Here is a 115343-nt window from a genome sequence, read left to right as displayed (position 1 = left end):
GATCTCCGCAAGCCGCGTCGAGTCGTCGGAGCCGTCACCCGGGGCGGTGTCCTGCTGCTCGGCGTCGCCGGCCGCGGCCTCCTGCGGGCTCTCCGTCAGCACCGGGGTCTTGGCCGGAGTGGGCTGCGCCGGGTTCTCCGGGGACGAGGCGTCCTCGGACGCCGGTGGCTCCGGGGCGCCCTCGGGCGGACTGTCCGAGGTCAGTAGCCTCTTCAACTGGTCTGCCTGCGCGGCGAGTTGGCGGTTCTTGCGATGCAGGTCGAGGAAGACGTTGACCTTGGTGCGCAGCAGCCACGGATCGAACGGCTTGATCAGGAAGTCGGCGGCGCCCACGGTGTAGCCGCGGTAGGCGTAGTTCGGATCGACCGACGCCCCGGTCAGCAGGATGATCGGCACGTCCTTGGTCTGGTCGAGCCCCTTGATGTTGGCGGCGGTCTCGAAGCCGTTCATGCCCGGCATCATCACGTCGATGAGGACGACGGAGAACTCCTCGCGCAGCATGGCCTTGAGCGCTTCCTCCCCCGAGCGGGCGCGGACCACCTTCTGCGTCAGGGAACTCAGCACGGCTTCGAGCGCGACGAGATTCTCCTCCATGTCGTCGACGATGAGGATGCTGGAGGTGTCCGGTGCGGTGGTCATGACTGCGGCTCCGCCTTTCCCTCGTCGTCCTCCCCGTCGGTGGCCAAGGAGGTCTCCTCCTGCGTGTCCTGGGCCTCGCCCTGTGGATCGAGGAGCCGGCAGATGACCGTCAGCAGGCCGTCCACGTCGACCGGCTTGGGGATGTAGTCGTCCGCCCCGCCCTCGATGGCCTTCTCGCGGTCGCCCGGCATGGCCTTCGCCGTGAGCGCGATGACCGGCAGCTCGGCGAACCGCGGCGTGCGCCGCATCGCTTGGATCATCTCGTAGCCGTCCATCTCGGGCATCATGATGTCCATCAGCACCAGGGCCACGTCGGGGGCACGGTCGAGCACTTCGAGGCCCTCGCGCCCGTTCTCGGCGTACTTCACGCTGATCCCGACCCGGCCGAGCACATGCGTGAGCGCGAAGACGTTGCGGATGTCGTCATCGACGATCAGCACCAGCCGGTTGGCCAGCACCTGCCCGGCGCGCCCGGTGAGCCACTGCTTGAGCCGGGTCGTCTCCGGCCAGGTGACGTCGCCGCCGTCGGCGACGCGCGGGGCGTCGGGCACCGGAGCGGCCGGAGTCGCCGGAGCCGCCGCCGGAGCGGCAGGCAGGGAGGCCGACGGGGTCTCGGTGCGGGCCGTGATCCGTCCGCCCGGCACGGAGAGCACCGCCCCGGTGGGCTCGGAGCCGCGTGTGGACGACCGGATCGTGGTGGAGCCCGGCGCGGGGGACGGCCCGGCGTAGCGCGCGGGCACATAGAGGGTGAAGGTGGAGCCGACCCCCGGTTCGCTCTCGGCGACGATCCTGCCGCCGAGCAGCGTGGCCATGTCCCTGCTGATGGAGAGGCCGAGGCCGGTGCCGCCGTACTTGCGGTTGGTGGTGCCGTCGGACTGCTGGAACGCCTCGAAGATCGCGTCGAGCTTCTCGGCGGGGATGCCGATGCCGGTGTCCTTGATCGCGAAGGCGATCACCGCGTCAGCCTTGCGCAGCGGGTCCTCGTCGAAGTCCGCGCCCGACGCCCGCTCGACGCGCAGTTCGACGCCGCCGGACGAGGTGAACTTCACCGCGTTGGACAGCAGATTGCGCAGGATCTGCTGGAGTCGCTGCTCGTCCGAGAACAGCTCTTCCGGCACCTGTGCGCCGACCTGCACGTCGAACGAGAGGCCGCGGTCGACGCAGAGCGGCCGGAACGTCGCCCGGACGTATTCCAGCAGCTTGTCCAGCGGCAGCGCCTTGGGATGCACGTCCATCCGCCCGGCCTCGATCTTCGACAGGTCCAGGATGTCGTTGATCAGCTGGAGCAGATCGGAGCCCGCCCGGTGGATGGTGACGGCGAACTCGACCTCCTGCGCGGAGAGCCGCCCGTCGGGGTTGTCGGCGAGGAGCCGGGAGAGCACCAGCAGGGAGTTGAGCGGGGTGCGCAGCTCGTGCGACATGTTGGCCAAGAACTCCGACTTGTACTGCGAGGACGTGGCCAGCAGCGCCGCCTTCTCCTCCAACTCGGCGTTGGTCAGCTGCAGTTCGTCGGAGCGCTGGCGCAGCTCGGCGGTCAGCCGCTGCGACTCCGAAAGCAGCGCCTCGGTACGGGAGTTGGCGAGGATCGTGTTGATGGAGACGCCGATGGTGTTGACGAACTGGTCGATGAAGGCGAGGTGCACCTCGCTGAACCGGCTGAACGACGCCAGTTCGATGACGCCGAGCACCTGGTCCTCGAAGAGGATCGGCAGGATGACGACGGATGCCGGTGCGGCGGCGCCGAGACCGGAGCGGATGGTGATGTAGTCCGGCGGGACCGCCTCGACGATGATGCGCTTCTTCTCCGTCGCGGACTGGGTGATCAGCCCCCACCCGGGGGCGCCGGGCCGGGGGAGCGAGCTGCGGCCTTCGGCCTGCCCGGTGCCGTATCCGGCGATCAGCTCCAGCCCTTCGCCGGGCTCGGCGCCGGCCGCCGCCAGGAAGAAGGCCCCGAACTGCGCGTTCACCAGCGGGGTCAGCTCGCGCAGGATCAGGTCGGCGACCTCGACCAGGTTGCGGTGGCCCTGCATGAGGCCCGCGATACGGGTGAGGTTCGACTCCAGCCAGTCCTTGGCGCGGGTGGTCTCGCGGAGGTTGGAGACCATCAGGTTGATGTTGTTCTTGAGGGCGGCGACCTCCCCCTGGGCCTCCACGGAGATGGAGCCGGACATGTCGCCCTGGGTGACGGCGCTGGCGACCTCGGCGATCGCACGCACCTGGGTGGTGAGGTTCAGTGCCAGTTCGTTGACGCTGGTGGTCAGCCGCTTCCACGTCCCGTAGACGCCCTCAACCCGGGCCTGGCCGCCCAACTGCCCCTCGCTGCCCACCTCGCGGGCCACGCGGGTCACCTCGGAGGAGAACGACGACAGGGTGTCGACCATCGTGTTGATGGTGGTCTTCAGCTCCAGGATCTCGCCGCGGGCGTCCACGTCGATCTTCTTCGACAGGTCGCCGCGGGCGACGGCGGTGGCCACCTGGGCGATGTTGCGGACCTGGGAGGTGAGGTTGTCGGCCATGAAGTTGACGTTGTCGGTGAGGTTCTTCCAGACCCCGGAGACACCGTGGACGGTGGCCCGGCCGCCGAGCCGCCCCTCGGTGCCGACCTCGCGGGCCACGCGGGTGACCTCGTCGGCGAACGCCCGCAGCTGCTGGACCATCGTGTTCACGGTGTCCTTCAGCTCCAGGATCTCGCCGCGGGCGTCCACGTCGATCTTCTTCGACAGGTCGCCGTTGGCGACGGCCGTGGTCACCTGGGCGATGTTGCGGACCTGGGAGGTGAGGTTCAGGGCCATGAAGTTGACGTTGTCGGTGAGGTCCTTCCAGACCCCGGACGCCCCCCTGACCTGCGCCTGACCGCCCAGGTTGCCCTCGGTGCCGACCTCGCGTGCCACGCGGGTGACCTCGTCGGCGAAGGCGGAGAGCTGGTCGACCATGGTGTTGATCGTCGACTTCAGCTCCAGGATCTCGCCCTTCGCCTCGACGGTGATCGTCTTGCCGAGATCGCCCTCGGCGACGGCGGTGGCCACCTGGGCGATGTTGCGGACCTGGGAGGTGAGGTTGTCGGCCATGAAGTTGACGCTCTCGGTGAGGTCCTTCCAGACGCCGGAGACGCCGCGCACCTGGGCCCGGCCGCCGAGCTGTCCTTCGGTGCCGACCTCGCGTGCGACGCGGGTGACCTCGTCGGCGAAGGCGGAGAGCTGGTCGACCATGGTGTTGATCGTCGACTTCAGCTGGAGGATCTCGCCCTGCGCGTCCACCGTGATCTTCTGGCTCAGGTCCCCGTTGGCGACGGCCGTGGTCACCTGCGCGATGTTGCGGACCTGCCAGGTCAGGTTGGACGCCATGAAGTTGACGTTGTCGGTGAGGTCCTTCCAGACGCCGGAGACGCCGCGCACCTGGGCCCGGCCGCCGAGCTGTCCTTCGGTGCCGACCTCGCGGGCCACGCGGGTGACCTCGTCGGCGAACGCCCGCAGCTGGTCGACCATGGTGTTCACGGTGAGCTTCAGCTCCAGCAGCTCGCCGGTGGCCTCGACGGTGACCTGCTGCGTCAGGTCGCCACGCGCCACCGCCGTGGTGACGACGGCGATGTCCCGCACCTGCGCCGTCAGACGCGACGCCATGGTGTTGACCGCTTCGGTCACATGCAGCCAGTCGCCCGACAGACCCTGCGCCTTGGCCCGGCCGCCGAGCCGGCCCTCGGTGCCGACCTCGCGGGCGACGCGGGTGACCTCGCCGGTGAAGAGGGAGAGCTGGTCGACCATGCGGTTGACACCGCTGCCCAGGCGGCGCAGATCGCCGCGCATCTGCCGCTTGCCGTCGTGCAGATCGACGTGCTGGGTCAGATCGCCGTCCGCCACCGCGTCCAGCACCCGGGTGGCCTTCGCCACCGGGACCACGAGCGCCTCCAGCACGCTGTTCGCCGCGTCGACGTTCGCCGCCCAGGTGCCCTGGCCGGGGCTCGCGGTGATCCGCTCGTCCAGGCGGCCCTGCCGGATGATCTCCCCCCGTACCCGGTCCATCTCCTGGGCCAGATGGGCGTTGCGCGCGACGATCCGGTTGAAGACGCCGGTCATATCGGCCACCACGCCGTCGTCCGGGCTCGCGACCCGGGCCGAGAAGTCGCCGTCGCACAGCGCGTTCATCGCCGCGAGCAGAGGCCGCAGCGCACTCGTACGCACCCACTGCCCGTCGGGCGAGGTGACCGGGTCCGCCGGGGCGGCCGGTGCCGGGGCGGCCGGCGGGTCGGGGGTATCAGGGGACTCTGCGGGCGGAGAGGCGGCATCAGGCCGGGCCGGGTCGAGTGCCATGTCGCACCATCCCCCCAATGATCCTTTTGGGCATGTATGTCATAGTATAAAGCGCCCGACACTCCTTCTTCCCCGGTGCACCCAGGGGGCGCAGTGGGACAGCTGTCCGCTCACGCGACGCAGTCGGTGTCCCGCAAGGGGCTGCCGGCGAATCCACTCGCGCCCTCCGCCGCCCGGAAGTTCGTCCGGGCCGTGCTGACCGGGCGAACGCGGTCGGTGCCCGAACCCGCCGACGCGGCCGGGGGTGCCATCCCGGAAGCGGTCGCCGAGGACCTCGCGGACGATGTCTCCCTGTTGGTCAGCGAGCTGGTGACCAACGCCGTGATGTACGCGGGCACCGATATCGACGTGCTCTGCCGTATGGAGCAGCGACTGCCGACGCCGCCCGGTGAGGCGGCCGGGAGCAGGCCCAGCGGCGTGGTGGTCGAGGTCACCGACCGTCACCCCTCCCGGATGGTGCGGGGCGGGGTGGACGCCCGCCACGACGAGCCCGGCTACGGCCTCCAGCTCGTCGGCGCCCTGGCGGAGGAGTGGGGAGTCACCTATCGCCACGCGGAGAAGACCGTGTGGTTCCGTCTGGAGATCGCCGACCCGGTGTACGTGACGGCGCCGCCGCTCCCCTCCCGCGCGGCGGAGCCCGCCGCCGAGACCTCTCCGGCCGAGCCGCCTCCCGCGGTTGCACCGGCTGCGGAGCCCCCTCTCGCAGCAGTGCCCCCCGCCGCGCCGCCTCCCGAGGCGGCACCCCCCACCGAGCCGTCCATCGAGCCGCCCGCCGAACCGTCCATCGAGCCGCCCGACGAGCCGCCGGTGGGCCTCGCCCCTGCCCACCCCCACGTGCGCAACGCCGCCGAATGGGCCGACCGCGGCGGCCCTTCGTTCCTCGCCGAGACCAGCGAACTCCTCGCCGGACAGCTCGATCAGGACATGGTCACCGCGCTCGCCGCGCAGCTGCTCGTCCCCCGCCTCGCCGACTGGTGCGGTATCTGGCTGACCGGCGACGGCCCGGACATGCAGCTGTCCCGCGTCTGGCACGTCGACGAGCAGCGCATCAACCCGCTGCGCGCCGAGCTGGAGCGGGACTCGCCGGCGGTCGGGGCACGCATGGCCGGGACGCCGTGGCCCTGGCCGGAAAGCGCCGGCGGGGACCCCGGCGGCGGGTCCGCGCTGGCCTTCCCGCTGGTCGCCCGCGACACCGACCAGGGCGTTCTGCTGCTCGGCCGGGCAGGGCAGCTGATGATGACGGACGCGGTGGCGCGGATGGTGGAGGACGTCGCGCGCAGGGTGGCCCAGGCGGTCTTCACCGCCCGCCAGTACACCCGCCAGACCACCATCAGCCGGGCGCTCCAGCGCAGACAGCTGCCCGCGTCGCTGGCGAGGATCGCCGGTGTCGACACCGCGATCGTCTACGAGCCGCACGGCGAGGGTCAGACCGTCGGCGGCGACTTCTACGACGTCTTCCCGATGGGCGACCGCCGCTGGTGCTTCCTCCTCGGGGACGTCCAGGGCAAGGACCCGGAGGCGATGTCGGTCACCGGGCTGGCCCGCCACCTGGTGCGCCTGCTGGCCCGCGAGGGTCACGGCGTCGAGTCGGTGCTCGGCCGGTTGAACGTGGCCATGGCCGAGGAGAGCGCGGAGGCCGTGGCGATCGGCGGCGAACTCGCCAGCTCCCGCTTCCTGAGCCTGCTCTTCGGGGAGCTGGAGGTCGACCCGGGCGGGGCAGGCGCGCGCGGCATGGTCGCCAGCGCCGGCCACCCGCTGCCACTGCACCTCTCCGCCGAGGGGGCCGTCACGACGGCAGGCGATCCCCAGATGCTGCTCGGCATCGACGAGGGTGCCGAATTCCGGGCCAGCCCCTTCACCCTGGCGCCCGGCGAAACCTTGGTGTGCGTCACCGACGGTGTCACCGAACGCCGCTGCGGCAACTGGCAGCTGGACGACAACGACGGCCTTGCCGAGGTGCTGCGCGAGGGCACCGGGCTGGGCGCCAAGGCGCTGGCGGAGCACGTACGGCGGGCGGCACACGATTTCGGTGTGGGGCCGGTCGAGGACGACCTCTCGGTGCTGGTCCTGCAGGCCGCGCCGGAGGGACAACGCTCCCCAGAATAGGGCGGCTCCTTTTCGCGCGGAAATTATCAGATATCCGCCAACGGGTTCGTGGTCACCCTTTCGGGGAATTGTTGCCCTCCGCCCCGGCCGCTAGTTTTGGCAAGGGCGAAAGGTAGTGCCGACGCAAGCGGAGGAAGCAGTGACTCCGATGAATTCCGCATTCAAAGGCGCGACTCCGGACGGCAATTTCGTTGACGATCTCACAGGCGCGCACCGGACCGCCGGGTCCCCGAAGATTTTCCGCGTCCGCTCGGCTAGGAGCGGTATGAAGTGCACGTCATGGCCGGGGTCGCAAAGGGCGCGAAGCCCTACGGTAAACAATGAGGCCATCGCCTCGCCCCTGGTCAAATCTCCTTCTCATCCGGTGTGGTCGAAGTGTGGCACGGCTTCGATGCGCCGTCCGGGAGAGTTTTTCGACGAGGTCGGTGGCGTATTTATCCCGAGGGTTTATCGGCGCCCCTGGGATTCGACTCTTCTGTGCGAGGCAATGGCCTCCTGAGGGCGCCTTTCCGGACCATTTCCTCCGTGGTCCGGCCGGCCCTCCGGGATTTCCGGCTCCCGTCGCAGGAGAGGACGCCCCGGCGGGAGTGGCCCCCGCCGGGGCGTTCCGCTGCCCCGGGCCGCGGGCGTCGGCCCTTCGCCGGCGGCAACGGGGCGCCGGACCGGGCCGGGTGGGCTCACCTCCCGGCCCGGTCCCGGCGGGGGAGGATAAAGAACACATCTCAAGGGCGTGACATACCGCCCGGTACGCGTCGAGAATCACAGCACCACTACCCGCCCGTAACAAGCGGAGGCACCCGGTGCTCAGCACGATGCAGGACGTACCGCTCACGGTCTCGCGAATCCTGGCCCACGGGTCGACCGTCCACGGCGAGTCCCAGGTCCTGACCTGGACCGGCGCAGAGCCGCAGCGGCGCTCGTTCGCCGAGGTCGGCAGCCGTGCCGGGCAGCTCGCCCACGCACTGCGCGACGAACTCGGGGTCGCCGCCGACGAGCGCGTGGGCACGCTCATGTGGAACAACGCCGAGCACCTGGAGGCGTATCTCGCGATCCCCTCCATGGGCGCGGTGCTGCACACCCTCAATCTCAGGCTGCCCGCAGAGCAGCTGACGTGGATCGTCAACCACGCCGCGGACCGGGTCGTGCTCGTCAACGGCACCCTGATCCCGCTCCTCGCCCCGCTGCTGCCGCAGCTGCCCACGCTGGAGCACATCGTCGTCGCCGGCCCCGGCGACCGCTCCCCCCTCTCGGGCACGCAGGTCCGGGTGCACGACTACGAAGAGCTGATCGCCGGGCGGGACGAGAGCTACCCCTGGCCGGAGATCGACGAGAGGCAGGCGGCGGCCCTCTGCTACACCTCCGGGACGACCGGCGACCCCAAGGGCGTGCTCTACAGCCACCGCTCCCTGTACCTGCACTCGCTGCAGGTCAACAACGCCGAGGCGTTCGCGCTGAGCTCCCGCGACACCGCCCTGCCGGTCGTGCCGATGTTCCACGTCAACGCCTGGGGTCTGCCGCACGCCGCGTTCATGGCCGGCGCGTCGCTGCTGATGCCCGACCGGTTCCTGCAGCCCACCCCGCTCGCCGAGATGATCGAGGCGGTACGCCCCACCATCGGCGCCGCGGTGCCCACCATCTGGCAGGGCCTGCTCGCCGAACTGGACGCCAAGCAGCGCGATGTCTCCTGCCTGCGCACGGTCATCATCGGCGGCTCCGCCTGCCCGCCGGTGCTGATGCGCGGCTTCGAGGAGCGGCACGGCATCCGCGTCGTCCACGCCTGGGGCATGACCGAGACGTCCCCGCTGGGCTGCGTCTCCCACCCGCCGGCCGGGGTGAGCGGCGAGGAGGAGTGGACCTACCGCGCCACCCAGGGCCGCTTCCCCGCCTCCGTCGAGGCGCGGCTGATCGGCCCCGGCGGTGAGGAACTGCCCTGGGACGGCGAGTCCGCGGGCGAACTGGAGGTCCGCGGGCCGTGGATCGCGGGCTCCTACTACGGCGGCGCCCAGGGCGAACCGCTGCGCCCCGAGGACAAGTTCAGCCCCGACGGCTGGCTGCGCACCGGTGACGTCGGCACCATCACCCCGAACGGCTATCTGACGCTGACCGACCGCGCCAAGGACGTCATCAAGTCCGGCGGCGAGTGGATCTCCTCGGTTGAGCTGGAGAACCATCTGATGGCCCACCCGGACGTCGCCGAGGCCGCGGTGGTCGCCGTACCGGACGACAAGTGGGGCGAGCGCCCGCTGGCGACCGTGGTCCTGGTGGAGGGCGCCGCCACCGGCTACGAAGAGCTGAAGGCGTTCCTCGGCGAGCGCATCGCGCGCTGGCAGCTGCCGGAGCGGTGGGCGGTGATCCCCGCGGTGCCGAAGACGAGCGTGGGCAAGTTCGACAAGAAGGTGCTGCGCCGGCAGTACGCGGACGGCGAGCTGGACGTCACGACCCTCGGCTGAGCCGACGGGCGAGGGGGCCCGGGGCCCCTCCGGGGCGGCCGTAGGGGAAGGCGCGAGCTGTCTCCCCTACGGCGCACCGCTCTTCAGGCGCCCCGGGCCGCTCCGTCAGTTCGTACCGATCTTGGCGAGCAGATCGACGATCCGGGCCTGCACCTCGGCGCTCGTGGAGCGCTCCGCCAGGAAGAGGACGGTCTCACCCGCCGCGAGCCGCGGCAGCTGGGCCGGGTCCATGTCCGCGGAGGTGTAGACGACCAGCGGGGTGCGGTCGAGCAGCCCGTTGGCCCGCAGCCAGTCCACGATGCCGGCCCGCCGGCGCCGCACCTGCATCAGGTCCATCACGACCAGGTTCGGCCGCATCTGCGTCGCGAGGGTGACCGCGTCGGTGTCCGCGTCGGCCCGTGCGACCTGCATCCCGCGCCGCTCAAGCGAGGCGGTCAGGGCGCCCGCGATGGCGTCGTTCTGCTCGATCAGCAGCACCCGCGGGGGGTGTTGCTCGCTGTCGCGCGGGGCGAGGGCCTTGAGGAGCACGGCCGGGTCGGCGCCGTACGCCGCCTCCCGGGTGGCCTGCCCAAGGCCCGCGGTGACCAGCACCGGGACCTCGGCCGCACCGGCCGCCTGGCGCAGCGACTGGAGCGCGGTGCGGGTGATCGGCCCGGTCAGCGGGTCGACGAACAGCGCGGCCGGATAGGCCGCGATCTGCGCGTCCACCTCCTCGCGGGAGTTGACGATCACCGGACGGTAGCCACGGTCGCTCAGCGCCTGCTGGGTGGAGACGTCCGGCGCGGGCCAGACCAGCAGCCGTCGCGGATTGTCCAGCGGCTCCGGCGGCAACTCGTCGTCCATGGGCGGCGGCTGACGGTCCATCACCTCTATGGCGCCGTTCGGGCCGTCCAACGGCTCCGGGCCCTCGCTGCCCTCGTCGGGCGCCGAGATGGCGAAGGCGCGCCCCTCGCCGGCATGCATCAGATGCGACTGCGACGCCGCGGCCTGCGGCTTCGGCTGCGCCGGGTGCTGCTGGTGCTGCGGAAGCTGCTGGGCCTGCTGCGGGGCAGGGGCGGGCTGCGCCACCTGCGGCCCCGGCTGCGGGCGCCCTCCTTGGGTGGCCGAGGAGTCCGCGGCCGCGGCGCGCTCACCCTCCTGCGGGGGCGCGGCGAGCTTGCGGCGGCGCCCCGACCCGGCGGACGTGCCACCGGGCGGTGTGCTGCCCGGCGGAGCCGCACGCTGCTGGTCGGAAATCTGCTGCGCGAACGGCACGCCCTGGCCGAGCGTGCGCACGCTGAACGCCCGCTCCTGGGCATGGCCGGGCACGGCGGCGTCGTCGGCGGGCGGCAGCGGCTGCCGGGGCGCGGGCGGTGGTCCCTGCGCGGGGGCCTGGGCCTGCTCCGGGGTCTGGCCGGGCGCCTCCTCGACCGGGCTGGGGCGCCCACGACGGCGGCCCGTCGGAGCGGGCGCGGCTGCCTCCGGAGTCGGGGCGATCCCGGGCGCGGCGCCGGTCACCGTACCGGTCGCCTCGGCCGGCTCGGAGGGCTGCGCCACGAGCCCTTCCGGGCCCGCCACGAACGTGCCGGACGCTTCGGAATCGGCCATCGCGGCGGCTGCCCGCTCCTCGGCAGCCGCCCGCCTCGCGCGCCTGCGGCCGGTCGGCTCGGCATCCCAATCGCCTTGTGCGTCAACGTGGTTGTCCGACGCTTCGAGGGCAAGCCCGGACTGCTCACCCGGTGCCCCCTCAGGCCCGCCCGCCACCGCACGGCGCGCCCGGCGCCGGCCGGTGCCACCGCTGTCCTGCGGACCCGCCTGCGCGGGCAGGGACGGCGTCGACTGCGGGGACCGGTCCGCCGCGGCGGGCGGCAGAGCGAAGGCCGTACGCGCCCCGGCGGGCGACAGCGAATCCGCGGACCGGGGGGACGACGGATGCGGCGCGCCGTCCGGCTGTGATGCGGCGTCCGACGGGTGCGCGGGGCCCCGCTCGCCCGCCGCGGGCCGCTCGGGCGCCTCGGCCAGCGCGCGGCGCGCCCGACGGCCCGCCGGCTGCACCGGCGACAGCCCCTGCGGCCCGCCCTGACTCTGTTCGTGCGCCCGCGCCTGCGCCTGGGCGTGCGCCTGCGTCGCGGCCGGTGCCGGCGGCGCGGTGTGGCTCTGTGGCGCGCCCTGCGTCCCCGCGGGGAGCGCGGGCAGCGCGCTGCCCTCCGGTGCCGCCTGCCGTGCCCGTCGCCGACCGCTCGGCGGAACGGCCTCGGCGCCCGGAGGCACCGCAGGCCCTGCCGTGCCCGGTCGGCCGCCGTGACTGTCGCCCTCGGAGCGGGCCGCTTCGTTTCCGTGCTGCGGCTGGGGCTGCGCACCCGCCGCGCCGCCCGCCGTACCGGAGCCGGCCGCGCCACGCGGATCGCCGCTCGCGGCTGCCGGAGCCGGAGCGCGGTCATCCGCGGCGGCCGGCCCCTGTCCGTTCTGCGTTCCCTGTCCCGGCCCCAGTGCCCGCGGGCCGCCGGATGTCTCGCCCTGCTCCGCGCCGGAGTGCCGCGCCCGCCGACGTCCCGTCGGCTGCGCGCCGTTCGCCTGGGCGGGCAGCGCCACAGCGCCGCCGTCCGAGGAGTTCTGCGCCGTGGCGCCGCCGAGGCCACCGCCGTCGGTCCCGTCGGAACCACCCGTACCCGGGCCGCCACCGGGGCCTCCCGAACCACCGGCGCCCCCGTCACCGCCCTCGGTGCCCTCGTCGCCCTGCTGCTGAACGCCCGCACCGTCCGTCGCGTCCGCCGCCTGCGTGCCGCGCGCGCGGGCCGCCGGAACCGGCATCACCGTCGTCTCGTTGCCGGTCGTCTCCGGCGCGCTCTCCGCCTGCGCCGCCGCGCCGTCCGCCGCCATCGGCAGCTCCAGCACATACGCGCTGCCGCCCGTGCCCGGCGCACCCGGCACGTCGTGCGTCTGCACCAGGCCGCCGTGCTGTCGTACGATCCCGCGGACGATCGGCCCATGGACCGGGTCCCCGCCGCCGTACGGGCCGCGCACCTCGATCCGTACGACGTCACCACGCTGCGCGGCCGCCACCACGATCGTCGAGTCGCCGGGGACCGGCCCCGTCCGCGCGCCCGCGTCCCCGCCGACGGCCGACATCCGGCCCGTGGAGTCCACCCCAGCGACGTCCGCGATGAGGTGGGAGAGGGCCTGGGCGATCCGGTCGGCGTCGACGGTGGCCTCTATGGGCGGCGCGTGCACCGCGAACTGCGCCCGGCCCGGCCCGATCAGCTCGATCGCGCCCTCCACGCCCGCGGCGACGACGCCGTCGAGCGAGACCTTCGCGCGGTTGAGCCGGTCCGTGCCGGAGTCCAGCCGCTGATAGCTCAGGACGTTGTCCACCAGCGTCGTCATCCGGGCGTGCCCGGCGGCGAGGTGATGCAGGATCTGGTTCGCCTCGGGCCACAGCTGCCCGGCGGGGTCGGAGGCGAGGGTGCTCAGCTCGCCGTTCAGCTCCTCCAGCGGTCCGCGCAGCGCCTGGTCGAGCACGGCGAGCAACTGGGCGTGCCGTGCCGCCAGCGCCTCGTAAGGGCGGCGGTCGGTGAACGTCATCACCGCGCCGACGAGCTGATCGCCGTCCCGCACCGGCGCCGTCGTCAGATCCACGGACACCGCACGGCCGTCCTTCGCCCACAGCGCCTGCCCGCGCACCCGGTGCTTGCGACCGGACTTGAGGGTGTCGGCGAGTGGGGTGTCCTCCCACGGCAGCGGCGAGCCGTCCGCCCGGGAGTGGTGGATCAGCGGATGCAGCTCCTTGCCGCCCAGCTCGCTGGCCCGGAAGCCCAGGATCTGCGCGGCGGACGGATTGACCAGGACGACCTTGCCCTCGGCGTCGACGCCGACGACGCCCTCGGCCGCGGCCCGCAGGATCATCTCGGTCTGCCGCTGCTGGCGCGCCAGCTCGGTCTCGGTGTCCAGCGTCCCGGTCAGATCGCGGACCACGAGCATCAGCAGCTCATCGCCGGTGTAGCCGGTCCGGTGCTCGGCGTACGCGGCCTCGAAGGCGGATTCGTACGGCGTGCGGCCGTCCTCGAGATTGGCGCTGGTCACCTCGACCAGCAGCTCCGTGCCGTCGGTACGCCGCGCCACCATCCGGGTGGGCTTGGTGCGCGGGCCCTCGATCTCCTCGTCCCGGCGCCGCATGGAGCCGGGGATGCGCTTGGAGTCGAAGGTCGGCAGCAGATCGAGCAGGCCGCGGCCCACCAGGGCGGTGCCCGGCGCCTCGAAGGTCTCCAGGGCAATGGTGTTGGCGTTGACGACCGTGCCGTTGCAGTTGACGAGCAACAGCGCGTCCGGGAGGGCGTCGAGTATGGCTGCGAGGCGAGCAGCGCCTCGGGATGGCCTGCTGCTCACGACGACGCTTCCTCCCTGTTACCGCACCTTGCCGACCCACCGTGGCAGGTCGCTGGAAAGGAGTCTACGGGCACTTGCCCGGGACGCGGAGGCGGATGACGAGGAGGTAATGCCACGGCTGTGTGCGACTCACCGCACGCCGGACATGTGCCCCGCGTCCTGATCTGCTGCGCCACTCCGCCACGAAACGGTCCGCCGACAGCCGTTCGCTCCGGGGCCGGACCCCGCGCCACGCCGGACCACGCCCGCATGTCGGCCGGACCCGGGCCGGCTCAGGAAGAGGTCGCCGGCAGCACCGGCACGAAGCGGCCCCAGCGGTGGATCTCGCACCCGTTGGTGCGGCTGAAGTCGGCGTCGATGGGGCGTCCCGCCCAGGTGCCGGTGACATGCGCGGTGGCCGGGCCGCCGTACATCATCGTGCACTGCGCGTTCCTCGGAACGGCGGCGAACGGGTCCTCGCCCCACCGCGACATCCCGTCCAGCTTGTCGCAGGCGTCCTTGGCGGACCGGTGCGTGCCCCCGTCGGGGTGGCAGTACAGCTCGAAGGTGCCGTCGGTCAGTGGTGAACCGGAGTGGCGGACGGTGACCGTCAGGTGGTCGGCGGACCGGGGGCCGAAGGGCAGGGGCGGCAGACCTTCCGGGGCGCGGTGCTGGGCCAGCGGGATCGGGGCGGCCGCGGCGGCCGGCGCCGGGGCGAGGGCGGCGACGGCGGAGACGACGGACACGGCGGCGGTGGCGGCCGCGGCGAAGAGGGAGGTCCGGCGGTGCGGCATCACAAGCTCCAGGGGCGAGTGCGGGGCGGGCACGCGGTGCGTACGCGCGGGGGGCGTACGGCTGCGTGGCCGCACGGCCCCGCTTCTCCTAACGCGCCGCCGACGCCGACGTTGCGCCGCGGGAACGTCTTTGCCGGTCGGGTCGCCCGCCTAGTACGGTAGGGGGCGATTGGTGACGGCCCGCAGGGCTGTGCCATCATCTGGACACGCCACAGCGCACTTGCGCGTGTGGGGTGTGTGGAGGCGTCGCCTAGTCCGGTCTATGGCGCCGCACTGCTAATGCGGTTTGGGGCTTACCCCCCATCGAGGGTTCAAATCCCTCCGCCTCCGCTTCTCTTCGTTCAGGCCCCGGTCGTCCGCGACCGGGGCCTGAACGCTTCTCGCGCCCGTTCGCGCGTCCTGTTCGCGAGCTCCGGTCGACACCTGATGCCCTCCGGCTACTTCCTTCGGGTTCCTCGGGCGCCCGTACGTGGACGCCCCCGCCGGCCCGCGCGAACGAGGCGAGGCCGCCCGCACCGGTCCACCCCGGGGCGCGAGCGCGCTGCGGTGAGGAGGGCGGACATCTCCATGTGGGCCGGCACCCCTCCGAAGAGGACGACACCCACCCGAACTTCGTCCGGATCACCGCGGAGCCCGTCCGGCGCCAACCGCCCTCAGAACCCCCTGCGAACGCATTTGCGCAGGTCAGAGGGGGTTGGGGGAATGGATTTCACCTCACGGCGCCGGTCATGTAATGTTGTTCCCGCAACGCCGACCGGCAAGAAAAACCGCCGGGAAAGCCAAGCGCTCGTAGCTTAACGGATAGAGCATCTGACTACGGATCAGAAGGTTGCAGGTTCGAATCCTGCCGAGCGCACAGCAGAGAAAGGCCCTCCGGGATTCCCGGAGGGCCTTTTGCGTGGGTGCGTGACATCAGCGCGGACGCCGGGGCCGCTCCGTGTGGTGAGGCCCGTGAACGGGTGGAAGTGGTCTGGGTCACATGCGGGGTGAGGGTGGCCGTCGGGGTGGGGTCGTGAACTTCGGTGGGCGTTTATGCAGTTGACGGTCCAGGGGGTGCGGGGTTCGCTGTGGCTGTGTCGAAACTTCGTATCGAAGCGGTGGATGGCGAGGCCGCGCTCCAGGACTGGCAGTACGTCCACAACCTGATCATTCCCAGTGCCGTGCTGTCCCTCGACGAGGTGCGCGAGCGGGCCGGGCGGTATCAGCTGGACGTGGCGTACCTCGATGACGTGGTGGTGGGCTGCACGACGGTGCGTCCGCCCACGAGTGACGAGCCGGCGGCCACGGTGATCGCTCGGGTGCTGCCCGAGCACCGTGGGCGGGGGTTCGGGGGAGCGCTGTACTCGCGGGGGCTGGCGCAGGCGCGCGGACTCGGCGTCGGGGTGATCGAGACGGTGGTGTGGGCCGCCAACACGGAGGGGCTGCGGTTCGCGCGGAAGCAGGGGTTCGTCGAAGTCGACCGGTATGTGCTGCCGGGGGACGAGGTGCCCTGGTTCACGTTGCGGCTGGCGTGAGTTCTGCCGCCTCCGAAGTCTGTACACGCCCCGCCCGGGCGAACCGGGCGGGGCGTGTCGTGTGTCAGGTGGTCGTGGAGTGGTCGGTGGGCCACGGGGTGACGACCACCTGGTGGATGTCCTCGTAGACGATGCGGCCGGGGCGTGTGGAGTGGATGCGGCGGCAGGGGATGTCGTGGGCGGCGAGGATCGTGAGGTAGCCGTCGACGCGGCCGATCAGTTCGAGGGAGGTCGACTTGAACCAGGCCACGGCGCCCGGGTTGACGGCTTCGTCGTAGACGGTGGGGTCGACGGTCGAGGGGTCGGGGTAGTTCGCGTCGTACCAGTCGTTGTGGGTGCGTCGGAAGCGCTCCTGGTCGGGCGTGAGCCTGCCGTTCTTGGCGAGGGTGTTGACCAGGGCGAAGACGCCGGGGAAGTGACCGCGGGGGTGGCGCGTGGTGCCTTGGAAGCGGACGAAGTGGGGGGCCGGCAGCGGCTCGGGGCCGGGGGTGGAGTGCAGGCCGGGGGGTGAGTGGGGGTGCTCGCCGGGTCCGGTCCGGGCGGGGTCCGGGATGGGGTGGGGCATGCGGGCTCCTGGGCGGTGCGGACGGGGGCGTGAAGAAAGGATTAGGCGTTGGCCGGTGGGTCGCGTAGTGTCTGACCTACCGACGCGGGGTGGAGCAGCTCGGTAGCTCGCTGGGCTCATAACCCAGAGGTCGCAGGTTCAAATCCTGTCCCCGCTACTGACGCCGTAGGCCCGGTGGATTCTTCCACCGGGCCTACGGCTTTTTGCTGTTCGGGGAGGGCTGATCCGGACGGCTGTTCTCGTCGGTCAGCTCGGTTCGGCGTGTGCCGGGGTGGGTGGGGCCGTGTAGTGGGCGGCCGGGCCCTGGTGGGCGGTGGCCAGGTGCGGTTGGAGGAGCAGCTCGTCGTCGTAGTCGCCGGTGTTCTGGTGGCGAAAGGGGAGCGGCTCGGTGGTGGGGAGGGTGCGCAGGCGCTCCCGTAGGCGGGTGGCGGCCCTCTCGTAGTCCTCGCCCGTGGCGCGGTCCGCGCCCGGGATGAGCAGCGGGGGGACGACGGACATACCGGTGTACCAGAGCGTGCCGTGCTGGAGGGGGAACAGGAGGTCGTTGAGGTCGCCGTTGACGCCGCGGGGGCCGAGGGTGGTGGCGCGGGCCCCGGCGGTGACCACGACCATGGCGCGCTTTCCGGCCAGCTTGCCGTCGCCGTAGCGCCGAGGGCGGCCGGTTACGGGGTCGGTGAGGCCGAAGGCGAAGCCCTTGACGAAGACCCGGTCGAACCAGCCCTTGAGGAGGGCGGGCATGCCGTACCACCAGAGCGGGAACTGGACGACGAGCGTGTCGGCCCAGGCGAGTTTCTCCTGCTCGGCGCGGATGTCGGGGCTCAACCTGCCTTCTGTGTAGGCGCGTTCGGATGCATCGCCGATACGGAGGCGGTCGTCCGGGTCGTGGGCGTAGTCGTCGGCGTCGACGATCGGGTTCCACTTCATGGCGTAGAGGTCGGAGACCTCGTGCCGGTGGCCGTGAGCGTCGAGGGTGCGCAGCCCCTCGGTCTTGAGGGCGCCGCTCAGCGAGCGGTGATCGGGGTGGGCGAACAGCCAGAGGACCTTCATGCCGTCCACTGTCCGGCGGGGCGGCGGCACGAACGAGTGGCCCGATGGTCATAGTGTGCAAGGATCGGGCCATGGGAGTCATGGAGAGTGGTCGGAGCGGACGGGCGCCTTCCGGGGATGGATCGCGGGCGTTTTCCCGGGACGGCCGGCACCGGGTCGCGGTGCTGGTGCGGGACGGGATGCTGCCGATCGAGGTGGGGATCGTGCACCGCATCTTCGGGGAGGCCAGGTCGGCGGCCGGGGAGCGGCTCTACGAGCTGGTGACCTGCGCGCCGGAGCCGGGCGAGGTGCGTACGGACACCGACTTCACGGTGAATGTCGCGCACGGACCGCAGGTGCTCGCGGAGGCGGACACCGTCGTCGTACCGGCCTCGGGAGTGGACTACGCCCCGGGGACGGAGCGGAGTGCCGGCCGGCTGAGCCCGGCGATGGCCGATGCGCTGGGGCGCATCCGGCCGGGGACGCGGATCGCATCGATCTGCACGGGGGCGTTCGTGCTGGCGGCTGCCGGGCTGCTGGACGGGCGGCGGGCGACCACCCACTGGCGGTCGGTGGCCGACTTCCGCCGGCTGTTCCCGTCGGTCGAGCTGGACGCGGACGTGCTGTACACGGACGAGGGCGATGTGCTGACGGCGGCGGGTGTCGCCTCGGGGCTGGATCTGTGCCTGCACATGATCCGCCGTGATCACGGGGCGGCCGTGGCCAACGACGTGGCCCGCCGCACGGTGGTGCCGCCGCACCGGGAGGGCGGCCAGGCGCAGTTCATCCGGCGGCCGGTTCCCGAGCCCCAGCTGTCCTCCACGGGGGCGGCGCGGGCCTGGGCCCTGGAGCATCTGGACCGGCCGCTGAGCCTGCGGGAGCTGGCGGCGCGGGAGGCGATGAGCGTACGCACCTTCACCAGGCGGTTCCGGGAGGAGGTCGGGATCTCCCCGTTGCAGTGGCTGACGCAACAACGCATCGAGCGGGCACGGCAGTTGCTGGAGGAGACCGACCTGACCGTGGACCGGATCGCGGCGGAGGCCGGCTTCGGCACGGCGGCTTCGCTGCGCCAGCATCTGCAGTCGGCGCTCGGGGTCTCCCCTCGGGCGTACCGCAGCACGTTCCGGGGTCCGGAGCTGCGGTTGGTGCGGTAGGGGGCGTTTCTGACGGGAGCGCCGCGGGTCGGGCTCCGGGCCGGAGTGGGCGGGGCGCCGGGGCGACTCGGGCCGGGCGGGGGCGCCATTCAGGGGCTCGGCCGACCGGTTGCCGCCGTAGGCTGGCGGCGTGTGGCGATGTACGGGACCGCGCTGGTCCGGCGGTGGAGCGGGGGCGGCGGGGCGGTACGAGCAGCGCCTCGGCTGGTACAGCGCCGAGCGCGGCGAGGAGCGCGTCAGCATGCTCCCTGCCGGTAAGGCACTGGCGTTCGCGGCGCGTGGAGAGCGGCGGTGCCTGGGCGTGTGGCGGGCCGGCCGGTGGATCGTCTGCCCGTATGCGGCGGTGCTCGACGGGGCGAGCGCGAAGGACCAGTGCGCGCGATGCGCGCAGCTCGACCGGTCGCGTTCGGTGGCCGCGGACACCATGGCCGACGACAGGCGCCCGTACGGCGTCTATCTGGCGTACTTCGGTCCCGGGCTGCTCAAGGTGGGGATCACGGCCGCCGAGCGGGGGCCGGCGCGTCTGGTGGAGCAGGGCGCGGTGGCGTACGCATGGCTGGGGCGCGGGCCCCTGATGGCGGCGCGGCGCGCGGAGGCGCTGCTGGGCAGCGCGCTGGGCATCCCGGACCGGTTCGGGAAGGCGGCGAAGCGGGCGGCGCGCGGGGCGCTGCCGCCACCGGCCGAACGAGCGGCTGAGCTGGCACAACTCCACGCCGACGCGACGGCGTTGACGGGATGGCCGGAGACGCTGGAGCCGGTGGCGTTCGCCTGTGATGATCACGGCGAGCTGTTCGGGCTGGACCGGATTCCCCCGGAGGCGCCGGAGCTGGCGGGCCTGGCGCCGGGCGCGGAAATCGTGGGCGAGGTGCTGGCCGGCGTGGGAGCCGATGTGTATCTGCGGCTGGCGGGGGACGGTGAGGCGTCGGGGGCCGCGGAGGGTGGCGCCGGTGTGGTGGCTGTGCTGGATGCCCGGATGCTGTCCGGGTGGGTGCTGGGCCCGGCCGCGGGGCGGGTGACGACGGTGCCCGTACGCGCCGCCGCGTACGGCTCGGCGGCGCGGCGCGGTTCGGGGCGGCGCGAGGAAGAGTGGGACGGCGGCCAGGAGGGGCTGTTCTGAGGAGAGGGAGGGGGCTTGAGGGGGAGTACGGGGGATGGGCGGGTGCCGGGGTGCGGGCTTGTATGGGGGGCGTTTTACCTCGGGGCTTTCTCTGATAGGTGTGGGCGGCACGGATCGCCTCCGGCGAGAGCGGAGGAGGCGTCGGGTGGTGGACGCCGGACAAGCCGGGGCCACGGGTCGGTGCCGGGCAGTCGCACTGCCCGGTGGTTGCGAACTGCGGGAGGGGCCGGGCATGGCGGACGGCGATGAGCGGGTCGACGCGTTCTGGCGGGAGCTGGGGCTGCCGGGGCTGATCGATGTGCACACGCACTTCATGCCCGAGCGGGTGATGGCGAAGGTCTGGGCGTACTTCGACGCCGCCGGACCGCTGGTCGGCCGGGAGTGGCCGATCCGCTACCGGTTCGAGGAGGACGAACGGCTGGCGGTGCTGCGCGGGTTCGGCGTACGCGCCTTCACGTCGATGATCTATCCGCACAAGCCCGGCATGGCGCGCTGGCTGAACAGCTGGGCGGCGGACTTCGCGGCCCGGACGCCGGACTGTCTGCGGACGGCGACGTTCTACCCCGAGGACGGCGCCGCCGAGTACGTCCGGGCGGAACTCGCCGACGGAGCGCGGGTGTTCAAGGCCCATGTGCAGGTCGGTGGATATGACCCCGGCGATGCGCTGCTCGACCCGGTGTGGGGCGCCCTGGCGGAGGCCGGGACCCCGGTCGTCATCCACTGCGGGTCGGGCCCGGCGCCGGGCAAGTACACCGGCCCCGAGCCGATCGGCCGGCTGCTGGCCCGCCACCCCCGGCTGCGGCTGGTCATCGCGCACCTGGGCATGCCCGAGTACACCGACTTCCTGGACCTGGCGCAGCGCTATCCGGGTGTGCACCTCGACACGACGATGGCGTTCACCGACTTCGCCGAGCGGATCGCGCCGTTCCCACGCACCGAACGCCCCCGGCTCGCGGATCTCGGCGACCGGGTGCTGTTCGGCAGCGACTTCCCCAACATCCCCTACGGGTACGCCCATGCTCTGGAGGCGCTGCTCCGGCTGGAGTTGGGCGACGACTGGCTTCGGGGGGTTTGTTACGGGAACGGGGCGCGGTTGTTCGGGCTGTGAGGGGTTGTGAGGGGCGCTGGGGATACGACGCGCTGGGGATACGACGCGCTGGGGCTACGAGGGCGTTGGCGGCCGGGCTGGGCGGGTGAGGCTCGCGGTCAGCCGGTCAGCCGGTCAGCCGGTCAGCCGGTCAGCCGGTCAGCCGGTCAGCCGGTCTGCTGGGGCCCCGGGGCGTCCGGATCACGGGGGCCGGGGTGACCCGAGGGGCGGACGGTCAGGGTGTGGTGGCCGCGGTGGCGGCGGCTGTCAGGTGGGAGATTGCCGTGCGGAGGTCGGCGAGGGTCGCCTCGTCCTTGACGCGGTCCGTCGCGGTGTCGATCAGCGGCCCGACGGCCGGGATCTCGCGGCAGGCCGCGGTGACGACCGTGCCGGTCATCATCCGCAAGGTCTCACGGAGTTGGGCATTGGCATGGTCACCGCCGGTCGGGAACGGCGAAGCGGTGATCACGGCGATCGGCTTGTGGACGCATTCGCCGCTGCTGACCAGCCAGTCGAGGGCGTTCTTCAGGACTCCGGGGACGCCGTGCGCGTATTCCGGGCTGACGATGAGGACGGCGTCCGCGGCGCCTACGGCGGCCCTGAGCGCGACCACGGGAGCGGGCGGCACGGCATCCTCGCCGTCCAGATCAGGGTTGAAGTGCGGGAGCGCGCCGATGTCCGCCGTGGTGGTGGCGCCGTCGAAGAAGTCGAGGGCGGAGCGCAGGACCGCGCTGTTGGAGGAGCGGGCGCGAAGGCTGCCGGAGAGTGCGAGGAGCTTCATGCCGCGACGGTACGACGGTGACGGCAGCGGCGTGGCGAGAAGGCTGAGAGCGACGGCAAATGCTGCTCAGGGGCGCGTAGTTGCTGGTCAGAGCGATTGTCAGTGGTGGGTGTCATGCTGAGGTTGTGCTGATCGGGCTGGACCGCGCGGGGGGCGGCCCAGACCGGTTGCACGGGGGACCCGCCCGACTGCGCGCGGGCTCGGGCCGGTTGCGCAGCCGGCCCGAGCTGGTGGGGCGGGGCCGGCGGGGTGGGGCTGCTGGAGGGAGGGGCTGCTGGGGGGGACTGCCGGGACGGGGCGCCCGGGGGGGACGGGGATACGGGGACATGGGGATAGGGGGACAGCGGGATAGGGGGCTGAGGTCACCGGCGGGACGGGGGCGGGGCCGGGTGGCTGCAGGCGCGCGCAGGTAGTGGGCGGTGCGGGCGCTGAGTGCGGGGTATGGGTGCGGGGTTGGGGCGCGGAGTCGGGTGGCTTGGGGGAGCGGGGTGGGTCGGGGAGGGGGAGGGGGAGCCCCCCCTCAGGCCCGCCCCGGCGGCTTTCTCAGGTAATTCACAGAAAGCCGCAAGGGTGCTCTCACGGGGGCTCGGCACGCTCAAGGGCATGACCGCCACTCCGTCGTCCCCTGTGTCGTCCGCCGCCCCGTCTTCCGCCGGGTCCGCGGCGTCCGCGGTGTCCACCGGGGCCGTGGCTCCCTCGCCGGTGGCATCCTCGCCGGTGGCTCCCGCCCCGCCCAGGGCCACGAGGGCCGCGGGTGGCCGCCGCCCGACCGGCACCCGGGCCACCGCCGAGAACGGTGCGCCGGCACGGGCGCCAGGGAAACAGCCGGTGCTGCTGCGGGCCGATGGCAGCCCGGTGCGGGTGCTGGTCGTGGACGATGAGTCCTCGCTCGCCGACCTGTTGTCGCTCGCGCTGCGCTACGAAGGCTGGGACATCCGGTCCGAGGGCGACGGAGCGGGCGCCCTGCGCGTGGCCCGCAGCTGGCGGCCCGATGCCGTGCTGCTCGATGTGATGCTGCCGGACATGGACGGGCTGACGGTCCTGGGACGGCTGCGCCGTGAGCTGCCCGACGTCCCGGTGCTCTTCCTGACCGCGAAGGACGCCGTGGAGGACCGTATCGCCGGGCTCACGGCGGGCGGCGACGACTACGTCACCAAGCCGTTCAGCCTGGAAGAGGTGGTGGCCCGGCTGCGTGGGCTGCTCCGCCGGGCGGGCGCGGCCGCCGCGCGCAGCGAGTCGCTGCTCACGGTGGGCGATCTGGTGCTCGACGAGGACAGTCACGAGGTGTGGCGGGACGGCCGGGAAATCCATCTCACGGCCACCGAATTCGAGCTGCTGCGGTATCTGATGCGCAATCCGCGCCGGGTGCTGAGCAAGACGCAGATACTCGACCGGGTGTGGAGCTACGACTTCGGCGGACAGGCCAATGTCGTGGAGCTGTACATCTCGTATCTGCGGCGGAAGATCGACGCGGGACGGGCCCCGATGATCCACACCCGGCGTGGCGCGGGCTATCTGATCAAGCCCGGCGGGTAACGAGCCGATGGTCCCCCCGGACACCACCACCCCTTCAGGCCGTTCCGCCCCATCCGGCCCGCCCTACCTGCGCGATTCCTCGGACCTGCGCGACCCGTCCGACTCGCTCAACCCGTCCGACCCGCGCGACCCGACCACGCCGTCCGACTCGCCGACCACGTCCGATCGTCCCCCGCCCCCCTCCTCGTCCTCCGCCCCACCGCCCAGCTGCCCGACCCGCCCGACGAGCCCCACCCGTCCGACGCGCCCCACTCGCCGCCGTTGGTCCCTGCGCACGCGGCTGGCCGTTTCGGCGGTCGCGCTGATCGCCGTCGTCGGGGCCGTCATCGGGACGGTCACCACCATCGCGCTGCACTCCTACCTCCAGGGGCAGTTGGACGAAAAGGTGCGGGACTCCGTCGTCCGCGCCCAGGGGCCCCGGCCGCACGACCCGCTGCATTCGGCCGGCCTCGATTTCGTCGCCATGGGCGGCCAGCCCTTCGGGACGGTCGGCGCGCGCGTAGGGCCCGGCGGCACGATCGAGGACGGCGCCAAGAGCAACCGCTCCGCCAGCCGCCTGCCCACGGAGCGCATGGAAGCGCTGACCGCCGGCCAGAGCGCGGCGCTCGACGCCGTGCCGCGGGACGGCTCCCCGCACACCACCGAGCTGCCCGGGCTGGGTGACTACCGTGTGGAGTCCTCCAAAGACGCCACCCTTGTGGTCGGCATGCCGCTCGGCGACGTCCAGCAGACCGTCGGCAGGCTGGTCGCCGTCGAGGCGTTTGTGACGGTCGCGGGGCTGGTCGCGGCCGGGATCGCGGGCGCCGCCATGGTCGGCATCGCCCTGCGGCCGCTGCGCCGGGTCGCCGCCACCGCCACCCGTGTATCCGAACTCCCCCTGCATCATGGCGAGGTGGCGCTTCATGTCCGGGTGCCGGCGTCCGAGGCGGACGCACGGACGGAGGTCGGGCAGGTCGGCGCCGCGCTCAACCGGATGCTGGGGCACGTCGGTTCGGCTCTTTCCGCGCGTCAGGAGAGCGAGACGCGGGTGCGGCGCTTCGTCGCCGATGCCAGCCATGAGCTGCGGACGCCGCTCGCGTCGATCCGGGGTTACGCCGAGCTGACCCGGCGCGGGCGGGAGCAGCCCGGCCCCGAGACCCGGCACGCCCTGGGCCGTATCGAGTCGGAGGCGGAGCGGATGACGGGGCTGGTGGAGGACCTGCTGCTGCTGGCCCGGCTCGACTCCGGGCGCCCGCTCTCGTACGAGAGCACTGATCTCTCGGCGCTGGTCGTGGACGCCGTGAGCGACGCGCGGGCGGCCGGACCCGGTCACGGGTGGCGGCTGGAGCTGCCGGAGGAGCCGGTGCTGGTGCACGGCGACGGTGGCCGGCTCCAGCAGATCCTGGTGAACCTGCTGGCCAACGCCCGTACACACACGCCGGAGGGGACAACCGTCACCGCGCGGCTGTGTGCAGCGGGCGATGGACCCACCGCCCGCCTGGAGGTGGCGGACGACGGGCCCGGCATTCCGCCCGCCCTCCTGCCGCACGTCTTCGAGCGGTTCGCGCGCGGTGACGCCTCCCGCTCGCGGGCCGCGGGGAGCACCGGGCTGGGCCTTGCCATCGTGCAGGCGGTGGTCGCCGCGCACGGCGGCACGGTCACCGTCGACAGCGTGCCCGGCCGGACGGTCTTCGCGGTCACCCTTCCGGCGGCCCGTCCCGCCGTGCGCCCGGCCGTCGCGGCCGCTGCGCACAACTCACAGCGCGGCCACAGGCTCAGCACACCGACGTGACAGCGGGGTTGGCGAGTGTCGTCGCATGACGACGACACAGCCGGCCCGCACCCCACTGGGCTCCCTGCCGCCACGCGAGCATCTGCGCCTCGGTCAGATCGAGACGGTTCTCGATGTCGTGATCCCCGTCTACAACGAGGAGACCGACCTCGAACCCTGCGTGCGACGGCTTCACGAACACCTCACCCGCACCTTTCCGTACGGCTTCCGGATCACCATCGCCGACAACGCGAGCACCGACCGAACCCCCGAGGTCGCCGCCCTGCTCGACGACGCGATCGACGAGGTCACGGCCGTGCGGCTGGAGCAGAAGGGGCGCGGCCGCGCTCTGCGCACCGTGTGGACGCTCTCCGATGCGCCGGTGCTGGCCTATATGGACGTCGATCTGTCGACCGACCTCAATGCCCTGCTGCCGCTGGTCGCGCCGCTGATCTCCGGGCACTCCGATCTGGCGATCGGCTCGCGGCTGGCGCGCAGCTCGCGGGTGGTGCGCGGCCCCAAGCGGGAGTTCATCTCGCGGACGTACAACCTCATCCTGCGCGGTTCGCTCGCCGCCCGGTTCTCCGACGCGCAGTGCGGCTTCAAGGCGGTGCGCGGCGATGTCGCCGAGCGGCTGCTGCCGATGGTGGAGGACACCGGCTGGTTCTTCGACACCGAGATGCTGGTGCTGGCGGAGCGGGCCGGGCTGCGGATCCACGAGGTGCCCGTCGACTGGGTCGACGACCCCAACAGCACCGTGCACCTCGTACGGACCGCGACAGATGACCTCAAGGGTGTGTGGCGGGTGGGGCGGGCGCTGGCGACCGGCGGGCTGCCGCTGGACCGACTCGTCCGGCCCTTCGGTGACGATCCGCGCGACCGCGAGGTGCCCGGTGTGCCGGGCGGGCTGGCCCGTCAGCTCGTCGGGTTCTGTGTGGTCGGTGCGCTCAGCACCCTGGTCTACCTCGGCCTGTACTCCCTCTTCCGCCGCGGCGTGGGGCCGCAGAGCGCCAACGCGGCCGCGCTGCTGGTGTCGGCGATCGGCAACACGGCCGCCAACCGCCGGCTGACCTTCGGTGTGCGGGGCCGGGACCGTGTGGTCCGCCACCAGGCCCAGGGGCTGGTGGTCTTCGCCATCGGACTCGCCCTGACCAGCGGTTCTCTCGCCGCGCTCGACGCCGCCACCGGTCATCCCTCGCACGGCACCGAACTCGCCGTGCTGGTGGCCGCCAACCTCGCGGCGACGGTGCTGCGGTTCCTGCTCTTTCGCGCCTGGGTCTTTCCCGACCCCGAGCGCCGTGACGAGCTGACCGCGTCTGACGCCGAGCCCGGCCTGAACGCCCCCCACCCGCCGTACGCGCAGTCCGACCCGAACGACCTCACCAGGAGCACCCGATGACCCCGCCCCAGGCCGGCACGCCGGCTCAGCCGTCCTTCCCACCGCGACACCCGGTGAGAACGCTGGCGCCCGTCGCCGGTGACGGTGGCGCCGCGCCGGAAGCCGCCGCTCCGGGCGTCCCGCCGGAGCCCTCCGTCCCGCCCGTCCGCCGCTACGAGCCCCGCCCGGGGCTGCGAGGGCTGCCCGAGCGGATCGTGCGCGGCCGGCCGGAGGACCCGCGCTGGGCGCGTCCCGGCCTGCTGGCGCTGCTGGTGGTCACGGCCGCGCTCTACCTGTGGGACCTCGCGGCGTCCGGATACGCCAACCAGTTCTACTCCGCCGCCGTACAGGCCGGCAGCGAGAGCTGGAAGGCGTTCTTCTTCGGGTCCTCCGACGCGGCCGACGCCATCACCGTGGACAAGCCGCCTGCCGCGTTGTGGCCGATGGCTCTGTCCGTGCGGCTCTTCGGGCTGAGCTCGTGGGCGGTTCTCGTGCCCGAGGCCCTGATGGGGGTCGCGACGGTCGGGGTGCTCCACTCGGCCGTGCGGCGCAGGTTCGGCGCCGGGGCGGGGCTGCTGGCGGGCGCGGCGCTGGCGTTGACGCCGGTCGCGGCCCTGATGTTCCGGTTCAACAATCCCGACGCGCTGCTGTGCCTGCTGATGGTCGGCGCGATCGCCGCCGTGCTGCGTGCCCTGGAGGACGGGCGGACGAAGTGGCTGTTGATCGCCGGACTCTGCTTCGGCCTCGGCTTTCTGACCAAGACGCTCCAGGCGTGGCTGATCCTGCCGCCGCTGGCGCTGGTCTACCTGTGCTGTGCGCCGGTCGCGCTGCGCCGCAGGTTCGGGCAGGTGCTGCTGGCCGGTCTCGCGGTCGTGGTGTCCGGTGGCTGGTGGGTGGCGATCGTCGAGCTGTGGCCGGCGTCCTCGCGCCCGTACATCGGCGGTTCGCAGAACAACAGCTTCCTTGAACTGACCTTCGGCTACAACGGCTTCGGCCGGATCACCGGCAACGAGACCGGCAGTGTCGGCGGCGGAGGCGGCGGCCGGGGCGGCGGTGGCGGTGGCTGGGGCGAGACCGGTGTCACCCGGTTGTTCTCCTCCGACATGGGCGGCCAGATTTCGTGGCTGCTGCCTGCCGCGCTGATCCTGCTGGTCGCCGGTGTGTGGGTGCTGCGACGGGCCCGGCGGGCCGTGGACGCCGAACGGGCCGGTCAGCGGGCGGAGTTCCTCGTCTGGGGCGGCGCGCTGCTGATGACCTTCGTGACCTTCAGCTTCATGTCCGGGATCTTCCACCAGTACTACAACATCGCGCTGGCGCCCTATATCGCGGCGTTGGTCGGCATGGGGGCGACGCTGCTGTGGCGGAGCGGGGGACGGCTCGCCTCGTTCGTCCTCGCGCTGACGGTCGCGGCGACGGCCGGCTGGTCGTACGTCCTGTTGAACCGCTCGCCGGACTGGCTGCCCTGGCTGCGCTGGACGGTCCTGGCGCTCGGCGCGCTGGCGGTGCTGGGTCTTCTGCTGTTCGGGGCGCGGGCGGGTCGCCGGGTCGCGCTGCTGGCGGCCGGGCTCGGAGTGGCGACCGCGCTGGCCGGCCCGGTGGCGTACACGCTGACCACCGTCGACACCCCGAAGAGCGGTTCGATCATCACGGCCGGGCCTTCGGTGCAGGGCGGCCGCGGCGGCCCGGGCGGCGGTGGCTTCCCCGGGGGCGGCCGGCCCGGGGGCGGCGCGATGCCGGGCGGGCCGGGTGGCGGCCAGGCCCCGGGCGGCCAGGGCCAGGCCGTACCCGGGCAGGGCCAGAAGCAGGGCCGGGCTCCGGGCGGGGCGCAGGGGCAGTTCCCCGCGCCGGGCGCCGGTCAGGGGCAGGGCAGGGCCGGCCAGCAGGGCTTCCCCGGTCGGATGGCCGGTGCCGCGGAGCGCGGCGGCAGGATGGGGGGCGGCGGCATGGGCGGTCTGCTCAACGGCAGCAAGGTCGGCGACAAGGCGAAGGCGCTGCTGGAGCGGGACGCCGACGATTACACCTGGGCCGCCGCCGCCATCGGCTCCCAGAACGCCGCCGGCTACCAACTCGCCACGGAGAAGCCGGTGATGGCGGTCGGTGGCTTCAACGGCAGCGACCCGTCGCCGACCCTGGATCAGTTCAAGCAGTACGTGGCGGACGGGAAGATCCACTACTTCATCGCCGGTCAGCAGGGCGGTCCCGGCGGTGGCCAGGGCAGCTCTTCGAAGATCACGTCGTGGATCGAGAAGACCTTCGAGAAGGTCACCGTCGGCAGCGCGACCTTCTACGACCTGACGCGCAAGGTCTGATGGCGACGGAGCCGGTCCGCCCGCGCGACCCGGCTCCGCGAAGGCCGATCCACGAAGGTCGGTCCGGGGGGGGGGGGGGGGGGGGCGGGGGGGGGGGGGGCCGCCCGCCCCCCCCCCCCCCCCCCCCCCCCCCCCCGACCGCCAAGCAAATGTACGGCGTATAACAGTCCCTGTACGGTGTAAGCCTCGCCGCTCGCACCGTACAGGGAGCCCGTATGACCCCCGTGGCCGCCGACGCCACCGCGACCCTCGGCCCGCCCGGCCGGCCCGCCACCCGCTGGCTGATCCTGGCGGTCATCTGCGTCGCCCAGCTCACCGTCGTCCTCGACAACACCGTGCTGAACGTCGCCGTGCCCTCCCTCACGGAGGAGATGGGGGCGACGACCGCCGACGTCCAATGGATGATCAACGCCTACTCCCTGGTGCAGTCGGGCCTGCTGCTCACCGCGGGCAATGCCGCCGACCGCTACGGCCGCAGGAAGATGCTCGCCGTCGGCCTGGTGCTGTTCGGCATCGCCTCGCTCGGGGCCACGCTCGCCCAGTCGCCCGGCCAGCTGATCGCCGCCCGCGCAGGCATGGGCGTCGGCGGCGCGCTCCTGGTGACCACCACCCTCGCCGTCGTCATGCAGATATTCGACGACGCGGAGCGGCCCAAGGCCATCGGCATCTGGAGCTCCGTCAACTCCCTGGGCTTCGCCGCGGGCCCGCTGATCGGCGGCGCCCTGCTCGACCACTTCTGGTGGGGCTCGCTGTTCCTGATCAACCTGCCCGTCGCGGTGATCGCCCTGGTCGCGGTGGTCACGCTCGTCCCCGAGTCCAAGAACCCCCTCGGCGAGCGCCCGGACCCGCTCGGCGCGCTGCTGTCCATGATCGGCATGGTCGGGGTGGTCTTCGCGATCATCTCCGGTCCGGTCTCCGGCTGGCTCTCGGAGCGGGTGCTGATCTCCGCCGCCATCGGCCTCGTCGGCCTGGCCGTCTTCGCGCTTTGGGAGCTGCGCATCCCGCACCCGATGCTGGACATGCACTTCTTCCGCAATCGCCGCTTCATCGGCGCCGTCTCCGGCGGCATCCTCGTCGCCTTCGGGATGGGCGGCTCGATGTTCCTGCTGACCCAGCATCTGCAACTCGTCCTCGGCTACGGCCCGTTGGACGCGGGACTGCGGATGGCGCCGCTCGCCGTCACCGTCATCCTGGTCAACTTCACCGGCCTCGGCGCCCGCCTGACGCCCCGGCTCGGCACCCCCGGGATGATCGTCTCCGGCATGACGCTGCTCGCCGCCGGTCTCGCCGCCGTCTCCACCCTCGGCGGCGCGAGCTACACAGGCATGCTGACCGGGCTGATCGTGATGGGCGTCGGCGTCGCCTTCGCCATGCCGACGATGGCGAACGCCATCATGTCCGCGATCCCGCCCGCCAAGGCCGGCGTGGGCGCGGGAGTGAACGGCACGCTGATGGAATTCGGCCAAGGTCTGGGCGTGGCCGTCCTCGGCGCGGTCCTCAACTCCCGCTTCGTGGCACTGCTCCCGGCGGTCGCCGCGGGCGCCGGTTCGCTGCCCGCCGCACTCGCCGAAGTCCGCAGCGACGCCGACCGCGCCGCCGTTCACGACGCCTTCGCGGCGGGCATCGGCACCAGTCAGCTGGTCGGTGCCGCCGCGGTGTTCGCCGGTGGGCTGCTCGCCGCGGTGATGCTGCGCCGGGCGGAACGCACCGGCCAGGGGGACCGGACGGCAGCCGGATCCGAACCCGTCGTCGCGGCGGCGGAATAGCATCGGCGGTGAGTGATCCGTACGACCCGGTACGGCGCGAACCGCGAGGCAGCGAAATGGAAGGGGCGCCATGGCAGCGACGGACGGCGGCGCCGGGAAGCGGCCGCACAGCGTCTGGCTGACCGAGCGCCCCCCGCTCACCCGGAAGGCGGGCCAGCCGGCCGGCCTGGACCTCGACAAGATCGTCGCGGCCACGGTCCGGCTGCTGGACTCCGAGGGCCTGGCGAAGTTCTCGATGCGCCGGCTCGCCGCCGAACTCGGCGTCACGGCCATGTCGGTCTACTGGTACGTCGACACCAAGGACGACCTGCTGGAGCTGGCCATGGACGCGGTGGCCGGCGAGATGACCCTGCCGGACGAGTCGCAGGCCGACGCCGACTGGCGTGACCAGCTGCGCGTCCTCGCCACCGGCTACCGCGACATGCTGCTGCGCCACCCCTGGGCGGCGCGGCTGCTGGGGGAGTTCCTCAACGTCGGCCCGCGCTCGACGGCCTTCTCCAACGCCACCCTGAGGGTGATGGCCCGCAGCGGTCTGAGCGTGGAGCGGACGTCCGGCGCGCTGGCGTCCGTCTTCCACTTCGTCTACGGCTTCTCGACGATCCGGGCGCTGCACGAGGCGCGCTGCCGGGCCGCCGGGGTCGCGCTGGACGACTACTTCGAGCTGGTCGTCGCCGCGATCTCGGACCGCCCGGAGTTCGCCGAGACGATGGAGCTGTCCACCAGGGCCGCGTACGCCGGCGAGGGCCGCAGCGCCCTCGACATGCTGGACCGGGACTTCGCGTTCGCCCTCGATCTGCAGATCGCGGGGATCGAGGCGATGCGGGACCGGCCCGGGGACTGAGCCGACGGAAAAGGAGCGGTGGGGGGGGGCGCCCGGCGCCCCCCCCCCCCCCCCCCCCCCGGCCCCCCGGGGGGGGGGGGGCGGGCGGCCGCGCGGGGGGGGCCGGGGGGGGACGCCGGCGCGGGGCGGGGGCCCCGCCCCCCCCCGCCCCCGCCCGCCCGCCCCCCCCCCCCCCCCCCCCCCCCCCCCCCCCCCCGCCCGGCCGGCCGCTCATGGTGGCCGGGCCCGGGGACCGCTCCATGATCCCCGGGGGTCTCAGCCGGTCGGCAGGCTCTCGCCCTGCACCGCCTGGATGTCCAGCTCCACCTTCAAGGTGGTGCCGATCGCGGCGATACCGGCCGCCACGACCTGGTTGTAGTTCATCTTGAAGTCCTCGCGGCGCAGCTCCGCGGTGGCACGGAACGCCGCACGCACGCCGCCCCACGGGTCGGGTCCGGTGCCGAGGTAGCTCAGGCCGAGGTCGACGGGCCGTACGACGCCGTGCAGGGACAGCTCGCCGTGCACCGTCCAGCGGTCAGGACCGGCCGGCGCAAGACCGTTGCTGCGGTAGCTGATCTGCGGGTACTGCTCCACGTTCAGGAAGTCCTCGGAGCGCAGGTGCCCGTCGCGCATCCCGTTGCCGGTGTCGACGGTCGCGGCGTCGATGACCGCCTCGACGCCTGACTTCTCCAGGTCCTCGGCGATCTCGATCCGGCCGCTGAACGCGGTGAACCGGCCGTGCACGCTGGAGATGCCCAGGTGCTGGGCGACCGCGGCCACCGTCGAGTGCATCGGGTCGATCGTCCACGTCCCGGGCGGCGGCAGTTCCGCGCCGCCCTGCCGCGCCAGCACCACCGTGCCGACGTCCATCCGGCCGCTCGCCGTCACGATCGCGGTGGAGGCGGCCGGGGCGTAGCCGACGGCCGTCGCGATGACCGTGTACGGGCCCGCGGGCAGCGGCTGTTCACTGCGGACGGCGCCCTCCTCGTCCGCTGCCTCGCGCAGCACCTGTGTGCCCGTCATATCGGTGACGGTCAGTACGGCGTGCTGAACCGCCCAGCCGTCCCGTGTGCGGACCTGCGCCCGTAGTCCCGCAGCTCCCGCGCCCGTCGAAGTCATTACCTCTCCCGTTGTTGCCTGATGGGGCCCCGTGCTCGCGAGACGTGTCGGGAGCCTGGGGAATGTCGGGCTCCGGACGGCGGCGTGCAGGCCGTCCCCTGCCTGTGCGCACAGCCGCCGCCGGAGCCCTGGGGTCCGGGCACGGGGCGCGTCTCCGCTCAACGCGCGCCCCGGCCCGGGGTATCGCATCCCGGGTGGTGCACCCGGGGCCGGGTCAGTCCCCGGGGTGGGCGAGCTCGACGTCGTAGCCGTCGACCCCGCGTGCGTCGACCGCAAGGCCGCTGGCGACCGGCGGGTAGCCGCTCGCGATGACCGTGTAGTCGCCGGCGTCGAGGTCGGTGAAGGCGTACGCGCCGTCCTCGCCGGTGGTCGAGGTGGCCACGACGTTGCCCGCCGCGTCCACCAGCGTCACCCGGGCGTCGGGCAGCGGGCGGCGGGCGCCGCTCGGGCTGCCCGCCCGCACGATGCCCTGCACCCGCGCGCCGGACAGCAGCTCGACCTCGATACGGGTCGTGCCCTGGCCGCCGACCTCGACCGGCAATGCGGTCGGCCGGTAGTTCGCGGCGTTCACCGCGACGGTGAAGGTCCCGGTGGTCAGCTCGTCGAAGGTGAAGTGGCCCTGCTCGCCGGTCTTTCCGGTGGCGATGACCTCGCCGCGGACGTCGGTGACGACGACCATCGCGCCGTCCACCGGCTCACCGGTGACCGCGCTGCGGACCTGGCCGCCGAGGCCGCTGGTCCCGCTGAGCAGGATGTCGTAGCCGTACGGCTCGTCGCCGACGACGACCGTGGACGCCTGCGGCTGGTGGCCGTCGGCCGCCGCGATCAGCACGTACGAGCCGGCGCCGGGGGCGTTCAGCACGTACGAGCCGTTGGCCTGTGCCACCGAGCGGCCCAGCTGACGCCCGCCGAGCGAGATCAGGGTGACCGCCGAGCGCGGCACGGGGTTGCCCTCCGCGTTGCGCACGAAGCCGTGGATCGCGGAGCCGGCCGGGGTGGTGTCACCGCCGGTGGACGCGAACGCCGCCAGGGGCTGGGTGGCCGCCGCGGTGGCGGGCTGTGCCCAGGACGGCGTGCGGCCGTCGCTGTCGGAGGGCTCGGAGCCGACCGACGGGGCACCGACCAGGGCGGGCTCCCGCTCCTCGGCCTGAGCCGAGGCGGCCGAGGCCGGCGCCGCGGCCGGGGTGCCCGCGCTCTCCTCGTCGGACGTGCTCTGGGCCAGTCCGCCGCGGGTCTTCAACGCGACCTCCTTGATGAACAGGGTGAAGAGGAAGGCGAGCAGCGCGCAGGGCGCAGCGTAGAGGAAGACGTCGGCGACGCCGTGCCCGTAGGCGCTCTCCATGACCGTGCGGATCGGGGCCGGGAGGGAGTCCAGGTCCGGGATGCCGCCGCCGCTGCCACCGGCCTTGGCGGCCGCCTGCGCGCCCTTGGGGCCGAGTTCGGTCAGGCCGTCCTTGACGTAGTGGGTGACGCGGTTGGCGAGCACCGCACCGAGCGCCGAGACGCCCACCGCACCACCGAGGGAGCGGAAGAAGGTGACGACGGACGAGGCGGAGCCGAGGTCCTCGGGCGCGACCTGGTTCTGCGTGCACAGGACCAGGTTCTGCATCATCATGCCGATGCCCAGACCCATCAGGGCCATGAAGATCGCGATGTGCCAGTACTCGGTGTCGTAGCGGATGGTGCCCAGCAGGCCGAGGCCCGCGGTCACCAGCACACCGCCGGCGACCAGCCACGCCTTCCACTTACCGGTCTTGGTGATGATCTGGCCGGAGACCGTCGAGGAGATGAACAGGCCACCGATCATCGGGATCGTCATGACACCGGACATCGTCGGCGACTTGTCGCGCGCCAGCTGGAAGTACTGGCTGAAGAAGACGGTGCCGGAGAACATCGCGATACCGACGAACAGCGAGGCCAGCGACGCCAGGGTGATCGTCTTGTTGCGGAACAGCCGCAACGGGATGATCGGCTCCTTGGCCTTGGACTCGACGAAGACGAAGATCGCGCCGAGCACGACAGCGCCGCCGACCATCGCGGCGGTCTGCCACGACATCCAGTCGTACTTGTCACCGGCCAGCGTCACCCACACCAGCAGCAGCGAGACCGCCGCGCTGATGAAGAAGGCGCCCGCCCAGTCGACCTTGACGCCCTCGCGCTTGACGACGGGCAGCTTCAGGGTCTTCTGCAGCACGATCAGCGCGATGATCGCGAACGGCACACCGACGTAGAAGCACCAGCGCCAGCCGAGCCAGTCGGTGTCGGTGATGACGCCGCCGAGCAGCGGACCGCCGACGGTGGCGACGGCGAAGGTGGCACCGAGGTAGCCGCTGTAGCGCCCGCGCTCACGCGGCGAGATCATCGCGGCCATCACGATCTGGGCCAGGGCGGACAGACCGCCCACGCCTATGCCCTGCACCACACGGCACGCGATCAGCATGCCGGTGTTCTGCGAGAGGCCGGCCACGACCGAGCCCGCGACGTAGATGACCAGGGACACCTGGACCAGCAGCTTCTTGCTGAACAGGTCCGAGAGCTTGCCCCACAGCGGGGTGGTCGCGGTCATCGCGAGCAGCGACGCCGTCACGACCCAGGTGTAGGCGCTCTGGCCGCCGTCGAGGTCGTGAATGATCTCGGGCAGCGCGTTGGAGACGATCGTCGACGAGAGGATGGCGACGAACATGCCGAGCAGCAGCCCGGACAGCGCCTCCATGATCTGACGGTGCGTCATGGGCGCCCCGTTGGAAGCGGAGCCGCCCCCATGCTTGGCGTGGCCGCCCCGCACACCGGCTGGTGTGGTCGTAGCCATGTAGTTCCTTTTCATCCTGCGGGTGTACGGGTGGTGGAGTCGTGGTGCGCCCGGGTGCGGCAGTCGCCGAAGCTCGTGCGGAGCCTGGCGAGCAGCTCGACGAGCTGTCCGACGTCGGCGTCGGACCAGTCGTCCAGATACCGGGCGAGCGATTGGGTGTAACGCTCGGAGAGCTCCGTCAGGAGTTCCTTGCCGCTCGGCGTCAGGCGCAGCAGCCGCGACCGCTTGTCCGCCGGATCCGGCTCGCGCGCGATCCAGCCGCGGTCGGCGACATGGGCGACGTGCCGGCTGGTCACCGACATGTCGATGGCCAGCAGCTCGGCGAGCTGGCTCATCCGCATCTCGCCGTGCCGGTCGAGAAGGGTGAGCACACCTGCCGAGGCGGGCGGGCAGTCCTGGGGAAGGATTCGGCCCATTTCACGCTTGACGGCGCCGATGGCACTGAGTTGCCTGGCCAGCTCTTCGTATTGACTTCGAGCGGCCATGGGCTCCTCCACGCATGTTTTGTTGCTTAGGGCAACCATAGGCTCAGTTGGTTGCTGAAGGCAAACTGTTTCCGGGCTCTAGGGGTAAAGGGAGCGAAAAGTCTGCACCCGGCATCGGTCAAAAGCCGCGTGGTGTCATGTAAAGGTGCAGGTCAGGGGCGTAGGGAGTCGGGTGTGGCGCGATCCGTGAGCGCGGCGTGTCGGCCACGTGCCCGAGCGGTGCACGGTGCGCGCCCCAGGGGTGCTCCCGAGGGCCTGGTTCGCTAGGGTCCTTCCCCATGGCGACCAACCCGCAGAACCAGCCCGACGGCAACTACGATCCGGCGGGCAGCACCCAGATGTTCCGCGCCTTCGTGGACGAGGGCGGGGCCCCGCAAGCGGGCAGCCGCGCCGCGGCCCCGCAGCAGGCGCAGGGCGGTCCGCGCGTGGGCCTCATCGTCGGCGTGATCGTCGCGATCCTGGTCGTGGCCGGAGCCGCCTGGCTGGCGCTGTCGTAACGCCACGGCGGGCCCGCGAACGGCCCGCCGCCGCACATGCCACCCCGTACGGACAGGGCCCGGTGACACCCCTCACCGGGCCCTGATTGCTCCCCGCGGACGCCCCTGCGCGCACCGCGAGCCGCCGCGCGTCAGTCGTTCCGCACCTCAGCCGATCCGCACCTCAGCCGATCCGCATCCCGCGGCTCTCGGCCACCCGCAACGCGTCCCGCAGCGCCTCGCGCAATCGGTGGACGCAGAAGCGCAGTTCGTCGACGGTGGCACCCCGGCCCGCGGCGACCAGATCGGCGGCATGCCCGAGCAGCTCCGCCCCCGTGTCGAGCTGTACTTCCTCCAGGTGGTCCGCCAGCTGCGACACATAGCCGTCGCCCTCGCCGCCGACCACGTAGCACCGCTGTCCGTCCGGCCCCGCCCACGGCAGCAGGCGCATCCCCTCGCTCATGAGGCCACCGCCATCTCGCGCAGGAAGGCCCGCTCGCGCCTGGCCTCCGCGTATTCGAAGGCCAGGAGGTAGGGACGCACGAGGGGAGTGGCGTCGCCGTCGAGGGGGGATTCGGGGCGGATGCGTCCGGCCGGTCGCGCAAGCCGGGCCGGCCGAGAGGCCCGAGATGGGTGGGCGGCGGCCGAGCTTGTGGACCTTCCCCTTAATCGGGCGATGAGGCTACGCATAAGGTTCTGCATGTCGACGCTCCTTGGGCGGCGTTGGCCATGCCCCGGGACCGTTCCAGCGGTCGCCGGGGTCTTCGCGGATCCCACCCTAGTGCACTCTGGTACCCCTTGGTACCTCTCGCCTACCATGCGATGCCGTGCCTACCTTGGTCAGGTGATCGAATTTGCCCCTGACCGGCCGCGATGGCGCCAGGTCGCCGACGTGATCCGTGAGCGCATCGCAGACGGCACCTACCCGCCCGGTACTCGCGTCCCGTCCGTGGTCGAAATGCTGGAGGAATTCGGCATCGCCACCACCACGGGCCAGAAGGTGCACCGTGGGCTGCGGGCGGAAGGGCTGATCTACACCGAACCCGGTATGGGCTCGTTCGTCTCGAAGAACCTTCCGGAGGGCTGGCATGAGTCCGGCGAGAAGCCGGGCGACGCCTAGAGCAAGCAGCCCGGCGGAAGGAGCTTGCCCCCCACTGGGGTCCTTCGTGGCGAAGCGTCGACCGCAGGGGCCGAACGGCACCGCCTGACGTCGTCGGTCGGCCGCGGCAGGACCGGGGTGCCGCGTCCCCGAACTGCCGCCGGTGCACAGGGTGAAGCGGTGACCGTGGGGTCGGGGGGCGTTGACCGGTTGGCGGAGGTGCCCGGACGGATGGCGCCGGACCACTCCACGATGGCGCCGCCGTCAGGCCACTTCAGCTCGAAGTGCTGCTTCTCGTCGGGCAGCGAGCAGCACCGCACGCTCGATCCGAGCCTGGCTGCCCCCAGTTGCTCTCGGCCGGGCTGGGCTCATAGCCAGCGCACGGCTGCCTCGACGCTGTCGCCGATGCTGGTGTTGAAGGCGATTGCGGCCCGTGGCGCGTGCTGCCGGACCAGGTTCACGACCTGCTCGAAGAACGTCAGCAGAGGTTCCGGCTTGCGGATCCCGCCCCCGATGACGACGACGTCCCAGTCTCGTTCGGACAACGCCGCGACCACCGTGGCCTCGGCCGATTCGTCCGGCGCGATCAGCGCCATGGAGGCTTCGACGCCATGTTCGCGAAAGCGGGCCATTTCCGTGTCCAGGACCGCGCGCATGGCGTCCCCGTCCATGCCGGGCACGGCGTGCGGGTCGAAACCGACAATGAGAGCAGAAGGCATGCCCTGCATGACGATCCGCTGCCCGTGCCGGTTCCGTTGCATGAAGCTGCCGTCCGGGTGCGACATCACCTGGGACTCCAGGCCCTACGGGGCGACGACTCATGCGTCGGGAACTCCGCTCGCCGCCTCGTAACGCCCGGTCAGGCGCGAACTGGACGACGCCGGCCCTGCCGGCCGTCGCTGCTTGCCGCCCTGAATCTGTGCACAGCCCATCTGCCGATCCGGCTTCTTCCGGACGGGCTTGGGTGCCCGGGGCGCAGCCCGCGTAGGCGCCGTGCCCCGATGCCGGGACTCCGCCCACCCCTCGTACCATCCCCCGACGACTGCACCACACGCCGCCTACCTGCAACAAAGCAAACTCGCCGGGTTCTTGGCGCTTCCTACCGCTGCCGGATCTCGCAACGCGCCACGGGCGCCGTCCACTTCCGCCGGTCTCGCCCGGGCGCCTTGACGCACCCAACTTGTTCAGACATGTTCATTCGGTATGCCCCCTGTCACGGCCCTGCAACAGACACCCTCGCGGGGCAAGGAATCGAGTTTGGGGCTCCGGCCCTCGGCAAGAGGCGCTGGACAGGAGGAGCCGGGTGATGGCCTGCCATCCCCGGCTGCTGCCCCCCACACAACTGCCGGTTCATCCGGCGTACGAGAGAAGAGAGCCCTACGTGAGCAACAGTGCGATGCCCTCGGACGACTCGAAGACCCCCAAGGTCAAGCGGCGCCTGGCCTTCGGCCTGGTCGGTGGCGTGGCGGCGCTGGCGGTCGCTGCGAGCGCGGTGGCGGCCACCGGCGGAGCGGCCGCCGAGAAAGGGAGCTCGTCGCCGAAGTCCCTGAAGGTGATGAGCCTGAACACGTGGCACGGCGGCGCCAAGGTCCCGGACGGGGTCAACAAGATCACGAAGCAGATCAAGGCGTCCGGCGCCGACGTCGTCGCGCTCCAGGAGTCCTCCAGCGACGTCGCCAAGGAGATCGCGGGCAAGCTGGGGTGGAAGTACCACACGGCCAGCGGCTCGGACGTCGACCTCCTGAGCAGTGAGCCGATCGAGAAGACCGACTGGTTCTCGCAGGAGTCCTCCGGCGCGAAGGCGATCGCCGCGAAGATCCAGGGCGTCTGGGTGTACTCGATACACCTCGACTACACGAAGTACGGCCCGTACAACGCCTGTTTCGACCAGGACAGCTACGCGCAGATCTACGCGGACGAGGCCAGTCGCAAGGCGCAGGCCGAGGCGATCGCGCAGTGGACCGGGTCGTCGCCTGCGATCGTCGCCGGCGACTTCAACACGCCGTCCCACCTGGACTGGACCGATGCCACCAAGGACAAGCACTGCGACTCGGCGGTCGAATGGCCCGCCACCAAGGCATTCGAGGACAAGGGGTTCAAGGACTCCTACCGTGAGGTGCATCCGAACCCGGCCGAGGTGCCCGGCGACACCTGGTCCCCCGTGACCAAGGAGAACAGCGACTACGGCAACAAGCCGGAGCCGCAGGACCGCATCGACTTCGTGCTGCACAGGGGCGGCTCGCTCAAGCCCGCCGACTCCCGGACCTACGGGGGCGGCTCGGACTGGCCCTCCGACCACCTGGCAGTCGTCACCACCTTCACCTTCTGAGCGGCCCGTAGCCGCCTGTCGGCAAAAGCCCGCACGACCGATGGGTCCGGGGCCGCGATCCTCCTCGCGGCGCCGGACCCGCGACGCGACTGCGGACGCATTCCTCCAGGCCGACGGGCGTCCTCTAGGCCCGGTCGGCGGCGGCCAGGAGCGCGGCGATGTCGATCTTCTTCATGCCGAGCATCGCCTTCATGGCGCGCTGGCCGCGCACCTGGTCGGGGTCCGTCAGCAGCTCCATCATCACGACGGGAGCAACCTGCCAGGACAGGCCGTACTTGTCCTTCAGCCATCCGCAGGGGCCCTCTTCACCGCCGGCGGAGAGCTTCTCCCAGTAGTAGTCGATCTCGTCCTGGTCGGCGCAGTTGATCAACAGCGAGATCGACTCGTCAAAGGTGAATTCCGGGCCGCCGTTGATCGCGGTGTACTCCTGGCCGTCGAGCAGGAAGTCGACGGTCAGCACCATGCCGGCCTCGCGCGGGCCCGCTTCGCCGAAGTAGGTGATGTCCTTGATCCGGGAATTGGGGAACACCGAGACATAGAACTCGGCGGCTTCCTTGCCCTGGGTGTCGAACCACAGGTTGGGCGTGATCTTGGGCATGGCTCTCTCCTGGTGTCGTCGGCCTGTATGCCGTCACCAGTTCTGACGGTCGCACCGACCGAAAGTCATCGCCAGCCGGACGATGACTTCGCCGGGTGCCGGGCCCCTCCGCCACCCGGGTCACTCCCAGGTGAAGCTCGCGTCCTGGGTGTCGATGCGCATGCCGAGCGGCACCCGCCAGGCGTCCACGCACACCCGCCAGCTGCCGGTCTTCTTCTCTCCGGGGGCGAGGGGCAGCGGGAGGCGGTGGGTGGAGCGGAGGGTGGCCCAGTCGACGCCGAGGCCGCCGATGACATGGGTGCCGAAGGAGACGCTGCCCGACGTCACCGAGTGCTTGCCGGTGTTGAGGAAGTCCAGGGTGACCTTCTCGCACCAGCGGACGTCCGTACCGGCCAGATCCTTCGCGCCGATCAGCAGGCCCGCGGGGGCGCCGGGACCGGCCGGGAGGGCGGGCGAGGGCGGCGCGGGCGCGGGGGAGCCGTCTCCTGGGGAGTCCGGATGGTCGCCCGCGTCGTCGGAGGGGCCGTCTCCTTCCGGCGGGGACGAAGAGCCGGGGGGAGTCCGGGGCGCGTCGCCGTCCCTGCCGCCGGCGTCCTTCGAGGAAGGGGCGGGAGAGGAGGAAGAAGCGCCCGGGGTGTCTCCGGGGCGGTCGTGGGCGTCGCGGGAGTCCGCGCCGGTGCGCGATCCCGGCCCCGTGCGCGGTACGCCGTCACCGTCGCCGTCCAGGGGAGTCAGCTCGACCTTGGCGTCCGGCGGTCCGGCCTTCGTCGGCGCCCGTCCGTCCGCGGGGCCTGCCGCGCCCACCGCGGCATAGCCCTCCTCGGCCGCGCTCCCGCAGCCGGTGAGCAGAACTCCCAGGCACAGTAAGGCCGCCGAGGCGGAGGCAACAGTCGTCGTCCGTCGCATCGGGCCAGTGTTGCTGACGAGTCGTCAGGTGTACAGACGTCGTACGGCGTCCCGTGGGCATGCCGTACGGCCTTCTTCAGCTGTCCGCCGAGCGGCGCGAGGAGCCGTCCCCTCGGCGGACCTGACCTCAGTCGGCGATGAGCCCTTCGCGCAGCTGCGCCAGGGTGCGGGTGAGAAGCCGGGAGACGTGCATCTGGGAGATGCCGACCTCCTCGCCGATCTGCGACTGCGTCATGTTGGCGAAGAAGCGCAGCATGATGATCTGGCGCTCCCGGGGCGGGAGTTTGGCCAGCAACGGCTTGAGGGACTCGCGGTATTCCACGCCCTCCAGCGCGGTGTCCTCGTAGCCGAGGCGGTCCGCGAGGGAGCCCTCGCCGCCGTCGTCCTCGGGGGAGGGGGAGTCGAGGGAGGAGGCGGTGTAGGCGTTGCCGACCGCCAGGCCGTCGACGACGTCCTCCTCCGACACCCCGAGAGCCAGGGCGAGTTCGGGGACGGTCGGGGACCGGTCGAGCTTCTGCGCGAGTTCGTCGCTGGCCTTGGTGAGGGCGAGCCGGAGCTCCTGCAGACGGCGAGGCACCCGCACCGACCACGACGTGTCGCGGAAGAAGCGCTTGATCTCGCCGACGACGGTCGGCATCGCGAACGTCGGGAATTCCACGCCGCGTTCGCAGTCGAAGCGGTCGATCGCCTTGATCAGGCCGATCGTGCCGACCTGGACGATGTCCTCCATCGGCTCGTTGCGGCTGCGGAAGCGGGCCGCGGCATAGCGGACGAGCGGGAGGTTCAGTTCGATCAGGGTGTCGCGGACGTAGGTCCGCTCCGCGCAGTCCTTGTCGAGCGTGGCCAGCCGCAGGAAGAGGGAGCGGGAGAGCGTGCGGGTGTTGATGGCGTCGTCGTCGTGCACGTGCGGTGCTGGCGCGGGAATCGCGGGAAGCACCTTCGAGCTGCCCAGTTCTACGGACATGCCACCCCCTTGAGGTCGCGGGTCGGGTCGCTGCAGCGTCCCCGGACCGAGGCGGACCGAGGAGTGATGCCTCCACCTGAATACCGGAGGCAGCGCCACGGCAAACGCGGTTCCTGCAGAATGTCACATGTCGGCAACACGCTGTAGCGCCAAGTCGACATATCTGCGCGGTGAGGATCCCTCGTCCCGGTTAGGCTTCGATCCTGTTTGCGGATCTCAGCCGGGCGAAGCTCCGCGACAGTAGCCGCGAGACATGCATCTGCGACACCCCCAGCTCCGCGCTGATCTGTGACTGCGTCAGATTGTTGTAGTAGCGCAGGAGAAGGATTCGCTGTTCGCGTTCGGGCAACTGGACCAGGAGATGGCGTACGAGGTCCCGGTGCTCGACGCCGGCCAGCTCGGGGTCCTCGTATCCGAGGCGGTCCAGCAGGCCCGGCAGGCCGTCGCCTTCCTGGGCGGCCTCCAGTGAGGTCGCGTGGTAGGACCGGCCCGCCTCCAGGCAGGCCAGGACCTCGTCCTCGCCGATCTTGAGACGCTCGGCGATCTCGGCGGTGGTGGGGGACCGGCCGTGCAACACGGTCAGGTCCTCGGTGGCTCCGTTGACCTGCACCCACAGCTCGTGGAGGCGGCGCGGCACATGCACGGTGCGGACGTTGTCTCGAAAGTAGCGTTTGATCTCGCCGACGACGGTCGGCATCGCGAAGGTGGGGAACTGCACGCCGCGGTGCGGGTCGAACCGGTCGATGGCGTTGATCAGCCCGATGGTGCCGACCTGGACGACGTCCTCCATCGGCTCGTTGCGGCTGCGGAAGCGGGCAGCGGCATAGCGGACGAGTGGCAGGTTCGCCTCGATCAGTGCGGCACGGACCCGGGTGTGCTCAGGGGTACCCGGTTCGAGACCCGTCAGTTCCGCGAACAGCACCTGCGTGAGCGCCCGCGTGTCCGCGCTTCGGCTCTCGCGGGATGGAGCCTTTGGCGCAGTACGGGCCGTCACGTTCACGCCACCCTTCACAGTGCATGTATCCGGCAAAAGCGGTCATAGCATCACAAGACATGTGCACTGTGTGCAAGCACCCCATAACTCCGTGTTGACTGACGAGTTGGAGGGTGCGGAAGGTGCGTGTTGTTGCAGGTGTGGCATGCCGCGGAGGTCGGTGGGGGTCGGGTGACACGTGGGGTGCCGCAGGAGCGCTTCGCGCGGTCGTTCCGGAGGTGAGCGGGGTGAGTGCGCCGCCAGGACGCGTGCGGGCCGCAGGGGGGCGCGCCAAAGAGTGCGTGCGCCGCCTCGGAGGCGGCCCGGTGGACATGACAAAGCCCCGCGCCCGTAGGGGCGAGGGGCCCGGCGTGCGGAGCGTCCGCGCTCAGAACTCGTAGTCGGCGATCACCCAGGTGGCGAACTCGCGCCACTGTCCGGCGGCCGCCTGGTGGGCCGGGTGCTCCACGTAGCGCTTGAGGGCATCGGTGTCGGCCACCGCCGAGTTGATCGCGAAGTCGTAGGCGATCGGGCGGTCGGTGATGTTCCAGGCGCACTCCCAGAACTGCAGCTCCGGGATCCGGCCCTCCAGTTCCGCGAACGCGCGGGCGCCGGCCTGTACCCGCTCCTCGTCGCGGGAGACACCTTCGTTGAGCTTGAACAGGACCAGGTGGCGGATCACTGGGGCCTCCGTGCGGCGGACGATGCGCAGCCGGACCGGCCGGCCGGCTGGGGCGCCCAGCAGGTCAGGCGACCAGCTGGGTCATGAACTCGCCGACGCCCTGAGCAGCGGACGAGATGCCCTCGAAGCCTATCTGGACGAGATCGGCGGCCCGTCCCGGGGACGTGATGATCGTGTAGAGCACAAAGACGATGACCAAATACAGCGCGATCTTCTTCGCTTGCACCATCAGTCCCGTCTCCCCTGCGGCAGTACCTGCAGTTCCCGAATGCAGTCGGGCGAGTGTAACCACAGGTGTTCGATCGTGGCAGGCCCGGCCATCGCCTCCCGGTCCGGGGCCGTGGACCGCCCTTCGCCGGCTCCCGGCGGGCCGGGGACCAAAGTCCCGCCAAGCGGGGCCTTTCGGCTGCCCGTTGGGAGGAGACCGGCGGGCACGATGGAAGAGGTGGCCAAAGGACCTGGCAGGAGTCCGAAGGCCCCGGGACCGGCCTCACTGCGGGGTCCGCGCCGCGCCCCTGAGTACGGCGCGGGCTGGAGGCCCGTCCACTCGGGGGAGACGGCCCGCTCACGCGCGCCGTCTCCCCCGCCCGAAAGGGCGCCCCGTCTGCAACCGCCCCCGCGGCACCCCGCGTCTCCCACCCCACACGCCTTCATGGGCATCATGTACGCGACAGATTCAGGCGTGGCGGTACGGCGGCGAGCCGGGCGCGACGCGCGAGGGCAACGGGACGACGAAGGGGGCACGCGGCCCGACGATGAAGCTCGACAGGGATTCGCGCAGCCACGCCCGCCCACGGCACCGCATGTGCCGTGACGTCGTCCCCGCCGCCCGCCGGGACACCGGCCGGCCCGGAGTCCCGCATTCGCGCGTCCCATGTTCGCCGTGCCCATATCGCGCTCGACAAACGGCTGTTCGGGCTGCGCGGCAGCTGAACGGTTCACGACACGGACGGCACCGCGCCCCGCACCCGGAGGCGAAGCCCTCCACCGGAGCGCTTCGCACCGGCCCGTCGCGGCTGACCGGGCATCCGAGGGGGAAGGAACCTTCACCATGAACTCCACACACCGGCATATGGATTCACCACGCACCGAAGCGCAGCCATCCACCGGACGCCTGCCGCGCCGCCGCCCGGCCGTCGTCCTGGCGTTGCTGCTCGGCCTGTTCGCAGCGACCGCCGCTCCGGCCGTGGCCGCGGGCCGAGCCGAGGCCGTACCTCGCACCACGACCGCCGTCCGGCACACCACCGTGGACGCCCGCACGGCCACCTCCGCCGCGGGCGCGGTACGAGCGGCCTCCCTCACCTCCCTCCGCTCCTCGTCCGGGCATCACTCCACGCACGCCCGGACGGTCTTCAAGTCCAAGGGATCCAAGGGGTCGAAGGGCTTCAAGGGGAAGTCCAGGAGCCGCGGCTTCTTCAAGAAGGGCGGAATCATCGCCCTGGTGATCGGCATCATCTTCATCGGCCTCTTGGCCCTCGTGATCTGGCTGGCCATCCGCGCCGTCCGCCGCGGCGTACGCGGGCGCAACGACTGAGGGCCCTTGCCGGGTGGCCGCGGGTACGCCCCGCGGTCCCCGCAGGCCGCGCTCAGTAACCGCAGGCGGCCGTCGCGTTCGGGCCGGTGGCCGTGGCCGTCTTCGCCTGCGCGCCGTCCACGGACACCGAGCAGGTCGCGGTGCCGCCGGCAGCGCCGAGGGTGATGCTGAGCGCGCCGCCCTTCACCAGCCCCTCGGCCTGCATCTCCTTCACCCACGGCAGGGTTCGCGCAGTTGCCTGACTGGTGGACATGTCGTCGCCCCGCCAGGTCGAGTAGGTGACGGCGACATCCTTCGCGTCTCCCGTGACCTTGTAGCTGACCTGCACCGTCTTGGTGATCTCGTCCGTGACATCGGTCACGAGCACCGCGACGGCGGCGGCGCAGCCACCGACGAGCAGCAGACAGAGCCCCAGCACCACCCACGGCCAGGCCCGATTCCGCGGCTGCCCCGGCCCGCCGGGCGGTGCTCCGTACGGGGGAGGCTCACCGGCGGGCGGACCCCAACCCCTCTGGTGCGGCGGCGCGGGCCGACGGGGGCCCCATCCCCGGCTCCGCCCCGCCCGCTCCGGCTCGGGGCCCTGCCCCGGACTCCGTTCACTCATGCACTCAAGGGTCAGCCGGTTTGCCGGTCCCCGCGACTCCACACCGGGACGGCGGCCGCGCCCGGATACGACGAAGGCCCCGATCCGCTGGGGATCGGGGCCTTCGCCTTCAGAGCGGTAGCGGTGGGATTTGAACCCACGGAGGAGTTGCCCCCTCACACGCTTTCGAGGCGTGCTCCTTCGGCCGCTCGGACACGCTACCGAGAGAGAGCTTAGCCCACAGGGGGCCGTGCTCCGAAATCGGATTCCGGGCAGCGGTGACCGCGGGCCTCAGCGGTCGCGGAAGAAGGCGGTGAGCAGGGCGGCGCAGTCGGCCTCGAGGACGCCGGTGATGACCTCGGGGCGGTGGTTGAGGCGACGGTCGCGTACGACGTCCCACAGGGAGCCGACCGCGCCCGCCTTGGCGTCGCGGGCGCCGTAGACGACGCGGTCGACCCGGGACAGCACGATCGCGCCCGCGCACATCGTGCACGGTTCGAGGGTGACCAGCAGGGTGCAGCCGGTCAGTCGCCACTCCCCGACCGAGCGGGCGGCCGCGCGCAGCGCGAGGACCTCGGCGTGCGCGGTCGGGTCGCCGGTCGCCTCGCGTTCGTTGTGGCCGGTGCCGAGCACGGTGCCGTCCGCGGACAGCACGACGGCACCCACCGGGACGTCACCGGTCCCGGGGGCGCGCGCGGCCTCGTCCAGCGCCTGCCGCATCGGTGCGATCCACGGATCGCGCAGCGGGTCGGGGGCGGGGGACTGCGAAGGGGCGGATGGGGGCCGGGTCATGTCCCCAGTGTCGGGGACGGGACCCGGCGCAGTGACCCGGTGCCGGCCGGGCGGCCGGTCCGGATGAGGAGGGGTGCCGGGCCCGGTGTCGGTGACCGGGGCCCGGCGGAGGGCGGGGGCGTGGCCCGGCAGCTGTCAGCGCACGGCTTCCAGGACATCCGTGCAGCCCAGCGAGTCGGCGATGGTGGAGAGGGCGTCGCCGTCGAGGGCGAGCAGTTCCTTCTCGCTGACACCGAGGTCGGCCAGGAGCTCGGAGTCGCCGAGCGGGCCGGGCGGCGGTACGAGGCCGCCCGATTCGCTCACCGCGTCTTGGGGGTCGCTGTTGTCAGCGCTGTCGTCCGATTCGAGTTCGCCGTCCTCCGTGCCGTCCAGGTCGAGGGTGTCGAGGTCGGCCAGATCGTCCTCATCTCGGCCGAGGAGCTCGTCGGTCAGCATCGCTCCGTACGAGCTTCGGGCAGCGGCGGCGGCGTTGGAGAGGAAGATCCGAGGGTCTTCCTCGCCGTCCACCCGGATGACGCCGAACCAGGCGTCCTCCTGCTCGATGAACGCCACCACTGTGTCGTCGTCGACCGCTGCCTCTCGGGCCAGATCGGCCAGATCGGACAGGGTCTCCACATTGTCGAGCTCTGTATCGCTCGCTTCCCACCCGTCTTCGGTGCGCGCGAGCAGTGCGGCGAAGTACACCGTGACTCTCCCACTGGTCATAAGCGTGCCGGGCCGGGCGGGGCGACGCCGGGTGCGCCGCGGGTCCCGCCCCTTCGGAATCGTGGCAGAAAGTGCGCGCTCGCGCGGGGTCTTCGGCGCTGCGTCGTGCGGCGGTTCTGCGAGATGTCGCTCACGTGCAGGAGCGCGGGCGGGGGCGCGGAGGCTCGGGTCACCAGCGGAAGGTGCGCATCCGCATGGCCTGTCGCATCCGCGCGGCCCGTGCGCGACGCGGCTGGACGCGGTCGCGCAGCTCCTTGGCCTCGTGCAGTTCACGCAGGAACTGCGCCCGGCGCCTTCGGCGCGCCGCGTCGTTCTCGACGCCGTGGGCGGCGGACATGGCGTCCTTCGTGTCGTCGCTCCGCTTGCGGTCGGGCACGCGTAAACACCACCCCTGGAGGAGGTCCTCGCCCGAAGCCGAGCTGGCAAATCGAGCGTACGTGCCCACTTTCCCTCGTTTCGGTGGTTTGATGCCAGCGATACCGCGGAGCCGATCCGACCGCCGGGGAGGGCCGGGCGGGCGTCGGGGCCCCGGGGCTCGGCTACTGTCGAAGTCATGCGGATTCACGTCGTCGACCACCCGCTGGTCGCGCACAAACTCACCACACTGCGCGACAAGCGCACCGACTCCCCGACTTTCCGGCGGCTCGCCGACGAGCTGGTCACCCTGCTCGCCTACGAGGCCACCCGTGATGTGCGCACCGAGCAGGTCGACATCGAGACCCCGGTGACGGCGACCACCGGCGTGCGGCTCTCGCACCCCCGGCCGCTGGTCGTCCCGATCCTGCGCGCCGGTCTCGGCATGCTGGACGGCATGGTCCGGCTGCTGCCCACCGCCGAGGTCGGCTTCATGGGCATGGTGCGCAACGAGGAGACCTACGAGGCGCACACGTACGCGACGCGGATGCCCGACGACCTCTCGGGCCGCCAGGTGTACGTCGTGGACCCGATGCTCGCCACCGGCGGCACGCTGGTCGCCGCGATCCGCGAGCTGATCAAGCGTGGCGCGGACGATGTCACCGCCATCTGCCTGCTGGCCGCGCCGGAGGGCGTCGAGGTCATGGAGCGGGAGCTGGCCGGGGCGCCGGTGACGGTGGTCACCGCGGCGGTCGACGAGCGGCTGAACGGCGACCGCTACATCGTGCCGGGCCTCGGTGACGCCGGCGACCGGATGTACGGCACCGCGGGCTGAGCCTCCGCGCCGCTTCTCCCAAGCCACAGCTCGGGCCCCTCGCTTTTGACCGGCGAGGGGCCCGAGTGCGTGGTGCGGGCGGAGCCCGTCAGCGCGCCGCGTGGTGCGGAGGGCGGCGCGGGCGGGACGGCCGGAGGGGGGTCAGCACTTGTCGGCTGTCGAGGGCCGGGGGGACGGCTGGGTCAGCAGGGCCAGGGACTTCTCGGCCTCCTGCGGCTTGGCCAGTTCCTTGAAGCCGTCGCCGATGAGGAGATCGAGTTCGGTGCCCTTGCGGTCGTCGGTCTTCAGTTCGGCGCCCGCGAGCTGGGTGGCCAGTACCTTCAGGGGGCCGTCGACCGCGGACTTCGGGCCGAGCAGTATCGCGGTGCCCTTGATCTTCTTGTCGTAGGCCGCCGGGGCGTTGCCCACCTTGCCGATCTTGAAGCCGCGCTTCTTCAGCTCGTCGGCGGTGCTCTTGGCGAGACCGCTGCGCGGCGTGGCGTTGAAGACGTTGACCGTCAGCACGGCGGGCTTGGGCAGCGGTCCGACGGCGGCGGGCTTGGCGTGCGGGCCCTTCGCGGTGTCGCCGGTGCGGCACTTGTGCTTGCCCTGGGCGGCCTGGGCTGTGCTGCTCTTGCCGCCGAAGACATCGATGAGCTGTAGGGACCCCCAGCCGGTCAGGCCGAGGACGCAGACCGTGGCCACGAGGGTCAGGACGATCCTTCGGCGGTGTCGGGGACGGCGCATCCGCGGGTACCTGTCGCCCGTGATGCGGTACTTCTTACCGCCCATGCCTGGGGGCGTCAGCATGCTCATGGCCGCAGCGTAGTGCGGGCGAGGGGCCGTGCCTACTAAATGATCAATGCGTGGCGTAAGACCCCACCCAAAAGGATCAATTTTGGGCAGGGAAGGGCCTGGTGAGGGCGGTGGGGCGGCTGGGGCGTCAGTCCAGTTCGAGTACGCGGGCGTGCAGGACCTGGCGCTGCTGGAGGGCGGCGCGGACGGCGCGGTGCAGCCCGTCCTCCAGGTAGAGGTCGCCCTCCCACTTCACGACGTGCGCGAAGAGGTCGCCGTAGAAAGTGGAGTCCTCGGCGAGCAGCGTTTCGAGGTCGAGCTGCTGTTTGGTCGTCACCAATTGGTCGAGGCGTACCGGGCGCGGGGCGACGTCCGCCCACTGGCGGGTGCTCTCCCGGCCGTGGTCCGGGTACGGCCGCCCATTTCCGATGCGCTTGAAGATCACACGGAAAGCCTACCGGGCAAGCGGCACCGGGCGCAGCCATGCCGCAGGACTGCAAAGCGGGAGAAGTGGAGCAAAGCGGGAACGGTGGGTGAGGGCGGGCTCTGTTTCCGGCCGTGGTGACGGCCCGTCGGGCCGAGTTCGCCGCCGGTGCGGCGGCCCGAGGGAGCAGTGACACGAACGAGCTACCGCGTGTCGCACAGGCGCGTGTCGTACGCGCCGGGTGCGGACAGCCTGTCCGCGCCCGGGTGTCACCACCTGAGGGCGTCGGCGCGGCGCGACTGCCAGTACGTGACGCGGGCGGTGTGGTGATCGACGTACACCGGGGGGCCGCCGTCCAGCCCGACCTGTGCCGGGTCGGTGCGGGCCGCCAGGGCGACGCCGAACTGGGAGATCTTCTCGCCCTCACCGTCGGATTCGTCGGCGGTGGTGATCCCGGCGTACGCGGTCCGGTCGGGCGCCAGGGAGACGACGGCCCGCGGTTTGCTGGCCTCGATCACCGGGGTGGCGGTCCGCTGTCCGTCGTGGAAGCGCAGGATCGGGTACGGCTGGGCGGCGAAGGTGCACGTGCGGTCGGAGAGGTTGGTGACGGCCAGCACCATGTGGCCGGGCGGCCGGCCGACTCCGCCCGCGTGGAATCCGAGCATGTCGGGGGTACAGGCCCGTGGGGCGCCGGGCCTGGAGCCGGAGGGGGTGGGGCCGTTGCCGGAGACGCCGGGTCTGGAGTCTGCCGGCTCGCTCCGGCTCCCTTCCTCCGGTGAGGAGGCGGTGGCGGGGGCCGCGTCGACGGGTTTGCCGTGGCCGTGGCATGCGGTGAGCGGCAGTGCGGCTGTGGCGAGCAGGGCGGCGGCGGACAGGCGGCGGCCGCGGCGGAGGGTGGTGGCGAGGGCGGTGAGTCGCATGGGGTCCCCCGGGGACGTACGGCGGGCCCGGCCCGCGGCGGTGCGGGGCGGTGGCGTGGGGACGATGGTCGGTGGTGGCACTGGTGATCGGCTAACGCGTGGCTAACGCGAAATGGAGTGGCGGAGGAGGCTCCTGCGGCTTGCGCCGCCCGGGGTACGCCCGGCGCACCTGACGAAAGTCGGGGGTCGGTCCTGTCGAACGGCAGCGGTGCCGGGTGCCCCGGTGTCCCTAGCGTTCCGATGCGCATCGCCCGATGCGGAAGCCGGCACAGGAGGGGAGTGCACCGTGCTCGGACTGCGGGAACGGAAGAAGGACGAGAGGCGAGCCCGCGGGGTGGCGCCGGAGGGCGGCGGGGCGGCCGCCGGGGTGCCGCGGGGACGCCCGCCGGGCCGATGGCTGTGGGTCGCCGGCACCGTGCTGCTGGTCCTCGCCCTGCACAGCAACTGGCATGTGGCGCTCGCCGCCTGGCTCTTCCCGGTCTTCCTGCTGCGCTACGGGCGGCTGCGCCCGGCCCGCCACGGGCTGCTCCGCATCGGCTGGGCGTCCGCGTCGGCGACGCTGCTGTGGCTGGTCTCCACGGGCATGGTGTTCGTGCCGACCGTGGTGGGTCTGTTCGCGGTGCTCGCGGTGCTGCAGACGCTGCCATTCGTCGCCGACCGGCTGATCGGGGTGCGCAGCCGGTCGGTGCTGACGACGCTGGTCTTCCCGACGGTGCTGGTCGGCGGCGAGTATCTGTTCGCCGAGCTGGCCGACTTCGGGGACTTCGGCGTGCTGGGGTTCACCCAGCACGGCTTTCTGCCGTTGGTCCAACTCGCCTCCGTCACCGGTGTGCACGGCGTGAGCTTCGTTGTGGCGTGGACCGCATCGATGGCGCACTGGCTGTGGCAGGGCGGGGTGTCCCGGCCGAGGGTCCGGCGTGGCGTGCTGGTGTGGGCCGGGGTGCTGGCGGTTGTACTGGGTGCCGGTGGCGTACGCCTGCTGCTCTTCGCGCCCGTGACGGACACCGTAAGGGTCGCGGGGGTCAGCGCGGGGCGGGCGGCGGAGCGGGACACGCGCCGGGCGCTGGACCGGATCGACCCTGAGGGATGGCGGCCGCGGTCGGCCGTCGGGGCCGCTCCGGAGCGGGTGCGCAAGGCGCTGGCGCCGGTGGCCGACGATCTGGTGGCGGCCACCGACCGTGAGGCGCGGGCCGGCGCGCGGATCGTGGTGTGGCCGGAGACGCAGGCCGGGGTGCTGGAGAGCGATCAGCGGCGGCTGCTCGGGCGGGTGGCGGCGATCGCCCGCGAACACCGGGTGTATGTCAACGCGGCCTACGGCCTCTACCTGCGGCACGCCCCCTACGTGCGGAACGTCGCCGTCCTGGTCACACCGGAGGGGAAGGTGGCATGGACGTACGACAAGGCGCATCCGACGCCCATGGAGACGATGAAGCCGGGCAGCGGCGACGTTCCGGTGGCGGACTCGCCTCACGGGCGGCTGGCCACGGTGATCTGCTACGACGCCGACTACCCGGATCTGATGCGGCAGGCGGCGGACAAGGGCGCCGACATGATGCTGGTGCCGGCCAACGACTGGGTGGGGTTCGAGTCGCTGCACGCCCAGCGGGCGGTCTTCCGGTCCGTGGAGTACGGCTATGCGATGGTCCGCCAGTCGGTCAACGGGGTCGCCACCGCGGTGGATCCGCAGGGCCGCGTCCTGGGCACGGCGGACTACTTCACCGCCGGCCGTCAGACGCTGGTCGCCGAAGTGCCGGTGCAGCGGCGGACGCAGACCCTCTACGGCGAGATCGGTGCGGTGTTCGGGATGCTGTGTGCCGGCGGGTCGGTGGTCGTCGTGGGCTTCGGGCTGCTGTGGCGGCGGGAGCGGCGCTCCGCGGAGAGCGTGCCGGAGAGCGCAACGCCCTGAAGTCAGGGGGGCGTTGGCCCCGAGACTTGACCCCGCGGCTTGACCCGCGGCGGGCCTCCGTCCCCCGTATCCGTACGCAGGCCGTGCAGGTGGGGGCGCCGGGCGGCGCGGGTCGTTACAGTCCCGGAGGTCGCAGCCGTCACAGGACCGCAGCACCGTCACAAGGGGGAAGAGCGATATGCAGCGCGCGGAACGCATGGTTTCAGTGGGCGAGATCGCGTTGTGGACGGAGGAGTTCGGCGATCCGGCGGATCCGTCCGTACTGCTCGTCATGGGCTCGATGTCGCAAGGGCTGCTCTGGCCGGAGGAGTTCATCGGCCTGCTGGTGGCAGGCGGACGCCGGGTCATCCGGTACGACCACCGGGACGTCGGACGCTCGACCTCCTGGGACTTCGCCGCGCACCCCTACACCTGGCACGCGGTCAAGGACGACGTGGTGGGGCTGCTCGACGCCCTCGGCATCGAGCGGGCGCACGTCGTCGGCCACTCGGCGGGCGGTCTGCTTGCCCAGTGGATCGCGGTCGAGCACCCCGAGCGGGTGGCCACGCTCACCGCGATCGCGTCGTCACCGCTGGGCGGGGGCGAGGGGCAGGTGCTCCTGCGGGCGCTGACCGGCGAGCCGCAGCCGGCGGGCAGCCTGCCCGGACCCGCGCCCGCCTTCGTCGAGCTGTTCGCGAAGGCGGCGGTGGGCCCGCCGCCCGAGGGCCGCGCCGGACTGATCGACTTCCAGGTGGAGATGGCCCGGATGCTGCATGGGACGGTGCTGCCCTTCGACGAGGACGCCCAGCGCCGGTTCGAGGAACTGCTGTGGGACCGGGCGGCCGATCCGGCAGCGCTGGGCAACCACCGGCTCGCCTGGGCCGCCGACCCCGAGTTCGAGCCGGCAGGCGCCCTGGGCGGGGTGCGGGCCCCGACGCTGGTCGTCGAGGGGACCGAGGAGCCGGTCAAACCGGGGCACGGGCGGCTGATCGCCGAGGCGATTCCCGGGGCCGGCTTCCTCGCCGTCGAGGGCATGGGGCACACCCTTCCCCCCGAGGTGCACGAGGAACTCGCCGGCGCGATTCTCCGGCACACCTCCCAGGACACCGTGGGAGGCCCCAACTAGGCGATCAGGGCGGCCGTTTGCCGTTCGAGTGGCAGGCCGCTCCCATCGTGGTCGCAGACCTCTTCCACCTCGTGCACCGCCCACGCCGGGAACGGGTCGTCGGCGGCTGCGGGAACCGGCTCGCCGGCCGCGAGAAGGCACTCGGTCAGAGCGGCGTGCAGGGGCTCCGGCCGCAGGTGGGTGCCGATGAAGACCAGTTCCTGGCCGTACCGGGACTCCTCCGTGGTGTCCGCACCGGGCTCGCCGCCCGCGTCCGCCGTGCCCGAGGGCTCGAAGCGGGCGACCGCGCCGGCCTGGGACCACAGCCCGGTGACCCCGGGGCGGGTGGCGAGGCGGAAGAAGCCCTTGGAGCGCAGGATGGCGCCGTAGCGGCCGCTGTCCAGCTCCTCGGTGACGAAGTGCCACAGGCGGCCCGGGTGGAAGGCGCGGCCGGCCCGGAAGACGGTGCTGGAGATGCCGTATTCCTCGGTCTCGGGCACGTGGTCGCCGTTGAGTTCCCTGACCCAGCCGGGCGCCTCCTGGGCCTTCTCCAGGTCGAACCGGCCGGTGCCGAGCACCTCGGCGGGCGCCACCCGGCCCCTTCGGGCGGGGATGATGCGTGCGGCCGGGTTGAGGCGGGTGAGGGTGGCCCGCAGGCGCAGGAGGGCTTCGGTGTCGACCAGGTCGGTCTTGTTGAGCACGATGACGTCGGCGAACTCGATCTGGTCCATGAGGAGGTCGCTGACCGTGCGCGTGTCGTCCTCGTACTGGTCAAGGCCGCGCTCGGCCAGCCCGTCGCCGCCGGTCAGTTCGGGGAGGAAGCCGGCGGCGTCGACGACGGTGACCATGGTGTCGAGCCGGGCGAGGTCGCCGAGGGTGGCGCCGTCGTCGCGGGGAAAGGCGAAGGTGGCGGCGACCGGCAGCGGCTCGGAGATGCCGCTGGACTCGATCAGCAGGTAGTCGAAGCGCCCTTCGCCGGCCAGCCGTGCGACCTCCTCCAGCAGGTCGTCGCGCAGGGTGCAGCAGATGCACCCGTTGGTCATCTCGACCAGCCGCTCCTCGGTGCGGGAGAGCGCCGCGTCGCCGCCGCGGACGAGCGCGGCGTCGATGTTGACCTCGCTCATGTCATTGACGATGACGGCCACGCGCAGGCCGTCCCGGTTGCCCAGGATGTGGTTGAGCAGGGTGGTCTTGCCCGCGCCGAGGAACCCGGAGAGCACGGTGACGGGCAGCCGGGGGTGCGCCATGGCCGGTCAGTCCTTGGGGTCGATCAGGCCGAGCCGGACGGCCTTCACCAGGCGGCGGGGCACCTGGTACACCGAGCCGTCGACGGTGACGGGCACCAGCGAGGGGGCGGTGGCCTTCCACTGGGAGCGACGGTGCCGGGTGTTGCTGCGGGAGAGCTTGCGCTTGGGTACGGCCATGGTGGTCCGGCCTCCTTCGGGATGGGGCGGTCGCCAGGAGGCTATATGGAAATGGATCCCATTTCCAAGTGGGTCTTTGGGAGAGCGAACGCCCGGGGCGGCCGGCAGGGCCGCCCCGGGCGCAGTGGTGCCGAGGGTGCGGTGGAGCGGGGGCACGCCGGAGGATCAGGTGTCCGGGCGGCGCTACCCCGCGCGGTTCGTCAGATCGTCGAGGTGTCGATCACGAAGCGGTAGCGCACGTCGCTGGCGAGCACCCGCTCGTACGCCTCGTTGATCTGCGTCGCGTCGATCACCTCGATGTCCGCGGCCAGCCCGTGCTCGCCGCAGAAGTCGAGCATCTCCTGCGTCTCGCGGATGCCGCCGATCATCGAGCCGGCGAACGACCTGCGCCGGGGGATCAGTGCGAACGGCGCGATCTGCAGCGGCTTCTGCGGGGCGCCGAGCTGCACCAGCGTGCCGTCCGTCGCGAGCAGCCCGAGGTAGGCGTTCATGTCCAGGTCGGCGGAGACGGTGTTGACGATCAGGTCGAAGGAGCCGGCCAGCGCCTCGAAGGTGGCCGGGTCGGAGGTGGCGTGGTAGTGGTCGGCGCCCAGGCGCAGGCCGTCGTCCTTCTTGCGCAGCGACTGGCTCAGCACGGTGACCTCCGCGCCCATCGCGTGCGCGATCTTCACGCCCATGTGGCCGAGGCCGCCCAGGCCGACGACGGCGACCTTCTTGCCGGGGCCCGCCTTCCAGTGGGCGAGCGGGGAGTACAGGGTGATGCCGGCGCAGAGCAGCGGGGCGGCGGCGTCCAGCGGGATGCTCTCGGGGATCCGCAGGGCGTAGTTCTCGTCGACGACGAGGTGGGTGGAGTAGCCGCCGTGGGTGGGCTCGCCGTCGCGGCCGGTGGCGCCGTACGTGCCGACGTTGCCGAGTTCGCCGGTGCAGTACTGCTCCAGGCCGGCCAGGCAGTTCTCGCACTCGCGGCAGGAGTCGACGAAGCAGCCGACGCCGACCCGGTCACCGGTGCGGTAGCGGGTGACCTCGGGGCCGACCTCGGCGACCACGCCGGCGATCTCGTGCCCGGGGACGAGCGGGAAGGTGCCGCCGTCTCCCCACTCGGCCCGCGCGGTGTGGATGTCGGAATGGCAGATACCGGCGTACTTGATGTCGATCAGGATGTCGTGGGCACCCAGTTCGCGGCGCGGAATCGTGGTCCGCTCCAGCGGTGCCTTCGGGGCGGGTGCGGCGTACGCGGCGACAGAGGTGTGGGTCATGCCATCGAGAATGCGGCAGGTCAGAGGCCCGGCCAAGGCCCCGTTGTACCTATGCACGGCGTTCCTACCACTGCCAGGACCACCCTGGCGAGGCCCGTTCCGCGGTGCCGGACGCATACTGCCGTCATGGACCGGAGCACCGAATTGAGCGAGTTCCTGCGCTCCCGGCGGGCCCGGTTGCGGCCCGCGGACGTCGGGCTGCCGGAGCACGGCGGGCGGCGCCGGGTGCCGGGACTGCGGCGCGAGGAGCTGGCGCAGCTCGCCGGGGTGAGTGTCGCGTATTACATCCGCCTGGAACAGGGCCGCGGCCGAAACGTCTCGGCCGCCGTCCTGGACGCCGTCGCTACCGCGCTGCGGCTGACCGGCGCCGAGCGCGACCACCTCACCCACCTGGCCCGCCCGGTCTCGCGGCGGGTACGGCCGCCCGGCCGGTCCGGGGGCGGCTGCGGCGCGGCTCCGATGCGGGTGCGGGCCGCCGTGCAGCAGCTCATCGACGCGATGGAGGGCGTCCCGGCCTGCGTCGTCGGCCCGCGGCTGGACGTCCTGGGCTGGAACCGGCTCTCCCTCGCCCTCCTCGGCGACTTCTCCGCGCTGCCGCGGGACCGGCCCAACCTGGCCCGGCAGGTTTTCCTCGATCCCGCCGCGCGCGATCTGTACGACGACTGGGCGGCCAAGGCCGCTGACGTCGTCGGCTATCTGCGGCGGGACGCGGGGCGCTGTCCCGAGGACCCCGAGCTGGCCTCGCTGATCGCCGAACTGTCGCTCAGGAGCGGTGAGTTCCGTCGGCTGTGGGCCGCGCACGAGGTCCGGGACAAGGGTTTCGGCGTCAAGGTGCTCAACCATCCACTGGTCGGACGGCTGACGCTGGCGTACGAAGTCCTGGCGCTGCCCGCCGACCCCGGTCAGCAGCTGTTCACCTACCATGCGCAACCGGCGTCGCCGTCGGCCGTGGCGCTACGGCGGCTTGCGGAGGCGGCGCCGGCCGGGGCCGCGGCCCGGGGCTGACGGGAAGAAGCGGGGTCACGCCACCGTGCCGGCGGCGGCCAGGAGGGGGAGGGGCGGGCGGTGGCGGAAGCCGTCTTCAGCTTCGCTTAAGGATCATTGCGTCATGGTGACCTCAGGTGCTCGCCGAGCGCCTGACGGCCGCGGGAGTACCCCGCGCCGGGTGTGGCATCGCCTTGTCAGTGTCGACGTGGCGGCCGTGCCACCCCCTTGACCCGACCACACCACGCGCCCGTCAGGGCGAGTAGGAGGCAGGCCACCACCATGCAGCAACTCACCGCCCATGCCCGTACCTTCGAGCGCCGCTGCGCCGAGCGTCGCGAGGACTTCGAGAGGTTCGAGGCGGGACAGTCACCGCAGGCCCTGTTCATCACGTGCTCCGACAGCCGTGTCGTGCCCGCACTGATCACCGGGGCGGGCCCCGGCGACCTCTTCGAGCTGCGCACCGCGGGCAACATCGTCCCCGAGTACAGCGAACAGCGCCCCGCGGGTGAGACGGCGACCATCGAGTACGCGGTGCGTGTCCTGGGCGTGCGGCACATCATCGTCTGCGGCCATTCCCACTGCGGTGCGGTCGGCGCCGTGGTGCGCGGGGACGACCTCAGCGGCGTGCCGGCGGTCCGGGGCTGGCTCGACAGCGCCGCTCCGGAGCAGCTGCGTGAGGCGGGTGCCGCGTGGGCGGGTGCCGGGCCCGATCTCGCCGAGGCCGTCCAGCGGCACGCCGTTGAGCAGGGCGAACGGCTGCGGGCCTATCCGTGCGTGCGGGAGGCGATGGACGCCGGGCGGCTGACGCTGGACGTCTGGTTCTACGAGGTGCACACGGGAGCCGTGCGCAGCCATCGGCCGGAGACGGGGGCTTTTCAGCCGCTGTAGCGGCGGCCGCGCCCGCATGCGGCGCGCCGCCCCGCCCCGTCCCCTCACCGTTCCGGAGGAACCGGAGTTTCCATGATCGCCTCAGGTAAGACCCCCGTACCGAAGTTCTCCCTGCCGAAGTTCTCCGCCCCCAGCCCCGACACGCTGCGGCGTGATGTCCTCGCCTCGCTCGTCGTCTTCCTCGTCGCCGTCCCGCTGTGTGTGGGAGTCGCCGTCGCGTCCGGCGTACCCGCCGAACTCGGGCTGATCACCGGCATCGTCGGCGGTCTCGTCGTCGGCGCCCTGCCGGGCAGCTCGTTCCAGGTCAGCGGGCCCGCGGCCGGCCTGACCGTCCTTGTCCACGAAGCCGTGCAGCAGTACGGGCTCGCGGCGCTCGGCGCGATCGTGCTCGCCGCCGGTGTGCTGCAGATCGTCCTCGGCGCGCTGCGCTTCGGCCGGTGGTTCCGGGCGATATCCGTCGCCGTGGTGCAGGGGATGCTGGCCGGTATCGGCCTGATCCTCGTCTTCGGCCAGGTCTACGCCATGGCCGACGTCGCCCAGCCCGGCAGCGGACCGGCGAAGATCGCCGGGCTCCCCGGGCTCGCCGCCGAGCTGGTCAGCAGCCCGCAGGCGGCCACCGCGTTCGCCGTCGGGGCCGGCACCCTCGGCCTGCTCCTGCTGTGGAAGTGGATGCCCGAGAAGGTCCGCAAGGTGCCTGGCCCGCTGGCCGCCATCGCCGTCGCCACCGCCGTGACGGCCGTGTTCGGCCTGCCGATCAAGAAGGTGGAGGTGCACGGCCTGCTGGAGTCCGTCCAGCCGCCGGGGCTCGGCGAACTCGGCGGTCTCGCCGGGCTGTCCATCCTCGGCACGGTGCTCGCCTTCACCCTCATCGCCTCCGCCGAGAGCCTCTTCAGCGCCGCGGCGGTGGACCGGATGACCGACGGGGCGCGGACCGACTACGACAAGGAGCTGATGGCGCAGGGTGCGGGCAACGCCCTCTGCGGTGTGCTGGGCGCGCTGCCGATGACCGCGGTGATCGTGCGCAGTGCCACCAACGTCCAGGCCGGTGCCCGTACCAAGCTCTCGCGCATCCTGCACGGCGTCTGGCTGCTGCTCTTCGCGGCGCTGCTGCCTGCCGCGCTCGGCGTCGTCCCGCTCGCCGCGCTCGCGGCCGTGCTGGTGCACGCCGGGGTGAAGCTGGTGCCGGGCCGACAGCTGGTGTCGATGTGGCGGGAGCATCGCGGTGAGGCGGTGATCCTCGTGATCACCGCGGGCGCCATCGTCGTGGCCAACATGTTCGAGGGTGTGCTCCTCGGGCTGCTGCTCGCCGTCGTCAAGACCGCCTGGGAGACCTCCCATGTGCAGGTGGACGTAAGGGAGTTGACGGGCGGACGGATCATCGTCGCGCTCACCGGCAACGCGACGTTCCTGCGGCTGCCCAAGATCCTGGACGCGCTGGAGAAGCTGCCCCGGGACAAGCCCGTCGAACTGGACCTGACGGAGCTGCGGCACCTGGACCACGCCTGCCGTACCGCCCTGGACGGCTGGGCCGCACAGCACAACGGCGCGGAGCCGGTGACTGCGACCCCGGTGGCCACGGCGGGGGCGGGGCGCGCCGCCGGGTAGCGGAAGCCCGCCCTTGAGCGTTCCTGTGCTCCGGAGCGCGGTACCTCGGTACCGCGCTCCGGAGCACAGTCGCGCTCGGGAGCGCGCGGGCGTCCCCGGCCATGTGCGGCGGCCTTCCCCGGCCGCCGCACGGGCGCGACGGTTACTTCAGGGCCCGCTCCAGCCCGCCCAGTGCCGACTCCAGTTCCTCGCGGGTGATGGTCAGCGGCGGGGCCAGGCGGATCGTGGACCCGTGGGTGTCCTTGGCCAGGATCCCTTCGCGGAGCAGCCGTTCGCTGATCTCGCGGCCGGTGCCGAGGGCGGGGTCGATGTCGACGCCGGCCCACAGGCCGCGTGCGCGAAAGCCCGTGACGCCCTTGCCGGTCAGGGCGGTCAGCCCGGTGCGGAGCACCTCGCCGAGCTCGGCCGTCCGGCGCTGGAACTCACCGGTGGCCAGCAGCTCGATGACCGCGGAACCGACCGCCGCAGCCAGCGGGTTGCCGCCGAAGGTGGAACCGTGCTGGCCGGGGCCGAGGACGCCGAGCACCTCGCGGCGGGCGACGACCGCGGAGACGGGGACGATGCCGCCGCCGAGCGCCTTGCCGAGCAGCAGGACGTCCGGGACGACCGACTCGTGGTCGACGGCCAGTGTGCGGCCGGTCCGCCCGAGGCCGGACTGGATCTCGTCCGCGATGAACAGGCACCCGGCGCGCCGCGTCACCTCGCGTACGCCGCTGAGGTAGCCGTCGTCGGGGATGACCACCCCGGCCTCGCCCTGAATGGGCTCGATCAGCACCGCGGCCGTGGTCTCGTCCACGGCCGCCTCCAGCGCGGCGAGGTCGTTGTAGGGCACCACGCGAAAGCCCGGCGCGAAGGGGCCGAAGCCGGCGCGGGCGGTCTCGTCGTTCGAGAAGCCGACGATGGTGGTGGTGCGGCCGTGGAAGTTGTCGGCGGCCACCACGATCGTGGCCCGGTCGGCGGGCACGCCCTTGACGTCGTACGCCCACTTGCGGGCGACCTTGATGCCGCTCTCCACCGCTTCGGCGCCGGTGTTCATCGGCAGCACCATGTCCAGGCCGGTGAGTTCGGCGAGGTCCTCGGCGAAGCCGGCGAGGCGGTCGTGGTGGAAGGCGCGCGAGGTGAGGGTGAGCTGGTCGAGCTGGCGGTGCGCGGCCTCGATCAGCGCGGGGTGGCGGTGGCCGAAGTTGAGGGCGGAGTAGCCGGCCAGCATGTCGAGGTAGCGGCGGCCCTCGACGTCCTCGACCCAGACGCCTTCCGCACGGGCGACGACCACCGGCAGCGGGTGGTAGTTGTGCGCGAGGACCGGTGCCTCCGCGCTGATCACCTCCGCCGACGAGCGCGGCGTGCGCGGCGCCCGGGATGCACCGGCCCCGGCGGTGGCGGAGGTGACGGTCTCGGTGGGAGCGGTCATCAGCGGATCTCCTGGGTGCAGCACTTGATGCCGCCGCCGGCCTTGTGGAACTCCGACAGGTCGACGGGGACGGGGACGTAGCCGCGGTGGGTGAGCTGGTCGATGAGGCCGACCGCGGCCGGGGCGATGAAGACATGGCGGCCGTCGGAGACGGAGTTGAGGCCGAAGGCCATCGCGTCCTCGCGGGTGGCGATCACCGCGTCCGGGAACAGCCGGCGCAGCACCTCGCGGCTGCCGGAGGAGAACGCTTGCGGGTAGTAGGCGATGTTCGCCGCCGGACGCGGAGCGCCGTCCTCGCCGCCGGCTCCGCCCGCGCCCGGGTCGTCGAGGACGAACAGCGCGGTGTCCAGGTGGTAGAAGTACGGGTCCACCAGCTGGAGGCCGATCGTCGGTACGCCGAAGAACTCCTGCACCTCGGCATGGGCCGCCCGGGTGGTGCGAAAGCCCGTCCCCGCCAGGAGGAAGGGCCCGGCCGGCGCGAGGTCGCCCTCGCCCTCGCACAGCTCCTCGGGACGGTAGACGTCGTACCCCGCCGCCTTGAACCACGTCTCGTACTCCGTGGACTCCGGCCGCCGCTCGGGGGCGTGGAACCGGGAGCCGAAGACCCGGCCGGCCAGGACCAGGGCCGAGTTCGCGGCGAAGACCATGTCGGGCAGGCCGGCGACCGGTGGCACCGTCTCCACCGTGTGGCCGTGCTCGCGGTAGGCGCGGACCAGGGTCTCCCACTGGCGCCCCGCCAGCGCGGTGTCGACCTGTGCGTCCGCCCGCATCCACGGGTTGATGGCGTAGTGCACGGCGAAGTGCCGGGGCTCGCAGAGCAGATAGCGCCCGGGGCGCGCCACGCGGGGCGTCGTCGAAAGGCTCGTCGGCAAGGAAGGATCCCTTCGGTTCCGGCGGTGGGGCGGTGCGCGCGGAGGGTGCCGGGTTCGGCCGGATACCGGGGCGGGCGCACCGGCACCGGTCGAGCGCACCGGGGTCAGCGGTGGTGACCGGTGGTGACCGGAGGTATCCGGCACGTGTTCCACGGTAAAGATCGAGCAAGCCGCCGGACAAGCGACAAACGCTGCGCGCAGGCGCAGGAATCCTGCGCAGATATGCCCCTCAGAGCGAGTTCGCTGCGCCGATCGAAGCGGAGGGCTGGCCCGCACCCGCCTCCGGGCTCTCCGGCAGCAGGTGGGACAGGACCATGTAGCTGATGGTCTTGCGGATGAACGGCTCGGCCCTGATGCGCTCGAGCACCTCTTCGAAGTGCTCCACATCGGTCGCCCGGACGTGCAGCAGCGCGTCGGCGCCGCCGGTCACGGTCATGGCGGCCGCGATCTCCGGATGGTTGCGCACGACCTCGGCGAGGCGGCGGGGCGGGGCGGCGCTGTCGCAGTACACCTCGACGTACGCCTCGGTGAGCCAGCCGAGCGCGGCGGGCCGGACGGTTGCGGTGAACCCCGTGATGACGTTGTTCTCGCGCATCCGGTCGACCCGGCGTTTGACGGCGGTGGCCGACAGGCCGATGGCCGCGCCGATCTCCGCGAAACTCGTCCGCCCGTTCTCGATCAGTGCCGCAACGATCTTGCGGTCCAGCGCGTCGAACGGCGCGGCCTTGTTGGTCATCTGGCGACCCTCCTGTTCCCGCTCCGCGAGCGTGGGCTCTTCGCGCCGAGCGCCATCGGTCCGGAGTCGCCCCACGGTAGCGATATCCGGCCGGACGTCCGCGGGCCGCAACGCGGGCGGGGGAGGGGGGCCGTGGCTCCCCGGGCCGCCGCGCCGAGGGCGGCCGCTACCGCCGGGCGGGCGACGGGTGGGCGGCGCAACCACCCGTGCCCGACGCGAACCACCAGGTCAGCAATCGATGCAGGTCACATGGGGTGGCGTAACCTCGCGGCAACACGGCTCGCCTAGCGTCTGCGGTCGACGGTCCGTTGGGGCCGTCGGCTCCGCGAGCCGTAGGAGCGAGGAGGGGCCATGGAGGATCCGATGCCGGGCGGCACGCCCGGGGACGGGCTGACGCGGGCCGACCGGGCCCGGCGGGTGGCCCATGTCCTGCGCGGCCAGGTGCTGCGGGGTGCCTTCCCCTCGGGCGTACTGCCCGACGAGCGGGACCTGGTGGCCGAGTTCGACACCTCCCGCAACACCGTCCGGGAGGCGCTGGGGCTCCTGCGCGACGAGGGGCTGGTGGTGCGCCGCCGGGGCGTGGGAACGGTCGTGGTCGGGCGGACCTACCAGCATCCGCTGGGCGAGCTGTCCGGCTTGGCCGAGGTGCTCCAGCGGCACGGGACGGTCGTCAACGAGGTGCGCGAGGCCCGCACCGTCCGGCCGCCGCGCTCCGTCGCCCGCCGCCTGGGACTGCCCGAGGGGAGCCCGGCGGTGTATCTGGAACGGCTGCGGAAGGTGGACGGCGCGCCGCTCTCCCTGGACTGCACCTACCTCATCCCCGAGGTGGGGGAGACGCTGCTGGCCCTCGCCCCGGACACGCTGGAGAACCACGATGTCTTCGACCTGATCGAGACGGCCGCGGGAGCGCCGCTCGGCAGGGCCGAGGTGTCGGTGCGGGCGGTGGTCGCCGACCCGGCGACCTGCGAGGTGCTCGCGATGCCGGAGGGCGGCGCGTTGCTCGCCGTCGAACGCCTCACCCGGCTCGCCGACGGCCGCCCCGCCGACCTGGAGTTCATCCATCTGCGGGGCGACCGGCTGACCCTGCACGCCACGCTCGACCGGGCCGGGAGCACCGACAGCCCGCTCCTGTGATGCCGTTACCCGGCCGCACGGCCCGCCGCCTCCGCCCCGCGGAGCCGGCCGGTGCCGCGGCGACCCCTGCCCTGGAGGTCTCGTTGGGTTGCACCGAGCCCGGATCCACGACGCGCGCCGAGCAAGGACCGGCCACGGGGCCCGCGCCGCCCACCGGCGACGACGGGGCCACGGGTACGGCCGGGCGTCCCGGGACCCCGCCGCGCCCGGCACGCACCCTCGCCCTGTGTCTGTGCGTCACCTTGGTCGTCGGCATGGTCTCCGCCGTCAATCTGGCCATCCCGGACCTCTCGGGCGGCAGCCTGCACGCCTCCGCGGAGGCCGTGGTGTGGGTCGTGGACGGCTACGTCGTCGTCTTCGCCTGCCTGCTGGTGCCCGCCGGAGCGCTCGCCGACCGCAGAGGGCGCAAGGGCACGCTGATGTGCGGCATGGGCGTTTTCGCGCTCGGCAGCGTGGTCTGCGCCCTCGCCCCGCATGTCGCGGTGCTGATCGCGGGGCGCATGATCAGCGGGGCCGGCGCGGCCGCCGTGCTGCCCACCACGCTCGCGCTGATGGTGGACGGTCTCGCGGACCGGCCGCGACGCAGAGCCATCGCCATCTGGGCGTCCATGACGGGGCTCGCCGCCGTCCTGGGAAACGTGGGCGGCGGGGCGGCCATCGCGTACGGCACCTGGCGGACGCTGTTCCTCGCCCTGATCCCGCTCGCGTTCGTCGCCCTGCTGCTGGTCGCTGCCGCCGCCCCGGCCACCGAGCGGCACCCGCGCCCGGCGGCGCCGCTCGGCGGCGTCCTGCTGACCGGCGGTTTCCTGGCCCTGCTCTACGGCATCGTCTCCGGCCCGCAGGCGGGCTGGGCGAGCCCGGCCGTCCTGGGCGCCCTGACCGTCGCGGTGCTGCTGCTGACGGCATGGACGCGGCACGAACTGCGCGCCACGCACCCGCTCCTGGACCCCCGGCTGCTGGCCCGCCCCGCCGTCCGGGCGGGTGCGGTGGGCATGGCCGTCCTGTTCACCGGCATGTTCGGGCTCTTCTACCTCAACGGGCAGTACCTGCAGTACGCCAAGGGGTTCGGGCCGTTCGGCGCGGGCCTGCGGCTGCTGCCGATGGCCGCGGCGCTCCTGGCCGGACCGCGCTGCGGCCTGCTGCTGGAGCGGGTGTGCGGACGGCGCGGCACGGTCGTCGTGGGGATGCTCCTGCTGGCCTGCGGACTGTGCACGGTCTCCGCCGCCGACGCCCGCACCCCGTACGCGCTGTACGCCCTCGGCGCCGGCCTCACCGCGCTCGGCTGCGGCACGGCCACCCCGCTGCTGTCGCACGCCATGATGGCCGCCCTGCCTGCCGACCGGGCGGGCACCGGATCCGGACTGCAGAGCCTGGCAAGGGAGTTGGGCAGCGCCGTGGGCATCGCGATCACCGGGACGCTCACCACGGCCGTTTTCACGGCCCGTCTGCCCGCGGCGCTCCAAGGCCCAGGACACCCGACGACGGTCGCGGCGGCGCAGGCCCGCACGTCCGACCCGCGACTGCGGGCCGCGGTCGTCGACGCCTTCACCGCCGGCCTGCACACCGCGACCCTCACCCTCGCCGCCGCCGTCGTGCTCACGGCGCTCCTCCTCGCCCAGTGGCTGCCACGCGAGTAACGCACGCCACTGCCCCGGGGCGGCCTCCCGGCTGGGCAGGCCGCCCCGGGGCGGGCACACTCCGGTCGCTACACGGGCTCGACGCGTTGCAGCTTGGCCCGGCGCACGACCTCGGGGGCGACCTCCGCCACCCGCCGCACCAGCGCGGGCCCGTCCCAGTCCGTCGGCCAGCCCTGCCACAGGCGCAGCCGGCCGTTGACGACGACAGCGGTGATCTGGTCCCGGTTCGCCAGGCGGACGAGTTCCCAGCGCAGGTCCCAGGAGGGGGTGAGCTCGGGGACGGCGATGTCCACCACGAGGAAGTCGGCCGCCTTGCCCACGGCGATCTGCCCGGTCACCCTGCCCAGACCGAGGGCGTCCGCGCTGCCCGACGTCGCGTGCTCCAGCCACAGCTTTCCCGCCCCGCAGGAGGAGTCGCCCGCGCTCATGCCGTACGCCAGCCGCTGGGCCGTCTCGGCGGCGTCGATCATCCGGAAGCCGTCGCCCCGGGTGCCGTCGGTGCCGGTGCCGAAGCGCACGCCCATCGCGGCCAGCATGGTGGCGTGGGCGACGCCGTTGCCCTTCCAGGCGCTGGCCACGGGGTTGTAGCTGATCGCCGCGCCGGACTTGGCCAGCAGGCGCATCTCGCCGGGAGTGAGCAGGGTGGCGTGCGCGCCCAGGGTGTGCGGGCCCAGCGCGCCGATGTGGTGCAGATACTCGACGGGGCGACGGCCGACGCTCTTCAAGGAACGTTCCACGGAGGCGAGATGCTCGTTGACGTGGACCTGGAAGACCGCTCCGGCCTCGGCGCACAGCTTCGCCGTCTTCCTGATCACCTCGGCGGTCGCGTTCTCGGGCACGGCGATGGCCAGGGAGGGGTGGATCAGCGGATGTGCGTCCCAGCGCCCGAGGTGCGCGGGTCCGCCCGTCCCATCAGAGACGATCTTGGACAGGACGCACCGGATGCCGGCTTCCTCCGTGCCCTTGGCCACCGCGCCGACGTCCACCGGAGCGCGGGTCCCGGCGTCGGCGACGGTGGTGAAGCCGCCGCGCAGCGCTTCCAGCGCGGCCAGTTTCGCCGAGAGATAGGCACTCTCCTCGTCCAGCGCATGCTCCAGCGGCTCCCAGACCGTCTTGAAGATCTCCGAAGGCTGCCCGAACGACTGCGCCTTGCCGAAGCTCTGGGTCAGATGGTGGTGGGCGTCGACGAAGCCCGGCATGAGCAGATGGCCGTCGAGGCGCACCGGGCGGAGCGCGGAGTGCCGGGCGAGGAGTTTGCGGGCCGGGCCGATCTCCCGGAACTTCCCGTTCTCCACGAGTACCGCGTGGTCCCGGACCGGCCCGTCGGGCAGCATCAGCATCTCCGGCACGAGCAGCTGCTTCGTGCCGCCGAACTCCTCCGGCCGCGGGGCGTGCGCGGCCTTGCCGCCGCCCGGCCCGGCCGCCGCTGCCGGGGTGGCCGCGGTGGCCGAGGCCCCGCCGGTACCGCCGGTCACGGAGGCGCCGAGCAGTCCACCCGCGCCGGTCAGCCCCACCCCGACGAGAAATCCGCGCCGCCCGACGCCGCCGCGGCTCTCGCCCGACGGCTCGCCCCCGGCTCCCTCCTCCGCAGCCCCGTCCCCTCCCTGCGCCGATGCATGACCCGATTCCTGACCCGAAGGGCCCGAATCCTGGACCGGTTCATGCTCCGTCCCCGGCCCCGTCGCCTGCCCCGAGTCCGTCAACGGCTCCTGGTCCGCGCCCTCGCCCGGCGCCTGCGCCCGGTCCCGCCGCTCGTGGTGCGGCATCTCTTGGTCGTGCCGTTCGTTCGCCAACCCGCTCGCCTGCTTCCGTACTTGCGTCCATCCCACTGAGCACGTTCGTCTGCGGCGCCGTGGCGCGAGCAGCAGCGGGGTGCGCTGCGCACGCGGTGACGCCAGAAGCACCCGTGTACGAGGTCAGCCGCGCCGGGTGGCCCGACACTAGAACCACGGCCAGAAACGGAACAAGGCTTCCGACATGCGGGATTCGCCTGGTGGGCGAGGGGGTGGCGCAGCTCCTTCCGGTGGCCGGAAATGCCCAGGTCACGGCGTGTTCGGGCGCCGCCCGAGGTGGCGTAACCTCGCGGAAACATGGCGCCGCGTGCCTGGTGGGGACGACATCGCGCCATGGGAAGCTCGCAAGTCGGACGACGAAGGCTCACTCCGGCCGCACCCCCGCGGAAGCACCCACACCGCCCCCTCCTCCGCTTGTCGCCGAACAAGGTGCAGACGGCAGCTTTATCTGATCACGGCGGCCCCTGTCCGGGAGGCCGGCGGGCCCGCTGGTCGTCGAGAGCCGGCACGGCAGGCGCCACGACCTCGTGGTGCGGGTCGACAGCGCCGCAGAGCTGCGGAACCTGGCCGAGGTCTGGCCTCACGAGCCGGTGGTGGTGCAGAGTTCACCGCCACCAGCGGCTGGACCACAAGCTGTGGGCGATCGACGGCCACCTCTTCGCCGGGCTGCGCCGCTCGGAGCTGGCGCCGAACGTACGCGGGCCGACACTGACGCTGCCGAGCGGTGGCCTCCCCGCCGGATGGGGAGCGGCGGAGGGGCCTTCGGGCTAGACGTCTATGGCGTGGACCTGCTGGATTCCGGCGGTGGCACACCACTGATCACCTGATCTTGGGCGCAGGCCCCTGCTTTGGCTGGAGGTTAGACCATCCTAAAACTCTGACCTGCAATGGTGACGTTAGAATTGGTCAACTTTCCGCCCTTGAGGGGGTGTTGTCATGCTGTCCGGTCGTAAGTACCGTCTCGCGCTCGATGCTGAGCAAGAGTCGATGTGTGAGGAGTTCGGGAACATCTGCCGGGCGGTGTGGAACACCGGACTCGACCAGCGCAGGCAGTACCGGCGGCGTGGTGCGTGGATGAACTATGTCCCTCAGGCCGCCGAGCTGGCCGACGCCAAGCGCGAGCATGAGTGGTTGAAGGCCGCGCCGTCGCACGTCTTGCAGCAGGCCCTCAAGGACTTGGACAAGGCGTGCCGGGATCACGGCACATTCAAGGTCCGCTGGCGGTCCAAGGCCCGCTGGTCCCCTTCGTTCCGGTTCCCTGCCGGGAATCTCATTACCGTGGAACGCCTCGGCCGCAAGTGGGGCCGGGCCAGGCTGCCGAAGCTGGGCTGGGTTACCTTCCGGTGGTCCCGTCCCCTGGGCGGCGAGGTCAAGTCGGCAACTGTGTCCCGCAAGGGCAGGCACTGGTGCATCTCCTTCCTCGTCTCCAGCGAGGAGATGACACCTGAGCAGCACGCCCTGCCGGACACCGCGGTCGGGATCGACCGCGGTGTGAAGGCGGCCGCGGTCACCTCAGACGGCGACTTCTTCGACCGCGAGTTCGTCACCCCTGGCGAAACGAAGCGGTACCGCAGGCTGCAACAGCAGCTTGCCCGCACCCGCAAAACCAGCCGCAACAGGGCCAAGGTCCGCGCCCGCATGAACCAGATCGCGGGCAGGGTGTCACACCGGCGTGGGGACTTCTGCGCCCAGACGGCCGCGCACCTCACCGCGAAGAACGCGCTGGTTGTGCTCGAAGACCTCAAGACACGCAACATGTCGAAATCGGCGGCCGGCACGGCAGCCGAGCCGGGTACAGGTGTCGTCCAGAAGCGGGGCCTGAACCGCTCGATACTCGACAAGGGCTGGCACCGCCTCGAACTCGCCCTCACGAGCGCGGCCCGGTACACGGGCACTGTGCTGGTGAAGGTAAACCCCGCGTACACCTCGCAGCGGTGCTCCGCCTGCGGCTTGGTCACCGAAGGGAACCGAGAGAGCCAATCGGTCTTCGTGTGCAAAGCCGCAGGCTGCGGACACCGAGCTCATGCCGACGTGAACGCCGCCGTCAACATCCGCAACGCGGCAGGACATGCCGTGTCAGCCTGTGGAGACCTCGGTATCAGCCGGTCTGTGAAGCAGGAACCCGTAGGCCGGGCGACCGGCCAAACCCCCGAGAAGGGGAATCCCCCTCATTCATGAGGGGGAGGACGCCAACGTGGATATCAACGCCTTCCCCGGCATCCGCGGCCAGGCCGGGGCGCCGGAGGCACTGGCGGAACTGTCCCTGCGCGCCGCCGCGGGAAGTTCCTTACGTGGTACGGGACTTCAGGACCGGCCGCGGACAGCCGCAGTCCCCCGCACCTCCCTGCCGCTCATATCAACATCCCGGCCCGGCAGCAAGTCCTCGTAAGGAGTGGGCTACCGCGAAGTGGCCACGGGTAGTGCTCCTGCGACCAGGGGGCGTTCCTCGATTCGCCGCGCCTCCGCACGTACCGGGAGAGGCCAGGAACGGTGACACAGCCATTCGAATTGCCGACCTTCTACACCCCGCATCCGGCGCGTTTGAACCCGCATCTGGAAGCGGCGCGAAAGCATTCGAAGGAGTGGGCCCGCGGCATGGGAATGCTGGAGGGCTCGAACATCTGGGACGAGCGTGACCTCAACGCCCACGACTACGCGCTGCTCTGCTCCTACACCCACCCCGATGCCCCCGAGCCGGCGCTCTCCCTGGTGACCGACTGGTACGTATGGGTCTTCTTCTTCGACGACCACTTCCTGGAGAAGTTCAAGCGGACGCTGGACCGCAAGGGCGGCAAGGAATACCTCGACCGGCTGCCGGCCTTCATGCCGATGGACCTGTCCACCCCCGTGCCGGAGCCGACCAACCCCGTCGAGGCCGGGCTGGCCGATCTGTGGGCGCGCACCGTGCCGTCCATGTCCCTGGAATGGCGGGCCCGCTTCGCGGAGAGCACCGAGCACCTGCTCAACGAATCGCTGTGGGAACTGTCCAACATCAACATCCACCGCGTGCCCAACCCCGTCGAGTACATCGAGATGCGCCGCAAGGTCGGCGGCGCGCCCTGGTCGGCCGGCCTGGTGGAGTACGCGACCGGCGCCGAGGTCCCCGCGGCCGTCGCCGGCTCCCGCCCCCTGCGGGTCCTGAAGGACACGTTCTCCGACGGGGTGCACCTGCGCAACGACCTCTTCTCCTACCAGCGGGAGACCGAGGACGAGGGCGAGCTGAGCAATGGCGTCCTGGTGCTGGAGACGTTCCTGGACTGCACCACCCAGGAGGCCGCGGACGCCGTCAACGACCTCATCACCTCACGGCTCCAGCAGTTCGAGAACACCGTCGTCACCGAACTCCCCTCCCTCTTCGTGGAGAAGGGCCTCGACCCGCACGCCTGCGCCGATGTCCTCGCCTACGCCAAGGGCCTCCAGGACTGGCAGTCCGGCGGCCACGAGTGGCACATGCGCTCCAGCCGCTACATGAACGGCGGCGGGACGGCCGCCGACGGACCCTCGGCGCCCTCGGCCGTGCCCTGGTCCCCCTTCTCGGTCGGCGGCATCGGCACCTCGGCGGCGGACCTCAAGACCGCGCTGCGCACGGCCGGCGCCCAGCGCCTGCGCGGCCACACCCACGTCCCGTACAAGAAGGTCGGCCCGTCCGTGCTGCCGGACTTCGACATGCCGTTCACCGCCACGCACAGCTCGCACCTGAACGCGGCCCGGCGCAATATCGTCGGCTGGGCGCACCGCATGGGCCTGCTCGTCGGCCAGCCCGGCGTGCCCTTCTCCGACGTCTGGGACGAGGATGCCCTGGTGAGGTACGACCTCCCCCTGTGCGCCGCCGGCCTGCACCCGGACGCCACCCCGGAAGAGCTCGACCTCAGCTCGCAGTGGCTGACCTGGGGCACCTACGGCGACGACTACTACCCGGCGGTCTTCGGCCGGGCCCGTGATCTGACCGCGGCCAAGGTGTGCACCGAGCGGCTCTCGCTGTTCATGCCCCTCGACTCCTCGACGCCGGCGCCGGAACCGGTCAACGCCATGGAACGGTCGTTGGCTGACCTGTGGGCGCGCACCGCAGGGCCGATGTCCCCCGACGCGCGGGGCACCTTCCGGGCCGCGATCGACAAGATGACGGCCAGCTGGGTCTGGGAGCTGGACAACCAGGCGCAGAACCGTATCCCCGACCCGGTCGACTACATCGAGATGCGCCGCGCGACCTTCGGGTCCGACCTCACGATGAGTCTCAGCCGTCTGGGGCACGGGCGGCAGGTGCCGCCGGAGATCTACCGCACCGGCCCGATGCGGGCCCTGGAGAACTCCGCCTCGGACTACGCGGCCCTGCTCAACGACGTCTTCTCGTACCAGAAGGAGATCGAGTACGAGGGCGAGGTCCACAACGGCATCCTGGTCGTGCAGAACTTCTTCGACTGCGACTACCCGACGGCGCTGGCCATCGTCCACGACCTGATGAACTCCCGGATGCGTGAGTTCCAGCATGTCGCCGCGAACGAACTGCCCATCGTCTATGACGACTTCGACCTCTCCCCGGAGGCTCGCGAGATCCTCGACGGGTATGTGAAGGAACTGCAGAACTGGCTGTCCGGCATCCTCGTCTGGCACCGGGACTGCCGCCGCTACGGCGAGGCCGATCTGCGCCACACCCCGGGCACCCCGATGAGGATCACCGCACTCACCGGACTGGGCACCTCCGCCGCGCGCGTGCTCCAGTCGGCCCTGAGCGCCGGGTAGTGGCCTCGCCCCGGCCCGCCGGAGTCGTGTCCGGCGGGCCGGGCCGGATCACCGGTGCTCGGGATTGGGCTGGTCGGAGCGGCAGCCCGCGTCCCACTGGGAGCGCTGGTTGCCGTGTGCGGGAATGCCGCCTGCCTGCTTGAGCATGGCTGCCACGTGCAGCAGGTTCCAGGTCATGAAGGCCGCGTTGCGGTTGGTGAAGTCGTTCTCGGGGCCGCCGGATCCGGGGTCCAGATAGGACGGGCCGGGGCCGGCCTCTCCGATCCACCCGGCGTCGGCCTGCGGAGGGATGGTGTAGCCGAGATGCTGGAGGCTGTAGAGGATGTTCATGGCGCAGTGCTTGACGCCGTCCTCGTTGCCCGTGACGAGGCAGCCTCCCACCCTGCCGTAATAGGCGTACTGCCCCCGGTCGTTGAGCAGACTGGAGCAGGCGTAGAGACGCTCGATGAACCGCTTGGTCACGGAGCTGTTGTCGCCGAGCCAGATGGGGCCGCACAGCACGAGGATGTCCGCGGCCATGACCTGCTCGTACAGCCGTGGCCAGGCATCGGACTCCCAGCCGTGCTCGGTCATGTCGGGCCAGACGCCGGTGGCGATGTCATGGTCGACGGCACGCAGCACGCTGGTCGTGACGCCGTTCGCCGCCATCAGGGCGGCGCTCTTGTCGATCAGTCCCTCGGTGTTGCTGACCTCGGGGGAACGCTTGAGCGTGCAGTTCACGAACAGGGCGCTCAGGTTGTCGTAGCGGTACGGAGCGGGGGGAACCGCGGCCATCGGGTGGCCTCCTCGGGCGAGCGGTGGAGTGTGCGCTCAGCCTGCTCCGGGAGGGCCCGGCGATCCACCTGACAGGCCGTGAACGGGACCAAAGATGCAAGGGGTGAATATCGGGCGAAGGGGGTGGGCGGGAGCGGGGCGGCCCGCCCTCGTACGGGGGTGCCGCACCTGCGGCGGGCCCGGGTAGGGTCACGCGATCGAGGGGGGTACACCACCCGGGGAGTTGCTGTGATCTGGATAGGTATCGCCGGTTTGGCCCTGGCGGCGGTGTGCGCGTACCTCGCGCGCGCCGCGCACGCGCGCGCCCGCTCGATGGAGTGCACCGAGACGCTGCCGGTGCGGGACCTGAGGTCGCTGCACGAGGCGGCGGCCCGGGCCGCGGGCCCGGGCAACTTCCGGTACCGCTGTGAGGTAGCGGGTCACGCGCGCCCGCACCGGGACGGCGTGCTGCGATCCGAGCTGGAGGAGCTGGAGTGCGTCTGGCACCGGCACAAGATCTCCCGCAAGTACGAGGAGATCTACCGGGACGGCAACGGCAACCGCAAGCGCAGAACGCGCACCGATGTGCTCTCCGAGCACTCCAGCTCCACCGCGTTCTTCGTCGCGGACGCCACCGGCAAGGTGGCGGTGCACCCCGCAGGACACGAGGTCGTCGGCGCGGAGAAGGTCCTCGACCGCTTCGACCCGCTCGTGCCGGGTGCCAACCGCCTCGAACTGGGCCCGCTCAGCCTGAACCTCGGCGGCGGCGACGGCACCTTGGGCTATCTGCGGGAGGAGTGGCTCGTCCGCCCCGGTGGCCGCTGCTACGTCCACGGCGAGGCCACCGACGCCGAAGGCCACCTGGCGATCGTGCCACCGGCCGAGGGCGGCTCCTTCGTCCTGTCGGCCAGGTCCGAGAAGGAACTGCTCCGCGGTGCGAACAACAAGGTGCTGGTCTGCGGGCTGGGCGCCGGGCTCGCGGCGGTGGTGGGAGTCGCGCTGATCGTGATGGCGGTCGCCCGGTGAGGCGCTGCGGACGGGAGCTCCCCGGGTGCAGCGGCCGCGAAAAATCGCTCCTCCGCATCCCTCGTGGTATGCCTGAAAACACCTGAAAACATCGGTTCCGTCTACGTCCGGCCCCCGGAGGCGGGTCCGGTCCGTGGCGCCGTCGCACGGCGCCCGGTCGGTGCCTCGCCGCCGCTCAGGTCGCGCGGCGCACGAGGATTGGCGGTCGACGTCATGCCCGAGCTGCCCGATGTCGAGGAGTTCCGCAGGATCCTGGAGTCCTGTGCGCAGGACCGTCGGATCGAGCGGGTCGAGGTGCACGACGCGGGGGTGCTGCACGACGTGAGCGTGGGCCGTCTCCGCCGCGACCTGGAAGGCCGTACGTTCACCCGGCCCGATCGGCACGGCAAGTGGCTGCTCGCCCGGACCGACGGCCCCACCGTGCTGCTGCACTTCGGCATGACCGGGGAACTGCTGTGCGCCACCCCCGACGACCCGCCCCACGCCCACGACCGTGTCGTCCTCACCGTGGCGGGCGACCGGCAGCTCCGCTACCGCGACCAGCGCAAACTCAAGGGCCTGTGGCTGGCCGACGAGGCCGGCGTCGCCCGGGTACTGGCCGATCAGGGGCCCGACGCGGCCACGGTGGACCGCGCCGCCTTCGACGAGGCGCTCGCCGGGCGGCGCGGCAGCCTCAAGTCCGTCCTGATGGATCAGTCGACCGTGGCCGGACTCGGCAATCTGCTCGTCGACGAGATCCTGTGGCGCGCCCGGCTGCACCCCGCGCGGCCCGCCCGCGACCTCGCCGGCGACGAGAGCGGCCGGCTCCACACGGAAATGCAGGGCACGCTGCGGGAGGCGGTGAGCGCGGGGCGGGTGCCGTCCCCCGCCTCCTGGCTCACCGGCCACCGCGACGATACGGACGCGAGCTGTCCGCGTTGCGGCGAATCCTTGGAGCACAGCCGGATCGCGGGTCGCGGCACCGTGTGGTGCCCGCGATGCCAGCCGGAGGCGCCGTAACGGCTCGCCGCGACATGCGGGTTGTGCAAGGAACCGGATCAGCGGCGGGCGGGCCTGCCGGTGCTGTTCGTCGACGTCAGCGCGAAGAGGTCGCCGCCGCCCGGGGTACTCACGACGCCGCTTCCCACGAGGTCCTTCGGGTGGGCGGCCAGGGGATCTCCCGCGTACCACGCGCCATCTGCCATCTCCTCGGTCCAGCGCCGCCGGTGCGCCGGGTTCCGCGCCGAAAGCAGCCCCGTCCACCGCTCACCGGCGCCGCCGAACAGACGGCCGGCGGCCGCTCCTTGCGCGACCCCGGTCTTCCGCGGGGCCGATTTACGGGGCGATACGACGCCGGCCGGCTCGCTCTCCGGGTCGGCCGCGCCGAGCCGAAGCTGAACGGCGACCCCGTTGGTGTCCTTGAAGTGGGGGTTGCGGCGCGCGGCCGGGATCGGCTGCCACTCGTACGTTTCAAGATCGCGCCGCATCCGCCGCAGGCAGCCCAGTGAGCCGACGCGGAGATACAGGAAGCAGAGGTAGACGAGGAACGTCACGCCCCCGTAGGGGCCGGTCACCTTGTCCGGGCGCGGGCCGAGGCGGTCGGTCCCGGCGAGGACGCTCACCGCGACGAACGAGCCCAGCCACAGAACGGTCCAGAGCGTCAGGCTCCCCCGCACCCGCCTCCGCAACCGCTTCCAGGCGGCCCGGGTCTCGGGATGCTCGAAGGCGCTCCTGCCCGCGACCTGTCGACAGGCTTCCTCCCGGGCCGACTTCAGCCCGGCCTTCGCCCGCACGGCCTCGACACGTGAGGCGTCGTAGGAACGCCCGCCCACAGAGACCTGCGGTTCCCGCCCGTTCACGGATCCTCCCGGTATGCGGCCCTGCCGGGCCGCAAGTGACGTCAGCCCGCCGCGCACTTCCACGAGGCCGCTGCCCAAAGGGCGCTCGGCGCCCTGGCTTTACGCACATATTAGGGGCCGTGCCGAGGGTGCCGAAGAAATCCCATCGCCCCTTCTCCCGCGCTTTTTCGTTGTTCCGGCGACCGGCAAAATGCATTACTCGATACTCAATTCGCAATTCATGTGGATGAGTTGGACAGCTCCGGCGATGGACAGCTCCGGTGATGAAGGGCTTCCGGTGGTGAGGCAAGGGAGGTGCCGTATCGCCTTTCTCCTTCGGGCGCACATGTGACGACGACCGTCGAGCCGCTTCCCACGGCGATTCCCGGCGCGCCGTCCGACTCATCGGGCCACGGACCGCTGAGGCGCCGGTGGCGGAAACGATCCGCTAGGCGATACGCGGCGTCTCGTCATATGTGGCGGGCGACCCTTGCCGAGGGCCGGCCGGGCGTCGCCCGGGCGACCCCGCCGCAGGCGGTTGCCGTGGCCGATAACATCAGTACTGTTGGCGTGGTCCTACGCGCGGCGGTTCTGCCTTGCGCGTCCCTCGGATGCTCGTCGTGACGTGGTCGGGCGGGGGTCATGACGTCATCCGGAAGTGCCTGTACGAAGGCCATCCCCCAATGAGCCAAGGCCACCCGACCCCAGCAGAGGCGTCGATCATGGATTCGGATTCCGTTGCCGCGGCACCGCCACCCGCCAGGGGCATCAGTCTGCGCCAGCTGCTGATGGCGCTGGGGGAGCCGCTGGTGGAGCTGCAGGCAGCCCCCGCGGGGCTGGATGTGGAGATCCGTAGCGTCGCTCTGCTCGACCCCGAGGATCCGCCGCTGGCCCGTCCCGGGGAGCTGATTTTGGCCATAGGGGCCCGGGGCCGTGCCGCGTTCCCCGCGCTGCGCGCGGGCGGCCGGGACGGAGCCGCCGCCGTCGCCGTCAAGCTCGATGCGCCCGCTCAGGCGGCCGCCCTCAGCGAGACCGCCGCGGAGGCCGGCATCGCTCTGCTGACGGTGCGCAGCGAGGCGCGCTGGGAGCATGTGGACGCCCTGGCGCGCGCGGCGCTGGAGGACGTTCCGCAGGGCCCGCCCGGCGAGACCCCCGAGGAAGGGGACCTCTTCGCCCTCGCCCAGACCACCGCCGTCCTCACCGGCGGCATCGTCAGCATCGAGGACACCGCGAACCGCGTGCTGGCCTACTCCCGTTCGAGCGATTCCGAAGAGGTCGACGACCTGCGGCGGCTGTCCATCCTGGGCTGGCAGGGCCCGGAGGCGTATCTGACGCGGCTGCGCAAGTGGGGCGTCTTCCAGCGGCTACGGGCCTCCGACGAGGTGATCCGTATCGACAGCCACCCCGAGATGGGGATCCGCCGCCGGCTCGCGGTGGCCATCCGCTCCGGGGAGCGCCAGCTGGGCACCATCTGGGTCCAGGAGGGCTCGATGCCGCTCACCGAGCGCTCGGAGCAGGCGCTGCTCGGCGCGGCCCGGGTCGCGGCCCAGCACCTGGTACGCCGACGGCGCGAGCTCTCGGCCGATCTGACGCTCACCCGCACCCTGTCCGCCGGGCTGCTGGAGGGCAGCACGGGACCGCAGCCGCTGGCGACCCACCTGGGGCTGGACATCGGCCGCCCGGCCGCAGTGCTGGGGTTCACCTACGGCGCCGAAGAGGCTTCCGGGCCCGAGCTGACGCGCGCCGAGGTCGCGAACCTGATCTCGGTGCACACCGCCGCCCGGCACCGCAGCGCCCTGCTCGCCCAGGTCGATCACCGCATCTACGTGCTCCTGCCGCAGCTGCCGCGCAGTATCGACACCGGCACGCTGCGCGGCTGGGGCGAGGAGATCACCGCCGCGGCCCGCCGGCACCTGGGCATCGCACTGCGCGGCAGCGTGGGATGCATCGTGCCCCGCCTCGACGAGGTGCCGGAGTCACGCCGGGAGGCGGACCGGATCCTCGATGCGATGGTGCGCGTCGGCGTCGCCACGACGGTGGCCGCGCTGCCCGACATACAGGCCGAAGTGCTGGTCAGCGAGTTGCTCGCGTTGCTCTCCGCGCGACCGGACATGCGCGATCCACGGCTGACCGCCGTCGTCGCGCACGACAGCAGGAACCAGGGGCAGCTGGCCGAGTCGATCCTGACGTACCTGAATTCCTTCGGTGACGTGCGGGCGGCCGCCGCCGAGCTGCATGTGCACCCCAACACGCTGCGCTACCGCATCCGCCGGGTCGAGCAGCTGACCGGCCTCGATCTGAGCCGACCCGATCAGCGGCTGCTCGCGATGCTCCAGCTGCGTCTGCCGCCGGCCGGCTGATCCGCCCCGGCCGGTGCACCGGTCCGCCTCGGCCCTGCCTCGCGCGGCGGCATATCGCGCATTCCTCCTAGAATGAGCCATACGCGGCATTGAGGTGACGGGCTGGCGATGATGACGTCGGAGAGCGATCTGCCGGAGGGGGCGGGGCGCGCCTGCGATATCGCGGACGCGGCAACGGCCGAACTGGACGCGGCCGGGCAGGTCGTCGCCTGGACGAGGGCCGCGGAGCGGCTGCTCGGCTATCCGGCGGACGAGATCCTGAACCACCCCGCCGCCGAACTCCTGGCCGTCCCCGAGGACGCCTCGCGCGCCGCCGCCGTGGCGCACTGGTGCCGTGCGGGCGACGGCTGGGGCGGATCGGTGACGGCGCGCCATCGTGACGGACAGCCGCTCCAACTGGCCGTCCAGGTCTCGCCGCTCCTCGAAGCGACCGGCCGCGAACGCTGGTCGCTGCTGGCCCTGGAGGAGTGGCGACTGCCGGGCGGCGGGGTCAACCAGCTGATGCTGGAGCCGTTTCTCGCCCACGCCCCCGTCGGCATGGCCGTGCTGGACACCAGCCTGCGCTACGTCTGGGTGAACGACGTGCTGGAGCGGCTGATTCCGCTGGAGCGGCGGCTGGGACGACAGGTGAAGGACGTGCTGCCGAGGAAGGAGGCGGAGGCGTTCGAGGAGCGGATGCAGCGGGTCCTGGCGAGCGGATCGTCGGTGATGGACTACGAGTTCCGCAGTCCCGCCTATTCCGACCCGCACCAGGAGCGCGCCTACTCGGCGTCCTTCTTCGGTCTTGCGGATCCTCGCGGCCGGCGCGTCGGCATCTGGTACATGGTCATCGACGTCACCGAGCGCTGGCGTGCCCAGGAACGCCTCGCCCTGCTGAACGACGCCAGCGCACGTATCGGCAGCACCCTGGACGTCACGGTGACCGCCCAGGAGCTCGCCGATGTCGCCGTCCCGCAGTTCGCCGACTTCGTCGCCGTCGATCTGCTGGACTCCGTCCTCAGGGGCGAGGAGCCGGACCCGGGGCCCGTCGACGGCACCCCGGTGCTGCGCCGGTCCGGGCAGCAGTCGGTCCGTGAAGGCTGCCCGGAGGCGAGCCTGGCCATGGGAGAGGTGGTCCGGCGAGCGCCGGCCTCGCCCGTGGCCCGCTGTCTGCGCGACGGCAAGACCCTGGTGGAGGCGGTGCTCGATGTCGCCACCAGCGCGTGGGTCGCGGACGATCCGGCGCTGGCCGCCATCATCGACGAGTACGGCTTCCGCTCGGCGATGGTGGTGCCGGTGCGGGCGCGCGGCGTCACGCTGGGGACCGCCACCTTCGTCCGGTCGCGGCGGCAGGGCCCGTTCGAGGAGGACGACGTACGGCTGGCCGAGGAACTCGTCACCCGTGCCGCGGTGTGCGTCGACAACGCCCGCCGCTACACCCGCGAACGCACCGCCGCCCGCGCGATGCAGCGGACTCTGCTGCCGCACGAGCTGTCCGGAGGGTCAGCCCTGGAGGTGGCGTCCTGGTACTTTCCCGCCGACGCGCCCAGCGGGGTGGGCGGCGACTGGTTCGACGTGATCCCGCTGTCCGGGGCCCGGGTGGCACTGGTCGTCGGGGACGTGGTCGGACACGGCATCAACGCGGCGGCCACGATGGGGCGGCTCCGTACGGCGGTCCGTACGCTCGCCCACCTCGATCTGGCCCCCGACGAACTGCTCGCCCGCTTGGACGACTTGGTCATCGGTCTGATGGAGACCCGGAGCGGCGAGGCGCCGTCTGCGGCGGTGGAGCAGGAGAGCGTGGCCGCCACGTTCGTGGGCGCCACCTGCCTGTACGCCGTCTACGACCCCGTCAGCAGGCGGTGCACGCTGGCCCGGGCCAGCCACCTCCCGCCCGCGATCGTCAGCCCGGACGGCGCCGTCGACTTCCCCGAGCTGCCCGCGGGCCCACCGCTCGGCCTCGGCGCCCTGCCCTTCGAATCGGCCGAATGGGAACTGGCCGAGGGCAGTCTGATCGCCCTTTACACCGACGGCCTCATCGAGGCATGCGACCGGGACATCGGCGTCGGGCTCTCGCGGTTGACCAACGCCCTCTCGGGGCCCGGGCCGACGCTGCGGGAGATCGGTGACGACGTCGTCTCGGCCCTGCTGACCGGCCCGCCCTCCGACGACGCCGCGCTGCTCCTGGCCCGCACCCGCGCCCTGGGCGCGGACCAGGTCGCCTCCTGGGACCTGCCGACCGACCCGGCCGTCGTCGCGAGCGCGCGCACCCTCGTCGGCCGGCAGCTGTCGGTGTGGGGGATGGAACCGATGCTGTTCACCACGGAGTTGATCGTCAGTGAGCTGGTCACCAACGCCATCCGGCACGCCACCGGGCCGATCACCCTGCGCCTGATCCGTGATGACGCGCTGATCTGCGAGGTCTCCGACGCCAGCAACACCTCACCGCGGCTGCGCCACGCCAGGACCACCGACGAGGGCGGGCGTGGCCTGCTGATCGTCGCCCAGCTCACCCGGCGGTGGGGCACCCGCTACACCTCGACCGGAAAGATCATCTGGGCGGAGCAGGACCCGTCGTCGGACGAGTCGATGCCTTCGCTGGAGGGGTTGTTGTGAGCCCCGCGCACGGTCATCCGGTGCGCACCACGTCCCGGTCCGCGTCGCCGCGTTGAGCCGCGTCGCGATCCACGGCATGCACCGAGACGCCTGAGCCGGCCCCGGACTCGGCCGCCCCCGCCACATGCCCGCAGCCGTCCCCCGCCGGGACGGGCCATCGCACCAGGCCCCGACCGGGCAGGTCGACGTAGTCGCAGTCGGAGTCGGCGATGACGCGGCGAGGGGCAGCGCCGGTCGCTTGCCCGGTCAGGTGGGCGGTGACGTAGGCGGCGCTCGTCCTGGTGATGTCGCGGGTCAGCCCGAGCGGGAGCAGCGAGCGGGTCTCCGCGATCGCCTCGTCCTCGCCCGCCCGCAGCACCACCCTGACCTCCGGTGCCACGGCGTGCGCGGCGACCGCCACGGCGATGTTGTCCAGCTCGTGGGAGCCGACCGCGACCAGGGCCCGGGCCCGCTCCAGTCCGAGCCGTGCGAGGACTTCGCGGTCCTCACCGTGGGCGAGCACGACGGGTATCCCCATCGACCGCGCCAGCCGGAGATTCGGGGCGGCCGGCTCGCGCTCGACGCCGACGACGGGAACGCCCAGCTGCCGCAGCGTCTGGCAGAGCCGCAGCCCGACCTGGCCGAGCCCCACCACCAGGACATGCCCGGTGCGGGGGAGCACCCGCGGGCCCAGGACGCCGACCAGCCGCGGCCCGAGCAGCCGGTCGACGATGCCCGCGGTGAGCAGCGCCGTGAAGCCCACCGTCACCAGCATCGCGATGCCGGACACCACCTCGTACCCGGGGTGGCCGGGGTGCGCCGCGGCCGGGCCGACCCCGGCGACGACCCGAGCCGCCTCCAGGAAGGCCGTACCGGCCGGCTCGTGGAAGGCGGTGACCAGCCACAACCAGTCCAGGGCCAGCACCGCCGCGATACCCAGCAGTCCGATGAGCAGCAGGCGGGCGTCGGCGTCGTGGGGCTGCAGCTGTTCGCGCAGTCGGCCCAGCAGCGCACGCCGCCGGGCGGTGCCGCTCGGCCGCCACGCCCGCTCCACGAACGCGCCGTCCAGGCGGCGGACCGCCACCGCGCCGTCCCCGTCCTGCCGTACGGCGAGCGTGCCGGCGTCGAGGCACAGGCCGGCCAGCGTCGGTGCCAGGAGATCGGCAGGTGAGACCGCCACGCAGTGGTGGAGCAGGGAGCGGAGCTGCTGTGCCACCGTGCGGTCGAAGACGGTGGCGACGATCTCGACGGAGTCGCGGACATGCCGTACGGCGAGCGCGTAGCGGAGCGCGGACAGGTCGTCGCCCACCAGGACGGCGACGCCTGCGGGGCGTGCGGCGAGCGCGTGCCGCAGCTCCTGGTCGTCCGGTGCGGCGAGGTGCCGGACCGGGCGCCCGCTCTCCCGCAGCGCCGCACAGACCCGGCGCGCCAGGGTGGTCGCCCCGATCACGACCATGCCGTCCACCGCGCCTGGTGGCGCGTTTTCGTCCGGCCGGGGTGGTCCGCCGCCGGTGGTGTCCATGGAGCTCCCTTGGTCGACGAGGTCGGTGGGTTGCTGCACGCGGTTCGACCGGCGGGGACGCCCGGTGTGCGGACGGCCGCCGGGATGCCGGACTCACGCTAGGACGCGGGCCGGCCGAGGCTGCTGTGCCGCCGGCCAAGATCTCCACGACGGCGTTGTCCAGCCGTACGAGCAGGGCTTCCGGGCGTCCGGGACCGGGCCGGCCGACGCCGGATCGCGACCCGTAGGCTGCGCGGAAGAGGCGGCGCGAGGCCCGGCGAAGTCGCCCGGAGCATGCTCAGCCGACGCGGCCCGCATCGCCTGCCGCCGGCAATGGATCCCGTTTGTCCGAGTTGCGCATTGGCCGGCCGAACAGTTATCGGGCGTGAGTTTGTGCGGTTTCACAAATACGCCGCCAGGTCTTTCCTCATACGCTGGCGCAAATTCATCCGGCGGTGATGCGGCTCACCTCTCACAAGGAGGTGGAGCAGAGCGCAACCGCGCGACAGCCGGTACGTCGCCCGCGCCGCCATGGGAAGACCGCGGTCCGTGGTCTCACCGTCATCGAAACCCCTCAGGCCATGGCCACGGCCGCCGTCCCCCGACCCGGCCCGCACATGCGCCCTGCTTCCGAGGCGAATTCAGCAGTCACCCCGCTCATGACCCCTCCCACCACGCAATGGATGTCGAGATGACCACACGTCCCCCTGCTCCCGTGGCACCCCCTCCCGCTCCGCCCGGGAACAGTCAGGCCCCGCACCAGTCGGGTCTGCAGTCCGGCCTCAAGAACCGCCACCTGTCCATGATCGCGGTCGGCGGGGTCATCGGCGCCGGGCTCTTCGTCGGCTCCGCCTCCGGCATCGCCGCCGCCGGCCCGGGCATCCTGCTCTCGTACGCCCTGGTCGGCGCCCTCGTCGTCTTCGTCATGCGGATGCTCGGCGAGATGGCCGCGGCCAACCCGACCTCCGGCTCCTTCTCCGCCTACGCCGACCGGGCGCTCGGCCGCTGGGCCGGATTCTCCATCGGCTGGCTGTACTGGTTCTTCTGGGTCGTCGTGCTCGCCGTCGAGGCGACCGCTGGCGCCGCCATCCTCACGAGCTGGGTCCCGGCCGTCCCGCAGTGGGCCTGGGCGCTGCTCGTGATGGTCATCCTCACCGCCACCAACCTCGCCTCCGTCGCCTCCTTCGGCGAGTTCGAGTTCTGGTTCGCGGGCATCAAGGTCGTCGCCATCGTCTGCTTCATCGTCCTCGGCGGCCTGGCGATCTTCGGTGTGCTGCCCGGCTCCGAGAACGCCGCGACCGGCTTCAGCAACCTCACGGCGCACGGCGGATTCCTGCCACACGGGCCGAGCGCCATCCTCACCGGTGTGCTGATGGTCGTCTTCTCCTTCATGGGCAGTGAGATCGTCACGCTCGCCGCCGGTGAGTCCGAGGACCCGCGGCGCGCGGTCACCAAGGCCACCAAGAGCGTCATCTGGCGAGTCGGCGTCTTCTACCTCGGTTCGATCCTCGTCGTGGTCTCCCTGCTGCCCTGGAACGACCCCTCCATCGAGAAGCACGGCAGCTACGTCGCGGCCCTCGACACGATCGGCATCCCGCACGCCGGCCAGGTCATGAACGTCATCGTGCTGACCGCCGTGCTCTCCTGCCTCAACTCCGGCCTCTACACCGCCTCCCGCATGGCCTTCTCCCTCGGCCAGCGCGGCGACGCCCCGAAGGCCTTCGCGCGGACCAACGGCCGCGGCGTCCCGCAGGCCGCGATCCTGGTCTCCGTCGCCTTCGGCTTCGTCGCGGTGGGCTTCAACTACCTGTGGCCGGACACCGTCTTCCAGTTCCTGCTGAACTCCTCCGGTGCGGTCGCGCTCTTCGTGTGGCTGGTCATCTGCTTCTCGCAGCTGCGGATGCGCGGCATCATCCAGCGCGAGAGCCCCGAGAAGCTCACCGTCAAGATGTGGCTCTTCCCGTATCTCACCTGGGCGACGATCGCGATGATCTCCTTCGTGCTCGTCTATATGCTCACCGACGACAGCGAGGGCGGCGGTCGCATCCAGGTGCTGCTGTCGGTTCTCCTGGCCGTGGTCGTCGTCGCCATCTCGCTGGTGCGCGAGCGACTGCGCCGGTCGGCCACCGACGAGCAGGAGGCCGTCACGGCGCGGTAACCCGCGCGACGTGCTCGAAGGGCGGGCGGTGTGCTTGGGCACACCGCCCGCCCGCCCGTGAACCCACCACGTAAGGTCGCGTAGTGATGTCCGCCTTCAGACGCCGCAAAGGCAGCCTCCCCCGCCTCGCCCCCGAACTCGACGACGTCGACCTCGGCCGGGTCCGGCAGCGCCTGGAGAAATGCTGGTCGCGCGGCCAGCTCGACATCGCCGTCGTCGCCTCGGTGGGGCAGGCGATCGAGGAGGCCGGTACCGACTGGGACCGCAAGGCGCACCGCCTGGAGGTGCTCGCCGCGTCCGCCGGGCGGGCGCTGCCGGGCATCTGGCAGCGGAACAACCCGCGAAACCAGAACGCCCTTCTGCTGCGCGCCTGGTCCGACCTCCTTCTCGCCCGCCAGCAGGGCTCGCCGGGCGACCTGAGCGATATCCGCGAGACCTGCCGAACGGCGGCGGACCTCCTGCCCGCCGACCCCATACCCTGGGTGCTGATCCTGGCCACGCTGCGGAGCGAGCGACGGCCCTACGCCGACCTCGCGGCGGTCTGGCAGGAGATCAAGGCCCGCGACCCCTGGAACCGGGAAGCGCACCTCCAGGCCCTGGGCTACCTCTCGCCCGACGAATGCGGCTCCACGTCCCAGGTCCTCGACCTGCTCGACGGGATGCGCTCGGTCATGCCGGCCGATGCCCCCACCGCGGGCCTGGAACTGATCTCCCTCGTCCGCGGCTACCAGCGCACCGTGTCCGCCGGCGGGGTGGCCGCACTCGGCGCAGGTGACCACTGGCGGCGGCCCCAGGCGGCCAAGGCCCTTGACCAGGCGGCCCAGGACTGGCCCCGCCCCGGCTTCCTCCACCACGCGGCGTCCCGCGCCGACCTCAACGTCCTCGCCTACGCCCTGGTGAAGGCCTCCCGCACCGCCGAAGCCGCCACCGTCCTCCGCGCCACCACCGGCATCGCCACCCCCTGGCCATGGAACTCCGAGGGCGACCCCCTGACGACGTACTCCCACTGGCACACCCGGCTGGTGAGCGGGGCGAACTGAGCAACGACCGGCGGGGCGCACGGGGGAGGGGCGGCGCCTGCGGCCGGAAGGTCTGAGGGGAGGCCGCCTGAGTGGGGCCTGCTACTGCGGCAGCAGAGCCCGGACGGTCTTGCCGCCGTTTCGCCGCGGCGCGACGCTGACGCTGCGCGCCAGATGCTGCACCATCTGCCAGCCGAAGCCCCCGGTTTCGCCCGCCAGGTCCGGCTGACGCATACGGGGCGGGCGCGCACTCGGGTCGACCACCGCTATCTCGATGCCGTGCGGCCGGGTGACCAGACGGAGCGAGCAGACACCTCCGGCGTGACGTACCGCGTTGGTGACCAGTTCGGAGACCACCAGAACGACGGTCTCGGCCGTGTCCGGCTCCACGGCCGGAGCCATGGAGTCGAGGAAGACGCGGGCCGCCTGGCGCGCTCGTGCCGGAGTCGCCGGCCGTCCCTGGAAAAGAGTGGTGGCCGCCGGAACGGTGGCGGTGGTGCTGCTCATCGTGCGGTCCATCAGGCTCACCCCGGTGTGGTGTGGTGCGTGGTGACTGCCTACGGGGACCGCGTGCCCCTGAGAGAGGGCTACTAACGTCCGCGACCGGGTGATGAGACGACCGCACCCCGCATCGGCGACCTTGTTCGTGCTCGTGGGCATGCGGTGCCGGGATGTCTGTCGGGTCAGCCGGTGCGTCGTGACCGATCGGTGCCTGTTCGGTATCCGGTATTCGTCGGTGGCTGCCTTCAGGAGCCCGTGCCGGACCCGGTGGGCTGATTCCGGTCGGCGGCGGGGCGGCGCAGTTCTTCGTTGATCCGTTGGGCTTCCTGGAGCTGGTCTTCGAGGATGATGATGCGGCAGGCGGCATCGATCGGGGTGCCCTGATCGACGAGTTCCCGGGCGCGCGCCGCGATGCGCAGCTGGTAGCGGGAGTAGCGGCGGTGGCCGCCTTCGGAGCGCAGCGGCACGATCAGACGCGCTTCGCCGACCGCGCGCAGGAAGGCGGGCGTGGTGCCGATCATTTCCGCGGCGCGGCCCATGGTGTAAGCGGGGAAGTCGTCGTCATCGAACTTGTCGGTGGTGTTCGGTGGGGTCTTTGAAGTCACTTGCACCTCGTTTGTAGGGCTGGTCGGGCTGATGGGGCCGGGGAGCGGTGGGGGCCGTTGGCCGGCAGGCGAGGGGCTCGTCGGCGGTGGACCCGGAGGACGCATCGAGGGGCCCTGGTGCCTAACGGCACCAGGGCCCCGAGGGGTTCAACACCATCTACCGGCGCCCTGCGCCGGCCTTCTGTTTCCGCATGCGCGTCCGAGCGGACGGGGATGCGGGGATCGCGGTTGCTTGACCGGGGACCACCTGCCAATCCGGGGTCTGCGGTACCCGAGCGAACTGGATCCTCGCTCGGGCGATCCTGATGGCGTCTGCTCCTCTCCTCTCTCGTGCTGCTTCTTCCGGCTCTTCCGGAACTTCGACTGTGATCCTGCGCGGCGGCTCCGCAGCCGCCCGACCCGACAGTCAGCCGTGGGACCCTCGTGCACTTCCTGGCCCCACGCCTCCACTGTCGTGCCGTGGTGTGCGGCAGGTCGTCTCTGCCGCCTCTGACTGACTTCGTTGGCTACGAGAGAAACACTAGCCACGAGGGCCGTGAATGTCTACCGCCGTCGGCACAGATTTCCCTCTGTTGCAGGAGCAGACCTGTGGCCGGCGGTGTGTCGGCGGCAGGGGCCGGGCGCGCCTTGATCGCTGTCACCGGGATCGAGCGCCCGGTGCGTGATGTCGTCGTGCCCCTCCTCCACCGCCCTGCCCCGTCCTCTCCGGCTGCCCTGAGCTGCTTCCGCCCGCGCTTTTTCCTCCGCGGGCGCCGGGGCGCCGTCACCCGCGGCGAAGGCATATCTAATGCCGCAACTACAGAAATAGCCGTGGCGGCGGCATGGGTTTTTCCGTGGCCCCGAGATATTCCCGGGAATCTGCCGCGTGGGCCCACTGGTTGCGTGCTACTGTCGATTTCAGTTGCAGTTGTGGTTCCCAAAGACTTCAAGTGCCCTTGATGACTCCGCGTCGATCGAGAGCACTTTTGTATTTCCGGTTTCCGGACGGGGCAATCATCGCGGCGACGCGGGGCGCGCACGGCGTGCGCCCCGGGCACTGCCCCTAAGGAGATATGACATGGCTACTGGCACCGTGAAGTGGTTCAACGCGGAAAAGGGCTTCGGCTTCATCGAGCAGGAGGGTGGCGGCGCCGACGTCTTCGCCCACTACTCCAACATCGCCGCCCAGGGCTTCCGTGAGCTGCAGGAAGGCCAGAAGGTGACCTTCGACGTCACCCAGGGCCAGAAGGGCCCCCAGGCGGAGAACATCGTTCCCGCCTGACGCTGACGCGTACGAAGCTGGGGCCCGCACCTTGGGTGCGGGCCCCAGCTCGTTTCTTTTCGGGTAACTCCCGGTGCGGCCGTGACGGCCGCAGGGCGCTGCGAGCAGCCGGTCAGGCGCTCGAACCGCCATGCTGTGGCAGGACGCAGGTCCGCCCGGCTCGGATCCGGCATCCACATTTCCGACCCTGTGGCCGATCCTGATCCCCTTGGGCGCGGCGGGTGCATTTATTCGCCCCCGTTTCGTTTTCTTTTTACTTCGGTCCGTCCTTGCGATTCTTTTGTGCGCGGCTTGGCGCTGCCGGGAATTCCTCGACGTACCGCTTCGAGGAAGGTTCCGCATGAACCGCACAGCCCGTAACGATCGCTACTCCCGCACCCGCTCCGGCGGCGGCGCCGGATCCGGCCGCGACCGCCGCACCGAGGGGCAGTCCCCGCGCCGCTCCGGTGGACCGGGTCGCTCCGGCGGCCAGGGGCGCCGTCCCGCGCTCCAGGGCGAGTTCGCGCTGCCCGTCACCGTCACCCCGCCGCTCCCCGCGGCCGAGTCGTTCGGCGACCTGGACATGCCGGCGCCTCTCCTGGCGGCGCTCACCGCCGAAGGCATGACCGTGCCGTTCCCGATCCAGGGGGCGACGCTGCCCAACTCCCTCGCCGGCCGTGACGTGCTGGGCCGCGGACGCACCGGTTCGGGCAAGACCCTCGCCTTCGGACTCGCCCTGCTGGCCCGCACCGCCGGGCAGCGCGCCGAGCCCCGCCGGCCGCTCGCACTCGTCCTGGTGCCCACCCGCGAACTGGCCCAGCAGGTCACCGACGCCCTCACTCCGTACGCACGTTCCCTGCAGCTGCGGATGGCCACGGTCGTGGGCGGCATGTCCATCGGCCGCCAGGCCGGCGCGCTGCGTGGCGGCGTCGAGGTCGTCGTGGCCACACCGGGCCGCCTCAAGGACCTCATCGAGCGCCGCGACTGCCACCTGGACGAGGTGAAGATCACCGTCCTGGACGAGGCCGACCAGATGGCCGACATGGGCTTCATGCCCCAGGTCACCGAGCTGCTCAACCAGGTCCGCGAGGACGGCCAGCGGATGCTGTTCTCCGCGACCTTGGACCGCAACGTCGACCTCCTGGTCCGCCGCTATCTGCACGACCCGGTGGTGCACTCCGTCGACCCGTCCGCCGGCGCGGTCACGACGATGGAGCACCACCTGCTCCACGTACACGGCGCGGACAAGCACGCCACCACCACCGAGATCGCCGCCCGCGACGGCCGGGTGATCATGTTCCTGGACACCAAGCACGCCGTGGACAAGCTCACCCAGCACCTGCTGAACAGCGGGGTGCGAGCGGCGGCCCTGCACGGCGGCAAGTCGCAGCCGCAGCGCAACCGCACCCTGACGCAGTTCAAGACCGGTCATGTGACGGTGCTGGTGGCCACCAACGTCGCGGCCCGTGGCATCCACGTCGACAACCTCGACCTCGTCGTCAACGTCGACCCGCCCACCGACCACAAGGACTACCTGCACCGCGGTGGCCGCACCGCGCGCGCCGGCGAGTCCGGCAGCGTCGTCACCCTCGTCCTGCCCAACCAGCGCCGCGAGATGACGCGCCTGATGGCGGACGCCGGCATCACCCCGCAGACCACCCAGGTCCGCTCCGGCGAGGCCGAACTCAGCCGCATCACCGGCGCCCAGGCTCCCTCCGGCATCCCCGTCATCATCACCGCCCCGGTCACCGAGCGCCCCAAGCGCACCGGCTCGTCCTCGCGAGGCCGGCGCAGCCGCCCCGCACAGGCCCGCCGCGCGGGCGGTGCGAACCGGCAGGAGAACGGCACCCAGCGCGGGCAGTCCTCCCTCGGCAGCGCCGCGTAATTCCACGGACGGACGGACGGCCCGGCCTCCTGCCGTTCCGTCCGCTCCCTCCCTCCGCCCGGCCGGTCCGAGCGGGCCGGCACTCCTTCCGTCTCCCTCCCACCCTGTTGAGGAACCATGCGCTGCGTCATCGCCCGCTTCCCCTTCGATCTGGTCAAGAGTGAGGTGCAGGCAGCGATGAAGGGCATCAAGCCCGAGCCCACCACCGGCGAGTGCGTGATCATCGGCCGCCGTACGTACCCCGTCAAGCAGGTGGGCGAGGTGATCACGCGGCAGGACCGCCGCGATTTCACCGCAGGCGAGGTGACCAGGGCCCTGACGCGCCTCGGCTTCACCTGCCGCGCCACCCCGGCCCCGGCCACCGGAGCGGCACTGCGGCATGTCCCGCTGTCCGAGGGCGTGAGCGCCGAGGGGGACGCGGTCTTCGAGGACGGGGCGCTCTTCGAGGCCGACGGGGCCTTCGAGGGCGGCGCCGTCTTCGAGGTCGGTCCGCGCGCCTTCTGACTCCGGGCGACGCGTCGCCCCCTCTTCTCTCGGCCACTTCGGCCACTTCGGCCGCTGTGGCCTTCGGGTGACCTTCCCCACGCGCGCTCATGCCGCGACGGCGCACCGACGCCCCCAATGCCATCGCATCGACACCGACAGGTGCGGAGCGCGAGGCCATCGCCGTCGAGCCGGCCGAGGCGACTCCGCAGGCGGCCCGCTGGGACAGCAGGTGGGCGGTGGGGCGGGCGTACGGCGGACGAGGAGCAGCGCCCCCGCGCCGTGCACTCTCCGTTACCACCTCCGCGCCGCCACCCGTCCGGGGTTTGCGGCTTCCGGAGCAAAGCCGAGTGGAAAGTCACCTCAGGGGCGCAGCGCGACGGCCGCGCCCCGAGACCGGATGCTCCTCCGGGTGCCCATCTGACCTGCATAAACGCGGCTGGGATGCACCCGTGGAAGCCGGTTGCGGCAGTTCGTGGCCGATGCCGCCGAGGAGTGGCCGCTTCTCGTCATCGGCGCGTACCCCAGTTCGACCATGAGTACACTCGCCCACCATGTGTGAGGCCAGCCGGATCATGAAACGGCAGAAAATACGCGTTCATCAGCCATGCGCCGACGCTTCGGGTCGGCGCGGGAAGGTCCTGCGCAGCTCCGCCGTCCTGGTCGGATGCGCCCCCCACCGGGCGTTCACCGCTGACCACCGGCAGGTCTCCTCAACCCCCGCCACGTCCCCCGTCCGTTCCGCCCGAAGATGTCGTCGGCCGGCCCTCGCCGAGGACACCGCGGTGGTGACGTGAGGCGCCGCGCGAACAGGGGACGGCACGCGCAGTCCCGGGATCCTCGTGGGCATTGGCTGCTGTTGATCCTGGTGCTCCCCGTGATGTTCGGAGCCCTGCTCTTCGAAGGCTGGACCACCCACGAGGTCGACGCCGCGAAGTCGCGGCAGGACTGCACCACCCCGGTGCCCGAGGCCGTGGAGAAGGGCGGCCCGGTCGTGAACATCGACAAGGGCAGGGTGCAGACCGCCAAGATGCCGGCCCGGACGGTCGCGCTGACCTACGACGGCGGCCCGAACCCGCTCTGGACGCCGCGCCTGCTGGACCTGCTGCGCAAGCACCACGCGCACGCCACCTTCTTCCTCCACGGCGCCGAGGCGGCCAAGCATCCGGACCTGGTACGGCGGATTCGGGCCGAGGGCCATGAGATCGGGTCGAACACCTACACCGGTGCCTCCATGGGTTCGTCGTCGGCCATCCGCTCCCAGCTGGAGCTGTCGCTCACCCAGAAGGCGCTCGCGGGCTCCGCCGGCGTGCACACCGGTCTGCTCCGGCTGCCGCAGACCACCACGTCGGACACCATGTGCGGCGCCGAGTGGCGGGCCGCGCGCAACGCGACGGCGGAGGGCTACACCCTGGTCTCCGCCGATCAGTGGTTCCGCAAGCCGTCGCTGGGCGCGATCCGGCAGTTCAGCCAGAACGACACCGCGTACGCGGATACGGCAAGGCTGCTCAAGAACCCCGGTGTCGAGAAGTTCACGACCGTGACGTCCGGCATCGGGCTGCCCTCGACCGACAAGCCGGTCTCCACCGCCGAGCGGTGGGAGGGCAAGGCCCTGATCTGGATCAAGGCCCTCGGCCACGCCTTCGTACGCGGCATGACCTGGGTGCTGGGGATCGCCGGCGCGCTGGGCGTGCTGCGGCTGGTCCTTCTGATCTTCTTCGCCCGAGCCCACGTCCGCCGTCTCACACGGTCCCGCCCCCGCGCGCCCTGGCTGCGGGAGGTCGTCGACCCGGTGACCGTCCTCGTACCGGCCTACAACGAGGCGGCCGGGATCGAGTCGACGGTCCGCTCGCTGCTCGCGTCCACCCATCCGCACCTGCAGGTCATCGTGATCGACGACGGGTCGACGGACCGGACGGCGGACATCGCCACCTGGATCGGCGACCCCCGGGTGGAGGTCATCCGGCAGTCCAACGCGGGCAAGGCCGCCGCACTCAACACCGGTCTCGCGCACGCCCGGCACGACATCGTGGTGATGGTCGACGCCGACACCGTCTTCGAGCCGGACGCCGTCCACCGGCTCATCCAGCCGCTCTCCCACCCCGCGGTGGGTGCGGTCAGCGGCAACACCAAGGTCGGCAACCGGCGCCGTCTCCTCGGCAGGTGGCAGCACCTGGAGTACGTCTTCGGCTTCAATCTCGACCGCCGGATGTTCGAGGTGCTGGAGTGCATGCCGACCGTCCCTGGAGCCATCGGCGCCTTCCGCCGGGACGCGGTGATGGGCGTCGGCGGCGTCAGCGAGGACACCCTCGCCGAGGACACCGACCTGACGATGGCCATGTGGCAGGCGGGCTGGCGAGTGGTCTACGAGGAGACCGCCGTCGCCTGGACCGAGGTTCCGACCTCGCTCGGCCAGCTGTGGCGGCAGCGCTACCGGTGGTGCTACGGCACGCTCCAGGCGATGTGGAAGCACCGGCACGCCGCAGTGGAGGTCGGACCGGCCGGCCGCTTCGGCCGCCGTGGCCTGAGCTACCTCGCGCTCTTCCAGGTCGCCCTGCCGCTGCTCGCCCCGATCGTCGACGTGTTCGCCCTGTACGGGGCGCTCTTCCGCGGCCCGGTGCTCTCGGCCGGGGTGTGGATCGGCTTCCTCGCCCTCCAACTGGCCTGCGCCGGATACGCGTTGCGGCTCGACGGTGAGAAGGTGCGGGCGCTGTGGGCGATGCCGTTCCAGCTCTTCGTCTACCGGCAGCTCATGTATCTGGTGGTCATCCAGTCCGTGGTCGCCTTCCTGCTCGGCACCCGTCTGAAGTGGCACCGCATGCACCGCTCCGGCACCGCGGCACAGGAGATCGGGCAACCGATCGCGTACGAGAGCCTGTCCTCGCGCTGACGGACACCGCACGGACCGCCGCACGGCAGGCTGAGCCGACCGGCGACAGGGCGCCTCCGGCCCATCGGGTACGGAGGCGCCCTCGCCGTTTCGGGGGAAGGCCCCGACCACGATCCGCCCCGGGCGCAACGGTCCTCCGCCCGCGCAAGGACCCCTCGGTCATATGTGAAGGTTGCCCGGATCCCGCGGTGTACGGCAGGCGTCCCCGAGGTGAACTGGATCACCGTGACGCCCCCTCACCCCCTTTCACCAGGCATTTCTCCCGTGCAGAATTCTGGACTGTTTGGTGAAGAGCACGTGGGCGGGCAGACTGCCGCCCATGACTGATTGGCTGGAGGGGGCGCCCGACCGAGGCCGGCGAGGCGACGCGGAGGCGACGCACCTCAGAACCGGCCAGGTGTGGAGCCATGCCGCCTACCCGTCCCACGCGGGCCCGCCACAGTCTCCCCACACCCCTCCGCAGCACTTCGACGCGTACGCCGCGGACCTTCCGGACCGGCACGCGGGGCACCCCGGCGGCGGAGCGCCCGTCCGTCCCGTGCGAGGGCCGGGTGGCCCGGGCGCCGGGGGCCGCACCCCGAGGCAGCGGTCCGCCCGCACCCGCCCCAGCCGGCGCCGCCGGCTCACCCGGGCCGCGATCCTCCTGGCCGGCGTCCTCCTCGTCACCTCGGGCGGCACGTACGTCTGGGCGGACACCGAGCTCAACCGCGACGTCGACCTCGCGAAGATCGCGGACCGTCCGGCGGCGGGCGCCGGCACCAACTACCTGATCGTGGGCTCCGACAGCCGCGCGGGCCTCTCCGAAAAGGCCAAGAAGGACCTGCACGCCGGCGGTTCGGCCGACGCCGGCCGCCGCACCGACTCGATGATCCTGCTGCACACCGGCGCCCACGGCACCACCATGATGAGCCTGCCGCGCGACTCCTGGGTCTCCATCCCGCCGTACATCCGTCCCGAGACCGGCAAGCACTACGCCGCGTCGAGGAACAAGCTCAACGCGGCGTTCTCGCTCGGCGGCCCCGAGCTCCTCGTGCGGACCATCGAGCACAACACGGGCCTGCGCATCAACCACTACACGGAGATCGGCTTCGCGGGCTTCGTGGGCCTCGTCGACGCGGTCGGCGGCGTGCAGATGTGCCTCGACAAGGACGTCAAGGACGAGAAGTCGGGTGCGGACCTCAAGAAGGGCTGCCACGTCCTCGACGGCCGCACGGCCCTCGCGTTCGTCCGCCAGCGCCACCAGGAGGCCGAGGGCGACCTGGGCCGCAGCCAGAACCAGCAGAAGTTCCTGGCCGCACTCGCCAACAAGGCCGCCACCCCCGGCACCCTGCTCGACCCGTCCAAGGTCTATCCGACGATGAGCGCGGGACTGGACACACTCATCGTGGACAAGGACATGGGCCTGCCGGGCCTCACCGCGCTCTTCGAAGCCATGAAGAACGTCACGTCGGGCAACGGCAAGCGCCTCAACGTCCCGGTGTCCGACACCTCTTTCGCCACCCCCAAGGGCAGCGCAGTGAAGTGGGACCTCCCCCAGGCGAAGCGGGCCTTCACACAACTGCGCAACGACCAGCCGGTGACACTCCCCGCAAAACCCTGACCGGCCCGCCGACCGCGTCAGCCGACGCCGGCAGCCTCACGCGCGGGGCGCCGCTCCGCCGCGGGCAGCTGCGCGACGACACTCGCGTAGAACTGGTCCACGGCCTCGTCGACGCTCCGGATGAACCCGGACTCGGCGCTGCCGCGAGTGGCGCCCATACCCTTGAACAGCGACAGCCGGAAACCGGTGATCCGCGCCCCCTCCGCTGGAAGCAGGTCAGCCGGTTCGGGACGCAGCCGCTCCAGGGTGCCGCGCGGACCGTTGCCCGACTCGACCAGCGTCTCGACATGCAGGTCGGCGGGCGCCGCCGCCAGCATCCGGACCATGCGCTTGACCGAGGTGAGCGGGTAACTGCCTTCGGGCGCGGCCACCTCGACCGAGGTACGCAGCTTGCCGGTGCGGAGATCGGCAGTGATCGCCAGAACCCCGGGCGCGCCGTCGATACGCAGCTCGGCAGTCAACCGGCCCTCGTCACACAGCCGGTCGGCAAGCACGGTCCGCCGGGAATGCGGATCGGCGCCGCGGCGTCCTCGCTGTACCGGCAGTGCCTTCTGACCGAGTTCTCCGCCCAGCCGCAGGCAGACCTGCCGAACGAGCCGTTCCCAGCTCTCGACGACCTCGACGGCACGCCCGTCACCCCGGCAGAGCGTTTCCGTGTCGATGCCCCTGCGCACCGGCACCCAGGCCGGGCCCATGTTCTGGAAGCCGTGGCAGCCCGAGTTGTCGTGCTGGAGGTAGTGCAGGAGTTCCTGAAGGAGCCAGGCGTGCGCGGCATTGCCGACGCCCTCGTGACGGATCAGCATCTGAGCCTGATGGGCTACCTCGGCCCACGACAGATGCCAGAGAGCGACCTTGTGCTTGCGGCGGCCGTCCGTCTTGACCTCCACCAGCGGACGGCCCTCCAGAGCAACGTCGTTGGAGAGGGTGATGACCGCCTCGTAGCCCCGGCGCGCGGCGATGTCCATGTAGTTCTGGACCTGATCGGACCTGAGGGCGTTCCCATTGGTCTTCACTTCGACCAGGGCGGTCCACAACTTGCCCGCGCGCTCCACCCGGATCACGCCGTCCGGGCGCTTGGGGGTCTCTCCGTGGGGAAGGGCGACCTCGGTGAAGATCTGCATACGGCCGGCCGGGGCACCGAAGGCCGCCGTCAGCCTCCGTCCGAATTCGGGCACCTCGGCCATGACGGAAAGCAGCACGGAAGTGGCCTTCCCCTCGCGCTCCTTGTCGCTCTTCAGCGCCCCCGCGGGGAAGAGCCGGGCAGATTTCCAACTGTCGTTCTCGGCAAGCGACTTCTTCTCCGCCTTGGGCAGGGTGACCTTCTTCTTGGCGGTGCGGGGCCGCCGCGCACGAGCCGGTGCCGGCGTCCCGTCGCCCGCCTGAGCCGTCCGTGATTCCTGCGCAGTACGTGATTCCTGCGCCGTACGTGATTGCGAGGGAAGCGTCACCACCGGCTCGGCGACGGCCGGTTGTAGCGCTTCGTCCGTGGACTCCGCCGCCACCGTGGACTCCGCGCCGGCGTCGTCGCCCTCGTCGTCCACATCGATGCCGAAGTCCGTGGCGAGACCCGCCAAGCCGGTCTCGTAACCCTGGCCGATGGCCCGGAACTTCCACCCGTCGCCCCGCCGGTACAGCTCGCCGAAGAGGAACGCACTCTCCACGCCCGCCTCGGTGATGGAGTAGCCGAGCAGGGCCTCTCCGGCCCGGTCGGCAAGCGTCAGGCGCAGGTCGTCCAGCTCCCCGAAGCGGGAGTCACCGTACTGACTCGCCGCCAGCACGATGCGTTCGACGTCGGGGGCCACCGCGGTCAGATCGAGGCTGATGCGGTCCTCACTCCCCGCGCTGCCGGGCGTCTTGCCCAGCAACTGCACGCTGCCGTCGGCGGAAGCGGGGTTGTTGTAGAAGAAGAAGTCGGCATCGCTGCGCACCTTGCCGCCGGCGCCCAGCAACAGGACGGACACATCCGCGTCCCCCTCGCCCGCCACGCTGCTCCAGCTCAGGCTCACGACGACGGCACCGGCGTCCTCGCTCAGGGCTGCCAGGTCGATGTTGGAACCCTTGGTCATCTCGTGCATGCAGTCCCCCCAACGAGCGGCCGCCCCCGGACCCGCCCGGGCAGCCACCACATGTCGATCCGTGACGCCACGTGTACTCCCTGCGCACGGAACTGCACCGTAGCGCTCACGACGACCCCCGGCGGGCCGATCCCGCAAACGCCCGACCGGGAAACCGGCGCGCCCCGACGGCGAACGCGGAACGACCGCATCACGGCAGGACGGCCGGCCTCTCATCCCTCGTCGGCCTGACCGGACATCGATCGCAGATGTGTCCTACGCCACGCCTCAACCTTCCAAGGTGCGGCTGCGGGCGATCTCCCCACGCGCGACCGCAGGCAACAACGACGAAGGCCCCGGCCGGTTTCCCGGTCGGGGCCTTCGTTCAGCCCGGTGAGGCTGGGCGGAGGATACGAGATTCGAACTCGTGAGGGGTTGCCCCCAACACGCTTTCCAAGCGTGCGCCCTAGGCCACTAGGCGAATCCTCCGCCGCAAACAATACAAGACGTTGGGGAGTGCTCGCGAACATGATCCGGAGCCGGGGTCCGGGTGGGGGTTCGAGAGGGGGCCCGGGCGGGGCCGGGGTCGTTTCCCGGGCGGGGAATCCGCTACTGTGGTGCGCAGCCCCTCACGTGGCGCTATCTGACTGAACTCCCCCAGGGCCGGAAGGCAGCAAGGGTAGGTCGGCTCTGGCGGGTGCGTGGGGGGCGCTTGCGTTTGCGGGGCCGGGCCGGTTGTCGGTGCGGGCCGATATCGTCGTATGCGTGTCGTCCCTTGCGCTGTACCGCCGCTACCGACCCGAGACCTTCGCCGAGGTCATCGGGCAAGAGCACGTGACCGATCCGCTGCAGCAGGCGTTGCGGAACAACCGCGTCAACCACGCGTATCTGTTCAGCGGGCCGCGTGGCTGCGGCAAGACGACCAGTGCGCGGATCCTGGCGCGCTGCCTCAACTGTGAGCAAGGTCCCACTCCCACGCCGTGCGGGACCTGCCAGTCCTGTGTGGACCTCGCGCGCAACGGCCGCGGGTCGATCGATGTGATCGAGATCGACGCGGCGTCGCACGGTGGCGTGGACGACGCCCGTGAGCTGCGCGAGAAGGCGTTCTTCGGCCCGGCGAGCAGCCGCTACAAGATCTACATCATCGACGAGGCCCACATGGTCACCTCGGCGGGCTTCAACGCCCTGCTGAAGGTCGTCGAGGAGCCGCCGGAGCATCTGAAGTTCATCTTCGCCACGACCGAGCCCGAGAAGGTCATCGGGACGATCCGGTCGCGTACGCACCACTACCCCTTCCGGCTGGTGCCGCCCGGGACCCTGCGGGAGTACCTCGCGGAGGTCTGCGGGCGCGAGTCGGCTGCCGTCGAGGACGGAGTGCTGCCCCTGGTGGTGCGCGCGGGCGCCGGGTCGGTGCGTGACTCGATGTCCGTGATGGACCAGCTCCTCGCCGGCGCGGGCGACGACGGTGTGACATACGCCATGGCGACGGCGCTCCTGGGCTACACGGACGGCTCGCTGCTGGACTCGATCGTGGAGGCGTTCGCCTCGGGCGACGGCGCGGCGGCCTTCGAGGTCGTGGACCGGGTCATCGAGGGCGGCAACGATCCACGGCGCTTCGTCGCCGACCTCCTGGAGCGGCTGCGGGATCTGGTGATCCTGGCGGCCGTGCCGGACGCGGGGGAGAAGGGGCTGATCGACGCCCCGGCCGATGTCGTGGAGCGGATGACCGCGCAGGCTTCCATCTTCGGCGCGGCGGAGCTGAGCCGGGCCGCCGATCTGGTCAACACGGGTCTGACGGAGATGCGCGGGGCGACTTCGCCGCGGTTGCAGCTGGAGTTGATCTGCGCCCGGGTGCTGCTTCCGGCGGCGTACGACGACGAGCGGTCGGTGCAGGCGCGGCTGGACCGTCTGGAGCGGGGCGCGGGTGGAGCTGCTCCGGGCGGCGCGGGTGCCATGGGCGGGGGCGGAGCCGGGGCACCGGTGGTTTCTTCCGGTGGCGGGCCCGCGGCCGGCTACGTACCCGGTCCCGAGGCGCATCCGGTGGCACCGCCCGCCGGTCCTTCCGGTCCGGCGGCCGCGCGCGCCGCGGTGCGCGGGGCTGTCGGCGGTGGGTCCGGAGCGAGCGGCTCGGCAGGTCCGGCGCCGGGGGCACCCGAGGGGGCGCCGCACGGTGGGGGCGTGGAGCATCAGCGGGCGGACGGCGGTGCCGGTTCCTCGGGGCCGCAGGCAGGGCAGCACGGTGCGTCGCAGGGCGGTCCGCAGACGGAGACGGGTTCTCCGGGCGGTCCGCAGGGCGGTCAGGAATCCGGTCCGCAGGGCGGTGAGCGCGGGGGCGCGCCCACCCGGCCCGGCGCGTGGCCGGGGAGTGCGGGCAGCGGATCCGCACCTGCTGGTGCGGGCGATCCCGGCGACGAGGCCGGCGCCGGTGGTTCCGGTGGCCCTGGTGGTTCAGGCGAGGCGAACGGCCCGGCCGGTGGCGAGGGCACTCCGACTCGGCCCGGCGCGTGGCCGGGGAGCGCCGGAGCCGGGGCCGGCAGCGCCGGTGGCGGGGCTCGGCAGCCCGGCGGCTGGCCCTCGGCAGCGGCCCCCGGGCAGGGCGCCCAGGGGCAGGGCGGTCAGGGACAGGGAAGCCAGGGGTCGGGAGGCCAGGGACCGCAGGGCGGCGCGCCCGCCGGGCCGCCTGCCGCCACCGGGCCCTCGCAGCCCTCGCAGCCCGGCCCCGGACAGCAGCCGTCGCAGGGCGGGCCCCCGCCCGCGAGCGGGCAGGGTGCCGCGCAAGTGCGGCAGATGTGGCCGGACATCCTGGACGCGGTGAAGGGCCGTCGGCGTTTCACCTGGATCCTCCTGAGCCAGAACGCCCAGGTCTCCGGGTTCGACGGCACGACCCTCCAGATCGGCTTTCCCAACGCCGGCGCGCGTGACAGCTTCGCCAATGGCGGGAGCGAGGACGTGCTCAAGGAGGTGCTGGCCGAGAAGTTCCAGGTGCAGTGGCGGGTCGAGGCGATCGTCGACCCCTCGGGCGGTACGAACCCACCGTCCGGCGGCGCCCCGCGGAGCGGTGGCGGCGGTTTCGGCGGGGGATCGGGTGGCGGCTACGGCGGTGGCGCGCCCGCCGCGCCCCAGCAGCCCACGCCGCAGCAGCCTCCGCAGCAGAATCCCCCGGGGCCCGAGGCGTCCGGTGGGCAGTACGGACAGGCCGGTGGCGCGGGCGGCTCCGGTGGCGGAAGCCAGGGCGCCCGGATGGCCCGGGAGGCCGTCTCCACACCGGCTTCCGGTGGCGGTCAGCATGCTCCCGCGCCGGAGTCGTCGTATGCGCCGGAGCCCCCGCCGATGTCCATCGAGTACGACATGCCGGCCGAGGACGACCCCGATCTCGTCGACTCCGCGCTCAGCGGTCACGACCTGATCATGCGCGAGCTGGGCGCGACGGTGGTGGAGGAGTTCAACAACAACGAGTGAGTGGGCAGGGCAGCCATCGGCGAGCAGGCCCGTCCGGGGGCGAAGCACGGGCGGGCTCGGCGGTCAGGGACCTGAGTGCGCCGCCGGTCCGCGGTGCCCACGGAGCTGAGCGGGCCGACGACCAGGCTGCAAGCCATGAACATGCCACCCATGGATCCGCCCGTCCCGGGTCACTCTTCGGTGGCCTCGCCCCGTACGCCCGGATTGCCGCGGATCGGCGGTGTCACGGGGGCGGCAGGCGGATCGGGCGTACATCCGTGCTCCTCCGTACGGCGTAGGGCGCGCCGCCCCTGAAACACGTAGGCTCGGGCTACCGCATCAAATAGTTGTCGTATGGCAGGAGTCACGTCGTGATCCCCGGTGGTCAGCCCAATATGCAGCAGCTGCTCCAGCAGGCCCAGAAGATGCAGGAGGATCTCGCGGCCGCCCAGCAGGAGCTCGCGGAGACGCCCGTCGAGGGCTCCGCGGGTGGCGGTCTGGTCAAGGCGACGGTGACCGGCTCAGGTGAACTGCAGGGCCTGGTCATCGACCCCAAGGCGGTCGACCCCGAGGCCGGCTCGGCCGAGGAGAACGCCGAGACCATCGCCGACCTCGTCCTCGCCGCTGTCCGCGACGCGAACGCGAGTGCCCAGCAGCTTCAGCAGCAAAAGCTCGGCCCGCTCGCCCAGGGTCTGGGCGGCGGTAGTGGAATCCCCGGTCTCCCCTTCTGAGGAGTAGCCAACTAGCGTACGCAGTACGGCAGAAGAGAGAGAAGACGTTCCGTGTATGAAGGCGTGGTTCAGGATCTGATCGACGAGCTGGGCAGGCTGCCCGGCGTCGGTCCCAAGAGCGCGCAGCGGATCGCCTTTCACATTCTTCAGGCCGAGCCGACCGATGTCCGCCGGCTTGCCAACGCGTTGATGGAGGTCAAGGCGAAGGTCCGGTTCTGCAGCGTGTGCGGCAACGTCGCACAGGAGGAGCAGTGCCGGGTCTGCCTGGACCCGCGGCGCGATCCGGCGGTCATCTGTGTCGTGGAAGAGCCCAAGGACGTCGTGGCGATCGAGCGGACGCGTGAGTTCCGCGGTCGCTACCACGTACTCGGTGGGGCGATCAGCCCGATCGAGGGCGTCGGACCCGACGACCTGCGGATCAGGGAACTGCTGGCCAGGCTCGCGGACGGCACCGTCACCGAGCTGATCCTGGCCACCGACCCGAATCTGGAGGGCGAGGCCACGGCCACCTATCTGGCCCGCATGATCAAACCCATGGGGCTGAGAGTGACGCGACTGGCCAGCGGACTGCCGGTCGGAGGCGACCTGGAGTATGCGGACGAGGTCACGCTCGGGCGGGCCTTCGAAGGGAGGAGACTTCTCGATGTCTGATGCCACGCTGCACAACGCGACGCAGAACCCGGATGATTTCGCCGTATCGATCTCCGACTCGATCGAGAGCTTCATCGTCGCGGTGACGGAGGTCGCCAAGGGCGACGAGCCGGACAGCGCGGTGCCGTTCCTGTTGCTGGAGATCTCCCAGCTGCTGCTCACGGGCGGCCGGCTGGGTGCCCACGAGGACATCGTTCCCGACGAGCGGTACGAGCCGGACAGCGGCCCGGAGCCGGACGTCGACGATCTGCGGGAGCGGTTCGCCACGCTGCTCGACCCGGTGGATGTGTATTCCGAGGTCTTCGACCCCTACGTGCCGCGCAGCGAGCCGGTGCCCTGCCGGGTCTCCGACGACCTCGCCGACATCGTCACCGACCTCCGGCACGGACTGGCGCACTACCGCGCGGGCCGGGTCAGCGAGGCTCTCTGGTGGTGGCAGTTCTCCTACCTCTCCAATTGGGGCCCGACCGCCTCGGCCGCACTGCGCGCGCTGCAGTCGCTGGTCGCCCACGTACGCCTCGACCAGCCGCTTGACGAGCTGAACGGTCTGGACACGGACAGCGACGACGGTGGCGAGGACCGGCTCGCGGAGGAGGCCGGCAAGGTCATGGCGGCGGAGATCGCGGGACCGCTGGGGCTGCGGCGGGTGTGAGCCGCGGCCGGGGGTCGGCCCAAGGGGCAGGGAGCCCGGCGGTCCGGCGCACGGCGGTCCGACGCGCTGCATAGGGCGGGGGTCCTCGGGCAGGCGTTGCCAGGAAGGGCCCGATGGGTCCGGAGTTCCGGCGGCGCGAGCCCGGACTCGCGGCGGCCCGGGCAGGGAGGCCGGCGTCCCGTGCCGGGCGTTCGGATGGTCCGCCGACTCGACTGCGGCGTGTCGCATGGCGTGTGACCTGCGTTACGGGCACATGTGAGCTGGGTTACGTTTCCGTGTGTTCCTGCCCGGAGCGGGCATGTGCTCGCCGGGCAGGCGCAACGGTGCGCCGCGCGAATCCCGCCCCTGGGGCATGGCGATCATCGCGCCCGGTGGCTGAGAAATCAGCGATCGAGCGATGAGTTTCGTGTCTCAGGATGTGGTATTCGCGGGGCGGGTTCCGCTTGCTCGGTAGACTGAGCCGACCGCAGTACCCCCATTTCCGGGGGTCCGGGAGGAAACTCCCGATGAGACAGTTGCGAGGAGCGCACGTGGGCCTTGTCGTGCAGAAGTACGGCGGCTCATCCGTTGCGGATGCCGAGGGCATCAAGCGCGTTGCCAAGCGAGTCGTCGAAGCCAAGAAGAACGGCAACCAGGTTGTCGTAGTGGTTTCGGCGATGGGCGACACGACGGACGAGCTGATCGATCTCGCTCAGGAAGTGTCCCCGATTCCGTCGGGGCGCGAGTTCGACATGCTGCTGACCGCCGGAGAGCGGATCTCCATGGCCCTGCTGGCGATGGCGATCAAAAACCTCGGTCATGAGGCGCAGTCCTTCACCGGTAGCCAGGCCGGCGTCATCACCGATTCCGTGCACAACAAGGCACGGATCATCGATGTCACGCCGGGCCGCATCAAGACCTCGGTCGACGAGGGCAACATCGCCATCGTCGCCGGCTTCCAGGGTGTGTCCCAGGACAAGAAGGACATCACGACGCTGGGGCGGGGCGGGTCGGACACGACCGCCGTCGCGCTGGCGGCCGCCCTGAACGCCGATGTCTGTGAGATCTACACCGATGTCGACGGTGTCTTCACCGCTGACCCGCGGGTCGTGAAGAAGGCCCGGAAGATCGACTGGATCTCCTTCGAGGACATGCTGGAGCTGGCCAGTTCCGGCTCCAAGGTGCTGCTGCACCGTTGCGTCGAGTACGCACGTCGATACAACATCCCGATCCACGTCCGCTCCTCCTTCTCGGGGCTCAAGGGCACGTGGGTCAGCAACGAACCGCAAGGGGACCAGCCGATGGAGCAGGCGATCATCTCGGGCGTCGCACACGACACCTCCGAGGCGAAGGTCACGGTCGTCGGAGTTCCGGACAAGCCGGGCGAGGCCGCGCGCATCTTCCGTGCGATCGCGGACTCCGAGGTCAACATCGACATGGTCGTCCAGAACGTGTCGGCCGCGTCCACGGGCCTGACCGACATCTCGTTCACCCTCCCGAAGGCGGAGGGCCGCAAGGCCGTCGCCGCCCTGGAGAAGACCCGTGCGGCGGTCGGTTTCGACTCGCTGCGCTACGACGACCAGATCGCCAAGATCTCGCTGGTCGGCGCCGGTATGAAGACCAACCCCGGTGTCACGGCGACGTTCTTCGAGGCGCTGTCCAACGCGGGTGTGAACATCGAGCTCATCTCGACCTCCGAGATCCGCATCTCGGTCGTCACCCGCGCCGATGACGTCAACGAGGCCGTGCAGGCCGTCCACACCGCCTTCGGTCTCGACAGTGAGACCGACGAGGCCGTGGTCTATGGCGGCACCGGACGATGATTCCGGCCGAGGCGGGCCGTCCGTCCCACGCCGTCATCGCGGGGGCGGACGCCCGTACGGCCCGTAAGCCGCATCTCGCCGTCGTCGGTGCCACCGGTGCCGTCGGCTCGGTCCTGCTCGGCATCCTGTCCGAGCGGGCCGACATCTGGGGCGAGATCCGGCTGATCGCCTCTCCCCGCTCGGCCGGCCGCAAGCTGACCGTGCGGGGCGAGGAGACCGAGGTCATCGCACTCGCCGAGGATGCCTTCGACGGCATCGACGTCGCGATGTTCGATGTCCCGGACGAGGTCTCCGCGCAGTGGGCACCGGTCGCGGTGTCCAAGGGCGCGGTGGTCGTGGACAATTCGGGCTCGTTCCGGATGGATCCGGACGTGCCCCTCGTCGTGCCCGAGGTGAACGCGCACGCGGCGCGGCTGCGCCCCCGCGGGATCATCGCCAACCCGAACTGCACGACCCTCTCGATGATCGTGGCGCTCGGCGCGCTGCACGCCGAGTACGGCCTGAGCGGGCTGGTCGTCTCCTCCTACCAAGCCGTATCGGGCGCGGGGAAGGCCGGCGTGGACACGCTGCGGGCGCAGCTCTCCGCGGTGACCGGCACGGACCTGGGCACCAAGCCGGGCGATGTGCGGCGGGCCGTCGGCGACACGCTGGGGCCGTTCCCGGACCCGATAGCGCTCAACGTCGTGCCGTGGGCCGGCTCGCTCCAGGAGGACGGCTGGTCCTCCGAGGAACTCAAGGTCCGTAACGAGTCCCGCAAGATCCTCGGGCTGCCGGACCTGCCGGTCAGCGTCACCTGCGTACGGGTGCCGGTCATCACCACCCACTCGCTCGCCGTGCACGCGCGGTTCGAGAACGAGGTCACCGTCGCAGGCGCGCACGAGATTCTCGCCGCGGCGCCCGGTGTGGTGCTCAGCGACGACCCGGCCGAAGGTGAGTACCCCACTCCTTCCGATGTCGTCGGTACGGACCCGACCTGGGTCGGGCGGGTCCGGCGGTCGCTGGACGATGCGCGGGCGCTGGAGCTGTTCGTGTGCGGGGACAACCTGCGCAAGGGCGCGGCGCTGAACACGGCGCAGATCGGCGAGTTGGTGGCCGGCGAGCTGCGCGGATAGCGCTTCCGCGGGCGACTTGGCGGGATTGGCCGTCGCGGGCCGGGCCGCGTAGGAGATACTTTGTGCACCGTGTGAAGATCCTGTGAGCGCATTGTTGGCCCAAAGCGCTTGATCTGGGCTGACGATCTGTTCGACCATTCGCTCCCCGCCGTACTGCAACCGGCAGTTGGCCGGGGAGCGTCTTTGTGGCCGCCCCTCCATAGGTGGTCCGGTGCGTCCGCGGGCCTTTGTGGGGCCCCCGGCGACGGGGTGAATGCGTCGGGATAAATGGTGCATTGAGGAAGAGCTGGTACGCATGAGGGCATTTGACGCATCGTCGAAGACGGTGTCTTGCGCGTACAACCCTTGTGGGGGGAAGCGTGTCCAACAGGCGTGGCAGAGGTACTCGGTTTCACCATCGCCCCAGGGGGGACAGCAGGCGCAGCAGTGCGCCCGCCGCGCTCTCGTGTGTCCGGGGGCATGCCAGTGATCGCCCCCTGGCCCACCGCGGGCCCCGCGCAGCTTCCTTCTCAGCGTGGGGACACTGACGACGCGATGGCAGCGGGCACAACAGTCGACCATCTGACCGAGACCTACCGCGCGCACTACCGTTCCCTCCTCGGTCTCGCCGCGCTGCTCCTGGATGACACCGCCTCGTGCGAGGACGTCGTCCAGGAAGCGTTCATCCGCGTGCACTCCGCCCGCGGACGGGTGCGCGACCCGGAGAAGACCCTCGCCTATCTCCGGCAGACGGTCGTCAACCTCTCGCGCTCCGCGCTGCGCCGCCGCATCCTCGGGCTGAAGCTGCTGTCCAAGCCGATGCCCGACATGGCGAGCGCCGAGGAAGGCGCGTACGACCTGCTGGAGCGGGACCAACTGATCAAGGCGATGCGCGGGTTGCAGCGCAGGCAGCGCGAAGTGCTGGTGCTGCGCTATTTCGCCGACATGACCGAGGCGCAGGTCGCCGAGACGCTGGGCATATCGCTCGGCTCGGTCAAGGCGTACGGGTCGCGTGGCATCGCGGCGCTCCGCGTCGCGATGGAGGCTCCAGCATGAGTGGCAAGACGTTCGGCCCGTACGACCCGCACGATCCGTTCCGACGCGGTGATTCGTTCGCTCCGCGAGGGAGCCGAGGGCTTCATGCGGTACGCGGAACCGGCGGGGCCCCCGAGGCTCAGCAGGCCCGGGAAGCTCGTGAGGCACGTGGTGTGAGGAAGAGGCTCGGACCGGGCGGCGTGAGCGGCCCGGGGAGTGCGCGGGCGACGGGATCGCGCGGTGAGGCGCGTGGGCTCTACCTCGCACGGGAGGCGCATGCCGGCCAGGGCGGCACGCCGGATCCGGAGGGCGGGCGGCGGGCCGCCGGAGCGGGTGAGGACATCGCTGTCGGAGGCGAGGCACGCAACGCCGGGGCCGGCGAGGCCGGGAGCCGGGGCGCCGGCGCGGCAAGTGGTGTCGCGGGGCACGGTGTTGGGAATTCCCGGGGCGGTGACCTCGGCGACGTCGACCACGGTGAGGTCCACAGCAGGGATGTCGACCGCGGCGACTTCGGCACTCGTGATCCGGGAAGTCGTGACCTCGGCCATCGTGACACCGACAGCCGCGCCGTCGACCGCGACGGCGGGCCGGCTGCCGTGGCCGGAGCGGGTGCCGATGGCCCGGGCCGGGACCACGCGGGCCGCGACCGCGGAGGCTTCGGCGGTGGGAGAGGCGCCGGTCCGCAGACCGGCGGCGGTCTCGGCGGCGAGGACGAGCTGAGACGACTGCTGCACTCCCGGGTAGGCGACCTGCAGCCGGCGCCGGATGCCCTGGAACAGCTTCGGCGCGCCGTGCCGGCCCGCCGACAGCGTCGCCGGCACGTCGTCGTGGGCGCTGCCGCCGCGCTGCTGCTCGGTGGCACCGCGATCCCCGCCATGATCCATGTCGCCACTTCCCAGGACGGCTCCGAGGACCGCCCCGCCAACGCCGCGAGCAGCCGGCAGACCCAGGGCAGCACCGGCGGTGCGCACGGCGAGGGCACCGAGCAGGCCGGCTCGCAGCCGAACGGTAAGGACGGCAGGAAGGCCGGCGAGGACAAGCAGGGGGGCAAGGGCAAGGCGGCGGAGGGGACCGGCGCCGGCCAGGGTGGAGGCGCCGGCGCTCCCGCACCGGACGAGACGATGGACGTCACGTCGCCGCTCTGCGGCCGCGAACAGCTCGGCCAGGGCACCGGTTCGGCCGGCCCGGCGGACTCCGAGGGCCGTGTCTACGGCGCCTTCCGGGTGGTCAACACCTCCGGCACCGCCTGCTCGGTCGAGGGTGGCGGCACCGTCGGCCTGATCGCGCAGGGCTCCACCAACCCCGACAACATCCATGTGGTCGACCACACCTCGGGCGACGCCGCGACCGGCCTGCCCGATCCGGCCACCACCCCTGACCAGCTGGTTCTCAAGCCGGGCGAGGCCTACGAGGTCAAGTTCGCCTGGATCCCCGAGGGCGGCGGCGGCACGACGGGATGCGTCAACCCGGGGCCGTCGCCGACGCCCGACCCCTCCGGCGGTCCGGGGGGCTCGCCGGAGAGCTCGACGTCGGCAACGGGTGACGGTGGCCAGGCGGGCGGGGACGACGGGACCGGCGACGGTGGGAGCGCGACCGGCGCGGTCGTGCTCAGCCATACGCCGGAGGCCGGTGAGCCCGCGGCGGCCGACACCAAGATCCCGGAGGCGTGCGCCGGGACGGTCTACCGCACCGAGGCGCTGGCGGCGGAGTAGCGATCGGGCCGCCCTGGTCCTCACGGACGGGGCCGCCCGCGCGGAGGGGGCGGTGCGGCCCCTCCGCGCGGGCCCCGTACCTTGGTGGTGTGTACCGGTTCCTGCTGACCCCGCGGTGGTGGGGGATCAACGTCTTCGCCGTACTGGCGATCCCCTTCTGCATCTTCATGGGCAGCTGGCAGCTGAGCCGCTTCGAGGGCCGGGTCGACACCCACCACCAGCAGGAGAACCGCTCCGCCGACGCCAAGGCAGCGGCCGCGCGTCCCCTGGACGACCTGCTGCCGGTGGACAAGGTCACCTCCGGCCGGCAGGCAAGCACCCGTGGTCGCTACGACACCGGCCACCAACTGCTCGTCCCCGACCGCACCTTGGAGGACAAGCAGGGCCGGCAGCAGGGCTTCTACGTCCTGACCATGCTGCGCACCGACAGCGGCAAGGCCCTCCCGGTCGTACGCGGCTGGCTTCCCGGCGACGCGGACACCAAGCCCGATACGTCCAAGGTGCCCGCGCCGCCGAAGGGCGAGGTCACCGTGACCGGGGCGCTCCAGGCGTCCGAGCACCAGGGGACCGATGGTGTGCGGGCCGACGGCGGCCTGCCGCGCGGACAGCTCGGCATGATCAGCGCGGCGTCGCTGGTCAATATCGTGCCGTACGAGGTCTACGACGCGTGGATCACGCTCGCGGACGCCCAGGCACCGCTGCGCGCCGTCCCGCCGGTGGCCGTGGAGGGCAGCGGGCTGGACCTGAAGGCCTTCCAGAACCTCGGCTACACCGGTGAGTGGTTCGTCTTCGCGGGCTTCGTCGTCTTCATGTGGTTCCGGCTCTTCCGCCGGGAGGCCGAGACCGCCAAGGACGCGGCGCTGGGCATCCTGCCGGAAGGGGACGCGGGCGCGGAGCAGGAGCCCGCACACGCCCCCGCCGCCTCTGCCGGGTCCTAGGGCGGTCCGCAGAGTCCCGCCTGGTCCGCGACGTCTGGCACGCACGCTCGCTGCGTTGTCGGGATCGCCCACGTGGACCCACTACGAGGACGACCCTCCGCCTTGCGGTCGCGCTCGGCCTCCGAAGGCGACTCCGAGCCGAGACGGAGCGAGTGCAACGAGCGCAGTGCACCGGACGCCGCGGACCCCGCCCGTAGGGCGTCGTGGGCCACGCGGAACTTTGCGGACACGCCTGGGCCGGTCCGCGGAGTCCCGCCTTGCGTGCAGGCCCAGGCGGCACGCTGACCGCGTTCGCGGACACGGCCCAGAACCTTCCGGTCAGCCCGTCACCTGCTCCACCTTTCGCTCGCCCCCCGGCACATCACTGCACCCGCAGCTCCCCCCTCACCTCGCCGTGTCGCCCACGTACCGCCGCGCGAAGTCGAGCTCCAGGCGCACCTGCTTGATGCGCTCCTCCACGACGAGCGAGCCGTGCCCGGCGTCGTAGCGGTAGACCTCGTGCGGGTGGCCACGCTGCTCCAGCCGCTGGACGTAGTTCTCCACCTGCTGAATGGGGCAGCGCGGATCGTTGACCCCGGCGGAGATGTAGACCGGGGCCCGCACCGCGTCCACATACGTCAGCGGTGACGATGCCTCGAAGCGCTCCGGCACCTCCTCCGGCGTCCCGCCCAGCAGCGTCCGGTCCATCGCCTTGAGGGCTTCCATCTCGTCGTTGTAGGCCGTGACGTAGTCCGCGACGGGCACCGCCGCCAGGCCCACCGCCCACGCCTCCGGCTGCATGCCCAGCCCCAGCAGCGTCAGATAGCCGCCCCACGACCCGCCCGCGAGCACCAGTCGCTCCGGATCGGCCAGCCCGGACTCCACCGCCCACTCGCGGACCGCGGCGATGTCCTCCAGCTCGATCAGCCCGACGCGGTGCTTCAGCGCATCCGTCCAGGCGCGGCCGTAGCCGGTCGAGCCGCGGTAGTTGACGCGGACGACCGCGAAGCCGTGGTCGACCCACGCAGCCGGCGACGAGGCGAACGCGTCGCTGTCGTGCCAGGTCGGGCCGCCGTGGATGTCGAACACCGTGGGGAAAGGCCCGGCGCCCTCGGGCTTTTGCACCAGCGCGTGGATACGGCCGCCGGGACCCTCCACCCAGGCATCGGTCACCGGAACCGACCCGGGCGCCTTCATGCCGGGCGGGTCCAGCACGACCTTGCCGCTCGTCGAGCGCACCTCGGGGGGCTGCGCCGCCGAGGACCACAGGAACTCCACCGTGCCGTCGGGCCGGGCGGTGGCACCGGACACGGTGCCCGCGGGGGTCTCGACCCGCGTCAGCGCCCGGCCCTCGGCAGCCGCCGCGCCGGCGCCGCGGCCCGGCGCACCCAGCTCATAGCGCCACAGCTCGCTGCGGGCGTGGTACTCGTGCTCCACCAGCAGCGCCGAACCGTCCGGATACCAGTCGGCGCCCACATCGCCGGGCAGGTCGATCTCCAGGGGCGTCTCCACGCCCGTCACCGGATCCCAGATCATCGGCTCCCAGCGGCCCCGCCGCTGGTGCCCCACCAACAGCCGGGCGTCGCCGTCCACCGGCGCGAAGCCCATCACCGACAGGCCCAGCTCCTCGGTCCCGCCGTTGGTGTCGTCCAGCTCCGCGACGGTCGAACCGTCCGCCCGCACGACGCGGATCGCGGAGTGCATCGCGTCGCCGTGCTCGGTGTGCTCGATCGCGATCAGCGAGCCGTCGTGCGAGAGGTCTCCGACGCCCGCGGACTCGCGGTGGCGGTAGATCTCCACGGCCGGCTGCCCCGGCGGTACGACATGGACCGTCGAGCCCTCGTCGTCCGTGGAGCGTCCGACGACCGCGGTGCCGTCCCGGCCGATCGCCAGCCCCGCCGGATAGGCGGCGGCCAGCCCCGGGGCGGCCGGTTCGTCCGCGCCGCCCGCGAACGGCTGCCGCATCCAGACGCCGAACTCGTCGCCGTCGGTGTCGGAGAACCACCAGATCCACTCGCCGTCAGGGGAGAGGGTGCCGTCCGTGGTGCCGTTCGGACGGTCCGTGGCCTGCCGCTGCCGACCCGTCGCGCGGTCCCAGGCATAGAGCTCGAAGGTGCCGGTGGCGTTCGAGACGAACAAGGAACGGTCCGGAGCGTCCTCCGCCCAGTCCGGCAAGCCGATCCGCGGCGCGCGGAACCTCTTCTCCCAATCCGGCACGGCCTCGGTGGAGGCGGTCGTGCCGGCGGCGTCGGCCGGCTGGGCGGAAGCGGCGGGGGCAGGGCGGTGCTGCGGATCGTTTGCCTGGTCAGTGCCTTGGGTCTCGTCAGTCATGGGCCCATTCTGCGCCGTGCGCCGCAAAAGCGTTGGCGCGGCCATCAGGCTGTGGATAACTTCGCCGCATGCGAAGTCCCAACGGCCCCGACGACTGGCGCGAGACCAACCGCGCGAGGTGGGACGAGCGGGTCCCCCTCCACACCGCGAGCGACTATTACGACCGGGCCGCCTTCTGCCGGGCCCGGGACGTGATCCGCGATTTCGAGATCGCGGAGGTCGGCGATGTCACCGGCCGCACCCTCCTCCACCTCCAGTGCCACTTCGGGCAGGACACGCTGTCCTGGGCGCACCGCGGCGCGCCACAGGTCGTGGGCCTGGACTTCTCGGAACCGGCCATCGAAGCCGCGCGGGAGCTGGCCGCCGAACTCGGCTACGGCCCCGACCGTGCGTCGTTCGTCGCCGCGGACGTCTACGACGCCGCCGAAGCGGTCCCCGACTCGTCCTACGACATCGTCTACACCGGTATAGGGGCTCTGAACTGGCTCCCGGATCTGGTCCGCTGGGCCGAGACCGCCGCCTCACTCGTCGCTCCCGGTGGCTTCCTCTACCTCGCCGAGTTCCACCCGCTGAGCGATGTCCTGGACGACGAAACCGCCTCGCGCGTCACGTACGACTACTTCAACCGGGACGCCTGGGTGGACGAAACCCCCGGCACCTACACGGACTTCGACGCGCCCACGGTCAACAACCGCAGCGTCGAATGGCAGCACCCGCTCGGCGATGTCGTCTCGGCCCTGGCCGGCGCCGGTCTGCACATCGAGTTCCTGCACGAACACGACATGACGATGTTCCAGCGCTTCGCCGCGCTGCGCCGTGCAGGCGACGGCTACTACCGCCTCCCCGCCGACCGCCCCCGCATCCCGCTGATGTACTCGCTGAAGGCGACGAGGCTGCGCTGAAGGCGGACGGCCGGTGTGTCCCTGACCGGACACGGGCGGACAGCGGCGCGGTCCCGCGGCCGATCGTCCGGGGGCCGCCGCCCACGACGTACTCCGGGGCGGCTACTCTTCCGACCGTTCCGGCCGGAAGGGCCGACCGGCGTCCGCTCGGCGGGTGCCGCTGACAACTGCCGGGTGGAGGCTCACGCGGCAGAGAATCACGGGGGTTTCCATGCGGATGCGCAGACGTCTGGCCGGTGCCGCGGGCATGAGCGCGATCCTGCTGCTGGCGGTGGGATGTGCGGGCTCGGCCCAGAAGAAGGCGTCGCCGGCCGCTTCCGCTGCCGTGGCCGCCGCCAAGCCGCTGCCGATGAAGGTCGCTCCTCACCCGGCGACCTGGACGGGGACCGACGACAAGGTCCATCCCCTGCGGATCACGCCCACGCGGCTGGCCCGTGGCGCGGAGTCCGACCTCGTGCACATCAAGCTGGACGACGACCTGAAGGGGATGGTGCCGTACTACCTCACCTTCTCCTACACCAACACCGGCAAGAGCACGGTGAGCGGGGTGGACCCGGCGAGGAACTTCTCGGTCAACGGGGCGGACGGACGGCCGGCCGAGCAGATCTCGCTCTTCCAGAGCAATCCGCTGGCCACCGGCTCGGGGCTGCCTGCCACGTGCCGCGAGAGCGGTGCGGAGAAGCTGGCGGCCGGTGCGACCACGGCCGTCTGCCAGATCTTCATGCTGGGCAAGGACCAGCAGCCGGCGACCGTCTCCTACAAGGACTCGGAGAGCGAGACGCTGCTGTGGCAGGTCGGCGGCGGCAAGGAGGGCGGGGCCACCGGGATTCTGCCCGCGGGCAAGTCCGCGGACTCCGTCACGGAGGACAGTGACAAGCGCCCCGTGTCCCTGTACGTCACGCCCAAGGGCGTGCGCGCGGGGTCGATCGCCGATCTCAGCCGGTTCGACCTGGACGCGGACGAGAAGAAGCTCATCCCGTACTACGTGACGATGCAGTACAAGAACACCGGAAAGCACGACCTGCTTCCGAGCATGAACGACGGCGTGGTGCTGCGGACCGCCGCCGGCCAGGAGTCGCGGAAGATGGTGCTGATCGACATCGGCGGCCCCGGGGTGAGCCAGTGCCCGGAGGCCACCCCCAACGACATGGTCAAGCCCGGCGCGACCGTGACCGAGTGCTCCATCCACATGCTTGCCAAGGGTGAGCCCCCGGTGGCCGTCGTCTTCCAGGGCCACGGTGAGGGCGGGCAGCCGGTCACCTGGCACGTGAAGACCGACGCAGCCAAGTAGCAAGGCGCAACGGCGTACCGCCCGCGGCCCGGGTCCCCTGAGGGGCCCGGGCCGTTCGCGTCGCGAGGGGGAGCGGCCGGGTCCACCGAGGAGGCGGCCGCCCGTCCCCGACCGGCCGGGCCTCCAGCCGTAATCTGGAGGAGTGGGCAGTGACGCGGTCACGATGTTCCTCTGCGGCGATGTGATGCTCGGCCGCGGCGTCGACCAGATCCTCCCGTATCCCGGCGACCCGGCATTGCGGGAGGGCTACATCCGGGACGCCCGGGCGTACGTCGAGCTGGTGGAGGCGGCGAACGGGGTCGTTCCCCGTCCGGCGGACTTCTCCTGGCCGTGGGGAGACGCGCTGCAGGTGCTGGACGCGTCCGCGCCGGACGTCCGCGTGATCAACCTGGAGACCAGCGTCACGCAGAACGACGACTTCGCCTCAGGCAAGGAAGTCCATTACCGCATGAACCCCGCGAACGTCCCCGCTCTGTCGGTCGCCCGTCCCGACGTCTGCGCCCTGGCCAACAATCACGTCCTCGACTTCGGTCCCCGCGGCCTGGAGGAAACGCTCGGCACCCTGGCGGGCGCGGGGTTGCGGACGGCAGGGGCGGGCGCGGACGTTGAGGAGGCGCGACGCTCGGCGATCGTTCCCGTCGAGGGCGGCCGGGTCGTGGTGTTCTCGTTCGGGATGCCGTCCAGTGGGGTTCCGCGGGAGTGGGCCGCGACGGGGGCGCGGGGAGGTATCGATGTCGTTCCCGAGCCGTCGCAGAGCGCCGCGGCCGAGGTGGTCGGCCGGGTACGCCGGGTGAAGCGTCCGGGCGATGTCGTGGTGGCCTCCGTCCACTGGGGTTCCAATTGGGGCTACGACGTCTCCCGCGACCAGGTTCGCTTCGCACATGCCCTGATCGACGGCGGGGTGGACGTGGTGCACGGGCACTCCTCGCACCACGCGCGCCCCCTGGAGATCTACCGGGGGAAACCCGTGCTCCACGGGTGCGGGGACTTCATCGACGACTACGAGGGCATCACCGGTTACGAGCACTACCGGGACGACTTGCGGCCGCTGTATCTGGTCTCCGTGGAGCCGGCCACGGGGCGGCTCCGCGAGGTGCGGATCGTCCCGCTGCAGGCCCGGCGGATGCGGCTACGGCATGCCTCGGGCGAGGACTCCGCATGGCTGGGGGCGGTCCTGGACCGCATCAGTCGCGACTTCCACGCCCGCGTCGACATGGGGAGCGGCGGCACACTCACCGTGCGGGAGTGGTCGGGGGACGCGTCCGCGTAGCGCAGCTTCGTGTTGCGGGGTGCGGGAGCCGCCGGCTGGGGTCGGCGAGTGGCCGTCCGGCGCGCGGTTCATCACCGTTCCCGACGGCTTCGCGGCCTGATCCCCAGCCCGTCCGAACTTTTCCGACCGGTGTGTTCCGGCTGTGGAAAGAGGACCTGCCGACCGGGACCGTGGGCGAGGATTCGTGGTGTGCGCCGGGCCATTCGTGCAGGCACGGCGCGGCCCACAGTGGAAGCCAGTAATATCCCGCTTCATCCGCGTCACCTTGGTTCTGCCGGCTCATGCCGTATCGCATTCCCGCCGTGTCCCTCGCCCGGTGTGGTTCCCCGACCCCACCCGACGTCTCCCGCTTGGAGCCCGCCACGTGTCGTCCGCCGGATCCGCTCTGCACCGAGCCGCGCAGCGTGCAGCCCCGCTGTTGCTCCCGGCGCTGTTCGTCACCCAGTCCTTCGCGGCGCTGCTTCCGCACATCCCGTTGCTGGTCTGCACGGCGGTGGCGGGCCTGGCGGTCGATCTCTACCGGCAGGAACAGGTGGACGGGGTCACCGTGCCCCGCGACAAGATCGCGGTGGAGGTGACGACGCGGCAGCTTCTGCGGGACATGCTGACGCTGGTCGGACTTCTCCGGGCCGGCATCCTCGATCTCCTGCCCGGCCAGGCCCTGATACTGATCGCGTTCCTTCTCTTCTACGGGACGCATTTCGTGTGTCAGGCGGTGGCGGTGCTGGTGCGCAGGACGCGGAGTCTGCCGTTCGTGACGCGGAACATCGATGCGTCGGC

General features: G+C 71.7%; 89 protein-coding genes, 5 tRNA genes, 1 other RNA gene and 1 pseudogene (1 of these 96 running past the window's edge). 55 read left to right on the top strand and 41 right to left on the bottom strand.

The window, feature by feature from the left end:
• Both ACGFZW_RS11905 and ACGFZW_RS11900 read right to left on the bottom strand, forming a co-directional pair.
• On the bottom strand, positions 1–639 hold the 5' portion of the coding sequence (locus ACGFZW_RS11905; protein WP_393892938.1) for a two-component system response regulator. It extends 129 nt beyond the left edge of the window; only the first 639 of its 768 coding nucleotides appear in the window; its start codon is at positions 637–639; its stop codon lies beyond the left edge, outside the window.
• Positions 636–4781 carry a HAMP domain-containing protein gene (locus ACGFZW_RS11900; RefSeq protein ID WP_393893265.1) on the bottom strand — a complete coding sequence of 1382 codons (4146 nt, stop codon included), beginning with the start codon at positions 4779–4781 and terminating at the stop codon, positions 636–638. Before ACGFZW_RS11900 ends, ACGFZW_RS11905 begins: the two co-directional genes overlap by 4 nt.
• A gap of 258 nt (positions 4782–5039) precedes the next feature.
• Between ACGFZW_RS11900 and ACGFZW_RS11895 the strand changes: the two genes are divergently transcribed.
• Both ACGFZW_RS11895 and ACGFZW_RS11890 read left to right on the top strand, forming a co-directional pair.
• Positions 5040–7052, top strand: a complete 2013-nt coding sequence (locus ACGFZW_RS11895) for a SpoIIE family protein phosphatase (protein ID WP_393892937.1) — start codon at positions 5040–5042, stop codon at positions 7050–7052.
• An 800-nt stretch (positions 7053–7852) separates the two neighbouring features.
• The gene (locus ACGFZW_RS11890; RefSeq protein WP_393892936.1) at positions 7853–9502 is read left to right on the top strand and encodes a long-chain fatty acid--CoA ligase; all 1650 of its coding nucleotides are present in this window, start codon (positions 7853–7855) and stop codon (positions 9500–9502) included.
• Between the two features lie 105 nt (positions 9503–9607).
• Here the strand turns inward: ACGFZW_RS11890 and ACGFZW_RS11885 are convergent, their stop codons facing one another.
• Together ACGFZW_RS11885 and ACGFZW_RS11880 are read right to left on the bottom strand one after the other, a co-directional pair.
• Positions 9608–13864 (bottom strand): PAS domain-containing protein, encoded by a 4257-nt coding sequence (locus ACGFZW_RS11885; protein WP_393892935.1) that lies wholly within the window; start codon positions 13862–13864, stop codon positions 9608–9610.
• Positions 13865–14136: 272 nt separating this feature from the next.
• Complete coding sequence (locus ACGFZW_RS11880; protein ID WP_393892934.1) at positions 14137–14637, bottom strand: SSI family serine proteinase inhibitor; 501 nt, start codon at positions 14635–14637, stop codon at positions 14137–14139.
• A 239-nt stretch (positions 14638–14876) separates the two neighbouring features.
• On the opposite strand from ACGFZW_RS11880, the gene ACGFZW_RS11875 reads away from it, so the two are divergent.
• The 3 genes from ACGFZW_RS11875 (at position 14877) to ACGFZW_RS11865 (ending at position 16151) form a co-directional block, all read left to right on the top strand.
• A tRNA-Ser gene (locus ACGFZW_RS11875) sits at positions 14877–14967 on the top strand.
• Between the two features lie 453 nt (positions 14968–15420).
• Positions 15421–15493: transfer RNA gene (locus ACGFZW_RS11870), tRNA-Arg, on the top strand.
• A gap of 217 nt (positions 15494–15710) precedes the next feature.
• Positions 15711–16151 (top strand): GNAT family N-acetyltransferase, encoded by a 441-nt coding sequence (locus ACGFZW_RS11865; RefSeq protein ID WP_393892933.1) that lies wholly within the window; start codon positions 15711–15713, stop codon positions 16149–16151.
• A gap of 64 nt (positions 16152–16215) precedes the next feature.
• Here ACGFZW_RS11865 and ACGFZW_RS11860 read toward each other — a convergent pair whose 3' ends face one another.
• A complete protein-coding gene (locus ACGFZW_RS11860) occupies positions 16216–16716 on the bottom strand; it encodes a hypothetical protein (RefSeq protein WP_393892932.1) in 501 nt (166 codons plus the stop codon).
• An 83-nt stretch (positions 16717–16799) separates the two neighbouring features.
• Between ACGFZW_RS11860 and ACGFZW_RS11855 the strand changes: the two genes are divergently transcribed.
• Positions 16800–16873 (top strand) — tRNA-Met (locus tag ACGFZW_RS11855).
• A gap of 89 nt (positions 16874–16962) precedes the next feature.
• Here ACGFZW_RS11855 and ACGFZW_RS11850 read toward each other — a convergent pair.
• Positions 16963–17763 (bottom strand): NAD(P)H-dependent oxidoreductase, encoded by an 801-nt coding sequence (locus ACGFZW_RS11850; protein WP_393892931.1) that lies wholly within the window; start codon positions 17761–17763, stop codon positions 16963–16965.
• A 71-nt stretch (positions 17764–17834) separates the two neighbouring features.
• On the opposite strand from ACGFZW_RS11850, the gene ACGFZW_RS11845 reads away from it, so the two are divergent.
• The 3 genes from ACGFZW_RS11845 to ACGFZW_RS11835 all read left to right on the top strand — a co-directional run bounded on the left by ACGFZW_RS11845 (position 17835) and on the right by ACGFZW_RS11835 (position 21121).
• On the top strand, positions 17835–18896 hold the full coding sequence (locus tag ACGFZW_RS11845) for a GlxA family transcriptional regulator (RefSeq protein WP_393892930.1): 1062 nt from the start codon (positions 17835–17837) through the stop codon (positions 18894–18896).
• A 130-nt stretch (positions 18897–19026) separates the two neighbouring features.
• On the top strand, positions 19027–20013 hold the full coding sequence (locus tag ACGFZW_RS11840; RefSeq protein WP_393892929.1) for a DUF2797 domain-containing protein: 987 nt from the start codon (positions 19027–19029) through the stop codon (positions 20011–20013).
• A 232-nt stretch (positions 20014–20245) separates the two neighbouring features.
• Positions 20246–21121, top strand: coding sequence for an amidohydrolase family protein (locus tag ACGFZW_RS11835; RefSeq protein WP_393892928.1), 876 nt, complete (start codon positions 20246–20248; stop codon positions 21119–21121).
• Between the two features lie 214 nt (positions 21122–21335).
• On the opposite strand, the gene ACGFZW_RS11830 is transcribed toward ACGFZW_RS11835, so the two are convergent.
• Positions 21336–21881: an NADPH-dependent FMN reductase gene (locus ACGFZW_RS11830; RefSeq protein WP_393892927.1), complete on the bottom strand. Its 546-nt coding sequence runs from the start codon at positions 21879–21881 to the stop codon at positions 21336–21338.
• 834 nt (positions 21882–22715) lie between these two features.
• Here ACGFZW_RS11830 and ACGFZW_RS11825 point away from each other — a divergent pair.
• The 6 genes from ACGFZW_RS11825 (at position 22716) to ACGFZW_RS11800 (ending at position 31461) form a co-directional block, all read left to right on the top strand.
• Positions 22716–23417 carry a response regulator transcription factor gene (locus tag ACGFZW_RS11825; protein ID WP_393893264.1) on the top strand — a complete coding sequence of 234 codons (702 nt, stop codon included), beginning with the start codon at positions 22716–22718 and terminating at the stop codon, positions 23415–23417.
• A 7-nt stretch (positions 23418–23424) separates the two neighbouring features.
• Positions 23425–25188, top strand: coding sequence for a sensor histidine kinase (locus ACGFZW_RS11820; RefSeq protein ID WP_393892926.1), 1764 nt, complete (start codon positions 23425–23427; stop codon positions 25186–25188).
• A gap of 25 nt (positions 25189–25213) precedes the next feature.
• Positions 25214–26566, top strand: a complete 1353-nt coding sequence (locus tag ACGFZW_RS11815; RefSeq protein ID WP_393892925.1) for a glycosyltransferase — start codon at positions 25214–25216, stop codon at positions 26564–26566.
• The gene (locus ACGFZW_RS11810; RefSeq protein WP_393892924.1) at positions 26563–28854 is read left to right on the top strand and encodes an ArnT family glycosyltransferase; all 2292 of its coding nucleotides are present in this window, start codon (positions 26563–26565) and stop codon (positions 28852–28854) included. The genes ACGFZW_RS11815 and ACGFZW_RS11810 overlap by 4 nt, the downstream gene beginning before the upstream one ends.
• Before the next feature lie 215 nt (positions 28855–29069).
• Positions 29070–30620, top strand: a complete 1551-nt coding sequence (locus tag ACGFZW_RS11805) for an MFS transporter (protein ID WP_393892923.1) — start codon at positions 29070–29072, stop codon at positions 30618–30620.
• A gap of 70 nt (positions 30621–30690) precedes the next feature.
• Positions 30691–31461: a TetR/AcrR family transcriptional regulator gene (locus ACGFZW_RS11800; protein WP_393892922.1), complete on the top strand. Its 771-nt coding sequence runs from the start codon at positions 30691–30693 to the stop codon at positions 31459–31461.
• A gap of 255 nt (positions 31462–31716) precedes the next feature.
• Here ACGFZW_RS11800 and ACGFZW_RS11795 read toward each other — a convergent pair whose 3' ends face one another.
• The 3 genes from ACGFZW_RS11795 to ACGFZW_RS11785 form a co-directional block, all read right to left on the bottom strand.
• Entirely contained in the window at positions 31717–32559 is an 843-nt protein-coding gene (locus tag ACGFZW_RS11795; protein WP_393892921.1) for a YceI family protein, read from the bottom strand.
• A 214-nt stretch (positions 32560–32773) separates the two neighbouring features.
• Positions 32774–35368, bottom strand: coding sequence for an MFS transporter (locus ACGFZW_RS11790; protein ID WP_393892920.1), 2595 nt, complete (start codon positions 35366–35368; stop codon positions 32774–32776).
• 11 nt (positions 35369–35379) lie between these two features.
• Positions 35380–35853 (bottom strand): MarR family winged helix-turn-helix transcriptional regulator, encoded by a 474-nt coding sequence (locus ACGFZW_RS11785; protein WP_393892919.1) that lies wholly within the window; start codon positions 35851–35853, stop codon positions 35380–35382.
• Positions 35854–36131: 278 nt separating this feature from the next.
• On the opposite strand from ACGFZW_RS11785, the gene ACGFZW_RS11780 reads away from it, so the two are divergent.
• The gene (locus ACGFZW_RS11780; protein ID WP_393892918.1) at positions 36132–36350 is read left to right on the top strand and encodes a hypothetical protein; all 219 of its coding nucleotides are present in this window, start codon (positions 36132–36134) and stop codon (positions 36348–36350) included.
• Positions 36351–36513: 163 nt separating this feature from the next.
• Here the strand turns inward: ACGFZW_RS11780 and ACGFZW_RS11775 are convergent, their stop codons facing one another.
• A complete protein-coding gene (locus ACGFZW_RS11775) occupies positions 36514–36792 on the bottom strand; it encodes a hypothetical protein (RefSeq protein WP_393892917.1) in 279 nt (92 codons plus the stop codon).
• A 381-nt stretch (positions 36793–37173) separates the two neighbouring features.
• Between ACGFZW_RS11775 and ACGFZW_RS11770 the strand changes: the two genes are divergently transcribed.
• Entirely contained in the window at positions 37174–37449 is a 276-nt protein-coding gene (locus ACGFZW_RS11770) for a GntR family transcriptional regulator (protein WP_393892916.1), read from the top strand.
• Between the two features lie 347 nt (positions 37450–37796).
• On the opposite strand, the gene ACGFZW_RS11765 is transcribed toward ACGFZW_RS11770, so the two are convergent.
• Positions 37797–38147 (bottom strand): hypothetical protein, encoded by a 351-nt coding sequence (locus ACGFZW_RS11765; RefSeq protein ID WP_393893263.1) that lies wholly within the window; start codon positions 38145–38147, stop codon positions 37797–37799.
• Between the two features lie 662 nt (positions 38148–38809).
• Here ACGFZW_RS11765 and ACGFZW_RS11760 point away from each other — a divergent pair.
• On the top strand, positions 38810–39757 hold the full coding sequence (locus ACGFZW_RS11760) for an endonuclease/exonuclease/phosphatase family protein (RefSeq protein WP_393892915.1): 948 nt from the start codon (positions 38810–38812) through the stop codon (positions 39755–39757).
• 124 nt (positions 39758–39881) lie between these two features.
• On the opposite strand, the gene ACGFZW_RS11755 is transcribed toward ACGFZW_RS11760, so the two are convergent.
• The 6 genes from ACGFZW_RS11755 to ACGFZW_RS11730 form a co-directional block, all read right to left on the bottom strand.
• Positions 39882–40355: a VOC family protein gene (locus ACGFZW_RS11755; RefSeq protein WP_393892914.1), complete on the bottom strand. Its 474-nt coding sequence runs from the start codon at positions 40353–40355 to the stop codon at positions 39882–39884.
• Between the two features lie 120 nt (positions 40356–40475).
• Complete coding sequence (locus ACGFZW_RS11750) at positions 40476–41261, bottom strand: hypothetical protein (protein ID WP_393892913.1); 786 nt, start codon at positions 41259–41261, stop codon at positions 40476–40478.
• 127 nt (positions 41262–41388) lie between these two features.
• Positions 41389–42225, bottom strand: coding sequence for an RNA polymerase sigma factor SigF (locus tag ACGFZW_RS11745; RefSeq protein ID WP_393892912.1), 837 nt, complete (start codon positions 42223–42225; stop codon positions 41389–41391).
• Positions 42226–42415: 190 nt separating this feature from the next.
• Positions 42416–43225, bottom strand: a complete 810-nt coding sequence (locus ACGFZW_RS11740; RefSeq protein ID WP_393892911.1) for an RNA polymerase sigma factor SigF — start codon at positions 43223–43225, stop codon at positions 42416–42418.
• 361 nt (positions 43226–43586) lie between these two features.
• The gene (locus tag ACGFZW_RS11735) at positions 43587–43880 is read right to left on the bottom strand and encodes a Dabb family protein (protein WP_393892910.1); all 294 of its coding nucleotides are present in this window, start codon (positions 43878–43880) and stop codon (positions 43587–43589) included.
• A 64-nt stretch (positions 43881–43944) separates the two neighbouring features.
• Entirely contained in the window at positions 43945–44109 is a 165-nt protein-coding gene (locus ACGFZW_RS11730; RefSeq protein ID WP_393892909.1) for a hypothetical protein, read from the bottom strand.
• Between the two features lie 822 nt (positions 44110–44931).
• Here ACGFZW_RS11730 and ACGFZW_RS11725 point away from each other — a divergent pair.
• Positions 44932–45414 (top strand): hypothetical protein, encoded by a 483-nt coding sequence (locus tag ACGFZW_RS11725; protein ID WP_393892908.1) that lies wholly within the window; start codon positions 44932–44934, stop codon positions 45412–45414.
• A 52-nt stretch (positions 45415–45466) separates the two neighbouring features.
• Here the strand turns inward: ACGFZW_RS11725 and ACGFZW_RS11720 are convergent, their stop codons facing one another.
• The 5 genes from ACGFZW_RS11720 to ACGFZW_RS11700 form a co-directional block, all read right to left on the bottom strand.
• The gene (locus ACGFZW_RS11720; protein ID WP_393892907.1) at positions 45467–45835 is read right to left on the bottom strand and encodes a hypothetical protein; all 369 of its coding nucleotides are present in this window, start codon (positions 45833–45835) and stop codon (positions 45467–45469) included.
• Positions 45836–46133: 298 nt separating this feature from the next.
• Positions 46134–46220, bottom strand: a tRNA-Ser gene (locus ACGFZW_RS11715).
• 68 nt (positions 46221–46288) lie between these two features.
• A complete protein-coding gene (gene tadA / locus ACGFZW_RS11710) occupies positions 46289–46717 on the bottom strand; it encodes a tRNA adenosine(34) deaminase TadA (RefSeq protein ID WP_393893262.1) in 429 nt (142 codons plus the stop codon).
• Between the two features lie 207 nt (positions 46718–46924).
• On the bottom strand, positions 46925–47473 hold the full coding sequence (locus ACGFZW_RS11705) for a hypothetical protein (RefSeq protein WP_393892906.1): 549 nt from the start codon (positions 47471–47473) through the stop codon (positions 46925–46927).
• A gap of 190 nt (positions 47474–47663) precedes the next feature.
• Positions 47664–47870 (bottom strand): hypothetical protein, encoded by a 207-nt coding sequence (locus tag ACGFZW_RS11700; RefSeq protein ID WP_393893291.1) that lies wholly within the window; start codon positions 47868–47870, stop codon positions 47664–47666.
• Positions 47871–48047: 177 nt separating this feature from the next.
• Here ACGFZW_RS11700 and upp point away from each other — a divergent pair, with 177 nt between their 5' ends.
• The gene (upp, locus tag ACGFZW_RS11695; RefSeq protein ID WP_393892905.1) at positions 48048–48683 is read left to right on the top strand and encodes a uracil phosphoribosyltransferase; all 636 of its coding nucleotides are present in this window, start codon (positions 48048–48050) and stop codon (positions 48681–48683) included.
• A 141-nt stretch (positions 48684–48824) separates the two neighbouring features.
• On the opposite strand, the gene ACGFZW_RS11690 is transcribed toward upp, so the two are convergent.
• The 3 genes from ACGFZW_RS11690 to ACGFZW_RS11680 all read right to left on the bottom strand — a co-directional run bounded on the left by ACGFZW_RS11690 (position 48825) and on the right by ACGFZW_RS11680 (position 50801).
• Complete coding sequence (locus ACGFZW_RS11690) at positions 48825–49478, bottom strand: LytR C-terminal domain-containing protein (protein ID WP_393892904.1); 654 nt, start codon at positions 49476–49478, stop codon at positions 48825–48827.
• A 127-nt stretch (positions 49479–49605) separates the two neighbouring features.
• A complete protein-coding gene (locus tag ACGFZW_RS11685; RefSeq protein ID WP_006604254.1) occupies positions 49606–49902 on the bottom strand; it encodes a type II toxin-antitoxin system VapB family antitoxin in 297 nt (98 codons plus the stop codon).
• Between the two features lie 248 nt (positions 49903–50150).
• The gene (locus ACGFZW_RS11680; protein WP_393892903.1) at positions 50151–50801 is read right to left on the bottom strand and encodes a DUF4232 domain-containing protein; all 651 of its coding nucleotides are present in this window, start codon (positions 50799–50801) and stop codon (positions 50151–50153) included.
• A gap of 286 nt (positions 50802–51087) precedes the next feature.
• Between ACGFZW_RS11680 and ACGFZW_RS11675 the strand changes: the two genes are divergently transcribed.
• On the top strand, positions 51088–52707 hold the full coding sequence (locus ACGFZW_RS11675) for an apolipoprotein N-acyltransferase (RefSeq protein WP_393892902.1): 1620 nt from the start codon (positions 51088–51090) through the stop codon (positions 52705–52707).
• A gap of 178 nt (positions 52708–52885) precedes the next feature.
• A complete protein-coding gene (locus ACGFZW_RS11670; RefSeq protein ID WP_393892901.1) occupies positions 52886–53812 on the top strand; it encodes an alpha/beta fold hydrolase in 927 nt (308 codons plus the stop codon).
• On the opposite strand, the gene ACGFZW_RS11665 is transcribed toward ACGFZW_RS11670, so the two are convergent.
• The 3 genes from ACGFZW_RS11665 to ACGFZW_RS11655 form a co-directional block, all read right to left on the bottom strand.
• Entirely contained in the window at positions 53809–55038 is a 1230-nt protein-coding gene (locus ACGFZW_RS11665) for a GTP-binding protein (protein ID WP_393892900.1), read from the bottom strand. The two genes, ACGFZW_RS11670 and ACGFZW_RS11665, sit on opposite strands and share 4 nt — an antisense overlap.
• Before the next feature lie 6 nt (positions 55039–55044).
• A complete protein-coding gene (gene rpmF, locus ACGFZW_RS11660; protein ID WP_393892899.1) occupies positions 55045–55215 on the bottom strand; it encodes a 50S ribosomal protein L32 in 171 nt (56 codons plus the stop codon).
• Between the two features lie 200 nt (positions 55216–55415).
• A complete protein-coding gene (locus tag ACGFZW_RS11655; protein WP_393892898.1) occupies positions 55416–56471 on the bottom strand; it encodes an NAD(P)-dependent alcohol dehydrogenase in 1056 nt (351 codons plus the stop codon).
• Between the two features lie 126 nt (positions 56472–56597).
• On the opposite strand from ACGFZW_RS11655, the gene ACGFZW_RS11650 reads away from it, so the two are divergent.
• From ACGFZW_RS11650 to ACGFZW_RS11640, 3 genes are all read left to right on the top strand, one after another.
• On the top strand, positions 56598–57476 hold the full coding sequence (locus tag ACGFZW_RS11650) for a helix-turn-helix domain-containing protein (protein WP_393892897.1): 879 nt from the start codon (positions 56598–56600) through the stop codon (positions 57474–57476).
• 261 nt (positions 57477–57737) lie between these two features.
• The gene (locus ACGFZW_RS11645; RefSeq protein ID WP_393892896.1) at positions 57738–58346 is read left to right on the top strand and encodes a carbonic anhydrase; all 609 of its coding nucleotides are present in this window, start codon (positions 57738–57740) and stop codon (positions 58344–58346) included.
• A 72-nt stretch (positions 58347–58418) separates the two neighbouring features.
• Positions 58419–59951, top strand: a complete 1533-nt coding sequence (locus ACGFZW_RS11640) for a SulP family inorganic anion transporter (protein WP_393892895.1) — start codon at positions 58419–58421, stop codon at positions 59949–59951.
• 142 nt (positions 59952–60093) lie between these two features.
• Here the strand turns inward: ACGFZW_RS11640 and rocD are convergent, their stop codons facing one another.
• The 3 genes from rocD to ACGFZW_RS11625 all read right to left on the bottom strand — a co-directional run bounded on the left by rocD (position 60094) and on the right by ACGFZW_RS11625 (position 62970).
• Positions 60094–61362 carry an ornithine--oxo-acid transaminase gene (rocD, locus tag ACGFZW_RS11635; protein WP_393892894.1) on the bottom strand — a complete coding sequence of 423 codons (1269 nt, stop codon included), beginning with the start codon at positions 61360–61362 and terminating at the stop codon, positions 60094–60096.
• Complete coding sequence (gene ddaH / locus ACGFZW_RS11630) at positions 61362–62234, bottom strand: dimethylargininase (protein ID WP_393892893.1); 873 nt, start codon at positions 62232–62234, stop codon at positions 61362–61364. Before ddaH ends, rocD begins: the two co-directional genes overlap by 1 nt.
• A gap of 229 nt (positions 62235–62463) precedes the next feature.
• Positions 62464–62970 (bottom strand): Lrp/AsnC family transcriptional regulator, encoded by a 507-nt coding sequence (locus ACGFZW_RS11625; RefSeq protein ID WP_393892892.1) that lies wholly within the window; start codon positions 62968–62970, stop codon positions 62464–62466.
• A gap of 351 nt (positions 62971–63321) precedes the next feature.
• Here ACGFZW_RS11625 and ACGFZW_RS11620 point away from each other — a divergent pair, with 351 nt between their 5' ends.
• Together ACGFZW_RS11620 and ACGFZW_RS11615 are read left to right on the top strand one after the other, a co-directional pair.
• Positions 63322–64104 (top strand): GntR family transcriptional regulator, encoded by a 783-nt coding sequence (locus ACGFZW_RS11620; protein ID WP_393892891.1) that lies wholly within the window; start codon positions 63322–63324, stop codon positions 64102–64104.
• Positions 64104–65741 (top strand): MFS transporter, encoded by a 1638-nt coding sequence (locus ACGFZW_RS11615; RefSeq protein ID WP_393892890.1) that lies wholly within the window; start codon positions 64104–64106, stop codon positions 65739–65741. The genes ACGFZW_RS11620 and ACGFZW_RS11615 overlap by 1 nt, the downstream gene beginning before the upstream one ends.
• Positions 65742–65809: 68 nt before the next feature.
• On the opposite strand, the gene ACGFZW_RS11610 is transcribed toward ACGFZW_RS11615, so the two are convergent.
• The gene (locus ACGFZW_RS11610) at positions 65810–67081 is read right to left on the bottom strand and encodes an amidohydrolase family protein (protein WP_393893261.1); all 1272 of its coding nucleotides are present in this window, start codon (positions 67079–67081) and stop codon (positions 65810–65812) included.
• Positions 67082–68470: 1389 nt separating this feature from the next.
• On the opposite strand from ACGFZW_RS11610, the gene ACGFZW_RS11605 reads away from it, so the two are divergent.
• The 3 genes from ACGFZW_RS11605 to ACGFZW_RS11595 all read left to right on the top strand — a co-directional run bounded on the left by ACGFZW_RS11605 (position 68471) and on the right by ACGFZW_RS11595 (position 72274).
• Positions 68471–69712 (top strand): RNA-guided endonuclease InsQ/TnpB family protein, encoded by a 1242-nt coding sequence (locus tag ACGFZW_RS11605; RefSeq protein WP_393892889.1) that lies wholly within the window; start codon positions 68471–68473, stop codon positions 69710–69712.
• A gap of 16 nt (positions 69713–69728) precedes the next feature.
• The gene (locus tag ACGFZW_RS11600) at positions 69729–69923 is read left to right on the top strand and encodes a hypothetical protein (RefSeq protein ID WP_393892888.1); all 195 of its coding nucleotides are present in this window, start codon (positions 69729–69731) and stop codon (positions 69921–69923) included.
• Between the two features lie 101 nt (positions 69924–70024).
• Entirely contained in the window at positions 70025–72274 is a 2250-nt protein-coding gene (locus tag ACGFZW_RS11595) for a germacradienol/geosmin synthase (RefSeq protein ID WP_393892887.1), read from the top strand.
• Between the two features lie 48 nt (positions 72275–72322).
• Here the strand turns inward: ACGFZW_RS11595 and ACGFZW_RS11590 are convergent, their stop codons facing one another.
• Positions 72323–73048, bottom strand: a complete 726-nt coding sequence (locus ACGFZW_RS11590) for a flavodoxin family protein (RefSeq protein WP_393892886.1) — start codon at positions 73046–73048, stop codon at positions 72323–72325.
• A 228-nt stretch (positions 73049–73276) separates the two neighbouring features.
• Here ACGFZW_RS11590 and ACGFZW_RS11585 point away from each other — a divergent pair, with 228 nt between their 5' ends.
• Positions 73277–74053, top strand: coding sequence for a GIDE domain-containing protein (locus ACGFZW_RS11585; protein ID WP_393892885.1), 777 nt, complete (start codon positions 73277–73279; stop codon positions 74051–74053).
• A gap of 213 nt (positions 74054–74266) precedes the next feature.
• Positions 74267–75052 (top strand): Fpg/Nei family DNA glycosylase, encoded by a 786-nt coding sequence (locus ACGFZW_RS11580; RefSeq protein WP_393892884.1) that lies wholly within the window; start codon positions 74267–74269, stop codon positions 75050–75052.
• Positions 75053–75090: 38 nt separating this feature from the next.
• Here the strand turns inward: ACGFZW_RS11580 and ACGFZW_RS11575 are convergent, their stop codons facing one another.
• Positions 75091–75891 carry a hypothetical protein gene (locus ACGFZW_RS11575; RefSeq protein WP_393892883.1) on the bottom strand — a complete coding sequence of 267 codons (801 nt, stop codon included), beginning with the start codon at positions 75889–75891 and terminating at the stop codon, positions 75091–75093.
• Positions 75892–76592: 701 nt separating this feature from the next.
• On the opposite strand from ACGFZW_RS11575, the gene ACGFZW_RS11570 reads away from it, so the two are divergent.
• Both ACGFZW_RS11570 and ACGFZW_RS11565 read left to right on the top strand, forming a co-directional pair.
• A complete protein-coding gene (locus ACGFZW_RS11570; protein WP_393892882.1) occupies positions 76593–78230 on the top strand; it encodes a helix-turn-helix domain-containing protein in 1638 nt (545 codons plus the stop codon).
• A gap of 108 nt (positions 78231–78338) precedes the next feature.
• A complete protein-coding gene (locus ACGFZW_RS11565; protein ID WP_393892881.1) occupies positions 78339–80825 on the top strand; it encodes a SpoIIE family protein phosphatase in 2487 nt (828 codons plus the stop codon).
• A 13-nt stretch (positions 80826–80838) separates the two neighbouring features.
• Here ACGFZW_RS11565 and ACGFZW_RS11560 read toward each other — a convergent pair whose 3' ends face one another.
• Positions 80839–82326: an NAD-binding protein gene (locus ACGFZW_RS11560; RefSeq protein WP_393892880.1), complete on the bottom strand. Its 1488-nt coding sequence runs from the start codon at positions 82324–82326 to the stop codon at positions 80839–80841.
• Positions 82327–82996: 670 nt separating this feature from the next.
• On the opposite strand from ACGFZW_RS11560, the gene ACGFZW_RS11555 reads away from it, so the two are divergent.
• Together ACGFZW_RS11555 and ACGFZW_RS11550 are read left to right on the top strand one after the other, a co-directional pair.
• Entirely contained in the window at positions 82997–84463 is a 1467-nt protein-coding gene (locus ACGFZW_RS11555) for an amino acid permease (protein ID WP_393892879.1), read from the top strand.
• 86 nt (positions 84464–84549) lie between these two features.
• Positions 84550–85503, top strand: a complete 954-nt coding sequence (locus tag ACGFZW_RS11550) for a hypothetical protein (protein WP_393892878.1) — start codon at positions 84550–84552, stop codon at positions 85501–85503.
• 81 nt (positions 85504–85584) lie between these two features.
• Here the strand turns inward: ACGFZW_RS11550 and ACGFZW_RS11545 are convergent, their stop codons facing one another.
• Both ACGFZW_RS11545 and ACGFZW_RS11540 read right to left on the bottom strand, forming a co-directional pair.
• On the bottom strand, positions 85585–85989 hold the full coding sequence (locus ACGFZW_RS11545; RefSeq protein ID WP_393892877.1) for an ATP-binding protein: 405 nt from the start codon (positions 85987–85989) through the stop codon (positions 85585–85587).
• A 239-nt stretch (positions 85990–86228) separates the two neighbouring features.
• Positions 86229–86594, bottom strand: a complete 366-nt coding sequence (locus ACGFZW_RS11540; protein ID WP_393892876.1) for a MerR family transcriptional regulator — start codon at positions 86592–86594, stop codon at positions 86229–86231.
• A 1051-nt stretch (positions 86595–87645) separates the two neighbouring features.
• Between ACGFZW_RS11540 and ACGFZW_RS11535 the strand changes: the two genes are divergently transcribed.
• The 5 genes from ACGFZW_RS11535 to ACGFZW_RS11515 all read left to right on the top strand — a co-directional run bounded on the left by ACGFZW_RS11535 (position 87646) and on the right by ACGFZW_RS11515 (position 94686).
• Positions 87646–87849 carry a cold-shock protein gene (locus ACGFZW_RS11535; protein ID WP_030072012.1) on the top strand — a complete coding sequence of 68 codons (204 nt, stop codon included), beginning with the start codon at positions 87646–87648 and terminating at the stop codon, positions 87847–87849.
• Between the two features lie 340 nt (positions 87850–88189).
• Positions 88190–89713 (top strand): DEAD/DEAH box helicase, encoded by a 1524-nt coding sequence (locus ACGFZW_RS11530; RefSeq protein WP_393892875.1) that lies wholly within the window; start codon positions 88190–88192, stop codon positions 89711–89713.
• 117 nt (positions 89714–89830) lie between these two features.
• The gene (locus tag ACGFZW_RS11525) at positions 89831–90217 is read left to right on the top strand and encodes an SCO5918 family protein (RefSeq protein ID WP_393892874.1); all 387 of its coding nucleotides are present in this window, start codon (positions 89831–89833) and stop codon (positions 90215–90217) included.
• A 772-nt stretch (positions 90218–90989) separates the two neighbouring features.
• Positions 90990–93086, top strand: coding sequence for a bifunctional polysaccharide deacetylase/glycosyltransferase family 2 protein (locus ACGFZW_RS11520; protein WP_393892873.1), 2097 nt, complete (start codon positions 90990–90992; stop codon positions 93084–93086).
• A 319-nt stretch (positions 93087–93405) separates the two neighbouring features.
• On the top strand, positions 93406–94686 hold the full coding sequence (locus tag ACGFZW_RS11515) for an LCP family protein (protein WP_393892872.1): 1281 nt from the start codon (positions 93406–93408) through the stop codon (positions 94684–94686).
• A gap of 17 nt (positions 94687–94703) precedes the next feature.
• Here ACGFZW_RS11515 and ACGFZW_RS11510 read toward each other — a convergent pair whose 3' ends face one another.
• Entirely contained in the window at positions 94704–96761 is a 2058-nt protein-coding gene (locus ACGFZW_RS11510) for a TerD family protein (protein ID WP_393892871.1), read from the bottom strand.
• Positions 96762–97144: 383 nt separating this feature from the next.
• Positions 97145–97229 (bottom strand) — tRNA-Ser (locus ACGFZW_RS11505).
• Positions 97230–97360: 131 nt separating this feature from the next.
• Between ACGFZW_RS11505 and ffs the strand changes: the two genes are divergently transcribed.
• The 10 genes from ffs to ACGFZW_RS11455 all read left to right on the top strand — a co-directional run bounded on the left by ffs (position 97361) and on the right by ACGFZW_RS11455 (position 108790).
• Positions 97361–97459, top strand: an RNA gene (gene ffs / locus ACGFZW_RS11500) — signal recognition particle sRNA small type.
• Between the two features lie 46 nt (positions 97460–97505).
• Positions 97506–100199 (top strand): DNA polymerase III subunit gamma and tau, encoded by a 2694-nt coding sequence (locus ACGFZW_RS11495; RefSeq protein WP_393892870.1) that lies wholly within the window; start codon positions 97506–97508, stop codon positions 100197–100199.
• A 350-nt stretch (positions 100200–100549) separates the two neighbouring features.
• Positions 100550–100909 (top strand): YbaB/EbfC family nucleoid-associated protein, encoded by a 360-nt coding sequence (locus ACGFZW_RS11490; RefSeq protein ID WP_393892869.1) that lies wholly within the window; start codon positions 100550–100552, stop codon positions 100907–100909.
• A 51-nt stretch (positions 100910–100960) separates the two neighbouring features.
• Entirely contained in the window at positions 100961–101560 is a 600-nt protein-coding gene (gene recR / locus ACGFZW_RS11485; RefSeq protein WP_006604196.1) for a recombination mediator RecR, read from the top strand.
• Complete coding sequence (locus ACGFZW_RS11480; RefSeq protein ID WP_393892868.1) at positions 101553–102212, top strand: DUF5063 domain-containing protein; 660 nt, start codon at positions 101553–101555, stop codon at positions 102210–102212. The genes recR and ACGFZW_RS11480 overlap by 8 nt, the downstream gene beginning before the upstream one ends.
• Positions 102213–102742: 530 nt before the next feature.
• The gene (locus ACGFZW_RS11475) at positions 102743–104014 is read left to right on the top strand and encodes an aspartate kinase (protein ID WP_393893260.1); all 1272 of its coding nucleotides are present in this window, start codon (positions 102743–102745) and stop codon (positions 104012–104014) included.
• Entirely contained in the window at positions 104011–105126 is a 1116-nt protein-coding gene (locus ACGFZW_RS11470) for an aspartate-semialdehyde dehydrogenase (protein ID WP_393892867.1), read from the top strand. Before ACGFZW_RS11475 ends, ACGFZW_RS11470 begins: the two co-directional genes overlap by 4 nt.
• Positions 105127–105585: 459 nt before the next feature.
• Positions 105586–106161, top strand: a complete 576-nt coding sequence (locus ACGFZW_RS11465; RefSeq protein WP_393892866.1) for a SigE family RNA polymerase sigma factor — start codon at positions 105586–105588, stop codon at positions 106159–106161.
• A 152-nt stretch (positions 106162–106313) separates the two neighbouring features.
• Positions 106314–107852: a hypothetical protein gene (locus tag ACGFZW_RS11460; RefSeq protein ID WP_393892865.1), complete on the top strand. Its 1539-nt coding sequence runs from the start codon at positions 106314–106316 to the stop codon at positions 107850–107852.
• Positions 107853–107941: 89 nt separating this feature from the next.
• The gene (locus ACGFZW_RS11455) at positions 107942–108790 is read left to right on the top strand and encodes an SURF1 family protein (protein ID WP_393892864.1); all 849 of its coding nucleotides are present in this window, start codon (positions 107942–107944) and stop codon (positions 108788–108790) included.
• Positions 108791–109174: 384 nt separating this feature from the next.
• Here the strand turns inward: ACGFZW_RS11455 and ACGFZW_RS11450 are convergent, their stop codons facing one another.
• Entirely contained in the window at positions 109175–111100 is a 1926-nt protein-coding gene (locus ACGFZW_RS11450) for a S9 family peptidase (RefSeq protein ID WP_393892863.1), read from the bottom strand.
• Positions 111101–111168: 68 nt separating this feature from the next.
• Between ACGFZW_RS11450 and ACGFZW_RS11445 the strand changes: the two genes are divergently transcribed.
• From ACGFZW_RS11445 to ACGFZW_RS11430, 4 genes and pseudogenes are all read left to right on the top strand, one after another.
• Positions 111169–112002, top strand: a complete 834-nt coding sequence (locus tag ACGFZW_RS11445) for a class I SAM-dependent methyltransferase (protein ID WP_393892862.1) — start codon at positions 111169–111171, stop codon at positions 112000–112002.
• Positions 112003–112213: 211 nt separating this feature from the next.
• A complete protein-coding gene (locus tag ACGFZW_RS11440) occupies positions 112214–113293 on the top strand; it encodes a hypothetical protein (protein ID WP_393892861.1) in 1080 nt (359 codons plus the stop codon).
• A 142-nt stretch (positions 113294–113435) separates the two neighbouring features.
• On the top strand, positions 113436–114563 hold the full coding sequence (locus tag ACGFZW_RS11435) for a CapA family protein (protein ID WP_393892860.1): 1128 nt from the start codon (positions 113436–113438) through the stop codon (positions 114561–114563).
• 364 nt (positions 114564–114927) lie between these two features.
• Positions 114928–115343 (top strand): annotated as a pseudogene (locus tag ACGFZW_RS11430) (hypothetical protein); the annotation flags it as partial.

Source organism: Streptomyces sp. NPDC048248, assembly GCF_043201875.1.
In the GTDB taxonomy this organism is placed as follows: Bacteria; Actinomycetota; Actinomycetes; order Streptomycetales; family Streptomycetaceae; genus Streptomyces.
The sequence above is the reverse complement of the archived record's forward strand: the minus strand, read 5'-3'. Positions and strand labels throughout refer to the sequence as shown.

Coding starts and splice junctions, on each gene's coding strand:
- ACGFZW_RS11450 (WP_393892863.1), bottom strand. CDS start 111,100: ATGACTGACGAGACCCAAGGCACTGACCAGGCAAACGATCCGCAGCAC.
- ACGFZW_RS11525 (WP_393892874.1), top strand. CDS start 89,831: ATGCGCTGCGTCATCGCCCGCTTCCCCTTCGATCTGGTCAAGAGTGAG.
- ACGFZW_RS11580 (WP_393892884.1), top strand. CDS start 74,267: ATGCCCGAGCTGCCCGATGTCGAGGAGTTCCGCAGGATCCTGGAGTCC.
- ACGFZW_RS11470 (WP_393892867.1), top strand. CDS start 104,011: ATGATTCCGGCCGAGGCGGGCCGTCCGTCCCACGCCGTCATCGCGGGG.
- ACGFZW_RS11650 (WP_393892897.1), top strand. CDS start 56,598: ATGGACCGGAGCACCGAATTGAGCGAGTTCCTGCGCTCCCGGCGGGCC.
- ACGFZW_RS11845 (WP_393892930.1), top strand. CDS start 17,835: ATGGGAGTCATGGAGAGTGGTCGGAGCGGACGGGCGCCTTCCGGGGAT.
- ACGFZW_RS11860 (WP_393892932.1), bottom strand. CDS start 16,716: ATGCCCCACCCCATCCCGGACCCCGCCCGGACCGGACCCGGCGAGCAC.
- ACGFZW_RS11590 (WP_393892886.1), bottom strand. CDS start 73,048: ATGGCCGCGGTTCCCCCCGCTCCGTACCGCTACGACAACCTGAGCGCC.
- ACGFZW_RS11560 (WP_393892880.1), bottom strand. CDS start 82,326: ATGGACACCACCGGCGGCGGACCACCCCGGCCGGACGAAAACGCGCCA.
- ACGFZW_RS11815 (WP_393892925.1), top strand. CDS start 25,214: ATGACGACGACACAGCCGGCCCGCACCCCACTGGGCTCCCTGCCGCCA.
- rpmF (WP_393892899.1), bottom strand. CDS start 55,215: ATGGCCGTACCCAAGCGCAAGCTCTCCCGCAGCAACACCCGGCACCGT.
- ACGFZW_RS11655 (WP_393892898.1), bottom strand. CDS start 56,471: ATGACCCACACCTCTGTCGCCGCGTACGCCGCACCCGCCCCGAAGGCA.
- ACGFZW_RS11745 (WP_393892912.1), bottom strand. CDS start 42,225: ATGTCCGTAGAACTGGGCAGCTCGAAGGTGCTTCCCGCGATTCCCGCG.
- ACGFZW_RS11610 (WP_393893261.1), bottom strand. CDS start 67,081: ATGCTGATGCTGCCCGACGGGCCGGTCCGGGACCACGCGGTACTCGTG.
- ACGFZW_RS11750 (WP_393892913.1), bottom strand. CDS start 41,261: ATGCGACGGACGACGACTGTTGCCTCCGCCTCGGCGGCCTTACTGTGC.
- ACGFZW_RS11535 (WP_030072012.1), top strand. CDS start 87,646: ATGGCTACTGGCACCGTGAAGTGGTTCAACGCGGAAAAGGGCTTCGGC.
- ACGFZW_RS11800 (WP_393892922.1), top strand. CDS start 30,691: ATGGCAGCGACGGACGGCGGCGCCGGGAAGCGGCCGCACAGCGTCTGG.
- ACGFZW_RS11545 (WP_393892877.1), bottom strand. CDS start 85,989: ATGAGCAGCACCACCGCCACCGTTCCGGCGGCCACCACTCTTTTCCAG.
- ACGFZW_RS11755 (WP_393892914.1), bottom strand. CDS start 40,355: ATGCCCAAGATCACGCCCAACCTGTGGTTCGACACCCAGGGCAAGGAA.
- ACGFZW_RS11805 (WP_393892923.1), top strand. CDS start 29,070: ATGACCCCCGTGGCCGCCGACGCCACCGCGACCCTCGGCCCGCCCGGC.
- ACGFZW_RS11680 (WP_393892903.1), bottom strand. CDS start 50,801: ATGCGACTCACCGCCCTCGCCACCACCCTCCGCCGCGGCCGCCGCCTG.
- ACGFZW_RS11880 (WP_393892934.1), bottom strand. CDS start 14,637: ATGCCGCACCGCCGGACCTCCCTCTTCGCCGCGGCCGCCACCGCCGCC.
- ACGFZW_RS11730 (WP_393892909.1), bottom strand. CDS start 44,109: ATGGTGCAAGCGAAGAAGATCGCGCTGTATTTGGTCATCGTCTTTGTG.
- ACGFZW_RS11670 (WP_393892901.1), top strand. CDS start 52,886: ATGCAGCGCGCGGAACGCATGGTTTCAGTGGGCGAGATCGCGTTGTGG.
- ACGFZW_RS11605 (WP_393892889.1), top strand. CDS start 68,471: ATGCTGTCCGGTCGTAAGTACCGTCTCGCGCTCGATGCTGAGCAAGAG.
- ACGFZW_RS11785 (WP_393892919.1), bottom strand. CDS start 35,853: ATGGCCGCTCGAAGTCAATACGAAGAGCTGGCCAGGCAACTCAGTGCC.
- ACGFZW_RS11665 (WP_393892900.1), bottom strand. CDS start 55,038: ATGGCGCACCCCCGGCTGCCCGTCACCGTGCTCTCCGGGTTCCTCGGC.
- ACGFZW_RS11465 (WP_393892866.1), top strand. CDS start 105,586: ATGCCAGTGATCGCCCCCTGGCCCACCGCGGGCCCCGCGCAGCTTCCT.
- ACGFZW_RS11830 (WP_393892927.1), bottom strand. CDS start 21,881: ATGAAGCTCCTCGCACTCTCCGGCAGCCTTCGCGCCCGCTCCTCCAAC.
- rocD (WP_393892894.1), bottom strand. CDS start 61,362: ATGACCGCTCCCACCGAGACCGTCACCTCCGCCACCGCCGGGGCCGGT.
- tadA (WP_393893262.1), bottom strand. CDS start 46,717: ATGCGGCAGGCGCTGGACGAGGCCGCGCGCGCCCCCGGGACCGGTGAC.
- ACGFZW_RS11640 (WP_393892895.1), top strand. CDS start 58,419: ATGATCGCCTCAGGTAAGACCCCCGTACCGAAGTTCTCCCTGCCGAAG.
- ACGFZW_RS11620 (WP_393892891.1), top strand. CDS start 63,322: ATGGAGGATCCGATGCCGGGCGGCACGCCCGGGGACGGGCTGACGCGG.
- ACGFZW_RS11645 (WP_393892896.1), top strand. CDS start 57,738: ATGCAGCAACTCACCGCCCATGCCCGTACCTTCGAGCGCCGCTGCGCC.
- ACGFZW_RS11690 (WP_393892904.1), bottom strand. CDS start 49,478: ATGAGCATGCTGACGCCCCCAGGCATGGGCGGTAAGAAGTACCGCATC.
- ACGFZW_RS11850 (WP_393892931.1), bottom strand. CDS start 17,763: ATGAAGGTCCTCTGGCTGTTCGCCCACCCCGATCACCGCTCGCTGAGC.
- ACGFZW_RS11790 (WP_393892920.1), bottom strand. CDS start 35,368: ATGGCTACGACCACACCAGCCGGTGTGCGGGGCGGCCACGCCAAGCAT.
- ACGFZW_RS11775 (WP_393892917.1), bottom strand. CDS start 36,792: ATGAGCGAGGGGATGCGCCTGCTGCCGTGGGCGGGGCCGGACGGACAG.
- ACGFZW_RS11510 (WP_393892871.1), bottom strand. CDS start 96,761: ATGCACGAGATGACCAAGGGTTCCAACATCGACCTGGCAGCCCTGAGC.
- ACGFZW_RS11440 (WP_393892861.1), top strand. CDS start 112,214: ATGCGGATGCGCAGACGTCTGGCCGGTGCCGCGGGCATGAGCGCGATC.
- ACGFZW_RS11555 (WP_393892879.1), top strand. CDS start 82,997: ATGACCACACGTCCCCCTGCTCCCGTGGCACCCCCTCCCGCTCCGCCC.
- ACGFZW_RS11550 (WP_393892878.1), top strand. CDS start 84,550: ATGTCCGCCTTCAGACGCCGCAAAGGCAGCCTCCCCCGCCTCGCCCCC.
- ACGFZW_RS11480 (WP_393892868.1), top strand. CDS start 101,553: ATGTCTGATGCCACGCTGCACAACGCGACGCAGAACCCGGATGATTTC.
- ACGFZW_RS11765 (WP_393893263.1), bottom strand. CDS start 38,147: ATGCCTTCTGCTCTCATTGTCGGTTTCGACCCGCACGCCGTGCCCGGC.
- ACGFZW_RS11530 (WP_393892875.1), top strand. CDS start 88,190: ATGAACCGCACAGCCCGTAACGATCGCTACTCCCGCACCCGCTCCGGC.
- ACGFZW_RS11820 (WP_393892926.1), top strand. CDS start 23,425: ATGGTCCCCCCGGACACCACCACCCCTTCAGGCCGTTCCGCCCCATCC.
- ACGFZW_RS11795 (WP_393892921.1), bottom strand. CDS start 32,559: ATGACTTCGACGGGCGCGGGAGCTGCGGGACTACGGGCGCAGGTCCGC.
- ACGFZW_RS11625 (WP_393892892.1), bottom strand. CDS start 62,970: ATGACCAACAAGGCCGCGCCGTTCGACGCGCTGGACCGCAAGATCGTT.
- upp (WP_393892905.1), top strand. CDS start 48,048: ATGCGGATTCACGTCGTCGACCACCCGCTGGTCGCGCACAAACTCACC.
- ACGFZW_RS11810 (WP_393892924.1), top strand. CDS start 26,563: ATGACCCCGCCCCAGGCCGGCACGCCGGCTCAGCCGTCCTTCCCACCG.
- ACGFZW_RS11900 (WP_393893265.1), bottom strand. CDS start 4,781: ATGAACGCGCTGTGCGACGGCGACTTCTCGGCCCGGGTCGCGAGCCCG.
- ACGFZW_RS11780 (WP_393892918.1), top strand. CDS start 36,132: ATGGCGACCAACCCGCAGAACCAGCCCGACGGCAACTACGATCCGGCG.
- ACGFZW_RS11445 (WP_393892862.1), top strand. CDS start 111,169: ATGCGAAGTCCCAACGGCCCCGACGACTGGCGCGAGACCAACCGCGCG.
- ACGFZW_RS11725 (WP_393892908.1), top strand. CDS start 44,932: ATGAACTCCACACACCGGCATATGGATTCACCACGCACCGAAGCGCAG.
- ACGFZW_RS11835 (WP_393892928.1), top strand. CDS start 20,246: ATGGCGGACGGCGATGAGCGGGTCGACGCGTTCTGGCGGGAGCTGGGG.
- ACGFZW_RS11615 (WP_393892890.1), top strand. CDS start 64,104: ATGCCGTTACCCGGCCGCACGGCCCGCCGCCTCCGCCCCGCGGAGCCG.
- ACGFZW_RS11565 (WP_393892881.1), top strand. CDS start 78,339: ATGATGACGTCGGAGAGCGATCTGCCGGAGGGGGCGGGGCGCGCCTGC.
- ACGFZW_RS11515 (WP_393892872.1), top strand. CDS start 93,406: ATGACTGATTGGCTGGAGGGGGCGCCCGACCGAGGCCGGCGAGGCGAC.
- ACGFZW_RS11570 (WP_393892882.1), top strand. CDS start 76,593: ATGGATTCGGATTCCGTTGCCGCGGCACCGCCACCCGCCAGGGGCATC.